Source organism: Janthinobacterium sp. LM6 (genome assembly GCF_002002885.1).
Lineage (GTDB): Bacteria > Pseudomonadota > Gammaproteobacteria > Burkholderiales > Burkholderiaceae_D > Janthinobacterium > Janthinobacterium kumbetense.
The window spans coordinates 4123428-4238770 of the sequence record NZ_CP019510.1 but is presented as its reverse complement, the minus strand read 5'-3'; the positions used below and the strand labels follow the sequence as shown (position 1 = coordinate 4238770).

Below are 115343 nucleotides of genomic sequence, written 5' to 3'. Positions count from 1 at the left end.
AACTTTAACGCCGTCAAGCCTGGCCTGAGCCGCTACCAGAGCCAGATCAAGCACGCACACGCGCTGCGTCTGCAGCCGCGCTTCATCATCCTGGGTAATTCACGCGCCGAGATCGGCTTCGATCCGCGCGCCTCCGCATTTGGCCTGATACACGGTGCCGGTTATAACATGGGCATTCCCGGCACCGTCATGGCCACGGCCATCAGCCAGTTCGCGCAACTGTCGCAGGCAGGCATCAAGCCAGGGACAGTGATCGTGGGGCTGGAATTCATCGATTTTTTGAAGCCGGCCATCGCGCAGCCAGAGCGCATGGAAGCACAGTCCGGCCATGCCCATGGATTCTGGCGCTTCGACACGCTGTTTTCGCTGGCATCGGTGAAGGATGCCCTGACCACGCTGCGCATTCAGCATGACAGGCAGGCGATCACCATAGCGCCCGACGGTTTCAATCCCGCTCTGGAGTTTGGCGCGCATGCGGTCCGCGATGGGTATTACAAGGTATTCAAGCATCGGGCGCAGAAAAGTGCCGCCAGATTTGTGAAAATGTCGAAGGCCGATTTTGCTGACGGCGATTTTCAGGCGATGCATGATTTTTTGGTGGCGATGTCGGCCACGCAAGCCGATATCAAGCTGGTGATCTATCCGTATCACGCACAGATGCTTACCCTGTTCGAAGGAGCTGGCCTGTGGCCCCTGTTCGACGAGTGGAAACGGCGGGTGGTGCTGGAGGTGGCCGCCGTCAAGAAACAATATCCTTCGGCCCGCATCAGCGTGACCGATTTCAGCGGCTTTGGCAGTTACAACTGCGAGATGATTCCTGCTGAAAAACAGCGCGATGGCAGTACGCGCTGGTACTGGGAAGCAGGACACTTCAAGAAGGCACTGGGCGATATCGTCATGCTGCGCGTGATGACGCAAAAGGAAAGCGCGCCGGTGGACGGGCAGTTCGGCATGCCCCTGACCGGTGCCACGCTGGCGGCGAATCGCGACAGGATCGCGGCCGAGCGCAGCGCCTGCGTGGCAGCACAGCCGCAGATGTTCCTTTTCTCCAAAAAACTGTTCGCAAGACCTTTGGAGGATGCACCAACAGATAAATAATAGTCAGCAGTACGCAAGCAGATAGTCCACATATCAAGGCCGGGCCTGTTCGCCCGAGCCGGAGACAGATTGCACGCCTACCGGAGGAGACATGAATTTCGCAGCATTTTATCAACGCTCTATCGACACGCCTGACGCTTTCTGGCGCGAGGAAGCGGACAAGATAGCCTGGCATACCCCGTTTTCGCAAGTGCTCGATTATTCCCGCCCGCCGTTCGCCAAGTGGTTTGTCGGCGGCACCACCAATTTGTGCCACAACGCCGTTGACCGCTGGGTGGAAAGCCAGGGCGATGCGGCCGCGCTGATCGCCATTTCCACCGAAACGAATACTGAGCGCAGCTACAGTTTTCGCGAACTGCAGCGCGAAGTGGAACGCTGCGCCGCCATCCTGCTGTCGTTGGGCGTGGTCAAGGGCGACCGCGTCCTGATCTACATGCCGATGATCGCCGAGGCGGCGTTCGCCATGCTCGCTTGCGCGCGCATCGGCGCCGTGCATTCCGTGGTGTTCGGCGGCTTTGCCGCCAACAGCCTGGCCAGCCGTATCGACGATGCGCAGCCAAAATTGGTGTTTTCCGCCGATGCCGGCTCGCGCAATGGCAAGGCGATTGCCTACAAGCCGCTGCTCGACGAAGCCATCCGCATCGCCGCGCACAAGCCGCAGCAGGTATTGCTGGTCGACCGCCACCTGGTGCCGATGGAACTGACGCCGGGCCGCGACGTCGATTACGCGACACTGCGCGAGCAGCACCTGGACGCGCGGGTGCCCGTCACCTGGCTTGAGTCGAACGAACCGTCGTACGTGTTGTACACCTCGGGCACGACGGGCAAGCCGAAGGGCGTGCAGCGCGACGTGGGCGGCTATGCGGTGGCGCTGGCGTCGTCGATGCAGTACAACTTCTGCGGCAAGCCCGGCGAAACCTTCTTTGCCACCTCGGATATCGGCTGGGTGGTGGGCCATTCCTACATCGTGTACGGCCCGCTGATCGCCGGCATGGCCACCATCCTGTACGAGGGCTTGCCGATCTGTCCCGATGCGGGCATCTGGTGGAGCATCGTTGAAAAATACAAGGTCACGCGCATGTTCTCGGCGCCGACGGCCATCCGCGTGCTGCGCAAGCACCCGGTGGAACTGATGCGCAAATACGACCTGTCGTCATTGAAGGCACTGTATCTGGCGGGCGAACCGCTCGATGAAACCACGTCGCAATGGATCGCCGACGAACTGAAAGTGGACATCATCGACAACTACTGGCAGACGGAGACGGGCTGGCCGATCCTCTCGGTGGCGAAAGGCGTGGCCGACACCCCGACGCGCCTGGGCAGTCCGGGCCTGGCCATGTACGGTTACCAGGTCAAGCTGCTCAACGAAGCGACGGGCGAGGAGTGCGGCGCCAACGAGAAGGGCGTGCTGGTGCTGGAAGGCCCGCTGCCGCCCGGCTGCATGCAGACGGTCTACGGCGACGACGCACGCTTCGTCGACACCTACTGGTCTACCTTCAGCGAACGGCAAGTGTATTCCACCTTCGATTGGGGCGTGCGCGATGCGGATGGCTATTATTTTATTTTGGGCCGCACCGACGACGTGATCAACGTGGCCGGACACCGCCTGGGCACGCGCGAAATCGAGGAAAGCATCACCAGCCACCCGAACGTGTCGGAAGTGGCGGTGGTGGGCGTGGAAGACAAGCTCAAAGGCCAGGTGGCGATGGCTTTCGTGATCCTGAAGGACCCGCAGGGCTTCGACAGCGTCGAGGCGAAAGCGGCGCTGGAGCGCGAAGTGATGGCCGTCGTCGATCGTCAGCTGGGTGCCGTGGCGCGGCCCGCGCGCGTGCTGTTCGTGGCGCAACTGCCGAAGACGCGCTCGGGCAAGCTGCTGCGTCGCTCGATCCAGGCCATCTGCGAAGGCCGCAGCCCGGGCGACCTGACGTCGATGGACGATCCGGCATCGCTGCAGCAGATCCAGGCGGCGCTGGCGTAAGCGCCTTGCCGCGAGCGAAGTTTATCGATTGATAAACTTCGCTTTCAAATCCGGTCGCTTTCCTTGCGCACGACCCTGCCCACGATCAGGCATTCATTGCCGCGGCACAACTTGCGGTGGTATTTGCGCTGGTCCGGGTTGTCCGACGTCAGCCACCATTCGCCGATATCGCGCGCCATGCGCTTGACCACCGGTTCGCCTTCGTAATTGATGGCAAACACGATGCCATCGGCCGGCCGGTTGTCGGCCGTATTGATGATCACCACGTCGTCCTCGTACAGGGCCGGTTCCATGCTCTCGCCCTTGACCTTGATCGCCACCAGTTTTTCCGGGTGGTAGCCATTGCGCTCGACCCAGCTGCGCGGCACGCTGATGGTGCTGCCGTCGTGCGTTTCCGGTTCGATCGCAAAGCCCGTGATGCCGGCCGACAGGCGCAGTTTTACCTTGCGGATCGGGTAAAAGCGTTCATCTTCGCCATCTTCCACGACCACGGGCCGCACGCCGGCCAGCGCACGTGCGGCCATGGCCGCCTGGTCGGGCGCCGCGCCCTGGTCGAAATACATGCTGTCCAGTTGCAGGTCCGCTTCCAGTTTGCGCGCGATCTTTTCGCTGAAGGCGCGCCCCTCGCGGTAGGTGGGCGAGAGGATTTGCGAGATGCGTGCCTCGCTCCAGCCGCTGACGTCGGAAATTTTCTTGCGCGTGTTGTCGTAATGCTCGCGGATCAGGGCCAGCAGGCGGTCGCGTCTGTATTGATACATATTCATCTCCACATTAAACCTGAAATTTACCGTTTGATAAATTACCAAATGCTTGACTTTAACATTAGCGATTGATAAAGTCCATTCGTTGCCTGTCGCAAACGCACTACAGCGTCTGCTGGCGGGCAGCACCACGGGAGGTCAGGCAGATGTTGAACAGCAGTCAATTGGTGGAAAGCAGGGCGGCGCCACGGCAGGGGCGCCAGTTACAGGGACGCAGCAAGAAGTCGCAGCTGCATATCGCCCGCATCGCGCAGTACATTCGCGAGCAGGGCCAGGCCAGCGCGGCGCAATTATCCGCCTTGCTGGGACTCGATGCGGGCACCATGAGCCGCTATTTGCGGCACATGTGCGGCTTGGGACAGATCCATCTGGCGCAGCGCCATTGCACGGAACCGGGGCGCCAGCGGCCCGCCCTGTACGCGCTGGGGGAACAGGACGACGACGTCGATGGCTGGGCCGAATTGCCGCCGCAAGTGCGCCGCACGGCCAGTTGGGTACGCGGCGCGGCGCGCCGCGATCCGCTGGTGGCGGCCCTGTTTGGCCCGGCGGGTAACTGAAACAAGAATCAACGAGGAGAAATCATGGGGTTTGCAGAAAAATTCATCGCATCGCTGTCATCGCAGAACCTGCGCGACGATGCCGTCCACCACGACCTGGACGTGATCGCGGCCGCCGCGCTGGCCGGCGACATGGGCGCCTTGCTGTGCCGCGTCAAATACGCGGACGGCACCGTCAGCCGCCTGTTCGAAGGCAATGCGGGCAACCTGGCCCAATTGCTGCGCGCCTGGACGGCGGCCGTGACGCAGAAGGGCCGCGCGCGGCGCTGGGTCAAGGCGCAGACGGCCTGGGATGCGCAGGCGGCCAACACCTTGTATCGCCGCGTGGCCGAAGCGTCGCTCGCGCATTGGCTCGACAGCAAATGCAAGGTCTGCCACGGCACGGGCGTTGTCGCCGCCATGCAGGCTGGCACGCCTGTCGTCTGCCAGGCTTGCCGCGGCGCCGGCGAAGCGGCCATCAGCTGCTCCGGCGGCTTCGAGCTCGAACGCATCAAGGACATGGTCAGCGAACTGGAAGCCATCTTCCAGTCGCACGGGGCCCGCGCCATGCGCCGCCTCGGTCACTAAAAAGATTTTGCAATATGCCTGGCACTGAAAAAAATGCCCCTACAATAGAGTCTCGATCACGCAGCAACAGCAACACAGCTAACACCCGCAGTACACCACATGCTTCTCCACTCGTAATAGACGCGCTTTCGGCGCGACACCGATAGGGGAAATCAGCGCAGCGAACGGCCTTCATGGCCCTTCGCCCACCTTCCGTCCGGCATGGCCCCGAGCCATCCGGACGCCAGCCCGCCGCCTCACCGCGCGCGGGCTTTTTATTTTCCAGATTGTCGGCAGTTCCCCCTCAAGACCGCAGATGCGGTCTTTTTTTTCATCCCACGAAAGGTATTACTTATGGCATCGACAGCAAACGGCATCGACAGCTTGATCGTTATCAGCAAACAAAGCGCGGAAGGCAGCAAGGCGGCCGCCGGCGGCGGCCAGATTTATCCCCGCGTCACAGCCACTTTCGACACGGAAGCGGACAAGTACGCGAGCGCCGAAATCGACGCCAGCCAGCAGCAGGGCGATACCCGCCTGGGCAACTTCCGCACCACGGGCGCCATCAAGGCCGAAGCGGCGTGCGGCACGTATGCGCCGCTGATGGCGGCGCTGCTGCGCCGCGACTTCACGGCAGGCGGCGTGGCTGCCGCGCAAACCACCATCGCCGCCGCCGCCTCCGGCCTGACGCGCAGCGCCGGTTCCTGGCTGGCAGACGGTTTCCGCGCCGGCAGCGTGGTGCGCATCACCGGCATGACGGCGCCGGCCGCCGCCAACAACGCAAAGAACTTTTTTGTGACTTCGGTGACGGCCACCAACCTGAATGGCCAGTTCATGGACGGTTCGGCCATGGTAGTCAAGGCGGCCGGCGACTCGGTCGGCGTGGCGGCCGTGGGCAAGCGCAGTTTCACCCCTTTGAGCGGCCACACCACCGATTGGTTCACGGCCGAAGTGCAGGACCCGAAGATCGGCGTGCACCGCAGTTTCGTCGACCAGCTGGTCAGCAAGATGGATATCGCCGTGCAGCCGAACGGCATCACCAGCCTGGATTTCACCCTGATGGGCAAGGCGGAAGGTCCGACCACGGCCGCGCCGTATTTCCCCACGCCGCTGGCCGCGCCGGGCACCGGCAAGTTTTCGGGCGCCACGGCGATGCTGTCCGTGAACGGCATCCCGTCGCAGATCTGCACCGGCATGTCCGTTTCGCTCGACGGCCAGGTCAAGGTCGACCCGGTGATCGGCTCGAAGTACGCCACGGCCGCCTCGCGCGGCAAGGTGATGGGCTCGGGCCAGTTCACGGTGCTGCTGCAGGACGCTACCTATCTCGACTACTTCAAGTCCGAGACGGAAATCCCGCTGGCCTACGCCATGGCGTCGGGCACGGCGCCAGCCGCCGACGTGCTGGCGCTGGCCATGGGCCGCATCAAGATCACCTCGGCCAAGATCGACGACGGCGAGAAAAACAAGATCGTCACCTGCGCCTTCGACGTCCTGCGCTACAAGGGCACCGACGCGCAGCACGAAGCGACCACCTTGAGCATCCAGGACAGCGCGCTGTAAGCGGCTGACCTGCACCGGGGCCGCCGTGATGGCGGCCTTTTACTTTTTTACTTCATCCAGAAAGCAGCACACATGAACAACGCACAAAAAATCCAGGCAGGCTTCGACATCGGCAACCTCAACGCGGTGGCCGCTCCCGTCACCTTCGACGTGCCCGTCATCTTCGACGCGGACGGCGAAGCGGTGGCCGGCCTGACCATCGTCGGCAAGAATAGCGAGCAATACCGCGTGGCGAACAACGCCGTGCGCGCCGAAGGTTATAAAAAGTCGGCACGCCGCAAGACGGCCATCGACGCTTCGACCGACGAAGGCGCGGAACTGCTGGTGCAAGCCATCGACGGTAACCAGAAGCGCCTGGCGCTGGCCGTGGTCACGGGCTGGTACGGCTTCACCAGCAACGGCGCACCCGTGCCGCTCGATGCTGCGCTGCTGGAAGCGGCCTTTGAAAAATATCCAACCTGGCAGGAAAAGGTCACCACGGCGCTGGAAAACGAGGCCAATTTTTTGAAACTCTGACGGCCAGCCTGCTGCGCTACGCCGGGCACCAGTTCGAGCGCGGTGCGCGCGCGGCCGACGGCCATGCCAAGGGCGAGCATATCGACGCCGCGCGGCGCCATCCTTTGTTCCGCGCGCCGCCCGAAGAGGCGACGCCGCCCATGCCGTTCGAGCTGGCCCACGTGTGGGAATGGTTTGCGCAATTGAACCGCAAGCGGCAGAACTGCATGGCCGTCAACCCCATCGCCAGCACGGAAATCCTCGCCTGGCAGGCGCGCCACGCCATCGCCATCGAACCGTTCGAGCACCAGTTGCTGGACCAGCTCGACGCGCTGTTCCTGTCGCATCAGCATGCGGCGGGCTGACCCGCATTTTCCAACCCGGCCGCCATGCGCGGCCTTTTTTATGGGCCAACCATGCCAGAGATAACAGAGTTAAAAATTGCCGTGAATGCGGCGGAGATCAAGGCGGGAACGCAGGCAGTGAATGACCTGGCAGCCGCCAGTAAACAGACAGGCGAACAGGTTGAGAAAGCCAGCAGCAAGTTTGGCAATTTTGAACCACGGGTGCGCGCGCAGGCCGAAGCGGCGCGCACGGCGGCCGACGCGAACATCGCCCTGGGCGCGGGCGGCAGCGACGCCGCGGACGGTCTGCTCAAGGCACTTGAGGCGGTCAATGGCTTTACCAAGGCTTCGGCCAAGATCGGCGAAGGCGGATTGAACGCCGACATCGGGAAGATCAAGGATGGCCTGGGCGAGATGGCCAATGCCACCGGCTTAACGGAACTGGCCATGAAGCGCCTGGGCGCGGGGCCGCTGCTGGCGCTGCAGATGGCGGCTGACGTGGCGGCGTTCGTGGCCGAGGCCTTCGTGCAGGGCCAGCTGGAATCGGACAAGTTTTCCCGTGCCCTGGAACTGACCGGCAATGCCGCCGGCATCACGGAGGGCCAGTTTAACACCATGGTGGCGTCGGTATCCGATGCCAGCCAGGGCGGTCTGGGCGATACGCGCGTGGTCTTGCAGACCCTGGTGGAAACGGGCCAGTTCACCAGTGAAGCGCTCAATTCCGTAGGCGCGGCTGCCGTCACCATGGCGCAAATGAATGGCCAGTCGGCAGGCGCCGTGGCGGCCGACTTTGCGACGATGGCAGATGGCGTGACCAACTGGGTCGATACGCACGATAAGAATTACAACATCCTGACGGGCGCGCAGTATGCGCATATCGCCGCGCTGGAAAAGGAAGGCAAGACGCAGGAAGCCATGGTCATGGCGAGTGACTTGATCAACGCGGGCCTGCAAAAACGGGCTGAAAAACTCAGCATGATCGGTACCTTGCTGCAAGGTAGCAAAAATCTCTGGTCCAGCTTCATGGATGGCATGCGTTCCATCGGACGCGAAGAGACACCGGAAGACGAGATCGAAAAAATCAAGAAGCGCACGGCCGATGTGCGCCGCACCGGCCAGCTGGTTCCCGGCACGCACCCGGCGGCACGCCTGACTGGCGAGCAGATGCAACAGTTCGAGCAGGAGCAGGCCAAGGCCTTGGCAGTGGCGATGAACAAGCAGACGCAGCTGGAAGCAAAGGCGAAGGCTGATCAGGCGGAATCGAAACGCAATGCCGACTCCAAGCAGGCTGTGAAGGACTTGGACGAAATGCAGAAGCGCTATGTCACCAAGGCAGAGCGCGAGAGCGCGGAAATAAAGAAGCTCGAGGAAACCCTGGCCAATGCCAGGGCCGGCGGTGTCGCCGTCTCTCCCGAAAAGGAGAAAGAGTTGCGGCGGCAAGTGCACGCCTCGTTTGCCGGACCTGCCAGGACTGCTGCACCTGCCAGGACTGCCTCGCTTCCAGCGGCTGGTTCCGACCCCCGCGACGCGGTGCTGGCAGGTCAGATGCAGGCGATTCAAAGCGCATTGCGCCTCAAGACCGAAGGTTATGATCAGCAGGCCAAGCTCGATGAGGCGCGCCGCAAGGGCGGCGCCTTGAGCGAGGATGAGTTTTTTGCGAACCGCCGCATGGCCATCAGCGCGCGTGGCGCGGCCGAGGTGGCGGCTTACCAGCAGCAAGCCGAGGTATTAAAAGGTTTTCAGGCGAAAACGGCGCAGGGCCAGCAGGAAAGGGACAACAAGATCGCCGAAGCAGGAGCGGCGCAGTTGCGCGTGCAGCAGCAAGTCAACGCCGACCTGGCGCAACTGGAGGAAACGGCGCGCCAGGAGAAGGAAGCGGCGGCGAAGAAACGCGACGAGGAGGCCAAGGCAAAAGAGACCAAGAACCGTGCCGATGCCAAGGCGGCGGATGAAAAAACGTGGAAAGACACGGTCGATGGCGCCAAGGCCATGGGCGACGCGCTGGAAAAGGCGTTCGGCAAGGCTGGGGCGGCGGTAGGCAAGTTGGGCACGGCCTTTGCCGATTATCAGAAGGCCCAGAGTGATGTTCAGCGCACCCTGAAAGAAGGGCTCAAGGATGCCGGCAACGATGAACCCAAAAAAGACGCTGCGTATGCGAAGGCCCGTGAGGATGGCGCGCAGGCGCAAATCAAGGGCTATCGTGACATGGCTGGTGCGGCCAAGGGGTTTTTCAAGGAAAACAGCACGGGCTACAAGCTGATGGAAGGGGCCGAAAAAGCGTTTCGCGCGGTGGAAATGGCCGGCCAATTGCAAAAACTGGCCACCAGCCTGTTTGTATCTGGTTCGTCCGCCGCTGGGGTGGTAGTCGGGCAGGCGACAGAGACGGGTGCAGTGATGGCAGGTCAGGCCGCGCAGAATGCGGCCAAGGTACCCGGCGTGTTCATGTCCTTCATGAGCTCCATGGGGCCGTGGGGCTATGCGGCGGCGGCAGCGGCGATTGCCGCCGTGCTGGGCGGCGCCTTCAGCGGCGGCGGTGGCGCCGACACGACGGCCAAGGACCGCCAGGCCGCCAACGGCACTGGCACGGTGCTCGGTGATTCATCCGCGAAGTCGGATTCGATTGCCAAGAGCCTGGAAATCATGGAGAAAAATTCCGGCCTGGGTCTGGCGTACTCCTCGTCGATGGTGATCTCGCTCAAGCAGATCGTCTCGGGTATCGGCGGCTTGGGCAGCCTGCTGGTGCGCTCGGATATTCTGACTGCCGCGCTGGGTAGCAAAGGCAGCGCCAGCGGCGGCTTCGTCGGCAACGTCGTCAGCAGCATCTTTGGCGGCAAGACCACCGTGCAGGATGTGGGGATCGTCACCAATTCATCGAGCCTGGGCGACCTTGATACTAAGCGCTTCAACGTGAATTCGTACGTCGATACCAAGAAATCCGGCGGCTGGTTTTCCAGCGACAAGAAGTCCACGAACCTTACGGCCATGGGCGCGGAAACGAATGACCAGTTTACGAAAATCGTTCTCGGCCTGCGCACGAGCATCGTCTCTGCCGCCGACTTGCTGGGCATGGGCGGCGATACCTTCACGGCGCGCCTGAATTCCTTCGTCGTCAGCCTGGGCAAGATCAGCCTGAAGGACTTGAAGGGCGAGGAAGTGCAAAAAGCCCTGGAAGCGGCTTTTTCGAAGCTGGGCGACGACATGGCGAAGTTCGGCGTGGGGGGCCTGGAAAAATACCAGGCCGTGGGCGAGGGCTACCTGGAAACGCTGGCGCGTGTGGCCAACAACTATATGCAGGTGTCGGACGTGCTGGCCGTGCTGGGCAAGTCGTTCAACACCTCCGGCCTTTCCGCAGTGGCCCTGAGCGAAAGCCTGATACACGCGGCGGGCGACCTCGATACCCTCACCAGTGGCACCAGCTTCTTCGTGCAGAATTTCCTGAGCGAGGCCGAGCAGATGGACCCGGTCACCAAGTCGGTGCGCAGCGCCATGGTGGCGATGGGGCACTCCGGCGTGACGACCAGCGAGCAATTCAAGGCACTGGTCCTGGCGCAGGACTTGAACACGGTCGCTGGCCAGAACATGTATGTGCAGCTGCTTGCCATCGCCGAACCATTCAAGAAAGCCGCCGACTATGCGGCCGACCTGGCCGCCGCCACGGGCGAACTGGCCGAAGTAAGCAAGACGGCCAGCGACATCGCCGGCGAACGCAAGGATATGCAGCAGCAGTTGAACGAGCTGACGAAAACTGAAGCGCAGTTGCTGGCTGCCCAGCGCGCCAGCGTCGCTGATGCTAATCGCGGATTGTTCGACCAGATCCAGGCTGTCAAGGCGGTGACCAGCGCGAAGGATGCGCTGGCCAAAGCCTACGAGACGGAATCGGCGGCGGCCAAATCGGCGCTGGAGAAGTCGAAATCGTGGGTGACGACCTTGAACGGGCTCAATGCCAGCATGGCTTTGGGCGCCCAGTCGACGCTGACGCCGGAACAGAAATATGCCGAGGCGCGCGCCCAGTTCGAGAAAACCCTGGCTGCCGCGAATGCGGGGGACACGACGGCGCAATCGGGCCTGTCTGCCGCCGAACAGGCGTTCTTGACGGCATCGCAAGTGGTCAACGCGTCCGACGCCCGCTATGCGGCGGACTATGCCCGCGTGGTGGAAGCGAACAAGGAAGCGTTGAAATGGGCGGCCGCGCAGGTCGACGTGCAGCAGGCTAGCCTGGATGCGCTCAATGCCCAGGTGTCGGGCTTGATCACGATTAACGACAGTGTGCTGACGGTGGCGCAGGCCATTGCCGGTCTGCGGGCGGCGATGGGTGGTGCTGCGGACCTCGGTGTGCAGTTCAGTAATCCTCCCGTGGTCGCTGCATTGGCGGCGATGACTTCGCCCGTTACAGCGGCCGTCTTCGACCCCGTGCGCTACTCGTCGGCGGCGAACGTCGGCTCCGATGTACTGGTAGCCGAAATCCGCGGCCTGCGCGAAGACAACCAGGCCATGCGCGTGGAGCTGGAAGGTTTGCGCGCCGACCAGCGGGCGCAGACGGGCGCCACCATCCAGGCCACCTTTGAATCGAATGCCAACGCCGCCAGGACGGTGGTCGATGGCGTGGATAAATCGTCCCGGGCATCCGCCTGGGCCAATGCAGTGAAAGGAGAGTACGCATGACCGATGCGCAATTTCAGGATTGGCTGCAAAGCCCGTCGGCCATCCGCATGGTGCTGATCGAGGCGCAAGTGAACGTGGCCGGCAGCGAGGTGACGCGGTATATCGCTTCGCGGCCCTACATCACCGGGCCGCGCGAAGTGCCGGCGAATACCGCCTATCAGCCGCTGGCCAAGGGCGGCCTGGCTTTCACGGAACAGGTCAGCCTGTCCGGCGAGGCGGGGCTGTCGGGCGGCGATATCGAACTCGATAACGCCGATGGCGCGCTTGATGGCTGGCTGGATGATGTCTGGATGAACCGGCCGATCAAGGCCTGGGCCGGTGATCCGTCCTGGCCGCGCACCGACTTCCAGCTGGTCTTTGACGGCATCATCGCCGACGTGGCCAGTGCGGGGCGCGAGTCGGTCAACCTGGTACTGCGCGACAAGCTGCAGCGCCTGAATACGCCGATCTCCGAGGCGAAGCTGGGTGGCACGACGCCGAACAAGGACGCCATCCTGCCGATACCGTTTGGCGAGTGCCACAACGTGACGCCCTTGCTGACCAATCCCGCCACGTTGGAATACGGTTTTCTTGGCGCGGTCGAATCGACGTTTGAAGTGCGCACCAATGGCAAGCCGATTGCCGTGGCCTTGAATGACCAGGCGGGCCGCTTCAACCTGACTACCGATCCGTTTTCCACCACGATCACGGCCAGCGTACAGGGCGACAAGGGTGGCGGCTATGCGCCGCGCATCGCCCCGCTGGTGCAGCGCATCGCCACCGCCTACGGCAAGGCGGCCGCCCGTTTTACCCTTGCCGACCTGGACTTGGTCAACCTGGCTGCCTTCGATGCGGCGCACCCGCAGCCGGTGGGTCTGTATGTTGCGGATCGCACGAACCAGGCGCAGGCCATCCAGCAACTGGCGGCCAGCGTAGGCGCCCAGGCGATCATGTCGCGCACCGGCCAGCTGCGCCTGGTGCAGATCGCGTTGCCGGCCGCCGGCGTGCCGGTGGAGATCGGTCCGGAGCAAATGCGCGAGCGCTCCTTGCGTCCCGCGCAGCGCGTGCCAGTGACTGCCGCCGTGAAGATCGGCTTCGACCGCAACTACACGCTGCAAGCCGCCCTGACGACCAGCATTCCGCCCGCGCATGCGGATTTGTATGCCACGGAATGGCTGACGGAGACGGTCGTTGACGAGGCGGTGCGCGTGCGCTATCGACTGAGCGACGACCCGCTGCAAATCGATACGTGTCTGAAGACGCGGGCCGACGCCCGCGCGGAAGCGCAGCGGCGCCTGGCCTTGAACAAGGTGCCGCGCACCATTTATGAATTCGATGGAGAACCCGAGATGATGATGCTGGAACTGGGGCAGCCCGTAACTCTGCGCGCTGAGCGCTTCGGCTTGCAGGATGGCGTACCGGGCGTGGTGGTGCTGCTGTCGCGCTTCTGGCTGACGGGCCGGGTGACGGTGGGGGTGCTCGTATGAGCGCGATTGTGGGGGAGCGCGACAGGCTGCTGCAGGCAACGGCGGAGCGTTTCAGTACCGTTGCCGATGGCAAGGCGATCCTGATGTCGGCCAGCACGCCCGTCTTTCGCGTCAATAGCGCCGGCGAGGGCGCGCCCGGCTCGATCGCCATTACCGCCAAGCCCGTGAACGTGACGGGCGATATCGTGTTTTCGGTATCGTCCGGCACGGCGTTGCGGGTCAACGGCAACGTGGCCACGGTTGATTTTTCCAGTATGACTACCGATACGGCGCTGGTGCAGGCACGCATCCGTGAATTCGGCGTCGATTACCTCGCCAATTACATGGTCAGCAAGGTCTTCGACGGCGCCGCCGGCGAGACGGGCCTGGCGGGATTGAACACGGGCCAGGCCTTCGCCTACAAGCGCGCCGCCGCTGCGCCCGGTGATTCACCGGGCGACGTGATCTTTACCTTTAATACCGCCGCGATCACGACGCCGGCCGGCAACGACTTGGCCAATGGCTGGTCGAAGAATATCCCGGCTGGCACGGCGCCGTTGTACGTGCGCGTGGCAGCCGCCAGTTCGCGCAATGCGACTGACAGTATCGCCGCCAATGAGTGGGCGGCGGCCGTGCAACTGGCCAGGGATGGCGTCGATGGTTTGAACGTGATTTCCGTGCCCATCTACCAGCGTGGCGCGACCAATATTGCGCCGCCGCTGCCCACGGCCGTCTGTACGTTTACCTTTGCCACGGGCAAATTGGCGGGGTTGAACAACGGCTGGTCTACCCAGGTGCCGTCGGCGGGCGGCGCCTATCTGTTCATGTCCGGCGCCACGGCCGCGTCGCGCTCGGCGACCGACGATATCGCGCCAGGCGAGTGGGCCGCTGCTGCGCGCCTGGCCGCCGATGGTGCCCCTGGCCAGCGCGGCACGGTGACGGTGACGGCACCTGGCTACTCGGCCTGGTCGGATGCGTCGGCCGTGTATGAGCTGGGGCGAGCTGGCTACGGTGCACCGGTCAACCGCGACGTGGTCACCTTGTACGACGCGACGCATGCGGTGACGAAGTTCTACATTGATGGCGCCTGGATGGTGCTGGGCACGGTGTTGAACGGCAGCTTGCTGGTCGATGGGACTGTGGCAGCGAAGGCGATTGTGGGCGACACGCTTGGCGCCATCAGGGCGAACCTGGGGAGTGTGGTTGCTGGTGATTTGTACGGCACGACGCTGCACGGCGGCCCCGGCTATCCGACCAATTCTTACGACTGGCCCAGCAATGGAGGTATGGGTTTTCATTTGAGCGAGAAGGGGCTGCTTATCGGGAATCGTAATGCTCCAGGCGGTTTCTTCCAGTTATCGAGTACTGGCTATTTTGAGATGCCTGGACTTACCGTGACGCCTGGAACGTCGACAGCTCCCCCTATAGCGAGGTTTTCTGGTGAGTTGGTGGCTGCTACGATCAAAGGTGGAGCTATCTCTGGTACTGCCATAACGGGAGGTGCTATCTCTGGTACTACTGTTAATGGGGCTGTTATAAACGGGACTACCATAACAGGCGGTATTTTACAGACGTCAGCCACTGGCGCCGGGGTTCAGATTAACCGAAGCGGTAATCAGAACATGGAGTTCTTTGCTGACGTGGGGCTTGGAGGGGTAACGAAACTAGTTCAGATTGGTTTTGCTGGGGCACTTACATCAGCGGCTTCGTTCGGGACATCAAATGCTGCGTATTCTGGAGGAGGATTGGGTGCCTACTCTGGAACAGGCTGTGCCATAAGCGCCGTCAGCGCATCTGGTGTGGGCGTATTAGGTTATGGGGGCTCTTATGCGTTTTACGCAAGCGGCCCTGGGGCAAATTACGGCCCGTTCACAGGTGCCCATGATGGCTTAATCTTTAAAAATGAATCCTTTAGTCAAGGGGATATCATAGTAGACGTCAGTATTATAAACAAAGCTGAAATATCTAGTGCGATCGCACACAATACCTTATCAGCTTCTCCTAATCAAAAAAACTGTGTCGGGGTTTTTGTCCTGCGTAGAGAGCTTACAGAGAAGGAAGTACCTGCTGCACTCCAAGTTAACAGGGAGCCTCTTCCTGGGTACGAGGAAATTATGAACACCTACGACAGAGTAGTATTTAATGCACTTGGCGAGGGCCAGGTTAACGTGTGCGGAGAGAATGGAGACATTGAAGCCGGGGACTACATTACAACATCTTCCGTACCTGGAAAAGGTATGAAACAAGAAAGCTATATCCTTCATAACTATACAGTAGCTAAGGCTAGGGAGTCTGTGACGTTTAAAAGTTCAGATGAAATTAAACAGATCGCATGCATCTATGTGTGCGGTTAACGAGGAATTATTCGCGCCAATTGTAGACGCCGTATAGGAATGGTATAGCGTTATTTAAACGTTAATTTTCGAAATTGCAGAGTTGAAAAAGACGTTGAAGGAAATCCATGATTATTGTGTCCAAATCAATACCAGCCAGATTCGATGCTTTGACCGTATGGCCGTTCATCATGATACGCCACGAGGCACGTGATAAGAGCGCGCTACTCTTGCATGAGATGGTGCATTACCGTGAGCAACGCAATTGTGGGGTATTGCCGTGGCTTCTGTTCTATGCGATATCCGCGCGTTTCCGGATGGCAGCCGAGGTGTGTGTCTACCTCGTGCAGATCGCCGCTAGCGGCATTTCGCTGGAGCGTGCTCTCACATTGCTGATGCAATACGGCTTAGACGTCACTTATGAGCGGGCAGTTTGTCCGCTCGTCTCGACGAGGGGCTGAACGGATGACTAATCTTCGCATCATCTATGACAACGCCGCCGACCGTGCAGTGTTGACGGCATCGAGCCAGGCCGGCACCTTGGGGCCGGCCAATCTGCAGCGCGAGGGAAAGTCTCTGGTATTGCGCTCAATTGGCGCTGCGCTGAGCATCACGGCAACGTGGCCGTCACCGGAAATTGTCGGTGGTGTGGCCCTGCCGTTTTGCAACTTGACCTCAGGGGCGACCATCCGCGCACGCGGCTACATCGAGCCTGGCCACACTACGCCAGCATTCGATAGTGGCCTCATGCCAGCGTGCGAGTATGCGCGGCTGGGCATGTGGGACTGGGGCGCATTGCCGCTGGGCTTGAATGCCTACAGCTATGGCGGCGGTACCTACGCCCGCTGCTGGTTCCAGATGCGCAGCATCAGGAAGCTGGTGATCGACCTGGCCGACCCCGACAATCCTGCCGGCTACATCGAGGCCGCGCGCCTGGTGGCTGGCCCTTACTGGAGTCCCGAGCAGAACGCGTCGTATGGCGCCGGTATCACGCCAATCGATACCAGCAGCCAGTACCGCAATGGCGCTGGCGAACAGAAGGTGGAGCGGGGCGTGATGTACCGCAAGCTGTCGCTGGCGCTCGATCACATGACGTCACTGGACCGTGCCGAGCTGTGGCGCATCGTGCGCGGCAACGGCCTGTCGCGTCCGCTCTTTGTCAGCCTGTATCCGGATAGCGACGATGTCGAGCTGGAGCAGGCGCACCAGGTGTATGGGCGTTTGGCCAATCTGGCCGCCATCACCACGCCATCTTTCCAGGCATATGCCACCAACATCGAAATCGAGGAACTGTAATGGGTGATTTTTTTTACTATGGTCAGAAGGATACGATCCAGCGCCTGAATGAGCTGGCGGGGCGGGGCGCCGTGGTGGCGTCGTATGCGCCAGCTGTGGGGCGGTCGCCGCTTGGCGGGCCGAATGGCTATATTGATGCCGCGTGGATTGATACTGCAACGCCAATTAAGTCACAATTTCCTATTAGTGTTGGTGCAGGAATGGCTAACAAGTATGGATACAACTACCTGCAAGGTGGCCAAGGTCAGCGCCTGTATAAAATCGCAACCTTGGAGCCTACGGTTTCCAGCACGTACTCATCGCTGCGTATTGATGCAATGGTAGGGGGGTGGGGCGCTTATGATTTGACAGCCATGACTATCATCATCGGCAGTCGTGTCGCTACGGCAGCTGAAGGTGTGAACGTCGAATGGTCGTCCAGCCGCTTCATCCCGGTTAATGTACGATTCTTGGCGTACTTGGAATCAGATGGCAAAGTCTCGGTGTACCTGTTCTTTTTGGCAGGTGGTTTTGCTCAGGCATCTTTCCAATTGATGGGAATGCAGATCACTACCTATACCAGTCCAGTTGCGGTGGACACAGTGACTGGCACGCCAGTATGGGATAGTTCCGCAAGCCCATCGGAGCCTTTGTATCGCTCCCCTCGTTCGCGTGGTATGGGTAACGCCCCAACCACTCTGCAAGGTACGAGCTTTGACAGCATTGTCGAAGTGCGTGCGCAAGACGGTAACACGTCTTCAGTGTCGTACCTTGCAGGCGCGCCAAAAGCGCACTCAATGGTAGCTAAACAAGAGGCAGAAGCCCTTCGTATTGGTGTATCCGGCAATACGGGTATCTCATACGCCGGTTTTTTCAATGCTGTGGTATCCGTAGGTGAAAATGCCAGCCCATTCGCATTGGGATACAAACTGGCGCTTAAGGCTCGTGATGTGGGTTCGGGGAACTTCACCCCAACACTGTTTTCCATTACTGGCAATGGCATGGTTTATGTTCCTTTGCTCAAGGCAGGAAGTAGCGACCCTTCTCTGCTGCGACATAACATCTGCCGTGGGACAGGGCAAGGAGCAGAGATTATATATTTTGGCGTTGATAACGCCCCCGCGCCAAGTGTAGGTATTTTAGCCTCTGAAGGGGTAGGAAGTTGGTCGGCACCGGTAGCGGTACTATATGTAGGCAAGAACTCCACGACAGGTCGCAGCGTATCAGCCGGAGGTACAGTTAATACGTCTGGCAATGACTATGCTGAGTATATTTTCAAAAGCCCAACCTGCGGTATCGTTTCCCCCGGTCAAATAGTCGGCATTACCGCCGACAATAAAGTCACGGATCAGTGGGCCGATGCTGTCATGTTCTCGATCAAATCGACGGCGCCCTCGTTTGTCGGTGGTGATTCCTGGGCGAATGACATAGGGCAGCGACCATCGCCCCAGGCAGGGCCAGCGCCGACCCAACCCCGGCGCCGCGAAGACCTGCTCACGCAGCAGCCCGTGCCCGGTATCAACCCACCGGTATTCGAAGACATGATAACGGAAACCGGCGACACCGATGACGAGTGGGCGGAAAAGCAGGCCACCTACACCGCCGCACTGGCCGCCCATAACATCGCCGTGCAGAAGGATGCCGAAGCCATGGCCTCCTTCGACGCGGCGCTGGAAGTCGAGCGCCAGAAGGTCGACCGCATCGCCATCGCCGGCCGCGTGCCGGTGAACGTGCTGGGCGCACAGCCTGGCGACTACATCGTGCCGGTGCAGGACGGCACCGGCATCAAGGGCATCGCCGTGCACGAGGACGATCTCAGCATGAAGCAGTACCTGCATGCAGTCGGCCGTGTGATCTCGATCGAACCCGATGGCCGGGCTTATGTGATGGTCAAGTCCGTGTGACCAGGCAGTAATCCCTCCCAAACCCGCTTCGGCGGGTTTTTTTATTTCCTCCACCAGTACCGAAATGGTCGAGGTGATGCTGTCGAAGCGGCGCTGGGAATTTGCCGCCACCGAGCCTATCGGCGCTGCCACTGGGTTTATTTCACCAATCACTTACCTCATTCAGGAAGGGGCATTGCTGCCATGAGCAATCTTCGCATCATCCACGACAACGCCGCTGACCGCGCGGTGCTGGCTGCATCAAGCCAAACCGGCGAACTGGGTCCGGCCAACCTGCAGCGCGACAGCAAGAATGCCGTGCTGCGCGCCAGCGGCACTGCACAGACCATCACCGCCACCTGGCCAACGCAGGAGTCCATCGCCTGCGTGGCGCTGATCTCCACCAACATGACCAGCAGCGCGCGCATGCGCGTGCGCGGCTATGCCCAGCCGGGCGACGCAGTGCCGGTATTCGACACAGGCAGCATCTTCCCGTGCCCGGCTGCCGTGCATGGTTCCTATCCCTGGGGCGTACTGCCGCTCGGCTGGAACGTCTATCAGTGGGGCGGCGTGAACACTTGGCCGTGCGGCGGCGGCTCCGACGGCGTGACATGGTTCGCCCCTGTGCGCGTGCGCCAGATAGTGATCGACGTGTCTGCGCGACAAAGCCCGGAAGGCTACCTGGAAATCTCGCGGCTGGTGGTGGGCAATTACTGGTCACCGCAATATAACGCCGAGTATGGCGCCCAGTTGCAGACGCAGGATAGCAGTGAAAATTACCGCACGGGTGCAGGCAACCTGAAAACCGCGCTGGGCACGAGCAGCGACAAGCTGAGCATCAATCTGACGCACCTGACACCGATGGACCGCGCGCGCTTCATGCGAATCCTGCGCGAGAACGGCAAGGGCAAGGCGATGCTGTTCAGTTTGTTTCCGGAAAACCCGGATCCGCTGCTGGAGCAGGACTACATGCTGTATGGCAAAGCCAGCAACAGCGACGCGGTAACTACGCCGTACTTTGACACTTATTCTGCACCACTACAAATTGAAGGAATTTAAATGGCTGACAAATTTTATGACGGCATGCCCAACGTCAACGAGAAATTGAATGAGATGGATCGGGCGTTTGCGGCGGGACCGTACAACGCGTTGCCTTTAACTGGCGGCACTATGTCAGGACCGATCACGACGCCGAGCTTCATTACCATGGCGGTGCGTGGTCCTGGTCAGCAACAGAATGTTGGTCTAAGCAATGGCTGGTGGCGTATTGCCAAGTTTAATGTTGCTGCCTTGAGCGGTGAAGCCACCATCCGGATTTCCGGCGCGACTTCGTATTCATCCTACGAAGGTTCCTCCAATGGCATCGAAACGGTGATTTTGTTGCGCTGTGATAATGATGGCAAGATTCGTGGCTCTTGGTACAGTATTGGCGATGGCAAGCATGCCGATATCCAGGGAGTAAAGATAGGCAGCGATGGCGTTATCTATGTGGGCGCGGTGCAGTTTTCCACGCTGTCCTGCTATATCGATTCAAATATGTGGTTTCAGCAAAAACTGGAATTCCTTGGTACCGAGCTGCCCAAGGATTCGTGGGATGCCATCGCCGTGTATGCGCTGAGCGTTGGCGGCGCACCAGCCATGACAGTAAGGCCGGGAGCCGTCGAATTGCAGACTAATTCGACGTTGAATGGTCCTAAAACCATTCATGTAGGTCTACGCGGCGGACAGCAAAGTAGCCTGTTGGTGCCAAACGGCGGCAATCCATTGTTGCCCAACACATATTACGAAGTGGGCGCGCTGGGTGTCGGCGGCATAGCCGGCGCTGCGTTTCCCGGTCGCTTCCTCTGGTCAACTTCCGCAGGAAGCGGTAGCCTTTACTATCAAGGCTACAAGATGAATCTGCGGGCCTATGACGAAAACAGCGGGAATCTCTCCGCACCCTTGCTGGGCGTTACCGGCACGGGCCAGGTGGCGTGGCCGGGCAATATGCGGTGCGGCCCCGCTTCCACGGGCGCGGCGGCGCGTGATCTCCATACGATTTACAAGGATACGACACCGGCGGGGGAGATACTGTACGTGGGCCGCACTGGCGAACCGGCGACGGCCACCCTGGCGGTACTGGCTGGCGCCGGTACCGCATCATGGGCAGGGAGCACCGCCGTGCTGTATGTGGGCCTCCAGACCACCGGCCGCAGCATCAATGCCGCTGGCACGATCAATGCCAGTGGCGCCGACTATGCCGAATACATGTTGAAGTCTCCTGCATGCGGCATCGTCGCGGCAGGACAGGTGATCGGCATCGGCGCGGACGGCAAGCTTACCGATCGCTGGGCCGACGCCATCTCGTTTGCCGTGAAATCTACCGATCCTTGCATGGTGGGCGGCGACAAATGGTCGCAGCGGCTCGGTCCCCGTCCGCCTTCCGTGACGCGTGTACCCGATAGCGTCGAATCGCAGCTGGTCAGCGAGGCGCAACCGGCTGTCGAAGCCGTCTACGATGGCTTGACCCTGCTCACGCCAGCGATTCCCGCCAAGGCTGCCGTATACCGCGAGGTACCGCTGGCAGGCGATACGGATGAAGAGTGGGCTGTTCGGCAGGCTCCAGGGTTTGCCTTCGATGCCGCACTCGAAGCGCTGCGCCAGACGGTTGACCGCATCGCTTTCGCCGGTCAGGTGCCATGCAACGTCCTGGGAGCCACTTCCGGACAGTTCATCGTGCCGGTGCAGCAAGGCGAGGGCATTGCGGGCATTGCCATCAATGAGGAAGATATGACGCTCCAGCAATACATGCGTGCCATCGGCAAGGTCATCGCCATCGAAGATGATGGACGCGCCCGTGTCATTGTGAAAGTGGCATAAAGACTGCGCTTGCAACATCCCAACCCGCCTCGGCGGGTTTTTTCATTTCCACCACCTGAAAGGCAATCATGGCCCTCGAAACCACCGCCGCCGGCGGCGCATTGATCAAACTGTTTGGCGTGCCCGTGCTGGCCGGCGCCGCCGCCACGTCGCTGGGCTTCATGTTCATGTGGCCCCAGTCCACCAAGGAGGCATTCATTCGTTTCTGTTCCAGCATCATCATTTCCACCTTTCTCGGTCCCGTGCTCGTGGCCGCCGTGCTGTCGTGGTGGCCCAGCCTGTTCGACAGCGCGAAGACCGTGGCGGCCCTGTATGGCGGCGATCCGGCCACGGGGTTTTTGTTCATCGCCGCGCCGCTGATGGTGGCGGCTGGCTTGCCCGCCTGGTGGGTGCTGGGCGCCTGCGTGCGCTGGTTCGACAAGCGGCGCGGCAAGGATATCGGCGAACTGGCGGCCGATGCGGCCGCTGCCGTCAAGGATGTGCGGGGCCTGCTGTGACAGGCGCCCAATTGATGCAGATCATGCCGTTGGCCGGCCGCCGCGCTATGCTGTTCCTGGCGCCCTTGAATGCGGCGATGGCAGAATTCGGTATTGATACGCCGCTGCGTCAAGCGGCGTTCCTGGCACAGGTGGGCCACGAATCGGGACAGTTGCGCTATGTGCGTGAGCTGGCCAGCGGCGCGGCTTATGAGGGGAGGGCGGATCTGGGCAATGTGATTGCCGGCGACGGCGTGCGCTTCAAGGGGCGCGGCTTGCTGCAGGTGACGGGGCGCGCCAATTATGCGGCGTGCGGCGTGTCGCTGGGTCTGGACTTGCTGGCGGCGCCGCAGTTGCTGGAGCAAACGATTTTCGCGTGTCGCTCGGCGGGCTGGTTTTGGCAATCGCGCGGCTTGAACCGCCTGGCCGATGCGGGCGATCAGGAACGGGTGACGCGCCGCATCAACGGCGGCGTGAACGGTCTGGCCGAACGCTTGGTCATATTCGCGGCAGCGCGCAAGGTGCTGACGTGAAGCCGTCGTTGAGCATCCTGGCCATGTTGCTGTTGCTGGGGGCAGCCGTGTTTTGCGCCCAGCGCTGGGGCCGCGAAGCCGGTCGCGCCGCGTGCGCGGCGCAAGTGCAGGAGGTGCAGGGCCTGTTGCGGCGCCAGACCCAGGCGCTGAGTGCGATGCGGGAAGAGGCCGCACGCCGGTCGGCGCGGGCCCGGCAGGCATTGGCCACGGCGCAGGCCGGGCAGGCAGGCGCCCAGGCGGCAGCGGCGCGCATCCTGGCATTGCAGCCAGGTGACGACGCTTGCCGCGCGGCCGAGGCGCTGATCGCCAGCGAAATGCCATGAGGCCGCAGTGTGAGAGTAGGGGATGGCGGGCAAGGCGGCGGAGTGTCCAGTGCGCCGCCGAGCTATTGCTGCTGAGTTTATTGAGCGGCTGTGCGGCATGGGCGCCGGCATCGAAGGTGGAAACTTGGCCGGTGAGCGCGCCCTGCATCGCCACGCTCCCGGCCGCTCCCGCCTTGCCGGCTGTGCCATCCCACGGCATCTTCGAGCAAGTGCAAGCCCTGCTGGCGCGCGAGCAATTGCGTGCCGCCCATGTGCGCCAGCTGGAATCGCTGCTTGAGGCCTGCTCTGGTGGCTAAGAGCCTATCCCGGTAGGGAGCGTCTTCTGCTGGCAGCGCATCAGGAGCGAGGACAAGGCGTGAGGGGACGCGTGGCGAGCCACGCCACGACTATCAACACAGTCCTCACTTCCGAGAGGCGCCAGCAGGGGGGTATGCATCTACTGGGATAGGCTCCAAGCACCAGTCGCCAGGTTCCAGCTTCAGACTCCAGTTCCCAACTCCAACTCCAACTCCAGCCATCAGCCATCAGCGGCCGGTCAGCCCCGCCGCCTTGTGCCGCCTTCTGGTGCAGGCGGCTGGCAGCCTGCGAGAAAACGGTGCATCCACCGTCAAATTGCCTGATCTCTGGCGATTTTCGGCACGATTCTTGTATACAATCCACCTGGCACGATGCGTGCATGGCATGCCTTGGTCATCCCATCCAAGGAGCTTCGCATGCCTCATCCGCCGTCAGTGTGTTCCTGTCGTCCCGTTTCTCTCTTGCTTTTCCCTTTCACCTGCGCCCATCCGGGCCGCGGTAACCCAGGAAATGGAGCGTAAATGGCCACTCCCCGTCTGAAATCCATCCACCGCAGCGCGCCCGGCACCGTGCCTGCCGCGCCACCGCCCGTCGATGAAATCCTGCCAGCCGGCAAACTGTTCACCCTGGGCTTGCAGCACGTGCTCGTCATGTATGCGGGTGCCATCGCCGTGCCGCTGATCGTCGGCCGCGCCCTCAAGCTGCCGCCCGAGCAGGTGGCGGCATTGATCAGTGCCGACCTGTTCTGCTGCGGCCTCGTGACCCTGATCCAGTCTTTGGGCATCGGCAAGTACTTCGGCATCCGCCTGCCCGTGATGATGGGCGTGACCTTTGCCGCCGTCAGTCCCATGTTGGCCATGGCAAACAATCCGACCCTGGTTATCACCGGCATCTTTGGCGCCGTGATCGGCGCCGGCGTCGTCTCCATGCTGATCGCTCCCTTCATCAGCCGCCTGCTGGCCCTGTTTCCGCCCGTGGTCACCGGCAGCATCATCGCCGTGATCGGCGTGTCGCTGATGCGAGTGGGTGTGAACTGGGCCATGGGCGGGCCGCCGGCCATGGCGCAGATCGCCGACCCGGTTTTCGTCAAGATGGCCGCTGCCGCCACGGCGGCCGGCTTGCCCGCGCCTGCTGGACCCGTGCCGATGATCGCCAATCCCGGCTATGGGGCGCTGGATAACATGGGCATCGCCTTCTTCGTGCTGGCCGTCATCTTGCTGGTGGCCAAGTATGGCCGCGGTTTCCTGTCGAACATCGCGGTATTGATCGGCATCATCGCCGGCACGGCTCTGTCGTTTGCGCTGGGCAAGGCCGATTTTGCCAAGGTGGCCGGCGCCAAGGCCTTTGCCATCGTCACGCCGTTCCAGTTCGGCATGCCGACCTTCGACGTGGTCGCCATCGTCACCATGAGCTTGGTGATGATCGTCGTCATGATTGAGTCCCTGGGCATGTTTCTGGCGCTGGGAGAGATGACGGACAAGCGCATCACGCAGGCCGATATCAGCCGCGGCTTGCGCGTCGACGGCCTGGGCACCCTGATCGGCGGCATCTTCAATACCTTTCCCTATACCTCGTTTTCGCAAAACGTGGGTCTGGTGGGCGTGACGGGCGTGCGCAGCCGCTGGGTCTGCGTGGCAGCCGGCCTTATCCTGCTCGTCATGGGGGTGATTCCGAAGATCGCGCAGACGGCCGAAGCCGTGCCGGCGTTCGTGCTGGGCGGGGCAGGGCTGGTAATGTTCGGCATGGTCGCCGCCACCGGCATCCGCATCCTGGCCGGCGTCGATTACAAGAGCAACCGCAACAACCTGTTCATCGTGGCCCTGGCTATCGGCTTCGGCATGCTGCCGCTGGTGGCGGAACAGTACGCGCAGCACATGCCGAAGGCCCTGTCACCGCTGCTGCACAGCGGCATCCTGCTGGCCGCCATCGTCGCCGTGCTGCTCAATCTGTTCTTCAACGGCTTGGCATCGCAGGAAAAGGCGCGCGAGCAGGCGCGCGAAAACACCCATGGCAGCGAGTGAGGCGCCGACCCGCGCCGTGAAAAAGGCTGCGCGCCGCATGCTGCTCAGCCAGGCGGCAGAATTCTGAGCACCACGCAATTGCGCCCTGCATCCTTGGCCTGGTACAGCGCGGCATCGGCCAGCCGCAACATGGTGTCCGGATCGGCGGCGCCCGGCGCCGACTGGACCGCGATGCCGACGCTGATCGTCACCTGCTGCGCTTCCGTACTCGCGTGGACGATGTCCAGGTCTTCGATGCCGCGCCGCAGCGCTTCGCCGATCTGGTTCGCTTCGTCCGCGCCCGTGTTCGGCAGCACGATCGAAAACTCTTCGCCGCCGTAGCGCGCCGTCAAGTCGCCCGCACGCCGCATGCCGCCCGCCAGCGCCTGCGCGACCCGGATCAGGCAGGCGTCACCGGCCTGGTGGCCGTGACGGTCGTTGAATAGCTTGAAGTAGTCGACATCGAGCATGACGACGGCAAGCGGCTGGCCGACGCGCGTGGCTCGCGCGCATTCGCTGCGCAGCACGTCGTCGAAATGGCGCCGGTTCGACAGGCCCGTCAGGCCGTCGGTGATGGACAGGGTCGCCAGCTTGCGGTTGGCGTCTTCCAGTTGCCCGGTGCGTTCGGCAACGCGCCGTTCCAGGCTGTCATGCAGCCTGGCGCTGGAGATCGAGATCATCGCCTGCGCGCCGAGCATGCGCAGGAATGCGACGCGTTCTTCCGTAAACGAGGCGTCGGCCAGCCGGTTCTCGAAGTACAGGATGCCGTCGATCCGGCCGCCGTGCCGGATCGGCAGGCACATGACGGCGCGCGGCAGGTGCAGCTGCACGTACGGGTCGGCGGCAAAGCGCGAGGCGCCCGTGATGCAGTCTTCGATCACCTCAGCGCCAGTGCGGATGACGTAGCGCAGCAGCGACAGCGGGAATTGCGGGTCGCTGGCGGCGTTCAGGTCGAGCTGGCGCGCTTGCAGGACGGTGACGCCATCGCCATCGATATTGGCCTCCAGCTGATAGCTGCCTTCGGACAGCAGCAGCAGGCGCGCTACCTGCCCGCCGGCGTTTTCGCACACGATGGCAATCAGGCGCGTCAGCACGTTGCGCAGGCCGACTTCGTTCGACAGGATTTGTGCCGCCTTCAGCAGCGACACCAGGTCGAGCGCGGAACTGCCGTGCGTGTGGGAGACGGAGTGCCGCTGCGTGCCGCGGCCATCCATCCTTGACAGCAGCGTGGCATGGCGCTCCCGCAGCTGCGCCACCTTGCCCTGCGCGCCCCACTGGTCGTAGCGCGCGATGGCGTCCCCGATGAAGACGGCTGCCACGCGCGGCTGCCCCTGGTCGCACCAGCATTCGCCGCACAGCTCATTGCCCAGCGCTTGCATGTTGACGTAGCCTGCCAGGCCAGCCGCGTCGATCGCCTGCTGGTACAGGTGCGTGGCCAGCTGCAGATCGTCCCGGTAGCGTGCCATCTCGGCCATCACCAGCAGGTGCTTGGCAGCGCTATTGTCCGAGCCTTGCCTGGCCCATTCGGCGAGACTCGCTTGCAGCGTGCCGATCATGCTCAGCACGGCGCCGGAATCGGCGCGCGCGGGAGTGCGCCGCAAGGCGCGGATCAGGATCAGCGCGGCGTAGAAGCTGCACTCGGCCACCTTGGCCTGACCGCGCATGATCTGCGTGACGATGCCGAGCTGGCCGGCCAGCAGTTCGGCGTCGGCGTTGTCGAACAGGTAGGCGTTGCGGATCTTGCCTTGCAAGAAGTAGGCGCGGTACAGGTGCGAATCGCCATACCGTGCAAGGAAGCCTGCCTCGCTGAACGCCGCATCGTCGTAGCTGTCATGGCGCGGCAGGAGGCCCGTCAGGCACTTGATCGGCTGAACCGCGGCGGCGACGCAGCAATCGGCCATCGCCTGCTGGCCGTTGGCGCGCATCAGCGCCAGGTCGTGCTCGATGTCGTGCATCAGGTGCGGCAGGTAGTCGCCGAGGATGATCCGGTCGGTGGCGCGCACGGCGGCCACCACGCCGACCTGCACGAAATCGGCGATTTCCAGCGCCCAGCCAAACGCTTCCTCGTACAGGGCGTCGGAGCTGCGCAGCGGCTGCGTCCAGTGGTTGCTGAGCGCGCCGAACATCAGGCCCGTGAGCGTGCGCGTCTGCAGGTTGGCGCGGCGCCTGGCCAGCGCCATCGCCATTGCGCCGAAGTGGTAGCCGCGCGCAATGTCGCCGCTGTACAGGGCCAGCATCATCGCGTAACCGACATAGGCGACAGCGCTGAAATCGCTGTTCCCCCGCTGCATGGACAGGCGCGTCATCGACACCACCATCAGCGCGCTGAGATCCTGCTGGCCGGCGTAGTAGCTGGCCATCCACAGGCCCTGCATCATCTGCATCGCGGCCACCGCGTCCGGCTCGCACATGTCGGCCGCCGCCAGCAAGGTCTCGGGCGCATGCGCGCCAGGCTGCTGCCCGATGTCGGTGAGAATATCGGTGAAGCGCGCCTTCATGTGCGCCACATCGTGCGGAATGTCAATGTCCAGCTGCGCCAGGCCGTCGCGCTGCACGGCGATGGCGTCGAGCAGGCGGCCCTGCAACTGATACTGGTGCGCCTGGATGGCAATGCAGCGCACGTGCAGCAGGGGACTCAGGGAGCGGGCGCGCACCAGCGGGTAGATCGCCTCGGCGGCATCGAACTGGCCGCACAGGTAGGCCGCTTCGGCGGCGCCCAGCTGCAGATCGAGCCAGAGGCCGGCGTGGGCGTTCCATGCGTCCGCCGGCAGCAGGTCGAGACCGATGCGCATGTGCTCCAGGGTGGACTGGAACGCGGCGGAGCGCCGTGCCTTGACACCGGCCTGGAGATTGAGCGTCGCCAGATGCACGCGCTCGCCCGCTTCGTCGATCAGCGCGCGGCCGGCGTTGAGCTGCTCGACGATGTCAAACAGCGTCTCGTCCTGGCGCTCCGGCGGCGTATGCCGCAGGAGCAGGCGGCCGATGAGAAGATGGTTAGCCGCGCGCGCACCGGCATCGGCGACCAGGTAGGCTGCCTGTTGCACCCGGTCGTGCAGGAAGCGGTAACTGACGCCGCTGTTGCCCGCGGCGGTGTCGCCATTGACGTATTTATAGCGTTCGTCGAGCGGCTGGATCAAGCCTGCCCTGAGCGCCGGCCACAGGTCTTGCTGCGTTTGCCGGGGAGCGCGGTCGACTGCCAGGGTGAGCGTGTCGAGCGTGAAGCGGTTGCCGCTGGAGGCGGCCAGTTGCAGCAGGTGCTGCGTCACGCCGGGCAGGTGGCGGATTTTCTCCAGCAGCACCTCGACCACGTTGTCGGCGTATCCGGCCTGTTCTATCGCGGGCAGGTCCCAGTCCCAGCTATCGTCGGCGGGCCGGTAGCGCAGGTGGCCCGCCTCGTTGAGCGCAGCGAGGAACTGGTTGAGGAAGAAGGGATTGCCGGCCGTCTTACGGTAGCAAATGCTGGTCAGTGGCGCGCAGTAAGGTGCCGCCACGCGCACGGTGGCCGAGACCATTTGCGCCACCTGCGGCTCGGTCAGCGCGTTCAGTAGCAGCGTCGACAGGCGCACGTCACGGGCAAGCAGCTTGTCGCGCAGCGCGCTGAGCGGATGCGCGGGGCCCACTTCATTGTCGCGGTATGCGCCGATGAACAGCATGCAGCTCTTGTCGCAGGAGACCATCAGCAGCTCGATCATCCGCAGCGTGGCCGCATCGGCCCATTGCAGGTCGTCGAGGAACAGCACCAGCGGATGCCCGGCGCAGGCGAAGACTTCGACGAAGCGGGGGAAGAGACGGTCCAGGCGCAGCTGGGCCTGTGCCGGCGCCGACGCGGGCAGCGGGTCGGTGGGGCCGACGATCAAGGCCAGTTGGGGAATCAGCTCGACGATCACGCCCACGCCGCTGCCCAGGGCTTCGTGCAGTTTTGCGGACCATTGCCGCAGCGTTTCTTCCGGCTGATCCAGCAACTGGCGCACCAGCCCCTGGAAGGCCTGGATCAGCGAGGCATACGGCACGTCGCGCTGGAGCTGGTCAAATTTGCCGGACAGGAAGCGGCCGCGCCGGGCGATGATGGGCTTTTGTACTTCGTTGACGACCGCCGACTTGCCGATGCCCGAATGGCCGGCCACCAGCAGCATCTCGCTGCTGCCGGCGGTACTGCGTTCAAACGCCGCCAGCAGCACGGCAATGGCATCCTCGCGCCCGTGCAGCGTTTGTGGCACGAGGAAGCGGCCGTCGTGGTCGGACAGCTTGAGCGCCTGCGCCGGCTTGTTCGCGCGGCAGGCTTCGAGGTCGCTGCGCAGGCCTTGCAGGCTCTGGTAGCGCTGATCGGCATTCTTTTCCAGCAGCCGCTGGATGATCGGCAGCAGTTGGCCGGGCAAGCTTGCCAGCGCAGGGTGCAACCAGTCCGGGCTGCGCGCAATATGGCAATGCACGAGTTCCATCTCGTCGCCCGTCTCGAACGGTGCCTGGCCGGTCAGCATTTCGTACAAGGTGGCGCCCAGTGCATAGAAATCGGCGCGCCAATCGACCCGCCGGTTCATGCGCCCTGTCTGCTCCGGCGCCATGTAACGCAGCGTGCCTTCCAGGGTCTGGAGATTGACGATGCCATGGCTTTCGTAGGGCAGTTCACAGGCGATGCCGAAATCGATCAGCTGCAGCAGGCGCTGCTCGTCATTCCACACCAGATTGGAGGGATTGATGTCCTTGTGGATCACGCCCTGACGATGGACCTCGTCCAGCGCCGCGCACAGTTGCAGCGCGATGTCGAAAAAATCGTCCAGCGCCAATGCGGGCTGCGACGGCGTCCTGCGCGCCGCCACCTGCGCGCGCAACACCTGGTCGAGCGCCAGGCCGCCGGTATCTTCCAGGATCATCGTCCAGCGTCCGCCGTGCAGCTGCAGCGCCAGCGGATGCGCCACGCCAGGATGGCGGCAGCGGCGCGCGATCGCATATTCGCGCTTGAATTGTGCCAGCTGCTGAAAGGAGGGGAACGGCTGATTCGGCATCTTGACGATCAGCGCAGTGCCATCGGCGGCCCGGGCGCGGTAAACCCGCGAGCGGGCGCCGCTGTGGAGCTGTTTGATGATCTCGTGGTCGAAAAGGGAGCGCATGGGCAGGGCTTAGCGGTACACAGACGGTTGCGGGAGCCTTGAGGCGCACATCTCGGAGTACTAGTTGATTGCTAGTATTATATCAGTAGGGAATCGCGGGGGACGGAGCGGGGCGATGGGGACTGTTGTAAAAACGTCAGCGGGGGCAGGCACTGACGGGGAGCGATGAGGGGAGGCGGCACCAGCGCAACCTGGAAACTGGATAACGAGCATGATGGCGCACTATGTACGCCATCGGACAAAGAATGTGCAGGCTAATTGGCAGAAGCAAATGGTTCGGCTTCCTTTTTTCATGCCTGTTCTGACTCAGTGTGCTCGCGCCCCGCTTACCGGTAAATAGTCAGGTATTTTGCGGGAATGTCGAGCGGGTAGAGCATGCCTGCTAGCGCCAGGTAAATCAGCAGGGCGACCACCAGGCCGACTCCTGCCGGAACGCCGATGGCGAGTCTGCGCACCAGCGGCGAGTGCGTTTCGGCTTGCCAATATGCGGCACAGCCCAGGTGCGTGAATAGCGCATACACTGCGAAGAAATAATACGGTGCAAACAGCAATTCATATGGCATCAGCACAAAACCGGCTGCGGCATAGTAAAAATTGGTGTCGAGCTTGAGCGCGGCGCGGCCAAACAGGACCGCGCCGACATGAAAAAGCAGGAAGAGGGCCAGATAGATCCCTGAGCCGGCCTGCAGCCACGCTACGAAGCCGGAGCGTTTTTTCCATCCCCGCAGCACCATCCATATTCCGCTGCCACATTGAAACAGCACGCACGCCAACAGCACCGGCTCGACGACGGCATTTCGATAGAGTGGCCGCGTCGCCTCCATGAAGGCGATGTGCGCATGGGCGCCGGCAATGGCCATCAGGTGATTAACAATATGCAGCAATATAAAGGCCGCCAGGACACATGCCGACAGGCGGTGAAATTTACGAATTGACATATGAATCCATGAGTGTGATTTTCCCTGTGTTGCGCTGGGGCTCCATACCTCATCGAGGGCTACAGATATTGCACCGAAAATTTCATTTATTAATAAATCGTCAATTTCGCGCAAGGCGGACATGACAGCGGTACTCATCAGACTCCCTCGGTTGGCATGAGATGGAGGTAGTATCGTTTGGTCGCTTAAGCAAGTCTTGAACGTTTACGACACGCTACAATATTTTGATGACGCTATCTGATGTCGTCCGCCTCGTTGCCCGCGCGTGGCGCTAGCCTCTTGTATACGAGCCTCGTTGGTGCGCAGCACCGTTACTCTCCGCCGTTGCGGCCAGCCAACGGTGAAAATGGGGGGCTCCGTCGGCACCCCTGTTGGTTGCCATGGACGATGATGCCTGTATTGCCATGTTGGAAGAATGGCTGGAGCCGCGATGGCGCATGGAGCGCGGCCCTGAGGGTGTCGAGAAGAAGGTCGACAGCGCGACGTCGGCCATTGTTAAGCTTGGGAAGGCAAGCGCTGACGCCAAGGCGAAAACTGCCGAAGGCGCGGCGGCCGTCGATGCCGTCGGCGAGGCCGGCGCGCGCGTGGTGCAAAAGGTCGACGCCGCGTCGGCATCTATCGATGCAATGGGCGCAACCGCCACCCGCATTCGCACGGTCTTCCTGGGCGGCAGCAACACGCTCGATGGGTTCATGGGCTCATCGATGGGTGTCTGGCGTAGTAGTGAGGCCGCCGCCGCTGGGATTGATAGTCTTGGCAATGCCACCGAGCGTACTTGGAAGAAGCAGGCCGACTACAACGGTGCGATGGCCGACACGACCCGTATCATGCGGCAGGCGGCCGATGCTGCGCGCACACTGGAGGAATCCAACCACAGGATGCTGATCGAGCTGCAACGCGAGATCGACACGTTCGGAATGGCGCGGGGCGAACTGGAGCGTTATCGTGCGGCCGAGCTTGGCCTTGGAAGTGCCGCGCAGACCAAGGCCGCAGCCTTGGGAAACAGCATTGATGCGATGCACCGCGAAGAACGAGCTGCACGCGACGCTGCTGGCGCTCAGGATCGCGCGGCAGCCGCTGGTGATCGTTTTATCAAAAGCCTGCAGGACCAGGTGGCCACGCTGGGCATGTCGACCCAGCAGCTGCAAGCATATCGCGCCGCTCAGCTGGGCGTTTCCGATGCGGCGGCGCCACTGATCAACAAGTTGGCCGAAACTGGCGAAGGCGCCAAGAAAGCTGGCGGACACATGGAGGGCTTCAGCTTCCAATCAGCCAGCGCCAAGCGCGAGTTGTTGGTTCTCGCGCACGAGCTCAGCCAAGGGCAGTTCCAGCGCTTTGGCGGCTCAATGATGGTATTGGGCGAGCAGACTGGCGCCGCAGGCTTGCTGTTCAGTAGTACCGGCCTGGCCGTGCTGGGCTTTGCAGCCGCGCTGGGTACGGTGGCCTACGCAATGATCAAAGGCGCCAGCACACAGCGAGAAATGAACAATGCCCTGATCTCGACCAACAACTACGCAGGGGTTACCAGCGACAAGCTGAATGAACTGGCGCATGCCGCGACTGCCGTGCACGGGAGTATTGGCGAGGCGAAGAAGGTTGTAACGGAATTGGCTGGCACTGGCAAGTTCACGGGCGACCAGATCGCATACATCATGCTGACAGCGACGCGAAGGAGTGTTGGTGCACGTATGAGGCGCGGTTCGGCCGACCCTCGCCCTTCAAGTGCGGCATCTGCCACAGCTTCGTCACCGATGGCATGATCCAGTTCCTGGGTGACTGTACGCACGCGCTGGCAGGGCAGACAGTGCCGCTGCCGGATTGGAGTGAGTCGTGAGCGGCCTGGGCGCGCTGGCGGGCGCCGCCGTCAGCGGCATCTGGAAGGCGGCAGCCATCGCGCTGGCCGCCGTGCTGTTGCTGGTGGCCAGCTCCACCGGTACCGGCTGGTGGCTTGCCGCTGGTGATCGCGACGTCGCGCGCGCGGCGCTGGTGCAGGAGCAGGGCGTCAGCGCGCAGCTGCGCACATCGATCGCCGAGCAGAACCTGGCTGTCGACGGCATGGCCCGGGCGACGCTGCTGGCGCAGGAGCGCGGCGCGGCGGCCCACGTGGCGGCCGCTGCCAAGGGCAAGAAATATGATGCCACCCTGGCGCAGATCGCTGGCGTGCGCGCCAATACCTGCGACGAGGCGATGCCGGCCGTCAGGATGCTGCTGGAGGGCGTGCGATGAAAATCGGCAACTTGACCAAATTGGCAAGTTCGGCCATGGCTGTGCTGCTGGCTGGCTGCGGCAGCGCACCACCGGCAGCCCAGCGCATCGAAGTTCCAGTCTTTACACCATGTGTAAAGATGGAAATACAGCGGCCCGCCTACGAATTCGACAAGTTGCCAGCGACGGCGACGGATGGCGAGATCGTCCTGGCGCTGGCGCGGGACTGGCCGCGTGGCCGGAAATATGAGGGTGAGCTGGAGGCGGTTGTTGCTGGATGCCGTTAGGGGTCAATCGTAGGGATCAATCAGCATCTCGACGTTTGAGTAAAGATTGCTGACGCAGATTCCACAGACTTCACGTCCGAGTCTAGCGCATTTTTCACGGGCCTCTTGTTCATTGAAGCACTCAAATACTTCTTCAGCCTCCTGCTCCTTCGCGGTCTTGATCGTCATTTTCTGACATATTGACGTTCTATCTTTGTCGATACTACATTTTTTTTCGGTGGGGTTATATTTCCCATGAAAAATATGGCATTCGTCGGTCACCAAGTGACGATAAGAAAAGTACCGATCCAGAGGTGGCGACTCTCCAGACTCCAGTGAGTCCATAACTTCTTGTATTAAGCTTCTTCTTGCTGTTCTCATAATATTTTAAAATACTTCAAAGAAATGTTTACTTTACACTAAATATTTATGTTTGCAGCAACAATATCTGCATATTCCTAAATGGCTACAGTGAGCAGATCAGTAAGTCGTCCACCCAGTCCATCCCATGCCGCTCGCTTCTCATCCGCATAGTCATGCAGCATGTAATGCCGTCGCACCTTACTGCCCGGCAGAACGTGGTTCTGGCAGCGGTCGATTAGCTCAAGCGATATATCCAGCGCCTGCATCATCGTCGCGCTGGCATTGGTAGTTGGTTGGCGTGCCGTAGCGGGCGGCGAGGGCGAAGCTGTTCAGGCCAATAAAAGCAGACGGTTTGTTGCCGCTTTGGTTGCCTGTCGCGCAACCTGCCGCAGTACACAGAAGGGTAAGCGAAAGCAGTTGGCGCATGATTGATGGCCTCGCACTGTTGGCGCAGTCCTTGCGGAAGTTCAGGCCGGGTCAAAAATTGTCGGTCTACCACAAAAAATGAAGATCCAGGCGAAGTGGAGAGAGATCGTTGCAGGTGCATCGGAGAGTTTTTGCGGAACAGAGCAAGTTTTGCGGAACTGGCGTGAACGAGAGAAATAGTGGGTACTATCTCTGTTGGCCGCATGTGCGCTGGTGCCGGAGCCGGAATCGAATCTGAACCAGAAACCCGCATGAATGGCTAACTCTTCGCCGTGACGGCATTGAGATACCGTCAAAAGTACCGTCAAAAAGAAAAGTACTCTGTATTGCGTGCTTGGGATCACGGCCCGGATGGATCGCTGTTGCGATACCAACTCCTATATCGATTGCGCTGCGCGGGACACTCGACAACTGCAGGTCTGGCGAAGACGCTGAAATTCGTCGCCGGGCCAGAGTATCAGTTTTTGTCACGGTGGCGCTGTGCCCACTCGACCACCTCTTTTGCACTGTACAGCGGATGCGATTTCGCTTTCGTCGGCAGCCTGATCGCCTTTGGGAAGCTGGGAAGACAGGCGATGTTCTGGCGCACGACCTGCGGGTTTCGCTTGAAGTATTGCCCCAGCATTTCCATATCCCAAAGGTCTATGGATAGCGGTAGTGGAGTGCGCTGCATTTTTTCTATTGCTTCCGCGAGTCTGGTGAGGACATCGATTTCGGTAGGTGTCATGCTCGTGCTCCTATTTTTCGTCATTGAGGTAACGCCGGGCCGTACCATCGCAGCCTGGCCAGTAAGTATTTGATTCACGCACCGTTGCCGAGTGACCAGCTTGCCAGCATCATCAAACGGCATGCGCATGGCCAATATCGACAATATGGTAGTCCTGGCTATGTTGCGCGCACTTGAACCAGTGCACCAGCGTCTCAACAACATGTTCAAAAACGACCGTTTATGAACATGCGATAAAACCCCTTCATTGCACTGTTCATAAAATACCCCTTTGACTTATGGGCATGTTCATATATATTGAACACGTTATTGAACATGTTTGCTCACCCTTGGAGATAGAAATGGCAACTTTCGCATACGGCCGAGTCAGCACGGCAGACCAGACCACCGAGAACCAGCGCCAGGAGATTGAGCGCGCCGGGATCGTGATCGATTACTGGTTCGCAGACGAGGGTGTGTCGGGAAAGGTGCCAGCAGCGCAGCGGCCACAGTTTGCGCAGCTACAGCAGCAGATACGTGCTGGCGAAACGCTGGTTGTATCCAAGCTTGACCGCCTGGGCCGTGATGCGCAGGACGTTGGCGCCACCATCAAGGCGCTGGCCGCCCGCCGCATCGAGGTGATCGTGCTGCAGCTCGGTAAGCTGGACCTGACCTCGCCGGCCGGAAAACTCATGCTGACCATGCTGGGCGCCGTCGCGGAAATGGAGCGAGATCTTTTGGTCGAGCGTACCCAGGCAGGACTGGCGCGCGCCAAGCAGCAAGGAACGGAGTTGGGCCGCCCAGCCAAAACAAATGACAGCCAGCGGCTGGCCATCATTGCGCAGCATGCAAAGGGCGCGTCGATCAGCGAATTGGCACGCACCTATGAAATATCACGCGCCAGCATTGGCCGGATACTCAAGGCCCAGCCCGATGCGGCATAGGCCGGTGGGGGAGTGCACGCACCAGCTGCTTCGCTGGTGCGATATGGTTGCTATGATACCTGCACCATAGGAGCATGGTGCAGGTACTGTGCAAGGCCATCATCAACACGATGGGTAGAGCGTCTATAATCGCCAGATCGACAGGCTTGCCGGAAAAAACCATGCACTACGATCCGATCATGTTGGGCGCTTTTATCGCCATGCTCATTACCGCCTGGCTTGAATCCAGGAAGTAGGCGTTCAGTTTTCCTCTTGCTGCTGCATGAGCACGGCCGGCGACATCGCCAGCCCCACCGGGCGGCCTGCAGCGCGCTGCAATGCGTTGCCCGCCAGTGCTTTCGGCGCATTCATCGCCGCGCTTGATTTGAACCCGACCGCGATATTCTGGATCGGCTCCTGCAGCGACTTTCCAAATGGCACCTTACTCAGCAGCGAGCTGGCGGCAAGACGGTCAAAAATATTGCCAATGGCCGCCGCAGTATTGGAGTTGTTGACCGCGCTGCCCCTCGGCTGTACCTGCTCATAACTGGCCACCCGCCCGATCGCGCGCAATTGGTCGACCTCCGGCCTGGTGAAAAACAATGCCAGTTTCTCGTCGCCGATGGCGTTCAAGGACTTGTTGTAAGCCGACTGGCTCAGGTTGCCCACTTCGTCAGCGGCACCGTTCAGCGCCTTGGCCTTCAGGTGCGCGGCGATCTGTTCCCGGACGGCCTGAAGTGCATCCGGGCTTGCCTTCACCGACTGCCGCAGCGCGGCCAGGTCGGCCACGTTTGCCTTCGCCCCGCCGCCGACGATAAACTGTTGCACGAACTTGTCGGGTTCGATTCCATCGCGTACCGCTTGCAGCGCGGGCGTTTTCTCCACGATACCCATCCATGCCCGGTTCAAGCTGCGCGCCCGGTTGAAGGCGTTGATGGCGTCTTGCCCTTGCCCATCGAGCAGCGGCGTATCATCCAGCGCCTGGCGCACAAGTCCCAATGCCTTGCGCTCGCTGGCATCGGTGGACGAGCGCTGCAGGTCCCCTATGCGCGTCTTGAACTGTTCCGCAGTGTCGACCGTCAGCGGCATCTTGCCGCTGGCTGCCTTGTTCAGCAGGCTTCTCACGTCAGCCGGCAGTTTCCCGCCGAGCAATGCCTCATCGAGTGCGTCATTCGCCCGATTGCTGAACGTGTGCGGATCAAGCGCCGCACTGCGGCCATCGGTCGCACGTGCTGCGGCATAGCGCGCATCGATGGCGCTCTTGGCCGCGTCGTTGCGGCTCGACAGCGCACCCATTACACGGCGGCCGCCCGAGATAGCGGTATCCGGCGTGCCAGCGCCCAGGTCATTCAATCCGCTGATCAGCACCCTGTTGTTGGCATTTTCGGTTTGTCCCAAGGCCTGTGCCGCGGAGTCCTTGCTGTTGATGCCGAGCTTGGCCAGATTACGCTGCTGGGTGATTACAGCGGGGTTGTCGGTCAGGCCGGCAGCGGTTGGCGTGGCGCCGGTCAAACGGTAGTCGGCCAGCCGGCGCACGGCCATGGGGGTGACCGAGCCGCCGATATTGAAGGCCTCGGTCACGTCCTTGCGAATGCCTGCTTGCACGCTGGCCGGTAGATCGTTCAGCGTCATCCCGCTCGGTTGCAAAGCATTGTTGATATGGATATCGATTTGAGCAGGTGGCGGTGCCTGTGGGCGCGCCATGCGGCCAACCGCACCGGCCACTTGGCTGAGCTTGTTCATCGCCAGCGGCGCTGCCACGCCAGCCGCTACACTCGCCAGCATCTGCGATGAATCGTTGCCACCAGTCTCACGCACATAACCGCCGGCTCCACCCGCACTCCCCGCAGAGACGAGCTGCTGCAATGGGTTTGCCGAAAGTGTCTGAGCAACACCTTTTGTCACGCCACTGGCGCCTTGGGCGATGCGGCCAGCCGCCGCCATCGGCACCAGGCCGCCCGCCACCGTGCGCGATGCGTCGCTGACGACGCGCTCAAGGGCATTGCGAGGTTCTGGCAGGCCAACAGCATCAGCAAGTCCCTTGAAGTTGATGGGCTGAATGGCATCACGTCGAGAGGCTCCGGCCACCAAGCCGGGTAGCGTCTGCTGCTTCGGCAGGAGCAAGTTCAGGCCGGCACGGACGGGCGTCGCTAGCATGTTCAGTGCCCCGCCGACGCCTTCGATGCCGTAGCGGGCGGTGAGCCCTGCCTGACGCGGGATGTCGGCGATATTGTCATTCAACTGCTGACCGAATGGCTTGGCAGGTGCTGGCACCTGGGGCCCTGCGCCAAGCTGTGACTGCAGCATTTGGAATGCCTCCTGCTCGGTGGCGCCATCTGGTCCATCGACGGAATATCTTTTTCCATCTGGGCTGGTGAATTTAAAAGTAGGCATCAGTACACCTCAACTTTCCAGCCCGTGGGCAAAGCGGGCTTTGCAGGCGCTGCACGAGGTGTACTTGTCGCCGATGAGAGGACTTTTTTAGCTGCTGGCGAAAGCATGGCGTCGCCGAAATCCTTGCGTCCAGTGGTTCTCTGATATGTCCGTTCCGCTTCGGTCAACCTACCGCCCAGCAAATGACGGATGGCGGCAAGCCCTTGAATTGTTTGCTCAGGGGATCCATTCGGGTCAAAGTTATGGGCAAAAGTCTTGCGTTCTTCTTGACCGCCAGCTGCGCCGATTACCATTTTCGACACTTCTGGCGCCACCATCGTAATTGCCGCCGCCAAACTGGTGGGCGCGGCGCTCCCCAGCTCAGCCGCGAGCCGGTTAGCTGCAGCGTTGAACATCCGCACATCACGATTTTTTTGTGCTTTTGCTAGTTCTTCGATTGTATCAAGGTGATTCAGTCCAGTGTTGGCAGCTTGCACAGCGAGCCCTTGAGTACCGGTTCCAAAATCGCGCAGTGCTTTGTTTTTCGACAGGTAGTCACCCGCATCATATGAAGGATTGATGTCCAAAACACGGGACATAATCGCTTTACCGCTGGGCTTGAGCATGGCGAAGCTGCTCATAGGAGCGAGGCGCCCTGAGGCAATGCCTTGTGCCATTTTCTCAATGCTTTCCGGTGTTTCGACGGTGGCCGTTTGGCGGTCCGTGATCATCTTTTGTACCTTGATCTGGGTGTCCCTGTTTGCGGCGCCTTCTGACTTGGTGCGGCCGTCGGTGATACCGAACTGGCGCTCTTGCTCCTTTTGCTTCAGCTGATCGAGTTGCTGCCTCAACTGATCAGTGACGGACTGACCACCTTGCATTGCGCGGGCCTTCCATTGCGTGAACGCCTGCGGGTCTTGATCCTGCGCGGCAGCTTGGATGGCGGCGACGCCGCGTTCATACTGGCCTGGCTGCGAGAACAGCCCTAGCGCATGGCTTTCTTCGGCCCAGGCCAGCGCATCGGCTGGGCTTTGTACGGTGGCCAGCTTCTGCGCCTGGAAATTGTGCAGGGCAGTCGACTGCGCGAGCTTTTTCACTGCAGTTTCAGCATCGTCCTTGTCGGCGGCAGCATTTACCTTGCGGCGCTCGTCCAGCGTTTTCTGGACCGAGTCGGCTTGGGTGAAAGCCTCCGGCGTGCCAAGCCCGCGCATGGCCTGGATGCGCTGGTCGTCGGTGGCACCTTGTGGCAAGCCCATCAGCGTCTGGCGCAACTGGTCAGCGCGTTGGCGCGATTGCACACCGTCGTTGTATTTCTGATGGCCAGCGGCCAACTCCAGGGCATTTTGACCCAAGGCTTGCTTGCGTGCATCAGCAGCATCGTATTCAGCTGTGTATTCCATGACCGATTTTGGCGGCCGCAAGTACTGCTGGAAGAGGTTGTCGTCTGCCATGATTTAATCCTCGTTGAGATGTAATGGGGTGACGGCGCGTGTGACGCCGATAACAGGTGGTGGCACCGCCAGCAGCGGCTCGCACAATGGTTCTGTGATGCCCGCAGTAAAGGCGGAAGCGACCATTGCGGCAACGTTGTCGGTGGCCGTAGCGCCTGGATCGAGCAGGCCGCCAACTTGTCGTGCCAACTGCAATTCGATTTCGTAAAGCACTGCAACTGCTTCCGCGCGCTCAACCTCAGTTTCGCTGGCCTGGCGGATTTCCACATCCGCGCCGCCGGCAAGCGCATCATCGATATCTTTCAAGGTGAGCCATTGCCCGCTGGGGTCCAGACAGAAAACACCGAGAAGGTCAGGCGCTCGAGCGCTCAACTCCGGATTGAAGTAGACGATTTTCATTCATTTCCCTTTCATATCGATGACGCATTAAAACCCGCTTGCGTCCGATTTTCAGGGAAAAAATCGGACAGTTAGAGGGCTTCGGCAATGACCAGGTAGGCTTGCGAGCGACCGATTCCATACTTCGCCTGCAGGCGCAGGCAGATCGTCGCGCGGCTTTCCTTCTGGTCGAGCAGGCGGCGCGCGAATTTCACGCGCTCCAGCCGGTCGATTGAAGAAATTCCGTCCAGTGCTGCGCTCTTGCGTATCAGCTCTTCGAACTGGCGCTTTGCTGGCTCAGGCACCGATAGCGCGGCCAGCCCATCGAGCATTTTTTGATATGCCCCTTTACGCACAAGGCCACCTGCGGCGCCGCAACACGCGGCAAAGTTGTCGTGGTTCTTCACCAAAGCCATCACCAAAGGGGGGCTTTGGTGCGCACTTAAGGCCGCGTCGTGCCTCAAGAAAAAAACCTAAGCGATGGCCAAATATCGTCGAGCGCAGCGGAATCAAGCCGTGCGCCCCAGGTGTGGCCGGGGACGGTGTGTAAAAGTTTGTCGACATACCGTCTTTTACATCGAGCGGATAGCGCTGCGCCTTCGGCAAAACGCCGCTACAGGGCGCTCCATGTCTTGCTGGCCTGCCTGGATTTTCCCCTATGAGGGGCCGCTGATGTTGCGGGCCAGGCACGTGAAAAGTATTCGGCGTTGCTTCGGCTCTATTTTGGGCCGAATAGCCACCCCGGCAGTAGTGGGGCCGACGGCCGAAACCGCCTCCAGATGGCCCAAAACGGTGAAAATGGCGCGAAAATCCCCGATGATTCCCGATAAACATGGTGGTTACTTTTTCGCAGGAGGGAGCAGAGCGGCCGTTTCACTTCCTCGCCGCCCAAAACCCATCTTCTCCGCCATCCTTTCCTGCGCAGCTTTCACGCAATCCATATCCTTTTCGAGGTAGGCCATCGTCGTGATGGGGCTCTTGTGACGCATGACAGCCTGGATCGTCTGGATGTTCGCGCCGGCCTCCGACAGCAGCGTCGCATAGCTGCCGCGCAGGCGGTGCGGCGTGAGTCCCTTGATCTGGCTCTTCGCGTTCGCGGTTTTCATTGCCGTACGGGCATAGCCGGATTGCAGCTGCGTGCCGTCGGCGCGCGGCGCGATCAGGCCTTCGCCTTTGCGCAAGGCTGCCAGATAGTCGACAAGCCATGGCTGGATAGGGCAAGGCTCGGCCTCGCGCCCCTTGGTGATGCCCGGCGTGTAGGTCTTGCGTTCCCAGTCGATCCACTCCCAGCGTGCAGTGGCAGCCTCGCTCTCGCGCAGGCCCAGGCCGAACAGCAACCGTATGGCCACGGCAACTTCGGGCGTGTCTACCGTCGCGGCATCGACCTGGGCGAGCCAGTCGCCAGCCGAAGCGAGCGACAAGATGGCACGCGGGACTTTCTGGACCTTCAACATGGTTACTCGCCATGGCAACCGAAGCAGGATCTCGCGCTTGACGGCCCAATTGACCATCAGCTTGATTACCCGCAACCAGGCATTGGCGGACGCCGGCTTGTGGGCGACCAGGTGCAGGTTGCGCGCTTTCTCGATGTGCAGTGTGGTGATGTCGCTCACAGGCAGATCGCCCAGGTCGTAAAGATGCAGGCGCCGGATCACATCCACCGAACGGCGATGCGCAACACTGGCGACGGGGGCGCGCACCAGCTGCCACTCGGCGAACAGTTCGGCCAGCGTTGGTACCGGCTTTCCACCGTTCGCACGGGTAACAGCATCGGCGTAGGCCCGGGCGGCTACAATCTCGGCTTCGTTCTTGACTGTCAGGCGCGTGGTGCGCTGGACGCGCTGGCCGGCCACCTGGTACCGGTAATGCCAAATCTTGCTTTCTCCAACTCGAAATAAAGTTGCGCTCATGTTTTTTCCTATCGTAGTTATTTTTTGTGGCAATGCTGTGTGAGATACAACGGCTGGCGCGGTACCAGGGCCGCGCATCCGCGCGCGCCGCTGGCTTGGCAGTAGCGAAGTAACGCAGTCACCATTACAGCGGCGTTACCGGAGCGTTTCAGGGCTTGCGGGCTGCACCGTTATGGTGCTGCTTCGCCATCCCGGAGCACCCGGATCGCAAAGCCGCAGCAGCGCTGCAATACATCCACCAGGTCGGCTGGCATGGCTGGTCCCTTCATCCGGGTATGCCGCCATTGCCCACAGCGCCTGGCATTGGCGGTGCCGGCCATGTGCGCGCACTCCAGGCATACCCGCCGTTCGTCGCGCTGCTGGTCGCGTACCGTCAGCCGGTGCGCCAGCACCATGGCCGCCGCCTGATTCAAGCCCCGGCCACGAAACAGTGCCGCCCGTGCGCGGGTGGTATCGTCGGGCGGCGTCGTGCTCGATGCCTGGCAAGGCTGTACCGCTTGGGAAAGTGGTTCGGCGATGGGTTGATCGAGGTAGCGCACCAGATCCTCCTTGAAAGGGCGCAGCATGTCTGCGGCGAAATGCACCGCATCGGGCTGGCCTTTCAGTTTGAGAGCACCACTTGCCAGCTCGACAATTACGCCTGCCTTTTGGCATTCCGCCAGCAGGCTTGCGGGGGTCATATCGTCACCTCAACCGAGGAAATTGGTATGACATTGGATGCAATCTTTTGGGAAGGGAGCGCCGAAGGGAGCGAAGGGGGCGCTGTTTTTTCTGTGCTCCCTTCACTCCCTTCGTGCTCCCTTCGTGGAATTGCGCCCGGTAAACACCACATCCATGGACCGCCCATGCTGGCCTTCACCGCCTCAATTCCCAGCGATTTTTTGATGCGTTTAGCCGCATCCCATGAATGTCCAGCATCCCGGATTTCGGCTTGCAAAGCTTTGGTGGCCATGCGACCGCCAGCATCGGTGAGGGTGTCAATCAGCATGCGCTCCAGGTCGTCACGCTGTCCACCATCTCCACCTTCGCTCTCATCGTGCTCAACCTCGCCCAGGATTTCCCGTGCAGTTCCGTCAATGGTGCCTTCCCATACCGCGTGCGTGGCTTCGATGCCGCCATTGATCGTCTTCATGCCCAGGCTGTAAGACACGCCGCCGTCATCCGGAGCGATGTTCGACTTGGCGCGCGCCAGCACGCGGCGGGCGCCGTCTTCTTCCTTCGCCGTCACCAGCACCATGCGCGCCAAGGCACCGAATGCCTGGGATCCGATAACCCGGTCCTGTGGCGCCTTGCCTGCGCCGCCCTTGGCAAAGTGGGTGATGCCGATCACCGCGCACTGGTGGGCCTCGGCGAAGTCCACCACGGCTTGCAAGCTGCGACGCACATCATTGGCCCGGTGCATGTCGCCGGCCACGGCGGACACGATAGGATCGATCAGCAGCAGGCTCACGCCGCCGATGGCGGCCACCGCGCGGTGCAGCTCGGGAATGTCCTGGGCCGGATCGAACGGCACGCTCTCGCCGTTTTCCGTGATGCCCTCAATGAAGTGGCAGCGGCTCAGGTCGGCGCCAGAGGCGATCAGGCGCGGCACCAGGGTATCGTCGGCCACGTCCTCGCTCGACCACACCAGGACGTTACCCTTGCGCTTGCAGGCGCTGCCATCCGGCCATGTACCGCCTGCCGTCAGCACCGAGGCCAGGCCGAGTGCCAGTGTCGTCTTGCCTGTTCCAGCCGCGCCCGCAAGGATGGTCAGCTTACCGGCCGGAACCCAGCCAGGCCACAGCCAGGTGATCGGTAGCGGCTTGATATCGGTGGCGCAGCGAATTTTCACGGTGCGCGTGTCGGTCACCGGGATCATCGAGCGATCGTTGGTCAAGCTCGTAACTGGCCCAGCTGCCGGCGACGCCAGCGCAACAGGCGCAGCATGGCTACCGTCGTGCGGCGCGGCCGCGCTGATTGCCGCCATGACAGCCTGACTTCCCTCGCGGGCATGCAGGTCGTTGAAGTCGGTAGGCTGTCCATCGTCAGACTGGAACACAGGCACCGCCAGGAAGCCGCCAACAGCAGCGGCCGCAGCCTTCGCCTTTAGCAGGCCGGTATTGCCGCTCTCCTTGAACCTGTCGTCATCGGCGCACACGATGATCCGGACGCCCGGCAGCTTACCGCGTAGCACCCTGGCCACCGGCTCCAGGTTGCCAGCATTGAAAGCCACGGCCACCGGGTAGCCGGTCACGGCATACAGGCTGGCGCCGGTGGCAAAGCCTTCACAGACCAGCAGCGTATCGGCAGGCTTGCCGCCAAAGCTGTAGTAGCAGCCCTTGACCTTGCCGTTCGACTTGAGGAGCTTGCTGCCATCCTCGTAGATGAATTGCACGCTGGTGATGGCGCCGGTGGCGTCGCGTATTGGCACGATCAGGGTGCGCTTGTCCTTGAACTCTTTCAGGCCATACGGCTTGATGCCCTTGCGGACGCAGTACGGATTGTCGTCGGTGGCATCGCGCGCGCCGGCCAGTATGCGCATGCACACGGTCGCTGCTTCGCCTTCCAGCTGCAGGCGCGTGAACTCGGCTTCCTGCCTGGCCTTGTCGATGCGCGCGCGGTACTCGGCGCGCTCGGCCGGCGTCAGCACCTGGTCGGACTTGCCGCACCACTTTTCGGACAGGTCGGTTTTCCAGTTGCCGAAGGCGCCGGCCGGCACGCCGTCGCTGTGCAGGATGTACCAGGCCGACTTCCGGCCCTTCTTGTCATCTGGCGCATCGAAGCGGTGGCGCAGGCCATCGGCGACGATATCGGGTGGGGCCAGGTCGTAGCCGGCCATGGCGATGGCAAACTGTGCCTCGATGTTTGAAAGCGAAGCGTTCAATGGATAGCCTCCTTCGGCACAGGAATGCGGACGATGACGGCCTTGAAGGTGCCGCCGCGGCGGTCCGCCACGTCCTGGTGATTGGTGCGAATGAAGCGCTTGGCTTCGGCGCGTGTGGAGAAAGCGATGGTGGCGCCAGCAAAGGTGACGCCCCAGGGCTTGTGTGGTGTGGTGGCCATCATTTCGCCTCCTTTACGCAGTATTCGTTCATCCATGTGATACGGTCCTCAGCCTGGTCGGCCAGCAATCTCGCTGCCGAGATGGCAAAGCGCGTAAGAATGTAGGTATCTACCGGGCCAAGCACAGGCAAGTCTTCGTCGGCCGGATCGGCGTCAGCGTTCATTTCCCTGGCCAGATCGCTATTGCTGGCAATTTCAAGGCACACGCCGATGCCACGGGCGATATCCATGGTGATGGCGGCGAATTGCGCATCCTGATCATCCTTCAGGCGGTGGTCCAAGTGCGAGAAGGGCACATGAAAGGCGGCGGCCTTTGGCAGCTTGGCCGGTGCAGGTGTGTGACGGGTGCTCATGGCGCACCGCCTTCAATGCCAGCCAACGTGCCTGCGACTTCATCGGCCATTTGCTGTGCCAGCCAAAGCAGATCGTCAGGGCCTTCTTCTGGCTGCATCGCCCGGAGAAGCGCGGCCAACTGGCGCGCACGCATGTGGGCATGCTCGGGAGCGGCGGCGTATGCGATATGGATATCAACAAAGGGCGCATCCAGCACGATGGCAGCATCAATTTGGCTACGAGTGCTCGTTTTCATGCTGCACCGCCGATCTTGGCAATAGCAGTGCGCCAGATGGTTTTGCCCTCTTCAATGCCGGCAAAGAAGGCATCGGCGGCGGCAGTGCCGGCCTGGTACGGCATATCGAGGTCTTTATGTTCGATGCGGTGCTCGAGCGCCATGCGTGCGCCGGCCTTGTATTCCACGCTGCGCGGCGTGCGACCGTTGTAAAACGCGGTCTGGAAAAGCTGATCCACGGACAGCGTGCCGGTGATCGAGGGTAGTGGGGAATGTAGGGGTGTGGCGGTGCCTGGCATGATTGCCTCCTTGTCGGTTGTAGAACCGCGCAACCCGCTGTCAAACGGGGTGAGCAGCAAATGGCGGGGTTGACAGACCGGTGACAAAGGAAACCGGCAGGCCGAAGCCTCCCCACCATTGCCGCTCATAGGAGACGTAATGGTACGGACGAAAAAATACCGCCGGGTGGCGGATGTCCGCCTTTGTCTGATCGGGCTGTCAAACCCGGTCGCTTCTTTTTTTGCGACGTTTTCAGGATAGACCGACAACAAGCGGGCCGTCAAGCTTTTTGTACCGACACATTTCCGGTAGTGGCGTGCGGTATGGGCGGTCATTGGGCGATCCTGGCGGGCTTGGTGCGGACGGATGCGAGGAAACCGGGCAATGCCGCTTTGCGCTGGTCGTATGTGCGGCCGCGAGAGATCCACATGGCGTTGCGGGCTTCGACTCGCTCCATCAGCGCCAAGTCGGCCTGCAGCAGTTCATCGCGGTCGACGGCTTCAAAACGGCCGAACAGCACCCAGTTGACCAGCTTGGCTTCGGCAGCATAGTGGTGCGCGGCGGTGGCCTTGCCGGCATCAGCACGGACTTCATACAGTGCATCGCACATATCCTGAAAGCTGGTCGACACTTTCTTGCGCGAGCTCGACCAGTCAGCTTGTTGGCGCCCGGTCAGTTCATCGCGCAGCGCCATGAACGCGTCGACCAGGCGCACCTGTCCAAGTCGGGAGTTCCTGCCGCCGATAAATGGCATGGCCACCAGGGCGCCGCGCTCGGTCAGCTCAATCTTGCGCTGCGCCTTGTTTTGCCCGCTCAGGTAGGAGGACTCCTTGAATTCTAGGCATCCTATCGTGCCATCGGCAATCAGGGCATCGAGCGATTGCAGGACATTGTCATGGCGTCGCTTGAATTCGCCAGCAATGATCAGCGAGTCGGTTACAGGCTTGCCCTGGTGAATATGAACGAGTGCGCCAGCAGATGCGCGGCCGGCACCGGCCTGGTCGGTGGTAGTGCTCATGACGCACCGCCAGCGCGTTTGGCGATGAATGCCTCAACTTGGGCTAGATCCCAGACGGTGACAGAGGCGCTCAGTTTGAAAGGCTTGGGAAAGCTACCTTCCCTGACCCAGCGCCAGACGGTGGCAGGGCTGACAGGTAATTTACCTGGCTTGCCCTTGGTGGTCGCCAGATCGGCAATTCTGATAACTTGCTGTGACACGATACACCCCTTGGTTGTACGCCGTAGCGCAATGGGTGAAGCGTGCTTGCTTTCGATTGCTGAATCTATACCGTCAACCTGTTAGGCGGTGCGGCCTGGCGGGTTGACGTATCGGCCTAGTGGCTAGACAGATTTTTTATATTCACTAATCCAAGTTGCTATGGTTCTTTGTGCATTAGACGGGGCCAATACTGCATTTGCGCCAATGGTTTTCCCATGCGCAATTACTTCATCTTTTAACGCATAGGCAGCGGCATTTGCCGATTTCCATTTTTTCTCACTCAATTCACTCACGTATTTATCAATTGTCCATTTCTTTAAAGCTGCCATATCAGCATGGCGATTCTTCCCTCCATTATGGCCATTTACACGCAAATTGTTTTTATGGTGATTGTATGAATCCGCTTTAGAGTCACCAGCTCCGGCCATATACAATGCGTGAGAAGCATCACACAACAAATCAAGTGCTGTTTCGATAGATTTATCTATGAATAATGCGGCCTGCAGTGCTCTATTAACGGCGAGCGCTCTGAGTACAATGCCCGTAGGGGGCATTTGAGAAAATTCAATTTCGCTAGCGGATATAGCCTCACAGTATGATGAGTAGTGCTGTGCAAGCAACGTTCCACAGGGCCAAAATTCCTTGCAGCCACTGGCGGTAGTTAGTTTGGCGTCAGAAAATATTTTATCTATCGTTGAAGTATTTAATCTGAGCAATGCTTCGTAATTGCAAGCATATTCATCAGCGCGCACGGAAAAAGCTATTAGATGGTCAATTCTCCCTTTGGATTGGTTATTAAGTGTTGAATATATTAGTCCTATTTTCTGCACCCACTTTTTCCCCAACTTATTTACATCAAGTTGGCCTTCATCAGTCAGATTAATCTTAATATTAATTACAGCTGCAAGAGCCTCTTTTTTGGCTTTAGCTTTTGTTTCGTCACTATTTTCATACTCGCCAGGCAGTGAAGTTATTTTCCATTTCATAATGCACCCCTTGATGCCCCTGTAAATTAGGTGCTGGCCAAGCTCGTCAGGGAACGAGTTTTCGGGGATCAGCCTATGGCCGGCGTAGATCGTCAATTATTTGCGTGCAGCGGTATCACATCAGCACCTACCCTCAGTTTGTCCAGGTAGTCCGCCCATCGCTGCATCATTTCCCGCCTCGCCGGCAGATGGCTGGTGCGGTTGTAGGCCCTGCCGTTCACGTCCTTGACCGCGTGCGCCAGCTGGTGCTCGATCAGGTCGACGCGCTCGCCCAGCACCTCATCCATGATGGTCCTGGCCATGGCGCGGAAGCCGTGACCAGTCATGACCTCCTTCGAGTAGCCCATGGCGCGCAGCGCCGCATTGACGGTGTTGTCGCTCATGCAGCGATCTTGCGTGCGAATGCTCGGGAAAACATACCGGCCGGCGCCGCTCATCGCGTGCACGCCGCGCAGCAGGGCTACAGCCTGGCTCGACAGCGGCACCAGGTGGTCAAGGTTCATCTTCATCTTGCCGCCGGGAATGCGCCAAAGCGCGTCGTCAAGATCGATTTCCGCCCATTCAGCGGCACGCAGCTCCCCAGGACGCACAAACAGCAGCGGCGCCAGCTTGAGCGCCGTCACGGCGTAGGGGTGGCCGCTGTAGTCGAAGATGGCGCGCAGCAGGGCGCCGACCTGCTTGGGTTCGGTGATGGCGGCATAGTGCGTGCCCGGCACGGCCGCCAGCGCGTCGCGCAGATCCACGGTCACGTCGCGCTCGGCCAGGCCGGAAGCAACGGCGAAGCGGAACACCTGGCCACACAGCTGCTTGATCTTGTGGGCCGACTCGATGGCGCCGCGCACCTCGATCTTGCGCAGCGCGGCCAGCACATCGCGCGGCTTGATGGCCGCGATCTGCATCGCCCCGATCTCCGGGAAGATATTCTTTTCCAGCCAGGACGTGTTCTTGTGCTGGGTGCTCTCGGCGCGCTCGGCTTGCGTATTGCCCAGCCACTGCCGCGCCACGGCTTCGAAGGTGTGGCCAGCTGCTGCCGCCTTGGCGTGCAGGTCGTCGCGCTTGGCCTGGCCCGGGTCGATGCCTTCGGCCAGCAGCTTGCGCGCCTGGTCGCGCCGCTTGCGGGCGCTGGCCAGCGATACGGCAGGGTAGACGCCCAGGGCCAGCGTCTTGCGCTTGTTCAGGTAGCGGTAGTCCAGCCGCCAGTATTTACCCGCGCCCTTCACCAGCAGGTACATGCCACCGCCGTCCGTGTGCTTGTCGCCGGCAGGCCGGGTGGCCTTTACCTGCCGTACGAATGTGTCTGTCAGCGCCATGTTTTTCTCCGTGACGGTACTTTTTCTGACGGTATCGGAAAGTACCGTCAGAAGTACCGACAAAACTGTACGCTGCCATGCTACGCCGTGAGACGGCGCGACACAACAAAAAACCCGCGCCTCCTATGAGAAGGGCGGGTTTTGAGACTTCTTAACACGATATAACATGATCATTTGGTGCCCGGAGCCGGAATCGAACCGGCACGCCCTTACAGGCGGGAGATTTTAAGTCTCCAGTGTCTACCAGTTTCACCATCCGGGCAGCGCGGCGAGATTCTAGCACAGGTGATGCCCATAATGCCATCTTGTGCCTGAGCCATGCTGTCCGGTTCGTGCCGGACAGCATGGTTTTATCTGCCTGTCGTCAGAACGTCGCCTTGAACTGCACCCCATACGTGCGCGGTTCGTTGATGATGCCCGTCAGGTTATCAAAATCGATGGCGCCCAGCGACTGGATCTGGTTGGTGATGTTGCGGCCGTACGCGGAGAGCTCATAGCGGTCCCATTTGTAGCCGACGCGCAAGCCGCCTTCCAGCAGTTCCTTGGCCTTGTATTCCTTCGCTTCATACAGGAAGAAGTTGTAGCTGGTGCGATAGGCCCAGTCCGTGTAGGCGTAGAACTCGCCATTGGCGACGGGAATGCTGTATTTCAGGGTGAAGTTGGTCTGCCATTCCGGCGCGCGGGGCAGCGGGTTGCCGTCGATGTAGGCGGTGCCCTTGAACGGACCGACGGGATCGGTCACGGTGCAGCCGCTGGCCGGGTTGTTTTGCGCGTTGCCGCAACTTTGCACGAACAGCTTCTTGTCCTGGATTTCCGTGTGGTTGTAGCTGCCGCCCAGGGTCATGCTGAGCGAATCGCTGAGATTTGCCTGGAAATCGAGTTCCACGCCGCGGCCCGTGGCCTTGTCTGCGTTGATCAGCTGGTTCATGTTGACGGCGCCGCTGCCGGCCGTCAGCTGCTTGTCCTTGACGCGGTACTGGAACACGGCCACGCTCAGGCGCGCGCGCTTGTCGAACAGGTCTTGCTTGATGCCCGCCTCGACGGACAGCGCTTTCTCGGCGCCGGCAAACGAGGGGCGGTCGGCCAGGCCGTTCAGGCGGCCCTGCATCGACGGCGCGCGGTAGCCGGTGGCGATGCGCGCGTAGGCATTGGTTTCCGGCGTGAGCACATAGGTGCCGCTCAAGTCCCAGCTGACGTTGTGCGAGGTGTCGTTCAGGTTGAAGGGGCCGGCCGTGGTCGCTTCCACGCGCTTGGCCGAGAAATCCTTCTTGTCGCTCGTATAGCGCAGGCCGGCCCGCAGTTTCAGGGCGTCCGAGACCGTGTAGTTGAGCGAGCCGAAGGCCGCGTACGACTTCGAACTCTGGTTTTGCGTGGCGTAGGCGCTGTTTTGCGGATTGCCGGGCGCCAGGCTGTCAAAGCTGATGCTGTCGATCTGGATATCTTCCTTGAAGTAGAACAAGCCGCCTATCCATTGCAGCGGGCCGCGGGCAGACGATTCGGCGCGGAATTCCTGCGAAATCTGCTTGTGGTTGGGGATCACGTCGGCCGTTTCCACGACGAAGGGGATGAAGCCCGGGCCCATCGGCGGGGCGTACACGGCGCCATAGCCGCCGTCGACGTCGGCGCGGCTGAAGAAATCGAGTTTTTCGTAGCCGGTGATCGAATGCAGAGTGACGCCGGGCAAGTCCCATTTCAGGCGCATGCTGCCGCCCTTGGTTTTCAGGTGCTGGCGGTTGATGCCATCGGTCGGGTAGGAGCTGTAATCGAAATTGTCGACCAGGTCATTCGTGCCCTGTTTCAGGATGTTGGCGCGGAACAAGGTGGCCGTGCCGTCGAGGTTGCGCGCATGCACGTTGAACAGGGCGGTGAAGTCGCGCGTGGGCTTGACCAGTACCTGCAGGCGGGCGGCGCTGTCTTCATAGCCTTCGAAGTCGCGCGTGCCGGTGGGACGCGGGTTGTGCACGCGGTCGTCGCGGCGCTGCGTCTGGCCGGAAAAGCGCAGGGCCACCGTGTCGCTGACGGGCACGTTGAAGGCGCCTTCCAGGTTCTTCATGCCATCCTTGCCGAAGCCGCCGCTCAGATAGCCTTCCGTCTTGAAGACGGGCTTGGCGGAATCGAACTTGATCACGCCGGCCGGCGAGTTGCGGCCGAACAAGGTGCCTTGCGGGCCGCGCAGCACCTCGACCTGATCCACGTCAAACACGGGGAAACCTTTCAACATGGCGTTTTCCTGCACCACGTCGTCCATCACCAGGCCCACCGGTTGCGAAGCGTTCAGGTCGAAGTCGGTATTGCCCAGGCCGCGAATGTAGAAACGGGGAAAGGTGCGGCCGTAATCCGATTCGACGGACACGCTGGGCGAACGGCTGTTGAGGAAGCGGATGTCGGCGCCGCCGGCCGTCAGGGTGTCGAGCTTGTCGCCCTTCAGGGTGGCGATGGACATGGGCACGTCCTTGATGTTTTCCGCGCGCCGCTGCGCCGTCACGATCACCGTTTCCAGCTGGCCAGGGCCGGCCTGCGCCACCGGAGCGGCAGGCGCGTCGGCGGCTGGCGGCGGGACGCTGTCCTGCGCCATCGCCTGCAGGGGGAAGGCGGCAGTGATTGCCAGGGCAATCAGGCTGTGGCGTACGGTGCTGGCGCGTGTGCTGGCATGCGGTGTCATCATGAAACGGCTCCTGTCGGTGAAGGTTGTTGGGGCGCTGCAAGCTGGCGCTGGCCAGCTGGACGAAAAATCATGCTAGCACGGAAAGTTTTGGTATTCATGCCATTTTTCAGGCGTGCTCATTCATATGTTTTTCGACTGAATACGCGAATAAAATCGTATTTGTCGTCAATATTTGGCGGGTGCATAGTGGAGTGCCGGCAGGCTTGCGCGAGCGCAAAGTGGCCTGGCATGGCGATGGCGGTTTCCTGCGGAAACGCAAACAGAGGGAGGGCTGTTGCCGTGCGGCCCGCGCCCGGGCACTGGAAATACAACAGCTGCCGCGGATTTTTTTCGGCAGGATGCGTGTTGTTGCAACGCGACAGGGGCGCCGCCTGCGGCGAAGCCCCTGTGCGGGTGAAGCGGCGACATGCGTGGCCGCATGCCGCTATCTGCTTAAAACTCTTCCCAATCGCCGGCTGTCACGGCTTCCGCTTGCACCGCACGGGGTTTTGCCGGCGCGGCCTGGCGCTTGACGGTGCTGCTGGCCGGTGCCGGTACCAGGCGCAGCGGCTTCTGGCTGGCGCGCGCTGGCGCTGGGGCGGGTGCCGCCACCTGGCCGTCGTGCGTCTTGAAGATACTCACGGTTTGCACCAGGTGGCTGGCCTGGTCGCGCAGCGATTCGGCCGCCGCCGCCGCTTCTTCCACCAGCGACGCGTTTTGTTGCGTGACGCTATCCATCTGCGCCACCGCCTGATTGATCTGCTCGATGCCGGTGGACTGTTCCTGGCTGGCCATCGTGATGTCAGCGATGATGTTGCTGACGCGGGCGACGCTGGCGACCACCTCGGACATCGTCGTGCCCGCTTGCGCCGCCAGCCTGGCGCCCGCATCGACGCGGCTGACGGAATCGTCGATCAGCGTCTTGATTTCCTTGGCCGCGCTGGCGCTGCGCTGGGCCAGGCCGCGCACTTCGGTGGCCACGACGGCGAAGCCGCGCCCCTGTTCGCCGGCACGCGCCGCTTCCACGGCCGCATTCAGGGCCAGGATATTGGTCTGGAAGGCGATGCCGTCGATGACGCTGATGATGTCGACAATTTTGCGCGACGATTCGCTGATCAGGTCCATGGTGCCCATCACTTGGCCCACCACGGCGCCGCCCTTGCTGGCGACGTCCGATGCGGTCGTGGCCAGCACATTGGCTTCGCGGGCATTTTCCGCATTCTTGCGTACGGTGCTGGTAAGTTCTTCCATCGAGGAAGCGGTTTCTTCCAGTGAACTGGCTTGCTGTTCCGTGCGCAAGGAGAGGTCGTTATTGCCGGTGGAAATCTCCTCGGCGGCAAGGGACACCGTATCGGAATCCTGGCGCACGGAGGACACCACCGAGGTCAGCGACACCTGCATGCGCTGCAGCGCCGACAGCACGCTGACCGTATCGTGCGCTGCAACGCTGAGTTTTCCTGTCAGGTCGCCGCCCGCCAGCAGGCTGACGGCGTCGCACAGTTGCTTCGGTTCTGCGCCCAGCGCCTTGAGCAGGCTGCGCGTGATGAGCCAGCCCGCCAGGGCCGCCAGCACGATGGAGAGCATGCTGGCGCCGATCAGGATATTTCTGTTGAGAATGTAGCGTTCGTTGTCTTCCTGCAAGATGAGGGCGGAGCGCTGATCCGTCAGGGTGAAATAGTCATCGCTGGCGGCGACGAGGGCGGCCAGCAGAGGACGGCATTCCTCGTTCATCTTGACGATGGCTTGCTCGGTTTTCTTTTGCAGCGCCAGGTCCACGATGGCCAGCGCCACGGGGGCGTAGCGTTTTTCGATGCTGTCGATTTTGTTGATGATGGCGCGCACTTCGTCCGATACCCCGGGCTGCTGTGCCAGCTGCAGCAGATGCTGCATGTTCCTGGAGACATCGGCGTGCGCCTGCAAGACGTGTTTGCGTTCGGTTTCCAGGTCTTCTTGCTTGGTGACAAGCACCAGGTTCCTGGCCGCCACGGCACGCATGTCGATCGCGTCACGCACGCGGTGCGCCGTGTTGGCGCGGGCCGTGATGCCGTTGACATACTGCTCAAAGCCGGCGTTGAAGGTGGAAAAACTCCGCACCGACAGAACCGAGATGCCGATGAGGAAAAAGACCAGCAGGCCGAAAGCCAGAGTGAGCTGGGTGCGAACGGTGAATTTATCCATGATGCCTCTCCCAAGAATACGTGGTGACGATTAGAAAGGGTGCTTGCGCGGGACAAGTGGCGGGCGTTTGCCTGCCAGCGGGTCGTGCCTTGCGCAGTACTTCTCTATCCAGGACACGGATTCGTGGTGTGAGGATGTGTTACTTAAAAACCGATTTCAATAATTTATTTGTTTTATTTATTAAATTCATTGTTGCATAAAAAATTCAGTAAATCAATGAGATTTTCGTGCCGAAAAACAACTTTTCGGCACGCAAGGCTTGTTCCGGCGCCATCGGATCGGGCGCGGGAAAAGCGTCTGGCGGATGCTGCGGATCAGCCGGGAACCGGCGTGCCCTGGTGAAAAATCATTTGCCAGCGGCCATCGCGCCACTTCCACAGCGAACTGCGCAAGCTGGCGCTGGCGGGCAGGGCGCCGCTGGCGTGGCGCTGCGAGCGATAACTAACGAAGGCCACATTGTCGGCCAGCAGGCGGGCTTGAAAATCGCTGATGCTGCGCGGACAAAAATCTTCTGCCGGCAAGTCCGACAAGGTCGCGGCGCGTGTCCAGAGCTTGCCCGAGCTGCCGAATTCGACGAACTCGTCGGCTAGCAGCGCTGCCAGCCTGGCGCTGTCGGCGCGCACGGCCTGGCTTTGCAGCGCCGCTTCCAGCGCCTGCAGCTGCGGCGCCAGGCGTGCGCTGTCCTGCGTCTGCTCCCGCGTCTGCTCCTGCGTGTGATCCATTACCAAGGTCTTCAGATGGGAAACGCGCCCGCGCCCGAGACATTCAGGCAGGCGACCTTGTCGCTGGAAAAATACTTGATTTGCCCCAGGCCGATGGCGTAGCAGCCGTCGCTGAGCGGGGAAATGGGGCCGGTGAGTTTTTCACCGCTGATCAGCGTCACCACCCAGGGCGTGGTGGCCGGTTTGCCCGCGTGGGCCAGTGCGTGTTGTACCAGGTCTGACATGGAGCCTCCGATGGAAATCAAAGCTCGATGATAGCAGTGCCGCGCGGGCTTGGGCGATGCCGTGCCGGCCTGGCGCGCGGACTGCGCCATGGCCGCCGCGGCAGGCATGACTGGGTGTCATTATTTATTTGCATAATAGCAATTAAGTGATATAGTTGACAAGTACTCCTGGCGACAAAGCTTGGCAAGGCAATGTTGATTGATCCTTTTCTGCCGTGCTGCGTTGGTTCCGCCGCGCGCCGCGCGCAGTACTTTTGAAAGCCGCACCATGTCCAGCCAGTACCCTGACGCACCGCCCCGCTTTTCCATGCCCCCGCCGCCGGTCACCAATACGCCGCTGGAATTCATGCCCACGCACGACCTGTCCTTCTGGGACAGCGATGTGACGTCGGGCTGCACGGTGTCGCTCGATGCCGCCGTGTCGTTCAAGGATGGCTACCCCTCCTTGCGCATCGACCTGCCAGCCGGCTTGCCTGCCGGTACCGTCGTGAAAGTGGGCACGACAGGCGCTGCCGGCAAGGGCCAGCCGCGCATCCCGTTCAACTGGGACCTGCAACGCTTTTCCTTCGCCCTGCGCTCGACGAATGCCGCCATCATGCAGACGGGTGGCATGATTTACCTGGGCAACAGCGATTACAGCAGTTTCTGGTCCGGCTTCCTGAATGCCTTGCATTACGGCGGTTCCGCCGCCGCCGACACCTTGATGTTCGTCAACAATGAGTGGTGGGTGCCCAAGCTGGCCACGCCGCTCGATTGCGAGGGCACGCCCACGGCACAAAACCTGTCGCGCGGAAAATTTACCGTGCAGCTGACTGCTGCCACGACGCAGCCGGAAACCATCTGGCTGGGCATGCTTGCGGCGTTGCCGAAGCGTAAATTGCCCACCGTCATCTTGTCTTTTGACGATGGTTATGCCTCCTGGGATACGTATCTGATGGAGCGATTGAAATACTATGATTTGCCGGCCTCGTTTGCCATCGTCACATCGCTGCTGGGACAGCCCGATTACATGTCGGCCGAGCGCATGAAGGCGCGCTTCGACGATCCGTCGCGCCTGTTCGACTTTACCCTGCACCAGAGCGTGCACGACAATGTGGCGGTACAGGGTTCGGTCCAGTACGTCACTGCGCTGCAGGTGGGGCGGGACAAGATGCGCGCCGCCGGTATCGGCGGCGACGGGCCGTCGCACCATGCGTGGGTCGAATCGCTGTGGACCAATACGGCCATCGACGCGATGCGCGCCGCCGGTTTCCTGTCGGCGCGCGGCGCCGGCTATACGGCCGAGCGCGGATTCGACCAGGTGTTTTTCACTGGCAACGACAAGGATGCCTACATCCTCAATACCTCCACGGTCAACCTGACAAACGACGCCAGCTTTGCGCAAGTCCAGGCGGCGATCCAGGCGGCGGTGGGCGACGACAGCTTTGTGTTTGTCAACGGCCACGATATCGTCAGGACGCCAACGTCCGACTACCAGACCTCGTATGCGGTCATCGATGAATTGCTGGCATGGCTGGCGGGGCAAGTGGCTGCCGGCGCGCTGCAAGTGGTGTCGCATAGCCGCTGGTTTGCCGATACGACGGGCAGGGTGACGGACCGGCGCTGATCGCCCCGGGAGCAGGGCTGCGCCGGCGCCTCAGGCGTCGGCCAGCAAGTTCTTCGGCAGGGCCACCGACACCAGCTTCCAGTGCCACAGGCCGTCGCGCGTCAGGGTCAGTTCGCCGATATGGCTTTTGCTGTGCGCGCGCTGCACCACGACGCTGTCCCAGGAGGTGTAGCGCAGTTTGTAGTCGGGCTTGGTATTGCGCTTGCGGCCGCTGATGTCGCTGACCTTGGCGAGCGGCTTTTCGTAGCGGTCATTGAGCTTCATCAAGGCGACGATGCCTTCGGGCATCAGCATGGTATCGAGCAAGGGGTCGATGACGTCGGGACTGATGTCGTCGGCCACTTCGGGCGCCGAAAACAGGGCGTGCAGTTGTTGTCCGAGGCTGCCGCGCAACTGGAGCAGATCGATATGCGCCGCCAGGGCCTGGGTATCTTCGTCCATCGTGGCCGTGCGAATCTTGTTCATGGTGAAATACGGGCTGCCATAGAAGACGCCGGCCAGCGCGACCAGTGCCACTACAGCGAGAAGCATCATTCTTTTCATCGTGCGATCTCTCGGATGCCTGGCGACCCGGTGCGCCTGAAGTGTTGGCATTCTACATAATATTTCCCAAAATCAATATAGAGGTTTAAGTAAGTGTTGTTTTAGATCAAGTTTCTTTAAAGTAATTCCGGCGGCAAGGTGATGTCCGTCAATTTCCAGTCCCAGATGCCATGGCGGCGCAGCAAAAACTGGCTGGCGGCGGGGCCGGCGCCGCTGCGCCGCAGCACCACTTCGTTCCACGAGCGGTACGCCATGCCGAAGTCGTGGCGCTTGCCGTCCGCCCCGTGCTTGCCATGCAGGATCAATACCGTGATGCCGGGCGGCGAGACGATGGTGTCGAGCATTTCCTTGAAATCCACTTCATTGGCCGTTTCGCCGGCCGCCCGCAGCTGGCGCGCCACGCTGGCGCGCACGGCGGGCAGGTCGGCCTGCTGCGCCAGGTTTTCCAGGCGCACGGATTTCGCCGCGATGCTGATGCGGTACATGGCGATATAGGGGCTGACCCAGGTGAAGCCGATGGCGGCGACGCTAAAAATGAGCGCGGTGGCGTACTTTCTTTTCATGGTCCGTGTTTTTGTATGAGCTGTGCCGCCGTGATTTTACCCGGCCAGGGGCGGTGGATGGTGTAGCATTCGTGCCGGCGCGGACCATCGCGCCGCAATATTGAGGACAACCATGAATATCACTATCAATCAGGTGCTGCAGTCGTATATCGACCCGCTCACCGCCAGCGAGTACGCGGCGCTCGAGCGCAGCCTGCTGGCCGAAGGCTGCCGCGATGCGCTGGTGCTGTGGAACGACGTGCTGATCGACGGGCATAACCGCTACGCCATCTGCCGCCAGCACGGCATCGAATTCAAGACCATCCAGAACACCAGCTTTACCTCGCTCGACGATGTCATGCTGTGGATGATCGACAATCACCTGGCGCGCCGCAGCGTGTCGGACTTCCAGCGCGGCGTGCTGGCCCTGCGCAAGAAGGAAATCGTCGCCGCGCGCAGCCCGGCGCCCGTCAGCGCCCAGGATGCGCCGGAAGGCGAAAACGCGCCGAAGCCACCCATGAGCACGCGCGAAGAGGTGGCCAAGGCGGCCAGATTGAGCAGCAACCAGATCAGCCAGATCGAGAAGATCCAGAAAGCGGCCTCGCCGGAACTGGTGGAAGCCGTCCGCTCGGGCACGATCTCGATCAATGCGGCGGCCACCGTGGCATCCCTGCCGCCGGAAGAACAGGTGGCGGCCGTCGCCGGCGGTAAAAAACTGCTGCGCCAGGCGGCCAAGGAAATCCGCGAACAGCGCGCCGCCACGCGCACGCCGCGCGAGCCGAAGGCGCCCCACGTGTCGCAGGATACGCCGGAAACGGGCAACGAGCCGTGGGCGGAAAACGCGGCCCAGGCGCCGTCCGAAGCGGAGCGCCTGCGCGGCGAGATCGCCAGCCTGAAGCAGAAGGTGGCGCAGCTGCAGGCGGAAAATGTGGAACTCAGCCAGCGCATAGCCGCCTTGATCGACGCATCCTGACTATTGGAGTAGTTCATGCCAGTTCGCCGTGCCCTGTTCGCCGCCATCGCCTGCGGCATCGTTGCCAGTGCTCCCGCGCTGGCGGCGCCCGCCGTTTCCGTCACGGACATGGCCCGCTGGCAGGCGCAGGCCGCCAACGTCAGCATCGCGCGCGACACCTGGGGCATTCCCCACGTGACGGGCAAGACGGATGCCGATGCCGTCTTCGGCTTGATGTATGCGCAGGCCGAGGATGATTTCCCCCGCGTGGAATTGAACTATATCAATGCCATGGGGCGGCTGGCGGAGGTGGAGGGCGAGCGGGAACTGTACCGCGACCTGCGCATGAAGCTCTTCATCGACCCGGCCGAGCTGCAGGCGCAGTACCGCGCCAGCCCGGCGTGGCTGCGCAAGCTGATGGATGCGTTTGCCGACGGCCTGAATTTTTACCTGGCCACGCATCCGCAGGTGAAACCCAGGCTGATCGCGCATTTCGAGCCGTGGATGGCCTTGAGTTTCAGCGAGGGCAGCATCGGCGGCGATATCGAATCGATCAACCTGGCGCAGCTCGAAGCGTTTTACGGCCAGCAAACCGCAGCTGTGGCGCTGGCCAGCGTGGAAACCGGGTTGGCGTCGGGCCTGGACCCCGAGCCGAGCGGCTCGAACGGTTTCGCCATCGCGCCCGCCATCACGAAAAATGGCCATGCGCTGCTGATGATCAACCCGCACACCTCGTTCTACTTCCGCCCTGAAGTGCAGGTCACCAGCGGTGAAGGCTTGAACGCGTACGGCGCCGTCACCTGGGGCCAGTTCTTCGTCTACCAGGGTTTCAATGAACGCCTGGGCTGGATGCACACCTCGGGCGGCGGCGACGTCATCGACGAATACCTGGAAAGCATCGTCGACCACGATGGCGCCTGGTTCTACCGCTATGACGGCGGGCTGCGGCCCTTGAAAACCGTGCCCATCACTTTGCCATACAAACTGGCCGATGGCAGCATGGGTTCGAAAACCATCACCGTCCACTACAGCCACCACGGTCCCATCGTGCGCGCGCAGGACGGCAAATGGGTGGCCGTGCGCCTGATGCATGAACCGTTGAAGGCTTTGACGCAGTCGTACACGCGCACCAAGGCGCGCGACTATGCTGCGTTTTATCAAACGATGGAATTGCGCACGAATTCGTCGAACAACACGGTGTATGCGGATGCGGATGGCAATATCGCCTATTTTCACGGCAATTTCATCCCCGTGCGCGACCCGCGCTTCAACTGGAAGCAGCCCGTCGACGGCAGCGACCCGGCCACGGAATGGAAAGGGCTGCACACGGTGGCGCAAACCATCACCCTGTTCAATCCGAAAAACGGCTGGATCCAGAATACGAACAACTGGCCGTATTCGGCGGCTGGTGCCAACAGCCCGCGCCAGCAGGACTATCCCGCCTACATGTCCGTGTATGGCGAGAACGCGCGCGGCCTGCATGCCGTCAAGGTTTTCCAGAACCAGAAGGATTTCACGCTCGACAAGCTGATCGCCGCCTCGTACGACAGCGAACTGACGGCCTTCGAAGCGCTGCTGCCGCCGCTGTTCGCGGCCTGGGATGCGCTGCCGGCGGGCGATGTGCACAAGCTGGCGCTGGCCGACAAGGTGGCCTTGCTGCGGGCCTGGGACTGGCGCTATGCGCTGGACTCCACCGCCACCTCGCTGGCCGTGTTCTGGGGCCAGGAGCTGGCCGAGTTGGCGGGAAAACAGGCGCGCGAGCAGGGCGTGCCCGTCGTCGATTTCCTGGCGACGGACAAGGTCACGGCGGCGCAGCGCCTGGCTGCGCTGGCGACGGCGGCCGATAAACTGCAGCGCGATTTCGGCCACTGGCAAACGCCGTGGGGCGAGATCAACCGCTTCCAGCGCCTGACGGGCGACATCGTGCAGCCGTTTGACGATGCGCAAGCCAGCCTGCCCGTGCCTTACGCGTCGGGCAACTGGGGCGCGCTGGCCGCGTATGGACAGAGCAGCAAGAGCACCACGCGCAGGATCTACGGCGAGCGCGGCAACAGCTTTGTGGCGGCCGTGGAATTCGGCCCCCGCATCAAGGCGAAAAGCATCCTCGCCGGTGGCCAGAGCGGCGACCCGGCATCGCCGCACTTCCGGGACCAGGCGGCCATGTATGCGCGGGGCGAGTTCAAGGAGGTGCTGTTCTATCCCGAGGACGTGACCAGGCACCTGGAGCGCAGGTATCGGCCGGGGGAGTGAGGAAGCCCCACAGCAAAAGCTGGGGTCGTACCCTCAGGGTACGACTCCAGTAGTTCTGGTCTTGGGTTGATTTGACATATCAAATCGCGTCGAGCGCCGTGCGCAGGTCATGGCGCAAATCCTCGATATCCTCGATCCCCACCGACAGGCGGATCAAGCCATCGCCGATGCCCAGCTTGGCCCGTTGCTCGGCCGGGATGCTGGCATGCGTCATCAGGGCGGGATGCTCGATCAGGCTTTCCACGCCGCCCAGGCTTTCTGCCAGGGCGAATACTTCGCAGCGCTCGAGGAAGCGCCGCGCGCCGGCCAGGTCCGTATCGAGGTCGATCGAGATGATGCCGCCGAAACCATCCATCTGGCGCTGCGCCAGCGCGTGCTGGGGGTGCGACGCCAGGCCCGGGTAGAAGACCTTTTTTACTTCCTTTTGCTGCTCCAGCCACTGCGCCAGGGCCAGGGCGCTTGCGCAATGGCGCTGCATGCGGATGGCCAGGGTTTTCACGCCGCGCAGGGCCAGGAAGCTGTCGAACGGGCCGGCAATTGCGCCCACCGAGTTTTGCAAAAAGCCCAGCTGTTCGCGCCATTCTGCCTGGCGTTCTTCCGCGCCGACGATGGCGATGCCGCCGATGATGTCCGAGTGGCCGTTCAAATATTTGGTGGTCGAGTGCACGACGATGTCGAAGCCGTGTTCGAGCGGACGTTGCACCAGCGGGCTGGCAAACGTGTTGTCGGCCACGGCGATGATGCCCCGTTCGCGGCAGATGTCGGCAATCGCGCGCAAATCCGCCAGTTTCAGCATGGGGTTGGTGGGCGTTTCCACCCATACCATCTTCGTTTCCGGGCGCAGCGCGGCCAGCAGGTTTTCCGGATTCGTCAGGTCGACATACGTGAATTCATGACCGGCCGAGCGGCGGCGCACCCGTTCAAACAGGCGGTAGGTGCCGCCGTACATGTCGTCGCCGGCGACGATGTGGCTGCCAGAGTCCAGCAATTCCAGCACGGACGAGATGGCGGCCAGGCCCGAGGCGAAGGCGAAGGCCGCGCTGCCGCCTTCCAGGTCGGCCACGCAGCGCTCGAGCGCCCAGCGCGTGGGATTGTGCGAGCGGCCGTAATCGAGGCCTTTGTGCACGCCGGGGCTGTCCTGCACGAAGGTCGAGGTGGCGTAAATGGGCGGCATGATGGCGCCCGTCGACGGGTCGGGCGACTGGCCGGCGTGGATGACGCGGGTGGCCAGATGGCTCTTGCGGGGGATGTCTTGGCTCAAGATAAAGTCCTGCGTAGGTGGTTGAGAAGGTCGAAGCGGGTGATCAGGCCATAGAAGCCGGTATCGTCGGCGACGACGGCCGTCAAGCCCCGGTCCAGGGTGGCGCGCAGGGCGGGCAAGCCGCTGGACGGCGCCAGCGTTTCGATCTGCGTCGTCATGGTGGCGCCCACCAGGCCCGCGAAATGCGCGGCGTCGCTCGACACATGCAGCAGCAGGTCCGACTCGTCGATAATGCCGACCAGTTGACCTGCATCAATGACGGGCAGCTGGGCCAGGTCGCTGGCGCGCATGCGGTTGAAGGCCGTGAGCAGGGTGTCGCCGGGCGCCACGCTGACCACGTCGCCCTCGTCGTAGCGGCGCCCGATCAGGTCGCGCAAGTCGCCCGAGAGCGCGCGCTGCAGCAGACCCTGGTCGCGCATCCAGCCATCGTTGTAGACTTTAGATAAATAGCGCGTCCCCGTGTCGCAGACGAACGTGACGACGCGCTTCGGGCTAGTCTGTTCGCGGCAGTATTTGAGGGCGGCGGCCAGCAGGGTGCCCGTGGACGAGCCGCCCAGGATACCCTCGGCGCGCAGCAGGGCGCGCGCGGAATCGAAACTTTCCTGATCCGTGATGGTGTAGGCCTTGGTGACGCTGGCCATGTCGGCAATCGAGGGAATGAAGTCTTCGCCGATGCCTTCCACGGCCCACGAGCCGCTCGTGTCGCTGACTTTGCCCGTGTCGATGTATTCGCTGAGGATGGAGCCTTGCGGGTCGGCCAGCACGAATTCCAGCTTCGGCTGCGCCTTGCGGAAGTAGCGCGTCAGGCCCGTCAGGGTGCCGGACGAACCGACGCCGACGACGATGGCGTCCACGTCATGCCCGCTTTGCTCCCAGATTTCGGGCGCCGTCGTCGTTTCGTGGGCCAGCGGATTGGCGGGATTGTTGAACTGGTCGGCAAAGAAGGCGCCTGGCAGTTCGCGCGCCAGGCGCGCCGCGTAATCCTGGTAGTACTCGGGATGGCCCTTGCCCACGTCCGAGCGCGTGGTGTGCACTTCGGCGCCCAGGGCTTTCAGGTGCAGCACTTTTTCCGTCGACATCTTGTCGGGCACGACGAGAATCACGCGGTAGCCCTTGATGCGGCCCACCAGGGCCAGGCCGATGCCGGTATTGCCGGCCGTGGCCTCGACGATGGTGCCGCCCGGCTGCAGGCTGCCGTCGGCTTCTGCCGCTTCGATGATGGACAGGCCGATGCGGTCCTTGATGGAACCGCCGGGATTTTGCGATTCCAGTTTCAGGAACAGCTGGCACAGGCCCGTGTCGAGCCTGGTGACTTCGACCAGCGGGGTGTTGCCGATCAGCTTGTATAGCGCTGGCGGCGAGGGTGGGGATGGCATTCGATCATTCATGGTGGCTCCTGTCAGAGAAACAGCCGCTCCGGATTGTGTCCCGAGCCGCCTTCCGTGCCGCGCAGTGTAGGCGGGTGCACGGGTGCGGCGAACGAATGTTTGCATGCTTGCATATGCGGCTTTCGCATATCAGCAGCAGCGCGGCTATAGCGAGCGCGATTCGAGTATGCGCCGTTTTTAGTCCGCTTGCCGCGCCAATGACACGACTATTAAGCTGCCGCAAGCCCGCCATTGCGATTTATAATCACGCCTCGAAAAGATACTAAATAGTATTGAAATTACTCAGACAGGGCAGGCGGCAGTGGCAAAACTTTATTTCCGGTACTCCGCGATGAACGCGGGCAAGTCGACGGCCTTGTTGCAGGTCGCGCACAACTATGAAGAGCAGGGCCAGCAGGTGCGCCTGTACACGGCCGCAATCGACAGCCGCTACGGCGTGGGAAGGGTCACTTCGCGCCTGGGCCCGCAGCGCCAGGTCGATATCTTCCATGCCGACACGAATTTCCTCGACGCTATTCCCCAGGTGGCTTGCCTGCTGGTTGACGAAGCGCAATTTCTCAGCACGGCACAAGTGCAACAATTGCACCAGCTGGCGCAAGTGAAGGGCGTGCCCGTCATCTGCTATGGCTTGCGCACGGATTTCAAGGGCGAACCGTTCCCCGGCTCGGCCTATCTGCTGGCGCTGGCCGACGATATCGAGGAATTGAAGAATATTTGTACTTGCGGCAAGAAGGCCACGATGAACATCCGCGTGGATGAGCAGGGCCGCCGCATCAAGGAAGGCGAGCAGATCAGTATTGGCGGCAACGAGAGTTACCGCCAGGCGTGCGGGCGCTGTTTCTACTCGTAAGCTAATTCCTTATTCGGCGACGGGCACGCCCACGTCCGCATCGTCGGACAGCGCCAGATCGCCCCGCTCGAACGCGGCCAGGATGTCATTCGCGCGTGTCACGTCGTGTTCGCGCACCATGACGCGGGCGCCGCCGATGGCGGCCGCCAGCAGCATGTCGGCCTGCATGTGCTGGTCGTCCGTCAGCAGCACGTCGATGCCGGCGGCGGCCAGGCAGCCGCGGATGACGTGCGCATCCGTGGGGATCATCAGCCGGGCAATTAAAACGTAGTCGTCGTGCATGGTGCCTCCTGGCAAGGTGGATTCATCCCCATCTTAGCACCAGGCTCGCCCTTACAGTTTGAACACGCCCACCACCTGGTTCAGCTCCTGCGCCTGCTCCTGCAAGGCGTCGGCCGCCGCGGCCGCTTCTTCCACCAGGGCCGCGTTCTGCTGGGTCACCTGGTCCATCTGGGCGATGGCCTGGTTGACTTGCTCGATGCCGCTGCGCTGCTCTTCGCTCGCCTGGGCGATTTCGGCCATGATGGTGCTCACTTGCTGCACGCTGGCTACCACGGTATCCATGGTGGCGCTGGCCTGGCTCACTTGCGCGTGGCCCAGGTCCACCGTGCTGGCGGACGCCTGGATCAGGTCCTTGATGTCTTTCGCCGCTGCCGTCGAGCGCTGCGCCAGGGTGCGCACTTCCGTGGCGACGACGGCAAAGCCGCGTCCCTGTTCACCGGCGCGCGCCGCTTCCACGGCCGCGTTCAAGGCCAGGATATTCGTCTGGAAGGCGATGCCGTCGATGACGCCGATGATGTCGGCGATCTTGCCCGACGAGCTGCGGATGGCGTCCATGGTGCTGGCCACCTGCGCCACGGCCGCGCCGCCTTCCGCTGCCAGGCTGGACGAGTCATGCGCCAGTTTGCTCGCTTGCTGCGCGTGATCGACGTTCTGGCGCACGGTGGAGCTCAGTTCTTCCATCGAGGCGGCCGTTTCTTCCAGCGAGCTGGCTTGCTGTTCCGTGCGGCTCGACAAATCCAGGTTGCCGCTGGCGATTTCACCGGACGCCGTGGCGATTTGCCCGGCGCTGCCGCGTACATTGCTGACCACTTGCGACAGGTTGTCGCTGATGCGGTTCATGGCCAGCAGCAGGCGGCCGATTTCGTCCAGGCTGCTGGTATCGAGGTGCACCGTCAGGTCGCCGGCGGCGATTTGCGCGGCGGCCGTTTCGGCGGCGGCCAGCGGGCGCGACACGAGGGTGCGCACCAGCCAGTACAGCAGCAGGGCGAAGACGAGCAGGGCGATGAAGCCGGAAATGGCCAGCTGGTTGCGCAGTTGGCGCGCTTCCAGGGTGATCTCATCCGTGAACGTGCCGCCCGCGATGATCCATTGCCAATCCTTGAATTGACGGTAAAACAGCTGCTTTTCGCGCGCGCTGGCAGCCGTTTCGCCCGGTGCCGTCCACGTGTAGCGCATGGCGCCGTCCTTTTGCGCCAGCATTTCCTGGATGAACATGCGGCCGTCGCTGGCCTTGAACTCGAGCGCACTCTTGCCTTCGCTGTTCGGGTGCAGCACCAGGTGGCCGTAATTGGCGCCGGGCGCCGTGTCGACGATATAGATGTAACCCGTCTGGCCGATCTTGACCTGGCGAATCTTCTCTTTCAGCATGGCCAGATTCTTGCTGATATCGAGGCCGATGAACAGCACGCCCACCACCTTGCCGCCCGCATCGCGCACGGGGTCATACTGCGTGATGTATTGCTTGCCAAATAAAGTTGCCATGCCAACGAAGCGCTGGCCGGCGCGCAGCGGCGCATAGCTGGGATGGTTGTGGTCGAGCTGGGTGCCGATGGCCCGTTCGCCATCCTGTTTTTTCAGCGACGTGCTGATGCGCACGAATTCATCGCCGTTGGCGGCAAAGATGGTGGCGATCACGCCCGTCTGGGCCGTGTAGCGGTCGACCACGGCCGTGTCGAGGTTGAGCACCTTGCCGCCGTTGGCCAGGGCGGGCGTGGCCTTGCCGGCCACGGCCACCATGGCGCTCGTGTCGACCGAGAACGGGCCGGGAAATTCGGCCGCAAACAGGCGGGCAAAGCTGGCCGCCTCGTTGACCATGGCGGTATGAAATACTTCCGTGGTCGTCATGACGCTATTGAGTTCGCTGGTAACGGCCGCTTCGGCGCGCTGTTCCAGGGCATTGGAGGTGCGGATGCTGATCAAGGTTGTCAGGCTGGCGAGGATCAGGCTGACCAGCGCAAACGTGAAAATGGTGATCTTGCCGCCGACACTCCAGTGGCGGGGGGAGAATGATTTTGTAGGCATAGTGTGAGTCTGGCAAAGGGTAATCAGCTCGGCCATTCCTGGTCATGACATGACACGCGGGGAGGGGATCTGGTGGGGAATGCGCTTGAAACGGAGGCGCGCCGGCTGTCGGGCCGCGCACAGGCAAGCTGAATTTCAGGGCGCGATGATAGCATGTTGCTTGTGTTTTGTTACTAAGTGTTTCCCGCAGGAATCATTTCTTTTGCATAAAAACATCATCTGCATCAAGGATTGCAAAGACTGACTATTGACTTTTTTGATTTCAGTAATGAATGTTGCTGTTCGTTACGGCCGGATGATGCGATTTTTGTCACGAATGTTTCACTTTGTAATGAATGACACGCTGCCTTTAATCCGCGTTTAAGCTTCCAGGAAGAAACTGATATTCCATGGGAGACTGCCAGGCCGTATCCTGTAGAATAATATGCAGACCAGTCGTGTATTCCCCTTACTGTCTTGCTGGCTGGCGCATGCCTATCTGCGCCGCCTGGAATTGATTCAACTAATTTTCGGAGAAGCCGATGAAGAAGCAAATGATGCTGGTCACCCTGGTGCTTGCCCTGTCAGCCCACGCTGGCGCAGCCCAGACGGACAAGAGCGCCGCTCCTCCGCTACCCATGAAGCCGCTGGCCCAGCAAACGCAGGCCGCCTTGTGGGCATCGCGCGTATTGACACGCGTCCATTACAAGGCCATGCCGCTCGACGACGCCATGTCGGAGAAAATCTTCGATCGCTACTTCAAGTCCCTGGACGCGGAAAAACTGTTTTTCGTGCAAGCTGACGTCGACCGTTTCGCGCCGCTGCGTACCAAGCTCGATGACGCCATCATCAATGAAGACTTGACGGCGCCGTTTGCCATCTACAACCTGTACCAGCAGCGTTTCGACGAGCGCATGGCGTATGCGCGTGAATTGCTGAAAACCAAGTTCGACTTTACGGCCGACGAGAGCTACCAGCTCGACCGCGAAAAGGCTGCCTGGCCGAAGAATGACGAGGAAGTGCGCGACCTGTGGCGCAAGCGCGTCAAGAACGACTGGCTGCGCCTGAAACTGGCGGGCAAGGAAGACAAGGCCATTCGCGAGACCCTGGACAAGCGCTATGAAAGCTACACGACCCGTTCGCGCAAGCTCAACAGCGAAGACGTGTTCCAGATTTTCATGAATTCCTACGCCATGTCGATCGAGCCGCATACGAATTACCTGGGCCCGCGCGCGTCGGACAACTTCGACATCGCCATGCGGCTGTCGCTCGAAGGCATCGGCGCCGTGCTGCAGACGCGCGACGAATACACGGTGGTGCGCGAAGTCGTGCCGGGCAGCCCGGCCGGCCTGTCGGGCAAGCTGAAAGTGGGCGACCGCATCGTCGGCGTGGGGCAGGGCGAAAGCGGCCCCATCACCGAAGTGCTGGGCATGCGCATCGACGACGTGGTGCAGCTGATCCGCGGCGCCAAGGATTCCGTGGTGCGCCTCGACATCCTGCCGGCCGATGCCGGCCCGGACGCCAAGCACGTGGTCTTGCCGCTGGTGCGCAAGAAAATCAGCATGGAAGAGCAGGCGGCGAAGAAATCGGTCATCGAAGTGCGCGACAACGGCGTCAAGCGCCGCATCGGCGTCATTTCCCTGCCGACGTTCTACCAGGACTTCGAAGCGCGCCGCCGCGGCGACAAGGACTTCAAAAGCGCCACGCGCGACGTCAGCCGCTTGCTGGCCGAGTTGAAGAAGGAGAAGGTCGACAACGTCCTGATCGACTTGCGCAACAACGGCGGCGGTTCGCTGAACGAAGCCGTCGAACTGACGGGCCTGTTCATCGACAAGGGCCCTGTCGTGATGCAGCGCAATGCCGAAGGCAAGGTCGAAGTGGAAAGCGATACGAATGCCGGCCTGGCCTGGGACGGCCCGATGGGCGTGCTGATCAACCGCGGCTCGGCTTCCGCTTCCGAAATTTTCGCCGCCGCCGTGCAAGACTATGGCCGCGGCGTCATCATCGGCGAAGGCAGCTTCGGCAAGGGCACCGTGCAGACCCTGTTCAACCTCGACCGTTTCGGCGGCAGCGAGAAAGCCCGTTTCGGCGAGCTGAAGATGACCATCGCCCAGTTCTTCCGCATCAATGGCGGCACCACGCAGTTGCGCGGCGTCACGCCCGACATCAAGCTGCCAGCCATGTCGGACGCGGAAAACTTCGGCGAATCGAGCTATGACAATGCCCTGCCATGGGTCGCGATCAAGCCGGCGCCCTACATGCCGACGGGCGACTTGAAGGAGATCGTGCCGCTGCTGGACAAGAAACATGATGCGCGCGTGGCCAAGGACAAGGATTTCCAGTACTTGCTCGATGACATAGCCCTCGTCGTCAAGCAGCGCAAGGAAAACCAGATTTCGCTCAATGAAACCGTGCGCCGCAAGGAGCGCGATGCCCAGGAAGCGCGCGCCAAGGCCCGTGAAAAACGCCTGATCGCGCAGATTTCGAACCCTGCCGACGACCTGGTGGTGATTCCGGATCCGAAAGACGTGCTGAAGGGCGCGAAAGCGGCCAACAAGACGGCCAAGCAGATCGCCGCCGTGAAGGGCGCCTTGCGCACGGACGACGGCTTGCAGGGTGACGAACGGGCGCTGAGTGCCGAACTGGACGCTGAAACGGCCGCGAAGAGCGCCAAGGACGTGCTGCTGAACGAAGCGGCGCGCATCCTCGCCGACGAAGTGGCGCTGATCAAGGCCGATAGCCGCATGGCGTCCAAGGTCTTGCCATATGGCGCGGACGGCAAGGCGACGCCGGTGACGGCAGCGAAGTAAGGCTTGTTGTCGCGTAAGAAGCCGGTTCCTTGCGGAGCCGGCTTTTTTTTCGCCGTCAGTTATCTGTCTGGCGTATTTCTATCATTCCAACAATCAATTGGATTGATATGCCGCGACGCAGCATAATGCACCTGTCTCCTCTATTCTCCTCCAAGAAAATAGATTCAGCCCGCTCTCGCAGCGGGCTTTTTTTTGCCTCAGATTTTGTGCGCGGGCAGTTGTACGTCGGGCTGGGCGGCCAGCAAGGCCGTGATCCAGCCCGCAAACGCCTGCAGCTTGGGCGTGGCCAGCCGGCCTTGCGGCGTCAGCAGGGACATGGGCATCGGCGTCGGCGGGTGATCCGCCAGCACGGCCACCAGGGCGCCGCTGTCGAGGTGCGCGCGCACCTGGTACTGGGCCGCTTGCGCCAGGCCCAGCCCTTGCAGCGCGCAAGCGACGCTGGCGTCCGCATCGTTGACGGCGATGGGGCCGGCCATCTGCACGCGCACCACCTCCTTGCCTTGCAGGAAATCCCAGTCGAAGGCGCGTCCCGTGCGGCCCGAGTAATGCATGATGCCCCGGTGCGTGGCCAGGTCGGCCAAGGTGTGCGGCGTGCCGTGCCGCGCCAGGTAGGCGGGCGAGGCGCACGTGACGAAGCGCATCAGGCCGACCTGCTTGCCGATGAAGGCGGAATCTTGCAAGGTGCCCACGCGCAAGGCGCAATCGATGCCTTCCTGCGTCAGGTCGACCAGGCGGTCGGTCAGGCTCAGCTGCAATTGCACGTCGGGCCAGGCGGCGTGGAATTGCGCGATATGGGGGATGATCAGGCGCCGGCCCACCGTATTGGGCAGGTTGATGCGCAGCAAACCGCGCGGCTTTGTCGCGTCGGGGCCGCGAAACGCCAGTTCCGCCGTGTCGACGGCTTTCAAAATATCGATGCAGTGGCGAAAGTAGTCTGCCCCTTCCGGCGTCAGCGACAAGCGGCGCGTGGTTCGCTGCAGTAATTGCGTGCCCAGGTAGGCTTCCAGCTTTTGCAGGGTGGCCGTCAGCGCGGCACGGGGCAAATTCAAGGTTTCGGCCGCCTTGGAAAAACTGTTGGCTTCGACGATGCGCACGAAGGTCTGCATGGCCTTGATCTTGTCCATAGGATAGCTTCCATTGTTCATTTTATGTGAAAAGTATAAGTGGATTATGCCCTGATTATCTTAGGCCCGGTTTTGCCTAGAATGGCCACATCCCTATCGAACCGAGGAAACAACATGAACAAGGCCTCACCTTCCGCTCCCCACGATATTTCACCCGCCATGGTGCTGCTGCTGGCCATCGCCTCCGGCCTGATCGTGGCCAACCTGTATTACGCGCAAACCCTCGTCGGGCCCATCAGCGCCTCGACGGGCCTGTCGGCCAAGGCGGCCGGGCTGATCGTCACCCTGACGCAAGTCGGCTATACCCTGGGCCTGCTGTTTGTCGTGCCCCTGGGCGATTTGCTGGAAAACCGCCGCCTGATCGTCACGGCCTTGCTGGTGACGGCCGCGGCGCTGATGGCGGCGGCCCTCTCCACGGGCGCCATCGTGTTCCTGGCCGCGGCGCTGGCCATCGGCCTCGGCTCCGTGGCGGCGCAAGTGATCGTGCCGTTTGCCGCCCACCTGTCGCAGGAAGCGACGCGGGGACAGACGGTGGGCAAGGTGGTCAGCGGCTTGTTGCTGGGCATCATGCTGGCCCGCCCCGTGGCCTCGCTGGTGGCGGCCCACGCGAGCTGGCACGTGGTGTTCGGCGGCGCCGCCGTGCTGATGCTCTTGCTGGCGCTGGTGCTGCGCCGCGCCTTGCCCGTGCGTCAGCCCGTGTCGAACATGCGCTATCCGGCCTTGATGGCCTCGCTGTGGCATTTGTTGCTGGGCACACCCGTGCTGCGCCGCCGCGCCGCCTATCATGCGGGCCTGTTCGGCGCCTTCAGCCTGTTCTGGACCGTCACGCCGCTGGTGCTGGCCAACCCCGCGTTCGGCCTGTCGCAAACGGGCATTGCCATCTTCGCTCTGGTGGGCATGGCGGGCGCCGTCGCTTCGCCTATCGCCGGCCGTCTGGCCGATGCGGGCCACACCTTGCCGGCCACGGCCGCCGCGCTGGCGCTGGGCATCGTCGCGTTTGCCTTGCCGATGCTGGCGCCGGAGTCGAAACACGTGGCGCTGGGCTTGCTGGTGGTGGCGTCCATCGTGCTCGACATGGGCGTGGCGGCGAATCTGGTGCTGGGCCAGCGCGCCATCTTCAGCCTGGGCGCGGAAGTGCGGGGCCGCCTGAACGGCCTGTACTTTGCCCTGTTCTTCGCCGGCGGCGCGGCCGGCTCGGCCATCGGCGCCTGGGTGTATGCGAGCTATGGCTGGCAAGCAACCTTGCTGGCCGGCATGGCGTTTCCGGGCCTGGCCCTGCTGGTATGGCTGGGAGAATTTTTGCCGCAAGCCACGCGCCGCACGGCTTGAAACCCTGATGGCGCCTCGTTATCACTGACGGCTATTTCTATCATCATGAAGATAAAGTGGCGTGATATGCCGCGATGCCGCAAGATGCACTTGTCTCCTCTATCTCCTCCAAGGAAATAGATTCAGCCCGCTTCCGTAGCGGGCTTTTTTTTGCCGTTTTAAATTAAATCAATACCAATTAGATTACTACGAGATCGAGCGCGCGCATGAAGTTCGCCGCCTGCGCATGCGTGATGACGGCGCCTTTCAGCAGGGATGCTTCGCTCAGTTTGAACCCGTCGATATCGGCGCCGCGCAAGTCCGCGCCCTGGAACTTCGCCAGTTTGATGGTGGCGTTGCGCAAGCTGCCCCCTTCGAAGACGGCGTCGCGGAAGTCGCAGCCGGCCAGATAGGCGTCAGAAAAGTCCAGCTGCTTTAATATTGCCTTGCGGAACGAGAAGCCGCGCAGGTCGGCGCCCACCAGCAGGCTGTCTTCGAAGGTGAGGCCCAGGTGGGCCACTTCCTCGAACGAGGCGCCCGTCAGCTTGCAGCCGCGGTAGGTGGCCGAGGCCAGCTTGGCGCGCCGCCATTTTGTGTTGTTCAGGTCGCAGCCTTCGAAGCTGGCGTCGACGGCGTCGACGGATTCGAAATCGGCGCTGCCCGCGCGGCAGCGGCGCCAGGTGCTGCGCGCCAGTTTGCTGGCGAACATATTGGTTTCGGCAAAGGTGCAGCGCTCGAAGGTGCAGCCCTGCAAATCGAGGCGCGACAAATCTTCGCCGTCGAAGGCGCAATCGATGAAGTGGCGTGCCGATTGCGCCAACTGCTGCTCGATGCCGGCGCGGTCCAGGGTCATGTTGCTTACTGCGGTGTCGTGTGTTGCCATCCGTTTATTATTCCTAATCAAAGCAGGGGAGGGATGGCGCGGCGGGAAAATGCACGAACCAGAACACCTCCCCGGCTGGTGTAAAGCCAGGGGTCAGCGCCGTGGGTCCGCGTGGGCGGGAGCATGCCGGACGGTGCCGGGCACTTACCGGGTTACCAACCGGTGCGCTCATTTTCGATCAGCGCGTATTGTAGCTTGTCCGAATCGGCCTTGCCAGTTCTTGCGAAGCCGGGTTAGTATTGTTGCAGGCGCAGCCACTGCGCCAACGTCGCTCGGACGGATCCGGGCGCTTACGTACAGAGATAACCATGACCGACAGCCAAGCTCCGCGCAGATTTTCGCGCATCAATCGTCTTCCCCCCTACGTTTTCAATATCACCGCCGAACTCAAGATGGCCGCGCGCCGCCGTGGCGAGGATATCATCGACATGTCGATGGGCAATCCCGATGGCGCCACGCCGGCCCACATCGTCGACAAGCTGGTCGAGACGGTGAAACGCCCCGACACGCACGGCTATTCCGCGTCTAAAGGCATTCCGCGGCTGCGCCGCGCGATTGCCCACTGGTACAAGAAGCGCTACGAGGTCGACATCGACCCGGACAGCGAAGCCATCGTCACCATCGGCTCGAAGGAGGGCCTGGCCCACCTGATGCTGGCAACGCTGGACCGTGGCGACACGGTGCTGGTGCCTAACCCCAGCTACCCGATCCACATTTGGGGCGCCGTGATCGCGGGCGCCGATATCCGCTCCGTGCGCATGGGGCCGGGCGTGGATTTTTTTGCCGAACTGGAACGGGCCATCCGCGAAAGCTATCCGAAACCGAAGATGATGGTGCTGGGTTTTCCGTCCAACCCCACGGCGCAGTGCGTGGAGCTGGAGTTTTTCGAGCGCGTCGTGGCGCTGGCAAAACAGCACAATATCCTGGTGGTGCACGACCTGGCGTATGCCGACATCACCTTCGATGGCTGGAAGGCGCCGTCCATCATGCAGGTGCCCGGTGCGCGCGACGTGGCCGTGGAGTTTTTCACCATGTCGAAAAGTTACAACATGGCGGGCTGGCGCATCGGCTTCATGGTGGGCAATGCGGAACTGGTGGCGGCTTTGGCGCGCATCAAGAGCTACCACGACTACGGCAGTTTTACTCCAGTGCAAGTGGCGGCCATCGCCGCGCTGGAAGGCGATCAAAGTTGCGTGACGGAAATCTGCGCCCAGTACCAGCGCCGCCGCGACGTGCTGGTGAAAGGCTTGCATGAGGCGGGCTGGATGGTGGAAAAACCGAAGGCGTCGATGTATATCTGGGCGCATATCCCGCAAGCGTATCGCCACCTGGGCTCGCTGGAATTTGCCAAGCTGCTGCTGCAAAAAGCGAAAGTGAGTGTCTCGCCCGGCATCGGCTTCGGCGAATACGGCGATGAATACGTGCGCTTCGCCCTGATCGAAAACGAGGCGCGGGTACGGCAAGCCTTGCGCGGCATCAAGAATATGTTGCGTTCCGGCGACGGGAAAGCGGAAGCGGCAGCATAAAAGTTGCCGTATGGAATGAAGTGTTGCCCCTAATATCACTGCCGCGTATTTCTGACATCACGAATATAAAGTGGTTTTATATGCTGCAACGCGGCATCATTCATCTGTCTCCTCTATCTTCCTCCAAGGAAATAGATTCAGCCCGCTCCCGCAGCGGGCTTTTTTTTGCCTGTCGTTCCGCACGGCTATGCGTCGCCGGCACCCGCAAACCGCCGCACCGCCACCTCCCACTGCTGCATCAGGCTGGCCGCCTGGTCGCGGCCGATGGTGGGCAAGAACGTCCTGTCGGCGCGCCAGTGCGTTGCCAGCTCTTCCACGCCACGGTACTGGCCGATGGCCAGGCCCGCCAGGCAGGCCGCGCCCAGCGCCGTCGTTTCGATCACTTGCGGGCGCACGACGGGGATGCCCAGCAAGTCGGCCTGGAATTGCAGCAGCAGGTTGTTGGCGCAGGCGCCGCCGTCGACGCGCAGCTCCGTGATGGGCGCTTGCGCGTCGCGCGTCATGGCGCCCAGCAGGGCGGCGCTCTGGAAGGCGATCGCTTCCAATGCCGCGCGGGCGATGTGGCCCACCGTGCTGCCCCGGCTCAGGCCCAGGATGGCGCCTTTCGCCGACGGCACCCAGTACGGCGCGCCCAGGCCCGTAAACGAGGGCACGAAGACCACGCCGCCCGAATCGGGCACGGAGGCGGCCAGGCCTTCCGCTTCGCCCGCGTGGCCGATGGCGCCCAGGCCGTCGCGCAGCCACTGCACCACGGCGCCGCCGATGAAGACGCTGCCTTCGAGCGCATACGCGGGCTGCGCGCCCACCTGGCAGGCGGCCGTGCTGATCAGGCCATGCTGCGATTGCGCGCACTGTTCGCCCGTGTTGAGCAGCAAGAAACAGCCTGTGCCATAGGTATTCTTGGCCATGCCCGGCGTGAAACAGGTCTGGCCGAACAGCGCCGCCTGCTGGTCGCCGGCGATGCCGCCGATGATGACGGGGCTGCCCAGCACCGCCGCATCCGTTTCGCCATACACGTGGCTCGAAGGGTGGACGGCCGGCAGCAGGCTGGCGGGAATGCCCAGCCAGTCGAGCAGATGGGCATCCCAGCAGCCTTCATGCAGGTTCCACAGCATGGTGCGCGAAGCGTTGGTGACGTCGCTCACGTGCAGGCGGCCGCCCGTCATCTGCCACGCCAGCCACGTGTCGATGGTGCCGAAGGCCAGTTCGCCGCGCATGGCCCGCGTGCGGGCGCCGGGCACGGCGTCGAGTATCCAGCGCAGCTTGGTGCCGGAAAAATACGGGTCGAGCACCAGGCCCGTCTTCGCGTGGATGGCGCCGGCCAGGCCCCGCGCGCGCAAGTCCTCGCACAGGGCCTCTGTGCGGCGGTCTTGCCAGACGATGGCGTTGTAGACGGGTTCGCCCGTGGCGCGGTCCCATACCACCGTCGTTTCGCGCTGGTTGGTGATGCCCAGCGCGCCCAGTGCATTGGCCTGCAAGCCCGCCTTGGCCAGCACTTCGCGGCAGGTAGCCAGCTGGCTGTGCCAGATTTCCATGGGATCGTGCTCGATCCAGCCCGGCTGCGGGAAGAGCTGGCGAAATTCGCGCTGCGCCACGGCGACGATGGCGCCCGTTTCATCGAAGACCATGCTGCGCGAGCTGGAGGTGCCCTGGTCGAGGGCCAGCAGGTACGTCATGCCGCCACCTCTTGCGCCAGATGGACCGTCAGCCATTGCTGCAGGCGCGCCACGTCGGCCGGCGTGCAGCGCAAGCCCAGTTTGCTGCGCCGCCACAGGATGTCGTCGCTGCTCCTGGCCCATTCCACCTCGACCAGATAGCACGCTTCGGCTTCGTACAGGCCGGGCGCCAGCTGCGCGCCCAGGTCGGCCATCGACGTGGCGCCCGTCAGCAGGCGCGCGGCGCGGCTGCCATAGGCGCGCGCATAGTGGCGCGCCAGCGCGGGCGGCAGCCAGGCGTGGCCGCGCTGGAAACGCGAGAGGAAACCGTCGAAATCATGGCTGTCCACCAGCTGGTTTTCTTGCTGCAGGTCGCCGCCGGGCAGCGGCGCGTGCGCGGTCCAGGCCGGGGCGGCGTTGTCCAGCAGGGGCGCCAGCAGGCCCAGCGCCTCCTCGGCCAGCTTGCGGTAGGTGGTGATCTTGCCGCCCCAGATATTGAGCAGGGGCGCGCCCTTTGCTGCTGCGCCGCACGCCACTTCCAGCAGGTAGTCGCGCGTGACGGCCGACGCGTTCTGCGCGCTGTCGTCGAGCAGGGGGCGCACGCCGGAATACGTCCACACGACGTCGGCGGGGCCGATTTCGCGCTTGAAATAGCGGTTCGCCGCCTGGCACAGGTAGTCGATCTCGGCCTGGCTGATCTTTACCTGGCTGACTTCGCCTTTGTATTCCTCGTCGGTGGTGCCGATCAGGGTAAAGTCGTCCTGGTAGGGGATGGCGAAGATGATGCGCTGGTCCGGGTTCTGAAAGATGTAGGCGTGCGGATGGTCGAACAGGCGCGGCACGATGATGTGGCTGCCCTTGATCAGGCGCAAACCCTGCGTCTTGCCGCCGCCGGCCGCGCCGGCAAATTGCGCCGTCCACGGTCCCGCCGCGTTGACGATGGCGCGCGCGCGCAGGGTCTTGCGCCGGCCATCCTCGGCTTGCAGGACGGCGTGCCAGGCGTCGCCGTCGCGGCGCGCCTCGACGCAGGCCGTGCGCGTGAGGATGTGCGCACCGTGTTCCTGCGCGTCGAGCGCGTTGAGCACCACCAGGCGCGCGTCGTCGACCCAGCCGTCGGAGTACACGAAGCCCTTGCGGTAGCCTGCCTTCAGGGGCGCGCCCGCCGCGTGCTTGTCCAGCGCGATGCCTTGCGAGGCGGGCAGGAAGGCGCGCCTGGCCAGGTGGTCGTACAGGAACAGGCCTGCGCGTATCATCCAGGCGGGGCGCTGGGCCGCGTCGTGCGGCATGACGAAGCGCATCGGCCACATGATATGCGGCGCGGCGCGCAGCAGCACTTCGCGTTCCTGCAGCGCCTTGCGCACCAGCTTGAATTCATAGTATTCGAGGTAGCGCAGGCCGCCGTGTATCAGCTTGGTGGAGGCGGACGAGGTGTGCTGCGCCAGGTCGTGCTGTTCGCACAGCACCACGCGCAGGCCGCGGCCGGCCGCGTCGCGCGCGATGCCGGCGCCATTGATGCCGCCGCCGACGACCAGCAGGTCGCAGTCGGCAGGCAGGGAGGAAAAGCGGGAAGCGGACATGAAAGGTTCGTCTCGTAAAAAAGGGTAAACAGAGAAAAGGCGCCGCCTCAGGCGGCCAGGGCCAGCAGGGGCGGCAGCACCAGGGCCAGGCCGGCGATCAGCAGCAGCACGAAGACGGCGCGGCGCACGTGTTCGATGGGCAGGCGCGACGGGTGGCGCCGCGCCAGCCACGTCAGCCCCGTCACCAGCGGCAAGGCTTCCAGGGTCAGCCACAGGGCAGTCAGGCTGAACTGGCCGTGCGCCAGCACGAGGGCCAGGCGCAGCACGGCATTCGCGGCAAACAGCACGATCAGCGAATGGCGGACCATGTCGGCCGGCCATGGCTGGCGGTACAGGTGGTACACCATGGGTGGCCCGGCGCTGGCGAACAGGCCGCCCATCACGCCGGACACGCCACTGAAGAACAGGAAGGCGGGCAGGCCCGATTGCCGCCGGCGCGCGCTGGCGCGCAGCACCAGCATGCACGCGCAGACGACGATGGCGCAGCCGAGCAGGAAACGCAACAGGGTCACCTGTTGCGCGCTGAACCAACCCAGCAGGGCCACGCCCGCGCCCACGCCCAGCAGGCTGACGGCCAGCGAAGGGCCGAAGACGGGCCAGGCCAGTTGCGGGCGCGTGCGGCCAAAGGTGATGGCCGCATTCACCAGCACCAGCACGCTGACCACGTTGGCCACGTCGCCCAGACTGGCCAGGTGCAGCACGGCCGTCAGGCCCAGCAGGATCAGGCCGAAGGCAAAGCCCGTCAGGTTCTGCGCGTAACTGGCCAGCGCCACGCAGGCCAGGAACAGCAGATGCGACGCCACGCTCATGCCGGTCAAGCCGCCAGCGACAGGAAGAAATCCTGCTGCGCGCAGCCGCGCCGCACGAAGACGGGCGGCTGGCCCAGGGGAGCGTCGACTTCCACGCGCTGGCCGCCTTCGTAGGCGGAGCCGCTCCACAGGTGGACCCAGGCGTCGCCCTGCGGCAGGTAGGCGCTCCAGCGCGCAGCACCCGCCGCATGCACGGGCGCCACCAGCAGGTCGGGACCGAACAGGTACTGGTCCTGGATGGCGTAGGTGGCGCGGTCGTGTTCATAGTGCAGGAACAGGGGGCGCTGCAGCGGCAGGCCGCGCGCCACGGCGTCCTCGGCCAGGCTGCGGATGGTGGGCGCCAGCGCCACGTGCAGCCGCGTCATGCGGGCGAAGTGCTGGAATACCTGTTCATCCTGGTAGAACTGGAAGTTTTCGTCGGGACGGTTGCCTTCGTGCGTGCGCATCATCGACGTGAATACGGCCATTTCCGTCCAGCGCTGGAACAGTTCGGCCGTGCGCAGGTTGCCGAACAGGCTAGTGTAGCCGCCGATGTCGCTGTGGTGGTAGGCGTTGCCCAGCAAACCGGACGACAGGGCGCCGCAAATCACCGTCTGCAAGCCGTCGTGGCGGCTGAAGTCGACCGACTGGTCGCCCGCCCACAGCAGCGGGCAGTGCGCCTGCACGCCCGTGTAGCCGGCGCGCATGAAGAAGGTGGCGTCGCCCGTCTTGCCGGCCCGCTCGATGGCACGCGCATTGACTTCGGCCCACAGGGTCGGCCATGCATTGTGCATCAGGCGCGCATCGACACCATTGTGCAGGCGCAGGTCGATCGGCAGGTATTCGCCGAAATCGGCCATCCAGCCGGACAGGCCGAAGTCGAGCATTTCCTGGCGCAGGATGCGTTCCTCAAACCACAGCGCGGCGGCCGGGTTGGTGAAGTCGACGACGCCGCAGTCGAATTCGCCGAAGTCCACCAGGTAGGCGCCTCCATCGGTGGCCGTAGCCAAAAAGCCCTGCTGCAGCGCTTCCTGGTACAGGGTGCCGTCGTTGCATAAATACGGATTGACGTAGCCGAGGAAGCGGATGTCTTGCCTGGCCAGGTCGGCGATCCAGTTTTTCAAGTCCGGATAGCGCTGCGGCTGCCAGCGCCAGTCCCAGAACAGGCGCTTGCCGAACGAGGTCTGGCGCAAGCCCACCCAGTCTTCGCACCACAGGGCGCTGACGGGCAAGCCGTGTGCCTGCGCCTGTGCGAGGATGGCGCGCGCGTGGTCTTCGCCGCCTTTCAGGCCCAGCATGGCGCCATTTTGCAGCCAGGCGGGCAATTGTGGCTGGCGGCCGAAGCGTTGCGAGACCACGCCGACCAGGTCGACGAAGGAGTCGGCCAGCATGAATTCCAGGCGCTCGGGCATGGCCCAGAATTGCAGCTCGTGGAAGTCCGGCTGGCGGAAATCGAAGTCCGCATACGCCGTCGTCTCGGCATGCAGGCAGTAGCGCTGCGAGGAGATGAAGCTCGGCTGCGGATAATTCGTGTGGTAATAGTCGCCGCCCGATTTGGACGTCACGTCGGCTTGCCACGTCAAATGGGTCGACTTGTCGCGGCCCACGCCCGGCTCCGACGTCCACAGGGGGAAGTGGCGGCCGCGCAGGTCGAAGTACGACATCTGCTCGCCGCAGCCCCATACATGCTCGTCCTGTTCCGCGGGCAGGCGCAGCCACAGCCGGTTCCAGCCCGGCGCCGCGTAGCGCACCACCAGGTGCACGCCGTGCGGCGTCGCTTGCACGGCCAGCACCAGCTGCGGCGTGTCGCCCGCATGGCGCGCAAAGGTCAGGGTGGCGCCGTCGCCGTCCTGCGTGACGGCCAGCGCGCGCAGGGCGCTGCGCTCCTCGACGTAATCCTCGATGGCGAAGTTACCGCGGTACATTTCCATGCTTTCGCGGCCCTGACCGACGAACACGCATGGCGCATCGGCGCCGTGGCGCAGCAGCAAGCGGCCGGCGCAGCGCAGGGCGACGCTGTCATTTTCCTGGTGTAGTGTGTACTGCATGACGATCAACTCCTGTGAAAACCGGCCGCCCGCATGGTGGCGCATGATGGTGCTTGCGGAGGGCCGGCGGTGCATCAACAAATAAGCACTAAATTAAAAGACGAGGAACATGCCGGCGGTCAGCTCGACGGGGCTGTAGCCGAAGTAGTTATTGTCCCCCCGGAACTGCAATACGCCCAGCTTGGCATGGCTGTTGTTGGCGATGCGCGTGGCATACGCGTAGAACGACAGGGTTGGCTGGAAGTTGTACAGGTAGCCCAGCGAGTAGGCCGTCGACGTGGGCTTGCCCACGCCGTCGCCCGTGTTGGTGCCGAAAGCGCCCTTGGCATTGGCGCCGTCATAGCTGATGTGCGCCAGGCTGCCCTCGATGCGGTGCTTGCCGAGGTCGTAGGCGCCCGAGACGCCGAAGGCGTCGGCCGCATAGCCGCCCGCGTTCGACACGCCGGTAGGAGGTGTAGGAGCCGCCCAAGGTGAAATCGTGCCACTTGTAGCGCGCACCGACGATGTCCGTGACCTGGTTGCGCTTGAGGAAGTTCGGCGTGCCCCCGGTGCTGATGTCGTTGCTCTGCTGGTAATCCATGTGCGCATAGCCGAGGAACAGGTCGCCCTTCTTGTACAGCACGTTGGCGGCCCAGCTGCGGCCATCGTTTTCCAGGTCGGTGGCGGAAGACGCCTGCTGGCCGGCCGAATACGACACTTCCGCAGAAATGTTGTTCCAGGTGGGGCTGCGGTAGCGCAGCGCGTTGCCGTAGAACAAGGCCGTGCCCGAGTTGTTGCCGGCCAAACTCGTCGTCTTGCTGGCATTGTTTGTCACGGGATCCTTCAGGTAGCGGCCCAGCGATTCCGGACGCGTGAGCGAGAACAGGGCGCTGAAGTCGTTGGCGCCGTAATTGTGCGCCGAGGCCAGGTCGGCGCCCAGCGAGACCCAGAACGGCGCCATGTACATGGTGCCGCCTTCGACCGAGCCCCAGGTGGTCGAGGCAAAGCCGACGGTGGAACCCCGGTTGAACAGCACGGACGAGGTGGTGTTGTTTTGCGTGCCGCCGCCCGCATTGCCGTTAAACAAGTTCAAGCCCGTCTCGACGCCGAAGATGGCCTTGTACTCGTCGCTGAAGACCCAGGCGCCCGTGAGGCCCAGGCGGCTGGCCATCTCGCCCTGGTTCAGGCGGTGGTTGGTCAGCTGGCGCCCGCTGGCATCCTTGCCGCGCGACACCGTATAGCCGATGTCGCCACGGCCGTACAGTTTCCAGTTGAAGCCGGTGACGGGCTGCGTGGGGGCCGCCGACGTTGCCGGTGCGGCCGCCATCGCTGCCGCAGGCGCCGCCGGTGCTGGTTGCGCCGCTTTCGCTTCCATCTGCGCCACTCTGTCCTGCAGCTGCGCCAGCATGGCCTTCATGTCGCTGAGCTCGTCAGCGCGTGCGTTAGCGCTAACAAATGGCGCCGCGAGAAGCACGCCGGTGATGGCCGCGGCCAGGGTGGTTTTGCGGAATGTCGTTTGCATGATCTTGTCTCCTGTGTTTTTTATGAGTATGGTTGCTGATCCCTGCCTTGCTTACATTGAAATAATCAGATTCCTCCCATGCACAAATATTTGATATCGAGGAAGTCGTCCATGCCGTAATGCGAGCCTTCGCGGCCCATGCCCGAATGCTTGACGCCGCCAAATGGCGCCATTTCGTTGGCGATCATGCCCGTGTTGATGCCGACCATGCCCACTTCCAGTTCCTCCGCCACGCGCCAGACTCTGCCCAGGTCGCGGCTGTAGAAATAGCCGGCCAGGCCGAACTGCGTGGCGTTGGCCATGGCGACGACTTCCTCTTCGCTGCCGAAGCGGAACAGCGGCGCCAGCGGGGCGAAGGTTTCCTCGGTGGCCACCAGCATGTCGCTGTTCGCTTCCAGCACCACGCTGGGCTCGAAAAAGCTGCCGCCCAGCGCGTGGCGTTTTCCGCCGATGGCCAGCTTGCCGCCCTTGGCCAGCGCGTCGGCGATGTGCTGTTCGATCTTGCGCACGGCGTTTTCATCGATCAGCGGGCCTTGCGTGACGCCCGCGTCCAGGCCATTGCCCAGTTTCAGCTCGGCCACCTTGGCCACCAGGCGGGCGGCGAAGTCGTCGTAGATGCCGTCCTGCACGTAGATGCGGTTGGCGCAGACGCAGGTCTGGCCGCTGTTGCGGTATTTCGACATCAGCACGCCTTCGACGGCCGCGTCGATGTCGGCATCCTCGAAGACGATGAAGGGCGCGTTGCCGCCCAATTCCAGCGACAGCTTCTTGATCGTGCCGGCCGCCTCGCGCGACAGCCAGGCGCCCACCTCGGTCGACCCCGTAAACGTGATCTTGCGCACCAGGTCGTTGTGGCACAGTTCCGTGCCGATCGCCTGGGCTGCGCCCGTCACCACATTGAAGACGCCGGGCGGCACGCCGGCGCGCAGCGCCAGTTCGCCCAGGGCCAGGGCCGACAGCGGCGTTTGCGACGCCGGTTTCAGGACCATGCTGCAGCCGGCCGCCAGGGCAGGGCCGGCCTTGCGCGTGATCATGCCGTTCGGGAAATTCCACGGCGTGATGGCCGCGCACACGCCGATCGGCTGCTTGATGACGACGATGCGCTTGTCGTTCGACGGCGGCGCGATCACGTCGCCATACGCGCGCTTGCCTTCCTCGGCGAACCATTCCAGGTAAGCCGCGTTCGAGACGATCTCGCCCTTGGCCTCGGCCAGCGACTTGCCCTGTTCCGTGGTGAGTATCAGCGCCAGGTCGTCCGCGTGCTGCAAAATCAAGGCATGCCAGGCGCGCAGCACCGTGGCGCGCGCCTTGACGGTCTGCTTGCGCCACAGCCGGAAGGCCGCATGCGAGGCGGCGATGGCGCGCCGCGTCTCGGCCGCGCCCATGCGCGGCACCGTGGCGATCACCGCGCCGGTAGCCGGGTTGGTGACGGCGATGGTGGCGCCGTCATCGGCGTCGCACCAGGCGCCGTCGATCAGGCATTGCTGTTTCAACAGGCTTGCGTCTTGCAGGTTCAACATGAGGGTTCTCCTTGAAGATGAATATGTTTTAGAACGCATAACAAAACCGTAGCGAGCGGCAGCGAGTTGTGGCCGAGAAGCGGAGCTGTGCGAATGCACAGTGAGCATCGGAAGCCGCAAATCGCGACGCGCAGTAGGTTTTTTCGCGTTCTTAACCGGCGACCGAGACCTGGGCGAGTCCCGCGTCGACGATGATGTTCTGGCCCGTGATGCCGTCCGAATCGTCGGCCGCCAGGAACAGGGCCGTGCGCGCCACGTGGCCCGCATCGAGCCGGTATTTCAGGCATTGCAGCTCGATGAAACGGCGGTCTTCTTCCGGGTCGCGCCACAGCGCCGCCTGGCGGTCCGTGGCGATGGCGCCCGGCGCGATGGCGTTGACGCGGATATTCTGTTCGCCCAGTTCGCGCGCCAGGGTGCGCGACAGGCCCGCGATGCCCGCCTTGGAGGTGGTGTAGCCGACCAGGTTGGGGCGTCCGCGCATCCATGAAATGGAGCCGAGGTTGATGATGGAACCGCCGCCGGCGGCGGCCATGCCGGGCGCCACCTGCTGGATGGCGAACACGTGGTGCTTGAGATTGAGCGCCAGGCAGTTGTCCCAGTACTCGGGCGTCAGTTTGGCCAGGCTATGGCGGTCGTCGCGGCCCGCGTTATTGAGCAGCACGCGGATGGCGCCGAAGCGCGCTTCGACGTCGGCCAGGCTGGCCTGGTAGGCGGCGATGTCGCGGATGTCGCTGTAGACGAAATGCGGCGCGTGCCGGCACAGGGGCGCCAGACGCGCGGCCAGGACGGCGCTGGCGTCGCGGTCGATGTCGCAAAAGGCCACTTGCGCGCCTTGCAGGGCGAAGTGTTCGACCAGCGCGGCGCCGATGCCGGAGCCGCCGCCGGAGACGAAGACCACGCGGTCCTGCAGGCTGGGGTAGAGAGTGATGTTGGCGTTCATGCTGTCCTCAGGTGAAGATCCGGGTATCAATCCCGGTACAGGGGTTCGGGGCGGCCCGCCACGTCCAGGCGCACGGCAAAGAGGCCGCCGGCCTGCGGCTGGCGCGCCAGTTCGTCGTCGCTTGCGCCTTCGCGCGCGCTGGTGATGTACAGGGTGCGCAGGTCGGCGCCGCCAAAGGCGATCATGGTGGGGCGCGTGACGGGCACGCGCACGATGCCGGTGATTTCGCCCTGCGGCGAAAAGCGCAGCACCCGGCCGCCTTCGTATTGCGCGCTCCAGTAGCAGCCTTCCGCATCGAGCGCCGCGCCATCGGGGCGGCCGCCGTACACGGCGTCTTCCCCCTTGGCAGGCAGGCGGGCAAACACCTTGCGCTCGCCCGCCTGGCCGCTGGCCGCGTCAAACGCGAAACGGTAGATCACGTGGTTCGGCGTGTCGGACTGGAACAGGGACTGGCCATCCGCGGCAAACGCCAGGCCGTTGCTGACTTTCACGCCAAGGCCCTGCTGCGGCCCCCAGCCCTGGCGGGTGGCGCCCCGTTCCAGGCAAAACATGGCAGCCAGTTCCGCCGTGCGCGGCTCGTACATGGCGCCGGCCCAGAATCGCCCGGCGCCGTCGCAGCGGCCATCGTTGAAACGCATGTCGCGGCTGTCATAGGGGGCGTCGGCCAGCTTGTCGAGCAAGCCTTCCTGGGGATAGAAGCGGTAGAAACCGTCGCGCAAGGCCGCCACCAGGCCGCCTTTTTCCGCCAGGGCGATGCAGCCCGGCTCGCACGGCACCCACCAGACGCGGTCGAGGCCGGTCGCCGGATCGTAGCGGTGCAGGCGGCGTCCGGCGATATCGATCCAGTACAAACACTGTTCGGCCACGCTCCACAGCGGGCATTCGCCCAGCTGGGCGCGCGCGTCGAGGGCCAGTTCGGCTTGCCATTCACGCATGCTGGCTCTCCTCGATCGCCAGGCGCATGGCGATGTGCAGCGTCTCGCCGGGCGCCAGCAGGCGCATGCCCGTGTCGTGCGCGCCGCGCGCGGCCAGCGCAAACGCGTTATTGGCGTGCGTGACGGGTTCGATGGCGATGAAGCTGCGTTCGTCGTTGGGCGCGAAGCACACGAGGTGGCGGCAATTCTCGCTGGCCGACAGCTGCACGCTGTAGTCGCCGTAATCGAGGCTGGCGCGGCCCGTCCAGCCGCTGTAGCAATGGTCGCTGCGCCAGCCGGCCACCGGCTGCGGCGTGGCGAACGGCGACGCTTGCGCCACGGGCGCCAGGCCGGCCGGCAAATGGTCATCGCCCATGCTCCATACGCCATCCCACTGCGCCTGCAGGCGCAGGCCGGGCGCCAGCGGAAAGTAGGGGTGGAATCCCAGGCCGGCGGGCATGGCGCGCGTATCGTCATTGCGCACGGATAAGGTCAGGCGCAGGCCGGCAGCGTCGAGCAGCACGGTTTGCCGCGCTTCGCAGGCGAACGGCCAGTCGGCGTCGCCGGCATGGAGCAGCAGCAGTTCGGCGCTGTCTTCCGCGCGCGCCGCCACGTGCCAGGCGCGCTGCCAGCCAAAGCCGTGGATGCTGTGCGGCTCGGGCGGGAAGTTGGCGCGCAGCGCATGCGTCTGTTCCTGCGTCTGCAGCACGGCGTCGCCGATGCGGTTCGAATACGGCACCAGAGGGTAGCACGCCATCTGCCGCACGTTGGCAGCGGCGGGCGCGGCGCGCAGGATGTCGCGCCCGCGCCAGCGGAAAGCCGCCAGCGCGCCGCCCGTGGCCGGGTGGACGTCGGCGCGGCAGTCGCCGTGCGCCAGGGTGAAGGGAGACTGGTGGTCCATTCTCAGCCCTTCAAGCCGCCCGAGGTCAGGCCGGAAACGACCTTTTCCTGGAAAATCACGATCAGTACGACGATGGGCACGATGGCCACCACCAGTGCCGCCGAAATGATCGGCCACGGGAAGGCGAATTCGCCCTGGTACAGCTGGATGCCGACGGGCAGGGTGCGGTAAGCCACGGCCGAATTCATCGACAGCGCCAGCAGGAACTCGTCCCAGGAATTGACGAACGCCAGGATGGCCGCCGTCGCCACGCCCGGCGCGGCCAGCGGCAGCACGATGCGCCACAGGGCGCTCAACCGGGTGCAGCCGTCGAGCATGGCCGCGTTCTCGATGTCGCGCGGGATATCCTGAAAGAAACTGACCATCATCAGGGTGCAGATGGGCAAGTTCAGCACCGTGTACGGCAGCACCAGCGCCCAGTAGGAGTTCAGCAAGCCCAGGCTGCGCATGATTTCGAACAGCGGCACCATCAAGGTCACCAGCGGGAACATCGACACGCCGATGATGGCCGTCAGGATCAGGCCGCGGAAGCGCAGGCGCAAGCGGGCGATCGCATACGCGGCCAGCGCGCTGATGAACAGGCTGAGCAGGGTCGACAGGCCGGCCACGATCAGACTGTTGGTGAGAAACGTCAGCAGCGGCTGGTCCTGGAAGGCGGAAATGAAGTTGCCGATGGTCGCTTCGTGCGGCCAGTAGGTGATCGGCTTTTGCGTCAGCTCCGTTTCTGTCTTGAGCGAGGTGAACAGGATCCACAGGGCGGGGAAGACGCCGTTGAGGATGACGAGCGCGGCGGCGAACCAGCGCAGGCGCTTCGATGAAAACAGGCCGCTCATTCTTTGTCTCCTCTTACATATTTCAGATACACAAACGTGGTGGCCATCGACAGCAGGAACATGAACACCGCCAGGGTCGAGCCGTAGCCCACGTCGAGGTAATCGACGGTATTGGACTGGATGTACATGGCCAGGGTCTTGGTTTCGTCGCCAGGGCCGGGCATGTTGTACGGAATATCGAAGGACTGGATGGCCGTCAGGGTGCGGAAGATCAGCGCCACCAGCATCGATGGCACCAGCAGGGGCAGGGTCACTTCCGTGAATTGCTTCCACTTGCTGGCGCCATCCACTTCGGCCGCTTCATACAGCGAGGCGGGGATGGTCTGCAGGCCGGCCAATAAAATCAGGGCCATGAACGACGAGGTTTTCCAGATGGTCGTGATGCAGATGGCGGCCATGGTCAGCGCGGGCGAATTGAACCAGATTTGCGATTCCCAGCCCAGGCCGGGGAGCAGCAGGTCGATGCGGCGGATGATGTCGTTCACCAGGCCGTATTCGCTGTGGAAGAACCAGGCGAAGATCAGGCCGACGAAGGCCAGCGGCAAGGCCCACGGCAGCAGCAGCGCCAGGCGCACGGGCCAGCGGTACTTGAACGGCATGTTGGCCAGCATGGCCAGGCCCAGGCCCGCCACCAGCGCGCCCGGCACGGTGACGACGGTGATGATGACGGTGTTTTTCAGCGATTTCCAGAACAGCGCATCTTCCAGCGCCATCTTGTAGTTGTCCAGGCCCACGAAACTGGGCAGGCTGCCGCCGGACAGGCGGATGTCGAAAAAGCTGTTGTAGATCAATTTGCTGACCGGGTAGGCCACGATCAGCAGTAAAAAGAGAATCGCCGGCGTCAGCAGGACCCAGGCCAGCGCTGTTTCGCTGGGGTCCGTGATGCGGCTTTTCAGGGTGCGTTGCCTCATGATTTCCTCGTCTGTTGCGGTGTGCGTATGCGTGTGGCGCCCGCGCCGTCGTCGTGGCGGCACGGGCGTGATCCCCTTAGCGCAGGATGCGCTTGACGCGGTTTTCGATTTCGCCCACGGCCGCCGCCGGCGTTTTTACGCCCGCCATCACGGCATTCGTGTTGACGCGCACGGCTTCGGACACTTCGCTGTAGCGCGGCGTGACGGGGCGCGAGCGGGCGCTTTGCACCACCGGCAGGGCATCGGCGAACCAGCCATTGGCGGCCAGCACTTCCTTGTCCTGGTAGACGGATGGGTAGACGGGCAGGTTGGATGCCTTGAGGGCCAGCTGCTTCGACACTTCCGGGCTCGACAGCCAGCGCACCAGCTTGGCGGACGCTTCCTTGTTCTTCGAGAACGAGGACACGGCCCACTGCCAGCCGCCGATGCACGAGGCCGGCTTGCCGCCCGCCATGGCCGGCAGGCTGACGACGCCGACTTTATCTTTCACGCTGCTGTCGGCGCCATCCTGGAAGTGGTTCCACGCATAGCCCCAGTTGACGGCGAACAAGACGTTGCCTGCCTGGAACTCCTTGCGCGTATCGTCGGTGGCCACTTCGGCGATGTTTTTCTTCGCCACGCCCTGGTCGACCAGCTTGCGCCACATGGCCAGGCCCGCTTCCGCCTTGGGCTTGTCCAGGGTCAGCTTGCCGTTCGTGACCAGTTCGCCGCCCTGGCTCCAGTACGGCAGCAAAAAGGTGCAGACGGCGCCTTCGATGGCCTTGCCCTGGAAGCTGATGCCTTGCAATTCCGGATTCTTTTCGCCGGCCTGGATGGTGCGCGCCACGCTGGCCAGCTCGTCCCAGGTTTTCGGCGCCGCCAGCTTGTACTTGGCCAGCAAGTCCTTGCGGTAGTACAGGAACATGGCGTCGGCAAAGGCGGGCAGTGCCACGACCTTGTTGTCGACCATATTCGCTTGCTTGTAGGCGGGCAAATACTGGCCCATGACCTTGTCGCGGTCGGCGCCCAGGTATTTGTCCAGGCTTTCGATCCAGCCGGCCGACGCGTACTGGGCCGGACGGATGATGTCGATCAGGAACACGTCCAGGGTGGTGTCGCCGGCCGACAGCACCGTGTTCAGGTATTTCTGCTGCAATTCCGACGTGGCGCCGCCCGTTTCCAGGTCGACCTTGACGCCGGGATTGGCGGCCATGAACTTGGCGAACAGTTCGCGCATGACTTCGGGGCGCTCCTGGCCGCCGACGAACACCTTGACCGTCTGCGCGTGGGCGCTGGCGGCCAGGCCGGTGGTCAATGCAAAGGTGGCGCCGAGCGCCAGGACGAGGGATTTGATACGCATGATGTTGTCTCCTGTTTTTTTGGGATGGGTATGCCGGTCGTTCGCGGCTTATCGGGAGGGCAGTACCGCGCCCCCTTGCGGATCGAACAGATGGAATTTCTCCATGTCCAGCTGTACCGTCACTTGCTGTCCCGGTGCCAGGGCGAACGTGGGCGGCAGGCGCGCCGTCAATTCGCCGCCTTCGCACTGGAAGATGACCAGGGTTTCCGCGCCCAGCGGTTCGACCACCACGACGGTCGCGGCCAGCGGCGCGCTGGCGGCGCTGGCCGCTTCCAGGGTAATGTCTTCCGGACGGATGCCGAATTCCACCGCGCGGCCGTCGAGCTTGCCGCATGCGGCTTGGGCAGCCGCAGGCAGGGCCAGGCGCGCCGCGCCCAGCACAATCTCGGCCTGGCCGGCGCCGTTGCGCGCCACCTTGGCGCCGAGGAAGTTCATCGGCGGCGAGCCCGTGAAACCGGCGACGAATTTCGACACGGGTTCGTTGTAGATCTGGTCCGGCGTGCCGACCTGCATGATGTTGCCGCCAGACAATACGACGATGCGCTCGGCCAGGGTCATCGCCTCGACCTGGTCATGCGTGACGTAAATGGTGGTGGCGCCTATGCGCTGGTGCAATTTCTTGATTTCCGTGCGCATTTCCGAGCGCAGCAGGGCATCCAGGTTCGACAGCGGTTCATCGAACAGGAACAGCTTGGCCTGGCGCACGATGGCACGGCCCATGGCCACACGCTGGCGCTGGCCGCCGGACAGGGCGCGCGGCTTGCGGTCGAGCAAGTGGTCGATTTTCAGGATGGCGGCGGCGGCGCGCACGCGCTGTTCGATTTCCGCCTTCGGGAACTTGCGCAGTTTCAAGCCAAAGCCCAGGTTGTCGAACACGGACTTGTGCGGGTACAGCGCATAGTCCTGGAACACCATGGCGATATCGCGCTCGCGCGGCGGCAAGTCGTTGACGACCTGCCCCTCGATGGAAATGGTGCCGCCCGTGATCGATTCCAGGCCCGCGACCATGCGCATCAGTGTTGATTTTCCGCAACCCGAAGGGCCCACGAAGACGACGAATTCGCCTTGCTTGATTTCCAGGTCGATGCCATGAATGACTTCGACGCCGTTGTCGTACTTCTTGACAACCTTTTCCAGTTTTACACCTGACATGCTTGTCTCCAAAAGATGCGAATGACGCGTCTGAGCGCGTTATGTGCTTTACAACAGTGCGTTACAACAGTGCGTTGCAACAGAACAATTAGTAGGCGCCCGTGTCGAGGGCTTTCGCCAGCGACGGTTTCAGGGCCGTGATAAAGGCATTGGCCTGGCGCATCATCATGCCCATGTCCGAAGCGATGGCCACGTAGTCATAGCCGTAACGGATGAAAGTGTGCACCATTTCCGGCGAAGGGCCGACAATGCCGATGGGTTTGCCGATGGCGCGGGCGCGGCGGGCCGCGTCGGCAATGGCCGCCTGCACGTCCGGGTGGCCGATGTTGCCGATATGGCCCATGGCGGCCGACAGGTCGCCGGGCCCGACGAACAGGGCGTCGACGCCATCGACGGCGGCGATCTCTTCCAGCTGCGCCAGCGCGGCCGGGGTTTCCAGCTGAATGATGGAAAACACGGCGCCGTTGGCGCGCGTGGCATAGTCGGGCACGGTGCCGTAGCGGCTGGCGCGGTGCATGGCGGCAAAACCGCGCGTGCCCGGGGTGCTTTGGCCCGGCAGCGGATAGCGCGTGGCTGCCACGGCGCTGCGCGCCTCGCCGGCATTTTCCACGAACGGGAACATCAGGGTTTGCGCGCCGATGTCGAGCGCGCGCTTGATCTGCACCAGGTCGTTCCAGGCCAGGCGCACGACGGGGCAGGCCGGCGTGCCGCCGACTGCCTGCAGGATCTGGTAGGCGTCCTGGTAATCGATGGGTACGTGTTCCATGTCCAGTACCAGCCAGTCGAAGCCGGCGCAGCCCATGGCTTCGGCCGTGACGGGCGTGCCGGCCATCAGCCAGCTGCCCAGCGGTACTGCGTTGTCCGCCAGCAAGGCGCGGAAAGGGTTGTCCAGGATATCCATAGTTGTGCTCTCTATATAGGTAGGGAAGGCGGCGGCGTCAGAAAATCGGCGGCTCCGGCGTGGCGGCGTTGCCCAGCAAGAAGTCCAGGTCGCAGCCCTGGTCCGCCTGCGTCACGTGCTCCATGTACAGCTTGGTGTAGCCGCGCGCATATTTTTGCGCCGGCGCCTGCCACTCGGCGCGGCGGCGCGCCAGTTCCCCGTCCGTCACATCCATGTTCAGGGTGCGCGCGGCGATGTCCAGTTCGATCATGTCGCCGTTGCGCACGAGGGCCAAGGGGCCGCCGACGGCCGCTTCCGGCGTGACGTGCAGCACGCAGGTGCCGTAATGGGTGCCGCTCATGCGCGCGTCGGAGATGCGCACCATGTCGCGTATGCCCTGCTGCAGCAGCTTTTTCGGCACGGGCAGATTGCCCCATTCCGGCATGCCGGGCGCGCCGATGGGGCCGCCATTGCGCAGGATCAAGACCGTGTTTTCATCGATGTCGAGGTCAGGCGCGTGGATTTGCGCCAGCATTTCCGCGTTCGAGTCGAATACGAGGGCGCGTCCGCGGTGTTTGGCGAACTTCGGGTTGGCGGCCGACGGCTTGATGACGGCGCCGCCAGGACACAGGTTGCCGCGCAGCACGGCCAGCGCCGCGCCGTCGGCCACCGGCTGCGACACTTTGCGGATGACGCTGTCGTCCAGGCAGACGGCGTCGGCGATGTTCTCGCCCAAGGTGCGGCCCGTCACCGTCAAGGCCGTCAAGTCCAGCTGCGGCATGATTTCCTTGAGCAGGGCCGGCATGCCGCCCGCATAGAAGAAATCTTCCATCAGCTTGTCGCCGGACGGGAAGAGGTTGGCGATGACGGGTACTTTTTGCGCCATCGCATCCATTTCATCGAGCGACAGGGCCAGGCCGGCGCGCCCGGCGATGGCGACCAGGTGGATGGCCGCGTTGGTCGAGCCGCCGAGCGCCATGTAGGCCGCCACGCCGTTCGACAGCGCGGCGCGGGTGAAGAAGCGCGACGGCTTCAAGTCTTCCCACACCATGCCGACGATGCGCTCGCCGCATTGCGAAGCCATGCGCACGTGGTTGGCGTCCATGGCGGGAATGCTGGTGGCGCCAGGCAAGGTAAAGCCCATGGCTTCGACGATGGACGTCATGGTGGACGCGGTGCCCATGGTGTTGCAGGTGCCGGGCGAGCGCGTCATTTTCGCTTCCAGCTTGATCCACTCGGGCTTGGCGATGTCGCCCGCCACGTAGTCGTCCCAGAATTTCTTGGTATGCGTGCCTGCGCCCACGCTCTGGCCACGGTAGCGGTCGTTGAGCATGGGGCCGGCGGGGCAAAAGATGGCGGGGATATCCATGCTGATGGCGCCCATCAGCATGCCGGGCGTCGTCTTGTCGCAGCCGCCGAGCAGCACGGCGCCGTCGATGGGCAGCGAGCGCAGCAGTTCTTCCGTCTCCATGGCCAGGAAGTTGCGGTAGATCATGGTGGTGGGCTTGACCATCACTTCGCCCAGCGACAGGGCCGGCAGTTCGACGGGGAAGCCGCCGGCCAGCAGGATGCCGCGTTTGACGGCTTCGGCCCGTTCGCGCAGGTGCGAGTGGCACGGCGACAGGTCGCTCCAGGTATTGATGATGGCGATGACGGGGCGGTCGAGGAATTCCTCGCGGCGCAGGCCCATCTGCTGCAGGCGCTGGCGGTGGGCGAACGAGCGCATGTCGTCTGGGGCCAGCCAGCGCTGGCTGCGCAGGGATTCCAGCGTGCGGCGGGAGGTAGCGGAGCTCAATGTGTGTCCTTTTTGGTTGCCTGGCGCGCTGCGTATGGCGTTCCAGTGCGGCTGTCTCGGGTCTTGTCTGTCACCTTTGTTAGCGCTAACATTGCAAGTACAGCGAAATATAATTTGAATCGCAGGGGGCTGTCAACAGATTTAATGCAGGGAGAATGCGCGCCGGCTGGCATCTTGCCGCGCGCAGCCATTACACTATCGGCATGATTTCATTGGCACCAATTTCCAGGGTGGAATTTCTGCGGCCCGGCCGGCACGCCTCGCGGCGCGCCACGGCGCAGCGGCGCCATTCTGGCATCCCCTGTGCCGCCGGCCATGGCATGATGCGTGGCGATCACCGATTTTTGAGAAGGCAGTACCCATGAACGACCCAGTACGCAAGCGGCGTGGCCTCGGCCGCAGCACCGTGTTCGATGTGGCCAAATTGGCACAGACCTCGGCCATTTCCGTGTCGCGCTATTTCAAGGAGCCGGACCGCGTGTCGCAGGAAACGCGCGAGCGCATCAAGAGCGCCATCGACCAGCTCGGCTACATTCGCAACGAGGCGGCCGGCGGCCTGGCGTCGACCCAGGGCCGCATCGTGGGCGCCATCGTGCCCAGCGTGTCGAACTCCATCTTTGCGGAAACCATCCAGGGTTTGTCGACCACCTTGTCGCAGCACAATTACCAATTGCTGCTGGCTACCCACGATTATTCGATCGAGACGGAAGAGAAGGTGGTGCGCGCCTTTCTCGGCTGGTCGCCGCGCGCGCTGGTGCTGACGGGCGCCGACCACAGCGCCGCCACGGAAACCTTGCTGGCCGGCTTGCGGATTCCCGTCATCGAAACGTGGGATATCCGCCCCGAGCGGCCGTATCCGCAAATCGGTTTTTCGCATATCGCCACGGGGCGCGACATGACCTTGTACCTGCACGCGCAAGGCTACCGGCGCATCGTCTACGTCGACAGCGGCATCGGCAGCGATTTCCGCGCGCGCAAGCGGGCCCAGGGTTATGAGGAAACCATGCAGCAGCTGGGTTTGCGCCCGGAAATCGTGCAAGCGTCGGTGACGGCGCCGCTTGACGCGGGCGGGCAAGTATTCAGCGAGCAAATGGCGCGCGCCGAGCGTCCCGACGCCCTGTTTTTTGCCAACGACAACATGGCTGCCGGCGCCATCTATGAAGCGGCGCACCTGGGCATCCGCATTCCCGAGCAATGCGCGGTGGCGGGCTTTGGCGACTTCCCGTTCTCGGAAAAACTCATGCCGGCGCTGACGACGATCCGCGTGCCCCGCTATGACATCGGCCGGCTGGCCGCGCAAGCCATCCTGCAGCGCCTGGGCGAGGTGGACGAGGGCGCGGCGCCGCCGGCCTTGGCGCCGCTGGCCTACCAGCTGATCGCGCGGGCCAGCGCCTGAGATGCCCTGGCTGCGGCAGATATTGATGAATCATATTTCTATCATCACAACATGCAATTGGATAACTATGCTGCGATGCGGCATCATTCACCTGTCTCCTCTACTTCCTCACAGGAATTAGATTCAGCCCGCTCCCGTAGCGGGCTTTTTTTTTGTCCAGGCGCGGCACCAGTTGAGCATGTCTGCATTTTTGTGACTATTGGTGATTTTCCTACAGTTTTTTTCGATTAAAGTAAAAATACTAGCCGGAAAGGCAAGGAAGTTCGAATTGTATTGCTCTGATTTTTGATCTTCATCAAAAAGTGCGGCGATTCCATGCTGGGCGCTGTTCCATATCAAGTACAAGCCATCGTCCATGTGCCGCATGCGCATGCAAGGAGAGCATCGATGTTTTGCCTTTTCAATGAGCCTCGCTTGAGCGCTTCCAGCGCCACGGGCGATGGCCATGGCCTTCTCCGTTCCCGCCACATCCTTCTTCTCCTGTTATGTTGCATGACGGCTTGTACTACGCCTCCCCAGGCGGAACTGCAGTCGTATCGGGATGCCTTTGCCCAATCGAAGAGCGTCATGCAGGAGGTGTGGCTCGATCACCAGCAGGCACGCGACGAGCTGGCGCGGCGCAAGGCGCAACGCGAGAAGCCTGCGCCGGCAGCGGAGCAGGTGCCGTTTCCGCCCGCCTTGGTCAAGCCGGCACCAGCCCCGATCGAGCATGGGAGTCAGCTGGGCAAGGCGCTGGAGACGATCGATTCCTATAACGAGTTGCTGTTTGCGCTTGCCGAAGGCAAGAGCGTGAAGCAGGTGCAGGACAGCGCGCGCAGCTTTACCGATGTGCTGAGCAGCGCGGTGACGCTCCTGCCAGGCGCCGGGGTGCTGATCAACGATGTGGTGGGGATGCTGGAACAGGCCCGCTCGCAGGAAGAATTTCGCAAGGCCATCCGTCTTGGCGCGCCCGTGATCGTCAAGATCATCGATCTGTTCATCGACAATGCGAGCGACTATTACACTTTGCGCGCGGCGCTCGCGGAGATGGACATGGCGCGTCTCAAGAGTCAAATGGCAGTCAGGGTCGGGGTGCTGGAAAGGCGCGTGAAATTGACCCGCCCGGGAAGCGGTCCCTGGCTGCTGACGGCGCAGAAGGTCAACGCCACGCTGGAACATGCCGGTGGATTGGCTGCCAGGAAAACGGGCATTGTGCTGGACGGCAAGTGTGTGGAGAGCAAGCTACAGGCTTGCGCCGTGCTGATTCCCGAGGATCTGACGGAAACCGTCCTGGGGATCGAACAGGACGTGGTCAAGTATCAGCACGCAGTGGAGCGGATGAATGCCTATCATGTGCTGATGCAGAACTATGTGAGCTTGCTGCAGCAGACCAGGCAGGCCACGAGCGATCTCAGCATGGCGGTTGACCGCCCGCACGCGCTGACGTCCCAGTTTCAGAGCCTGTTCTCGGCAGCCCTTCTGGTGCGCAAGGATCTGCTTAGAATTCGTTCCGCCTGAAGTCGATTGCCGAGGAGTTTCGCCATGCCTGTCACCGTCAAGCAAGTCAGTAATCAATACAACCGATCAATCTATTTGTTGCGCGTCATACTTGAGGATCCCGATACGGAAGCAGCGCAACGCGACCAGGCCCAGGATGCCATCGATGACCTGTTTCTCCAATTGGGCACGAACGCCATCGGGCGCATCGATGGCAGGAGCGCACTGCTTGCGGCACTGATTGCCGAGTTGACCGCGGTGCGCGACAGCATCCAGCTGAATCCTGTCGGTGCCGCGCTGGATAAATTGAGCGCATTGATCACGGATAGCCGAAATTTGTACTATGCGTCCAAGCAGGATCTGATCCAGGAAGATGCCGTGGGCGAGCCGGGGTAGTGCATCGCCGCCGCTATGCCGCTTTGCCGCCTTGCTGCGTTGCGGCAAAGCGGCGCGGCGGGCGTGCGCCAGAGGGAATAACTGTGCGTCTGGATGCCTGCCGCACCCGGGCGCAAGGGGCTCCCTGCGCGCAGCCAAATGGCCGAGGCCGCCAGCGAAGCGAGACGGTCGATTTCGCGCATGAAGGCCCGGTGGATACGTTCGAGCATACGTTCACATGAGTATTAATAATGGATTTATGAGATTAAACCATTATTTTTCATGGATGAAAGCCTCTATGATGACTCCATACTTCATCAGGAGGAACTACCGCCATGACCGTCACGACACATAATCTGGGCTACCCGCGCATCGGCGCCAAACGCGAACTGAAATTCGCCCTGGAAGACTACTGGAAGGGCAGCAGCACCTTGGCCGCGCTGGAAGGGCAAGGCGCCGAATTGCGCCAGCGCCACTGGCAAGACCAGGACGCGCTGGATCTGGCGCCCGTCGGCGACTTTTCCTACTATGACCAGGTGCTGGACTTGAGCTTTACCCTCGGCAACCTGCCGCAGCGCGTGCGCGGCCTGGAAGGCGCAGCGCTCGATAATTACTTTCGCGTAGCCCGTGGCCGCTCGGCCGGCGACAGCGATTGCAGCTGCGTCCACGCCGGTGAAATGACGAAATGGTTCGACACCAATTACCATTACATCGTGCCGGAATTTTCGGCCGGCACGCAGTTCAAGCTCGACAGCAGCCGCTTGCTGCAGCAACTGGCGCAAGCGCGCCAGCTGAAGGTAAAGGCCAAGCCCGTGCTGATCGGCCCTGTCACCTACTTGTGGCTGGGCAAGGCCAAGGACGATTCCGACAAGCTGGCGCTGCTGCAAGGCTTGCTGCCCGTCTACGTGCAATTGCTGCAGGAACTGGCCGCGCAGGGCGTGGAGTGGGTGCAGATCGACGAGCCGATCCTCGTCACGGAACTCGACGGCGCCTGGCAGCAGGCGCTCGTCACGGCCTACGCTGCCTTGAGCAAGGTCAACGGCGTCAAGCTGCTGCTCGCCACGTATTTCGGCAAGCTGCAAGACAACCTGGCGCTGGCGTGCACGCTGCCCGTGCAGGGCCTGCACCTGGACGCCGTCAATGCCCGCGAGGAAGTGGAGCAAGTGATCGCCCAATTGCCAAGTTCCAGCGTCTTGTCCCTGGGCGTGGTGAATGGCCGCAATATCTGGAAGACGGACTTGAACGAGGTGCTGGCGTGGCTGGAACCCGTGCATGCCAGCCTGCAATCGCGTCTGTGGATCGCGCCGTCGTGCTCGCTGTTGCACGTGCCCGTCGACCTGGACAGCGAACAAAAGCTCGACGCCGATATCCAATCCTGGCTGGCCTTTGCCCGTCAAAAGCTCGATGAAGTGCACACCATCGCCGGCGCCCTGAACCAGGGCCGCGCCTGCGTGCAAGCGGCGCTGGACTCCAATCATGCCGCCGTGCAAGCGCGCCGCCAGTCGCCGCGCGTGCATAATCCTCAAGTCAAGGCGGCCGTGGCCCGCATCGACGCCAGCCTGGGCCAGCGCGCCAGCGGCTATGCCGAGCGTGCCGCCAAGCAAGCTGCGCTGCTGCAACTGCCGCTGTACCCGACGACGACCATCGGCTCGTTTCCGCAGACGGCGCAAATCCGCCAGGCCCGCAGCCAGTTCCGCAGCGGCCAGCTCGATGCAGCCGGCTATAAAAAGCTGATGCAGGCGGAAATCGCCCATTGCGTGCAGGAACAGGAAAGCCTGGGGCTGGACGTGTTCGTGCACGGCGAAGCGGAACGCAACGACATGGTGGAATACTTCGGCGAACAGCTGGACGGCTACGCCTTCAGCCAGTTCGGCTGGGTGCAGTCGTACGGTTCGCGCTGCGTCAAACCGCCCATCTTGTTCGGCGACATCAGCCGCCCGCGCGCCATGACGGTCGAGTGGAGCACCTATGCCCAGTCGCTGACGGACAAGCCGATGAAAGGCATGCTGACGGGCCCCGTCACCATCCTGAACTGGTCCTTCGTGCGCGACGACCAGCCCCGTTCCGTGTCGTGCCACCAGCTGGCGCTGGCCATGCGCGCCGAGGTGCGGGACCTGGAGCAGGCCGGCATCCGCGTGATCCAGATCGATGAAGCGGCATTGCGCGAAGGCTTGCCGCTGCGCAAATCGCAATGGGCCGAGTACCTGCGCTGGGCCGTGGAATCGTTCCGCATCACGGCCAATGGCGTGGCCGACGAAACGCAGATCCACACACACATGTGCTATTCGGAATTCAACGACATCATCGCGCAGATCGCCGACATGGATGCGGACGTCATCACGATCGAAACCTCGCGCTCCGACATGGAATTGCTGGATGCCTTCGATGATTTTAATTATCCGAACGAAATCGGCCCCGGCGTCTACGACATCCACTCGCCCAATATTCCGAGCCAGGAACAGATGGTCAAGCTGATGCGCAAGGCGGCCGAACGCATCCCCGCGCAGCGCCTGTGGGTCAATCCCGATTGCGGCCTCAAAACGCGCGGCTGGAAAGAGGTCATTCCCGCGCTGGCGAACATGGTGGCGGCGGCAAAAACCTTGCGCGGCGATAACGCAGCCTGAGGCTGACCGGGGCAGGGGCGGCCGGCATGGCTCAGATATAGCGGGATCGTATTTCTGTCATCACAACATGCAATTGGATAATGATGCTGCGATGCGGCATCATTCACCTGTCTCCTCTATCTCCTCCAAGGAAATAGATTCAGCCCGCTTCCGTAGCGGGCTTTTTTTTGCCCGTTCTCATCGGCTTATCGCTTACCATACCTTCGCGTAATCCTACCCTCAAGAAGGAAACCACCTGATGATTCCTCTGTTACGCGCCGCCGGCATGCTCGCGCTGATGGCGCTCGGCGCCTGCTCGGCGGAAAAGCATCCGCTCGACCGCCATCTGGCCCAATTGCGTCCGGTCACGGTCGCAGCGTTGCCCGACATGGGGTGGCCGGCCGGCACGCTGCTGTGTCCGCTGACCATGTATCAGAGCGAGCTGAGCGACTCGGCGCCGCATGCAGGTCGCGTCAACGCCTTCCTGAAGCAAAAGCAATTTCTGGGGGATGAAGGCCATTGGTCGCTCATCGTCGTCAAGCCGTTGCCGGCGGGAGACGCCGGTATCGAGCAACTGTTTTTCAAGCGTGCAGACTATGACGTGCTCAATGATCCGCAAGTCATCGCGCGCGATGCGCAGACCGTGCCGGCGGGGTTCGTGCCGCAGGCTTGCGTAAGCGTGGAGCAAGCCCGCGTGCTGGTGACGCGCGAACACGAACAACGATCGCATCGAAAACTCATCATTTTTGGAGCGTCTTAGGCAAGATATTGATGAAACATATTTCTATCATCACAACATACAATTGGATAGCTATGTTGCGATGCGGCATCATTGCACCTGTCTCCTCTACTTCCTCACAGGAATTAGATTCAGCCCGCTCCCGCAGCGGGCTTTTTTTTGCCCGTTTTTAAGGCGCAAACCTGCGCACGCTTGCTTGTCATCATCGCCATCGTGTTGCTTTTGTGCATGCTAAACTGGGCCTTCCCCAGACCAAGGTTGCCTGATGCTTCAATTATTTCGCCACACGCTGGAGTCCACGCCCATCCTCGCCCTGTTTCTCGTCATCGGCGCCGGTTATGCGCTGGGGCGCATCAGCGTGTTCGGTTTTTCGCTGGGCGTGGGGGGCGTGCTGTTCGCGGGGCTGGCGCTGGGCGCCTTTGCGCCCGGTGCCGTGCCGCCGCCCATGGTCGGCTCCATCGGCCTGCTGCTGTTTCTGTATGGCATCGGCGTGCAGTACGGCGTGCAGTTTTTCGCCGGCTTGCGCGGTGCGGGGCAGAAACATAACCTGATCGCCTTTGTTGCCGTCATGGGCGGCCTGGCCGTGTCCGTCTGGGGCGGGCAGTGGATCGATATCTCGCTGCGCATGGCCAGCGGCGTGTTTGCCGGCGCCATGACCAGCACGGCGGCCCTGCAGGCGGCGCTGGAAGCGTCGCACGGCAATGGCGACGCGGCCGTCGGCTATGCCGTCGCGTATCCGTTCGGCGTCGTCGGCCCCATGCTGGGCCTGTACCTGGCCGGACGCATATTAAAACCCGTGCTGACGCCGCCGCCGGCGCCCATCGTCGTGTCGGAAATTACCATCGATGAAGCGAAATTGGCGGGCGCGGCCCTGTCCGAGCTGGCTGATGGCCCGCTGGCGGGCGTGCAAGTGATCGGCGTGCGCCAGGGCCACCAGAACCGCTTGCCCGATCCCTCGCTGGTGCTCGGCGTGGGCGACGCGCTGATGGTGTCGGGCACGGTGGCGGGCGTGGAAGGGGCGCGCACGGCGCTGGGCCACCTGGACCCGGGCCGGCTGATGAAGGACCGCAGCGCGTTCGACGGCACGGAAGTGTTCGTGTCGGACGCGGAAATCGTCGGCGTGCCCCTGGGCGAACTGAACCTGGCGAAAGACTTCCCGCTGCAGATCGCGTTCATACGCCGTGGCGACGCCATGATTTTGCCCCATCCTTTCCTGACGCTGGAATTCGGCGACAGGGTGATGGCCATTGCGCCAGCGAAACACGCGGCCGACGTGCGCAAGCTGTTCGGCAATTCCATCACGGCCACGGCCGAGTTCAGCTATGTCTCGCTGGGCATGGGCATGGTGCTGGGCGTGCTGCTGGGACTGGTGCCGATACCGTTGCCGTGGATAGGCTCGTTCAGCCTGGGCCTGGCCGGCGGGCCGCTGGTGATGGCGCTGATTCTGGGCCGCCTCGGTAGAGTGGGCAAGATCAGCTGGCGCTTGCCCCTGTCGGCCAACCTGGTGATGCGCAACTATGGCTTGACGATTTTCCTCGCCTCCGTCGGCATGGCCTCCGGTTTGCCGTTCGTGCAGCAGGTGGGTGCCGATGGCTTGCCCATGCTGGTGCTCGGTGCCGTGACGGTGCTGGTGGTGGTGGCGCTGGTGGTAATTTTGGGCAAGATCTTCCTGCGCCTGCCGTTTCCTGAACTGCTGGGCATTGCAGCCGGCGCCACGGGCAACCCCGCCGTGCTGGTGTTCGCCAACCGCCTGGCCAAGTCGGACCGTCCGAACCTGGGCTACGCCATGATTTTCCCCAGCATGACCATCGTCAAGATCGTCGCCGTGCAAGTGCTGCTGCATTTGTATGGCTGATTTCGGCTGATTGGTTCCATCAAGTCGGGCGGCAACAATCATGTTGTGGCTTGCCTGACATCCGTCAGACTGGCCGTGGAAAGAGGATTGCTCGCCAATAGTGCGTTCTGATCCTGCAAGTGCTGGCGCAAGCGGGCGGCGTAATCGTCCGCCACGGCCGCCCTGACGCTCGGACGCCGGGCCAATGCGCGGCGCCAGCTTGCTACCCGTTCGAGGCCGTCAAACACCGGGTGGGCAGACTCACCTGCGAGCAGGTCGAAGTAGCGAAAAACCGGCGCAATGAAGGCATCGACCATGCTGAAGGCTTTTCCGCCGAAGTAAGGACCGTCAGACATGTCTGCCTCGAGCCGCTCCAGCTTCTTCCTGAAAGCCGTACCTTTCGCCTTTGCCGTTTCGTGGTCCGAGGCGTTCAGCAGGCCCCATGCGTCCGACAACGCGGCAGAAGCGAACTCCATCCATGCTCGGTGTTGCGCACGCAGTAGCGCATCGACAGGATGCAATGCGGGCGCAGCTTGCACATCCTCGACATATTCACAGATCGCGACGCTTTCGAACAGGACGGACTCGCGCGCCTTGTCGTGTACAAGCTGGAGCAGCGGAACCTTGCCCAGCGGGGACATGGCGAGGAACCACTCCGGCTTGTCGCGAAGGTCTACATCGATACGCTCGAAAGCGATCCCTTTTTCGTGCAATACGATGGCGACCCGCTGAACGAAAGGGCATAGAGGGTGGCTGACGAGTGTCAATCGCGTTTCTGGCATTTGAATACTCCCTTTAAAAATGAAGCCCGCTCGCGCATTCGGAGCGGGCGCATCCGTATAGTTCGGCAGTTGTGTGACGTTAGCCGTTAAGCGTACGGCCGCCGTCAACGATGATTTCGGAGCCAACCGTCCACCGGGACTCGTCGGAAGCCAGGTACAGCACCGCCTTGGCCACTTCATCCGGCGTGCCAAAGCGACCGAACGGGATGCTTGCGGCAATGTCCTTGTTGAGCTGATCGCGATAGGCGTCGGGAATGCCCATTTTGTCGTACAGCGGCGTTTCAACCGGGCCAGGACTAACTGCGTTGACGCGAATGCCGCGCCCAAGCAGTTCACCCGAAAGCGTCTTCGACATGTTCAGAAATGCAGCCTTGGTCGCGGCATATACCGATGAATGCGCCGAGCCGACGTGCGCGCTGACCGATGTGTTGAGCACCACCGATGCGGGGTTCGCGAACACTGGCAGCAGCGCCTGGATCAGGAAATAGGGCCCCTTGACGTTGATGTCGAACGAACGGTCGAACATTTCCTCCGTCCACGCTTCGATCGGCTTCCAGACGGATACGCCAGCGTTGAGAAAGGCGATATCGAGCTGGCCGTAGTGCGCCTGGACGGCTTGCGCCAACTCCTGTTGGGCGGCGACACTGGCGGAATCGGCGCGCAGCACGAGAACTTCGGCGCCAAGTTCTTTTCTGGCCTTCTCGATGGATTCCGGAGTGACGCCGGTGACGATGACGCGTGCGCCTTCGGCGAGGAACTGCCTGGCTGTTTCGAGGCCGATGCCGCTGGTGCCGCCGGTGATCAGCGTGCGTTTTCCTTGTAAACGGGACATAAAATTCTCCTGTAGGTGATTCATGGTCAACCAGCATTGGCTGACCTGCCGTGGGAAGAACTATGCGCTCATGCTTGAAATTCGATAAGATCGTATCTTTGCATATGATTCATGCTCCAGTTGCATGAATTGGAAAGGGATTACTTTGGACCGGTTTCTTTTGATGACATGCTTTGCGCGCGCGGTGGAGACGGGGAGCTTCTCCGCTGCCGGCCGCGACCTGGGCCTGGGGCAGCCGAACGTCAGTCGTCATGTGGCGGCATTGGAAGAGCATCTACAGACGCGGCTGCTGCACCGCTCAACGCGCAAACTTGCCCTCACCCCCGAAGGGGAACGCTACTATGCGGAAGTGCGGCGCATCCTTGACGCCGTCGACGAGTCGGAATCGTCCTTCAGGGAGAACGTCGATCCGTCCGGATTGCTGCGCGTGGCATGCCCGACGGCACTGGCACATGCATTTGTTTTGCCGCATGTCCCCGCCTTCCTGGAGCGCTATCCTGGGTTGTCGCTCGATCTCCAGATCAATGATCGCTATGTGAGTCTGGTCGATGAAGGCGCGGAACTGGCAATTCGGATCGGCCATCTGGAAGACAGCGCACTGCGCGCGCGGCGCATCGGACTGTTCGAGCGCGTGTTCGTTGCCAGCAAGGGCTATCTCGCCAAACGTGGCGTCCCGGACACGCCCGATGATCTGCGCGGACACGATTGTGTGATCTACACCCTGCTGTCGTCAGGTGCCACATGGCGCTTCCGGGATACGGAAGTAGCAGTATCCGGGAGGCTGCGGGTCAACTCGCCCGAGGCCGTGCGCGAACTGGTCAATGCGGGACTCGGTATCGGACATGGGCCGGAGTGGCTGTTCGAGGAAGGACTCAGGAATGGCAATTTGCAGTTGCTTTTGACAGGGCACACCGCCTTGCCTGTGCCGGTGCAGATCGTCTATGTCGCAAACAGGCTGCTTCCGACGCGGGCCGTCGTATTCATGGACTTCATCGCTGAAGCGTTTTCAAAGGTTCCGGCACTGAACGCTCCCCCGGGCAACCGGTAGCCGCCTGCGGCGGCTGGCCAATTCCAGTCGAATTCTCTTCTCCGCGCCAGCCCTCGTAAAAGCCCTGGCGCGCCTCCCAATCTGTTGTACAATCCTTGAGAACGGTCGTGCTTTTTTGTGCGCTGAGCTTCCTTGCGTGCAGTCATCACGGCAACCGATAAGAACAAGGAGACAGACATGGACTTGCATTACACGGCCGAGGAGACGGCTTTCCGCGATACGCTGCGCGCCTTCCTCGACACCCATCTGCCGGCGGACTTGCAGCGCAAGGTGCGCCAGCATTTGCGCCTGGCCAAGGATGACTATGTGCGCTGGCACAAGATTGTCGCGCAGCAAGGCTGGGCCGCGCCGGCCTGGCCCGTCGAATACGGCGGCACGGGCTGGACGTCCGTGCAGCGCCACATCTGGGAAGACGAGTGCGCGCGCGCCGCCACGCCGCCCATCCTGCCTTTCGGCATCAACATGGTGGCGCCCGTCATCATGGCCTTCGCCAACGCCGAACAAAAAGCATATTATTTGCCGCGCATCTTGAATTGCGACGACTGGTGGTGCCAGGGATATTCCGAGCCCGGTGCCGGTTCCGACCTCGCCTCGCTGAAAACCACGGCCGAGCGCGACGGCGACCATTACATCGTGAATGGCCAGAAAACCTGGACCACCCTGGGCCAGCACGCGGACATGATCTTTTGCCTGGTGCGCACGGACAGCACGGTGCGCAAGCAGGAAGGCATCAGTTTCTTGCTGATCGACATGAAAACGCCGGGCATCACCGTGCGCCCCATCATCATGCTCGATGAAGAACATGAAGTGAACGAAGTCTTTTTTGACAATGTGCGCGTGCCCGTCAGCAATCTGGTCGGGCAGGAAAACAAGGGCTGGACCTATGCCAAGTATCTGCTGGGCCACGAGCGCACGGGCATCGCCGCCGTGGGCCGCTCCAAGCGCGAATTGACATTCCTCAAGCAACTGGCCATGCAGAAAGTCAAGCGCGGCGCGCCGCTGCTGCACGATCCCGCGTTTGCGGCCAAGGTCGCCACCCTGGAAATCGAATTGATGGCGCTGGAAATGACGGTCTTGCGCGTCATCAGCGACGAAGGCAAGGGACCGGGACCGCAGGCCTCGATGCTGAAGGTGCGCGGCTCGGAACTGCAGCAGCAACTGACGGAACTGATGGTGGAAGCCATCGGCCCGCAAGCCTTGCCTTTCGATCCGGCATTTCTTGACGGCAGCGCGCCGCACAGTGCCACCGGCGACGACCTGGCCGCGCCGCTGGCCGCGTATTACTTCAATTACCGCAAGACATCGATCTATGGCGGCTCGAATGAAATCCAGAAAAACATCATCACGCAGATGATCCTGGGCCTGTAAGCCAGAAGGAGACGACATGGACTTCCAATTCAATCAGGAACAGCAGCAATTCGCCGACGCGCTCAAGCGCTGGGTCGACAAGGATTACCCGTTTGAAACGCGGCAAAAAATCATCCATTCCGCCACGGGCACGTCCGATGCCGCCTGGGCCACCCTGGCCGAGCTTGGCATGACGGCCTTGCCGCTGCCGGCCGGCGCGGGCGGCTTCGATGGCACGGCCGTTGACATGCTGCTGGTGATGCAGGAACTGGGGCGCGGCCTCGTGGTCGAACCATACCTGGCCACCGTGCTTGGGGCGCGCTTTTTGACCCTGGCGGGCGGCCACGATACGGTGCTGGAACAGGTCGCCAGCGGTAGCCTGAAGCTCGCTTGCGCGCTGGGCGAACGCCAGTCGCGCCACGATTTACATGACATCGCCACCACGGCCAACGCCAGCGGCGACGGTTTCGTGCTCGACGGCGAAAAAACCGTCGTCATCCACGGCGCGCAGGCGGATTCCCTGATCGTTTCCGCGCGCAGCGGCGGCGGCCAGATGGATACGGACGGCATTTCGCTGTTCCTCGTGCCCGTCGACGCGCCCGGCGTTTCCGTGCGCGACTGCCGCACCATCGACGGCCAGCGCGCCGCCACCGTGACCCTCGTGCAAGTGGTGCTGGGGCATGATGCGCTGATCGGACAAAAGGGGCAGGGCTGGCCCGTGCTGGACGCGGCGCTCGATTATGGCGCCGCCTTGCTGTGCGCGGAAGCCGTGGGCGCCATGGATGCCATCTTCGCCGCCACGCTCGACTACTTGAAGACGCGCCAGCAGTTCGGCGCGCCGATCGGCAAATTTCAGGCCTTGCAGCACCGCATGGCCGACATGTTCATCCACCTGGAGCAGGCCCGTTCGATGGCCATGCTGGCCGCCGCCAAGGTCGACAGCGAGGATGCGTCTGAGCGCCGCCGCACCGTGTCGGCCGCCAAGGCGAGAGTCGGGCTGGCCGCTACATTTGTCGGCCAGCAGGCGGTGCAATTGCATGGCGGCATGGGCGTGACGGATGAATTGCCCGCCGCCCACCATTTCAAGCGTTTGAGCATGATCGCCCTGACTCTGGGCGACGTGGAGCACCATATCGAGCGCTTTATCGCCCAGCCGGGCTTTTTGCCGACGGAGACCGCATGACCGCATTGACGGAAATTAAACCCAAGCATTGGTATTTCGAAGACTTTACGCAGGGCCTGGAAATCGACCTGGGCCAGCGCCACGTGACGGAGGCGGAAATCATCGCCTTCGCCACGGATTTCGACCCGCAACCGTTTCACGTCGACCATGCGGCCGCCGAAAAAACCATCTTCAAGGGCGTCATCGCCAGCGGCTGGCATACCTGCGGCATGATGATGCGCCTGGTGGTCGACAACTTGCTCAAGCACTCGTCCAGCATGGGCTCGCCCGGCCTGGACAGCATCCGCTGGCTCAAACCCGTGCGCGCCGGCGACACCTTGCAGCTGACCTACCAGGTCAAGGAAGTGCGCCCATCCACGTCGAAGCCGGACCGCGGCATCGTCATTTCCGTGTGGAGCGTGCGCAACCAGCACGGCGACGTGGTGACGACGGTGGAGGGCATGGGCATGTTCGGCCGCCGCCCGGCGGAGCCAGCGGAGCAACACCATGCGTGATATCGCCGGCATCGCCGGTTTCCAGGCCCTGGCGGGCCAGCACGTGGCCGTGTCCGACTGGCTCACCATCACTCAGCAGCGCATCGACACCTTTGCCGACGCGACGGACGACCATCAGTGGATCCACGTCGACGCGGAGCGCTGCGCGCGCGAGTCGCCGTACGGCTGCACCGTGGCGCACGGTTTTCTCACACTGTCCTTGCTGCCCGCCATGCTGCAGGGGGCGCTGCACATGGCCGGCATCCGCATGGCCATCAACTATGGGCTCAACAAGGTGCGTTTCCCCGCGCCCGTGCCCGTGAACAGCCGCCTGCGCGCGCGGCTCGACATTCTTTCCGTCGAGGATGTGCCGGAAGGGGCGCAAGTGAACTGGGCCGTGACCATGGAGAGGGAAGGCGACACGAAACCCGTGTGCGCGGCGGAGTTTTTGATGCGGTGTTATCCCTGAGCGGCAAGTTGAACCCGCTTCGCAGGCCGGCAGGCAGTTGTGCGCTTCTGCGCGTGCGCCAGGTGTACGCTGGTGGCGCGCCGGCGTTTTCCGGCGAAGGAGGCGATGATGTCCAACAAGGCAAACAGTGGAAATAGCGGCGCTGGCAAGGCCGCCGCCAGGGGCAGCAGCGCTACGGGCAGAGGTCCTGGCCCGGGAAATGCGGGCGGCTGGCCCAGCACGACGGGACGGCTATCGGGGGGCAATCGTTCCAATGCCACGCCGGCGAGGAGCCGCTAGCCTGTCCGCTCACTCCTCTTCCGACGCGCAATACCTGTCCCGCCCCGTATGCTTGGCGCGGTACAGCAGGGCGTCGGCGGCGCGGATCAGGGTGCTGGGGTCCATGCCTTCCGTGGGCATGACGCTGGCCATGCCCAGGCTGACGGTGACGTGCGGGCCGACGCTGGACCTGGCGTGGGGAATGTCCAGGGCGCGCACTTCGTCGAGGATGCGCTGGGCCACCACTTCGGCGCCGTCGCGCGTTTCCTGCGGTAGCAGGATGATGAATTCCTCGCCGCCGTAGCGCGCCAGCAGGTCGGGCGGGCGCACGGCGCAGCGGCGCAGGGCGGCGCTCACCTGCTGCAGGCACAGGTCGCCCGCCTGGTGGCCATAGGTATCGTTGTAATCCTTGAAATGGTCGATATCGGCCATGATGAGGGCCATCGGCACGCCGTCGCGCGCGCAGCGCCGCCATTCGCTGTCCATCGTGTCGTTGAAGCTGCGCCGGTTGGCCACACCCGTCAGCGAGTCCGTCAGCGACAGTTCGCGCATGGCGTCGGCCTGCCGCTTGATGGTCAGCTGGCTGCGCACGCGGGCACGCACGACGGCCGCGTTGAACGGTTTCGTGATGAAATCGACAGCGCCCGCTTCCAGCGCCCGCGTCTCGTCTTCTGGCTGGTTCAGGGCCGTGACGAAGATGACGGGAATGGCGCTGAGGATGGCCGATTCCCGCAGCGCGCTGCACACGGCATAGCCATCCATGCCGGGCATGACGGCGTCGAGCAGGATCAAATCCGGCAGTTGATTATGCGCAATTTCCAGCGCCTTTTCTCCGCTCAGGGCGAACAGCACGTCGTGTTCCTCGCGCAGCAGCTGGTGCAGGATCTGGATGTTTTCCATGGCGTCATCGACGATGAGGATGCGCCCGTTCATGGCAAGGTTAGTCCAGCTCACTTGTTTTCCTCTCGTTTCAGCTGATCGAGCACGAGTTTTTCCGCCTCGGCAAAATTCAGCGTTTCAATCGCATGTGCCATCGCCAGCGCCGCTTCCCGGTCTGACTGTTGCAGGGCGGGGTGCAGGGCGTGGAATTGCGCCAGCGCTTTCAGGTTGTTGTTGTGGATCAAGACAAGCAGCTCGGTCAGGCCGGCGTGCAGGTCGAGCGGCACGCTGCCGGGCGTGGCCGTTGCCGGCTGGTTGCGCCGCAGGGGGGAGGGCAGGGTGCGCGCCGCTTCGATGACTTCCGCCATCGCCTGTTCCAGGCGGCCCAGCAAGGCGGCCGTGGCGTGCGATTGCCCCGTTTTCAGCATTTTCTCTGTCTCGGCGGCCAGGCTGGCGATATGCGTGGCGCCCAGGTTGGCCGCCACGCCGCACACGCGGTGCAGCAGCTGCGCCGCCTGTTGCGCCTGGCCGGCGGCCAGCAGGCGGCGCGTTTCCTCGACGGCGTCGCCTTGCGAATTCTCAAAGCGCTTGAGCAGGGCCAGGAAGGCGCCGTAGTCGCCGCCGAAGCGGTGCAGGGCCGCCGCCAGGTCGATGCCGGGCACCGTGGCGGGCAAGTCCAGCGTCCGCGTGACGGCATCGGCTGCCTGCATGGCGCCGTCGCCGCCAGCGCCAGCCGGGGGCGACGGCACCAGCCGGGTCAGCGTCTGTATCATCTCGTCGACATCGATGGGCTTGGCGACATGCGCATTCATGCCGCTGGCGATGGCGCGCAGGCGGTCTTCGTCCATGGCATTGGCCGTCATGGCGATGATGGGCAAGTCCGGCAAGCCCAGGGCGCGGATGGCGAGGGTGGCATCGTAGCCGTTCATGACGGGCATCTGCAAATCCATCAGCAGCACGTCCCAGGCATCCGGCGTGCTGGTGAGCAAGTCGACGGCCAGCCGGCCGTTGGCGGCCACGGTCACGCGCGCGCCCGAATGCAGCAGGATGTACTGCGCCACTTCCTGGTTGATTTCATTGTCTTCCACCAGCAGCACGCGCATGCCTGTGAGCAAACCCGACAAGGGCGTGGACACGGGCAGCGCCGAAGGCGTGCTGCGGCCTTCGCGCACGGCCGTCACGGCCGCCAGCAGGCGCGCCGGGGTGGCCGGCTTTGAAACGATGCCGGCCAGCATCAGGCTGTCGGCCAGGCGTTCGAGGTTTTCGCTATCCTGGTCGGCCACCAGCATGATCACGGGCGGCAACACCAGGCGTTCGTCGGCGCGCGCCTCGGTGAGCATGGAAATGCCATCCATGCCGGGCATGGCCGCGTCGAGCAGCACAAGGTCCGCCGCCGTCCCGCCGCTGGCGTGCGCGCGCAGCAGGGCCAGGCCGGCCGCGCCGCTGTCGGCGCTGCGGCTGCGCCAGCCCTGCGCCGCGCACCAGTCTTCCAGCATGGCGCGCACGCTGGCGTTGTCGTCGATGATCAGCAGCGACTGGAGCCTGGGCCCGCTCTTGCCTGGCGGTTCGGGCGGCGGCGCCACCTTGTCGAAGCGGCAGCGGAAGCGGAAGTCGGAACCCTTGCCCAGCGTGCTTTTGACGCTGAGGGTGCCGCCCATCAATTCCACCATGCGCCGGCAGATGGCCAGCCCCAGCCCCGTGCCCCCATATTTGCGGCTGGTGCCGCTGTCGCCCTGGGAAAACGCGTCGAAGATGCGTTCCTGCTCGGCCGCGCCGATGCCGATGCCCGTGTCGCGCACGGAAAATTCGAGGGTGGCGCTGGCAGCATCCTCGGCCACCTTGTCGATCGACAGCACCACTTCGCCATGCGAGGTGAACTTGACGGCGTTGCCCATCAGGTTGATGAGGATTTGCTCCACGCGCAGGGCGTCGCCGATCAGTTCGTCCGGCACGCCGGGGGCGAGCACGAACACGGGCTCCACGCCGCGCGCCCAGGCGCTGCTGGCCAGCAACACGCCTACGCTGCTCAACATGCGTTCGAGCTGGAAGCGGCGCTGTTCCAGCACCATCTGTCCCGCCTCGATCTTGGAAAAATCGAGCACGTCATTGACGATATTGAGCAGCGACTGCGTGGCCATCTGGATCTTGCCGACATAGCTGCGCTCGCGCCGTTCCAGCGGCGACTCTTCCAGCAGGCGCGCCAGGCCGATGATGGCGTTCATCGGCGTGCGGATTTCATGGCTCATGTTGGCGACGAATTCGCTTTTCGCGACGCTGGCGGCCTCGGCCTTGTCGCGCGCGCGCACCATCTGCTCGTTGAGTTCATGCAGGCGCAATTCCGTGCGCTTGAGCTCGGAAACGTCCGAGGCCAGCACGAAGAAGCCGCGCACGCCGCCGCCGTCGTCGAAATCGGGGATGTAATTGGTCCACGTGTGGCACACCTGGCCGCCGGGATCGAGCAGGTCGCGCTCGAAGCTTTGCGGCCGGCCCGCCAGCACGCCCTCGACGTGGGGCGCATACACGTCGAACAGTTCCTGCCCCAGCAATTCGCTCATGTGGATGCCGGCCAGCTCGGCGCTGCTGCGGCCAAACCATTCGTTATAGAACTTATTTGCAAATCGGCAACGTAAATCGGCGCCCCAGTACGACACCATGCCGGGCAGGTTGTCGGTGACGGTGCGGATGAAGCGTTCGTTCTGTTCCAGGCGCCAGGTGGTGGCGTGCAGCACCTCGGTGGCGCGCTTGCGTTCCGTGATGTCGATCGATACCCCCAGCACGTGGCTGGCGCGCCCCGCATCGTCGCGCAAGACCACCTTGCGCGTGGTGAAGTGGCGCGTGGTGCCGTCGGCCGTATTGATCGCTTCCTGTTCGATCTCCACCATCTGCCCCGTGGCCAGCAGTTTGCGGTCGGCGCTGACGAAGGCGGACGCCTGCTGCGGCGGAAAGAAATCGTGGTCCGTCTTGCCCAGCAATTGCTCGCGCGAGCGTCCCAGCGTGAGTTCAGCGTGGCGGTTGACCATTTCAAAGCTCAGCTTGTCGGCGCGCTTGACGAAGACCATGGCCGGGATGTTTTCGATGATGGTGCCAAACAAGTGCTTCGAGCGGCGAAATTCCGCTTCGCTGCGCTTGCGCTCGCTAATGTCCAGCCACAGGCCCGATACGCCCAGCAACTGCTGTTCCGGGCCGAAGATCGGGTGGTACGAGACGACCCAGTGACTCAGTTGCTCGCGCCGCTGGCCGCTGTGGCCATTCAATTCGATGTCGACGATGGGCTGTCCCGTCCCGAGCACCTGGCGCACGCAGCGTTCCACCTCCGCCCGCACGGCGTCGTCGAACAGCATGGTGCCCAAGGGACGGCCCAGGTGCTGCGCCACGCTGGCCCCGTTGATGGCGGCCAGGTAGTGGTTGATCATGACAATGCGCAAGTCCAGGTCCACGAACAGCATGCCGATCGGCGCCGTCGCGTACACGGTTTCCAGCAGGCGCGTGGATTTTTCCAGGGCCAGCGTGCGTTCTGCCACCAGGCTTTCGAGCTGCGTGCGGTGACGCCGCAGGTCGCGTTCCAGCGCGCCCAGGGCGCTGGCCATGTCGGCCGATTCGCGGTCCGCGTGCCGGTTCGAGAGCAGGGGTTTGCCTTGCGCCAGCGCGTGGATCTGCTGCGTCAGTTCCTGCAGGGTGCTGGCCAGGCGGCCGCCCACGCGCCAGGCCAGGGCGAAGCCTGCGCCCAGCAGCAGCGCCAGGATGAGGGAACCCGTGACTACCGAGCGCAGCAGGGCTTGCGCCACCGTGCTGGTGCGCATGGTGACGGCCACCGTCCAGGCGGCGTCCGGGGCGCGGCGAAAGCCCGTATAGACGTCGATGCCTTCCAGCGTGGCATGGCGCAGCACGCCTTCGCGCGCCTGGCGTATCTGTTCCAGCAGGGGCGCCGCGCTGCGCTGGCCCACATAGCGCTGCGGCGCCAGCGTGCGCGCCACGTTGATGCCGTCGGCATTGATGATGGCCGCGCCCAGGTAGGCTGGCAGGTGCAGCTCGTGCAGCAGCACGGACAGGTAGTCGGGCGGGTACAGGGCCGTCAGCACGTAGGCGCTACCCTGGCTGCGCGGCAAGGGCAGGTTCAGGGCCAGCTGCGGCAGGCTGTCGGGCGCCTTGGTCAGGCTGGTCAGCCGCGGCTTGCCGGAGTCGCGCGTGCGCTCCATGCTGGCGGCCCATTTTTGCGGCAGGGGAGGCGGCGCCTGGCTGGCGGGCAGGGTCGTATTGATCAGCTGGCGGCCCTTGGCATCGGAGACGATGAAGGCGCTGACGGCCAGGCCCGGCTGCAGCAGGCTGGCGGCCAGGGCCCGCAGGGCGCCGACGTCGTCCGCTTGCAGGGCGGGCGAGCCGGCCAGGATGCGCGCGGCCATCTGGGCGCCGTTCAAGTCGCGTTCGACGGCGGCGGACACGGCGCGCGCCGCCTGTGCCGTTTCGCTGACGACATGGTCGCGTTCGCGCGTGTAACTTTGCGCCACGAGCAGGAGAAACACGAGCGCCGTCGGAATGACCCAGGCGAGCACCAGCCATGAAATTCTTGAGCGTATCGAAGGCAAATCTTGCACCCGGAAAGCTCCCAGAATGGATGAGTCGACAGGCAGGCTCACGCTGGCGCTGGCTGACCTTGAATGAAAAGATGCTAGACGAAATTGATTCTTCTGACAAGCCTAGTTTCTGGAATGGAAAAAAGGTTGCGCAAGGTATACAGAGCAGAGGGGGGAGCGCCCATCCCGCCGTGGCGGCGGGATGGCAAGGCGGCTTACGGGACCACGGTCAGCATGTCGACGTCGATTTCCGGGCTTTCCATGAAGTCTTTTTCCACTTCGCCGCGGATTTCCACCAGTGTTTTGGCGTCGATCTTGCGGTTCATGAAGACCTTGTCGTCGATGTCCACGCGGATTTCCGCCGTGCCGTCGGAGAACGTGTATTTCTCGTTGCCCACCTTGCGCAGCAAATGGCCGCGCAGCACGACGGCCTGGTCGTCGACGGGATTTTTCAGGATGGCGGCCACATTGCCGGGTGCGCTGGGGCCGGCCGTCGGGCCCACGTATTGGGCGTGCGCGCTGCCGGCCAGCAAGGCGCAGGCGGCGGCCAGGGAGACGATGAATTTACGGTGCAATGGCATGGTATTCCTTCGATAGTGACTGGCGTGTCAGAAAAACACGGCGGTGCGGGGAATGATAGCACCGGCGTTGCCATAGGGCATGTTCGCCCGGACGCTGCCCGTGCTGGCCACGCCATCGTCGAGTTTGCTGTCGATCTGTTCCGCGTAGCTCTCGGGCAAGTTGTCGAAACGGATGCCGTTGCCGGCGCGCCCGCCCACTTCGTCGTTGTACAGGTAGACGGCGCCGCCCTGGGCGCTGGTCATGAATTGCGAGGTGCCGTTGAACGAGCCGGTGATGAAGCCGCCCAGCGCCAGGTGCTGCGGCGCCAGCGTGAATTCGCGCGGCTGGCCGTCGCCGATCTGGCCGTCGCCATTGCCGTTGCCGGCCGAATTGGGCACGTGCACGGTGCCCTGCAGGTCGTCGCCGGGCAGGGCGCGGAATTTGTCCTGGTAGGCGTTGACGGCGGCCGTCAGCGCATTCGATTGCTGGATGATGTTTTTCACCTTGGCGCTGTCGATCAAGCCTTGCCCCTTGAGCACGCCACCGAGCAGCAAGCCGATGATGACCAGGACGATGGCGATTTCTACGAGCGTAAAGCCGTGCTGGCGGCGTGGGGGCATGGGATTTCCTTGAAAAAAAAGTACTACAGCTTGAGATGGCAGTTTACTGCAATTGATGCCGTATGCGCATGGCCTTTCGGACAGCGGCTCATGGCGCTGCCCTTGCTTTCTTCTTGGCAAGTTCGTCGAGCCGGCGCGCGAGGAAGGCCAGCTCGTGCGGATCGCTGATCTGG

98 protein-coding genes and 1 tRNA gene (2 of these 99 cut by a window edge) are annotated in these 115343 nt (G+C 62.7%); 42 read left to right on the top strand and 57 right to left on the bottom strand.

Translation table 11 applies throughout. The features are described from left to right. Both BZG29_RS18600 and BZG29_RS18595 read left to right on the top strand, forming a co-directional pair. Window positions 1-1098 carry the 3' portion of a hypothetical protein gene (locus BZG29_RS18600; RefSeq protein WP_150130997.1) on the top strand. The gene continues 129 nt to the left of window position 1, outside the view, so the window shows 1098 of its 1227 coding nt (coding positions 130-1227); its start codon lies off the left edge, out of view; the stop codon is at window positions 1096-1098. Window positions 1099-1189: 91 nt separating this feature from the next. Further along, window positions 1190-3076, top strand: a complete 1887-nt coding sequence (locus tag BZG29_RS18595; RefSeq protein WP_077406130.1) for a propionate--CoA ligase — start codon at window positions 1190-1192, stop codon at window positions 3074-3076. A 44-nt stretch (window positions 3077-3120) separates the two neighbouring features. Here the strand turns inward: BZG29_RS18595 and BZG29_RS18590 are convergent, their stop codons facing one another. Then, a complete protein-coding gene (locus BZG29_RS18590) occupies window positions 3121-3834 on the bottom strand; it encodes a S24 family peptidase (RefSeq protein WP_077406127.1) in 714 nt (237 codons plus the stop codon). A 149-nt stretch (window positions 3835-3983) separates the two neighbouring features. Between BZG29_RS18590 and BZG29_RS18585 the strand changes: the two genes are divergently transcribed. The 18 genes from BZG29_RS18585 (at window position 3984) to BZG29_RS18505 (ending at window position 25446) form a co-directional block, all read left to right on the top strand. Continuing rightward, window positions 3984-4394 carry a hypothetical protein gene (locus BZG29_RS18585; protein WP_077406124.1) on the top strand — a complete coding sequence of 137 codons (411 nt, stop codon included), beginning with the start codon at window positions 3984-3986 and terminating at the stop codon, window positions 4392-4394. A 24-nt stretch (window positions 4395-4418) separates the two neighbouring features. After that, window positions 4419-4961: a zinc finger-like domain-containing protein gene (locus BZG29_RS18580; protein WP_077406121.1), complete on the top strand. Its 543-nt coding sequence runs from the start codon at window positions 4419-4421 to the stop codon at window positions 4959-4961. A 333-nt stretch (window positions 4962-5294) separates the two neighbouring features. Continuing rightward, window positions 5295-6500: a phage tail tube protein gene (locus BZG29_RS18575; protein WP_077406118.1), complete on the top strand. Its 1206-nt coding sequence runs from the start codon at window positions 5295-5297 to the stop codon at window positions 6498-6500. Window positions 6501-6572: 72 nt separating this feature from the next. Then, a complete protein-coding gene (locus BZG29_RS18570; protein ID WP_077406115.1) occupies window positions 6573-7016 on the top strand; it encodes a hypothetical protein in 444 nt (147 codons plus the stop codon). Window positions 7017-7120: 104 nt separating this feature from the next. Then, a complete protein-coding gene (locus BZG29_RS18565; protein ID WP_077406112.1) occupies window positions 7121-7360 on the top strand; it encodes a hypothetical protein in 240 nt (79 codons plus the stop codon). A gap of 51 nt (window positions 7361-7411) precedes the next feature. After that, a complete protein-coding gene (locus BZG29_RS18560; protein WP_171985053.1) occupies window positions 7412-12001 on the top strand; it encodes a phage tail length tape measure family protein in 4590 nt (1529 codons plus the stop codon). Beyond that, window positions 11998-13467, top strand: a complete 1470-nt coding sequence (locus BZG29_RS18555) for a hypothetical protein (protein WP_077406106.1) — start codon at window positions 11998-12000, stop codon at window positions 13465-13467. The genes BZG29_RS18560 and BZG29_RS18555 overlap by 4 nt, the downstream gene beginning before the upstream one ends. Then, the gene (locus BZG29_RS28350; protein ID WP_216350317.1) at window positions 13464-15800 is read left to right on the top strand and encodes a hypothetical protein; all 2337 of its coding nucleotides are present in this window, start codon (window positions 13464-13466) and stop codon (window positions 15798-15800) included. The genes BZG29_RS18555 and BZG29_RS28350 overlap by 4 nt, the downstream gene beginning before the upstream one ends. Window positions 15801-15907: 107 nt before the next feature. Further along, window positions 15908-16240 carry a hypothetical protein gene (locus BZG29_RS18545; RefSeq protein ID WP_077406103.1) on the top strand — a complete coding sequence of 111 codons (333 nt, stop codon included), beginning with the start codon at window positions 15908-15910 and terminating at the stop codon, window positions 16238-16240. Between the two features lie 4 nt (window positions 16241-16244). Continuing rightward, window positions 16245-17075 carry a hypothetical protein gene (locus BZG29_RS18540; protein ID WP_150130996.1) on the top strand — a complete coding sequence of 277 codons (831 nt, stop codon included), beginning with the start codon at window positions 16245-16247 and terminating at the stop codon, window positions 17073-17075. Then, window positions 17075-18958 (top strand): hypothetical protein, encoded by a 1884-nt coding sequence (locus tag BZG29_RS27890; protein ID WP_150130995.1) that lies wholly within the window; start codon window positions 17075-17077, stop codon window positions 18956-18958. Before BZG29_RS18540 ends, BZG29_RS27890 begins: the two co-directional genes overlap by 1 nt. 183 nt (window positions 18959-19141) lie before the next feature. After that, window positions 19142-19996: a hypothetical protein gene (locus BZG29_RS18530; protein ID WP_077406093.1), complete on the top strand. Its 855-nt coding sequence runs from the start codon at window positions 19142-19144 to the stop codon at window positions 19994-19996. Continuing rightward, on the top strand, window positions 19997-21796 hold the full coding sequence (locus BZG29_RS27885) for a hypothetical protein (protein WP_150130994.1): 1800 nt from the start codon (window positions 19997-19999) through the stop codon (window positions 21794-21796). It abuts the gene before it with no gap. Between the two features lie 68 nt (window positions 21797-21864). Next, the gene (locus BZG29_RS18520; RefSeq protein ID WP_077406087.1) at window positions 21865-22293 is read left to right on the top strand and encodes a hypothetical protein; all 429 of its coding nucleotides are present in this window, start codon (window positions 21865-21867) and stop codon (window positions 22291-22293) included. A gap of 14 nt (window positions 22294-22307) precedes the next feature. Next, a complete protein-coding gene (locus BZG29_RS18515) occupies window positions 22308-22805 on the top strand; it encodes a glycoside hydrolase family 19 protein (RefSeq protein ID WP_077406084.1) in 498 nt (165 codons plus the stop codon). Further along, window positions 22802-23128, top strand: a complete 327-nt coding sequence (locus BZG29_RS18510; RefSeq protein ID WP_150130993.1) for a hypothetical protein — start codon at window positions 22802-22804, stop codon at window positions 23126-23128. Before BZG29_RS18515 ends, BZG29_RS18510 begins: the two co-directional genes overlap by 4 nt. A gap of 131 nt (window positions 23129-23259) precedes the next feature. Further along, window positions 23260-23424, top strand: a complete 165-nt coding sequence (locus BZG29_RS28195; RefSeq protein WP_171985052.1) for a hypothetical protein — start codon at window positions 23260-23262, stop codon at window positions 23422-23424. Between the two features lie 522 nt (window positions 23425-23946). Then, window positions 23947-25446 (top strand): nucleobase:cation symporter-2 family protein, encoded by a 1500-nt coding sequence (locus tag BZG29_RS18505; RefSeq protein ID WP_253192639.1) that lies wholly within the window; start codon window positions 23947-23949, stop codon window positions 25444-25446. 44 nt (window positions 25447-25490) lie between these two features. Here the strand turns inward: BZG29_RS18505 and BZG29_RS18500 are convergent, their stop codons facing one another. Both BZG29_RS18500 and BZG29_RS18495 read right to left on the bottom strand, forming a co-directional pair. Beyond that, window positions 25491-30533, bottom strand: a complete 5043-nt coding sequence (locus BZG29_RS18500) for a diguanylate cyclase (protein WP_077406080.1) — start codon at window positions 30531-30533, stop codon at window positions 25491-25493. Between the two features lie 326 nt (window positions 30534-30859). Beyond that, window positions 30860-31609: a hypothetical protein gene (locus BZG29_RS18495; RefSeq protein ID WP_150130992.1), complete on the bottom strand. Its 750-nt coding sequence runs from the start codon at window positions 31607-31609 to the stop codon at window positions 30860-30862. Between the two features lie 242 nt (window positions 31610-31851). On the opposite strand from BZG29_RS18495, the gene BZG29_RS18490 reads away from it, so the two are divergent. From BZG29_RS18490 to BZG29_RS18475, 3 genes are all read left to right on the top strand, one after another. Beyond that, window positions 31852-33231, top strand: a complete 1380-nt coding sequence (locus BZG29_RS18490) for a phage tail length tape measure family protein (RefSeq protein ID WP_077406075.1) — start codon at window positions 31852-31854, stop codon at window positions 33229-33231. A 70-nt stretch (window positions 33232-33301) separates the two neighbouring features. Further along, a complete protein-coding gene (locus tag BZG29_RS18480; RefSeq protein WP_077406072.1) occupies window positions 33302-33697 on the top strand; it encodes a hypothetical protein in 396 nt (131 codons plus the stop codon). Then, window positions 33694-33963 carry a hypothetical protein gene (locus BZG29_RS18475; protein WP_077406069.1) on the top strand — a complete coding sequence of 90 codons (270 nt, stop codon included), beginning with the start codon at window positions 33694-33696 and terminating at the stop codon, window positions 33961-33963. Before BZG29_RS18480 ends, BZG29_RS18475 begins: the two co-directional genes overlap by 4 nt. 582 nt (window positions 33964-34545) lie before the next feature. Here the strand turns inward: BZG29_RS18475 and BZG29_RS27880 are convergent. Continuing rightward, the gene (locus BZG29_RS27880) at window positions 34546-34731 is read right to left on the bottom strand and encodes a hypothetical protein (protein ID WP_150130991.1); all 186 of its coding nucleotides are present in this window, start codon (window positions 34729-34731) and stop codon (window positions 34546-34548) included. Window positions 34732-35188: 457 nt separating this feature from the next. Beyond that, complete coding sequence (locus BZG29_RS18465; RefSeq protein WP_077409174.1) at window positions 35189-35458, bottom strand: hypothetical protein; 270 nt, start codon at window positions 35456-35458, stop codon at window positions 35189-35191. A gap of 341 nt (window positions 35459-35799) precedes the next feature. Between BZG29_RS18465 and BZG29_RS18460 the strand changes: the two genes are divergently transcribed. Beyond that, entirely contained in the window at window positions 35800-36381 is a 582-nt protein-coding gene (locus BZG29_RS18460) for a recombinase family protein (RefSeq protein WP_077406063.1), read from the top strand. 240 nt (window positions 36382-36621) lie between these two features. Here the strand turns inward: BZG29_RS18460 and BZG29_RS18455 are convergent, their stop codons facing one another. The 20 genes from BZG29_RS18455 to BZG29_RS18365 form a co-directional block, all read right to left on the bottom strand. Beyond that, on the bottom strand, window positions 36622-38754 hold the full coding sequence (locus tag BZG29_RS18455; RefSeq protein WP_150130990.1) for a hypothetical protein: 2133 nt from the start codon (window positions 38752-38754) through the stop codon (window positions 36622-36624). Further along, entirely contained in the window at window positions 38754-40184 is a 1431-nt protein-coding gene (locus BZG29_RS18450) for a hypothetical protein (RefSeq protein WP_077406057.1), read from the bottom strand. Before BZG29_RS18450 ends, BZG29_RS18455 begins: the two co-directional genes overlap by 1 nt. Window positions 40185-40187: 3 nt before the next feature. Continuing rightward, on the bottom strand, window positions 40188-40583 hold the full coding sequence (locus tag BZG29_RS18445) for a hypothetical protein (protein WP_077406054.1): 396 nt from the start codon (window positions 40581-40583) through the stop codon (window positions 40188-40190). Between the two features lie 71 nt (window positions 40584-40654). Further along, complete coding sequence (locus BZG29_RS18440; protein WP_150130989.1) at window positions 40655-40969, bottom strand: hypothetical protein; 315 nt, start codon at window positions 40967-40969, stop codon at window positions 40655-40657. Window positions 40970-41401: 432 nt separating this feature from the next. Continuing rightward, window positions 41402-42472: a site-specific integrase gene (locus tag BZG29_RS18435; protein WP_077406049.1), complete on the bottom strand. Its 1071-nt coding sequence runs from the start codon at window positions 42470-42472 to the stop codon at window positions 41402-41404. Window positions 42473-42642: 170 nt separating this feature from the next. Then, window positions 42643-43152, bottom strand: a complete 510-nt coding sequence (locus BZG29_RS18430) for a hypothetical protein (RefSeq protein WP_077406046.1) — start codon at window positions 43150-43152, stop codon at window positions 42643-42645. After that, window positions 43149-45335: an AAA family ATPase gene (locus tag BZG29_RS18425; RefSeq protein ID WP_077406043.1), complete on the bottom strand. Its 2187-nt coding sequence runs from the start codon at window positions 45333-45335 to the stop codon at window positions 43149-43151. Before BZG29_RS18425 ends, BZG29_RS18430 begins: the two co-directional genes overlap by 4 nt. After that, window positions 45332-45517 (bottom strand): hypothetical protein, encoded by a 186-nt coding sequence (locus tag BZG29_RS18420; RefSeq protein ID WP_150130988.1) that lies wholly within the window; start codon window positions 45515-45517, stop codon window positions 45332-45334. The genes BZG29_RS18425 and BZG29_RS18420 overlap by 4 nt, the downstream gene beginning before the upstream one ends. Continuing rightward, entirely contained in the window at window positions 45514-45867 is a 354-nt protein-coding gene (locus tag BZG29_RS18415; RefSeq protein ID WP_077406037.1) for a hypothetical protein, read from the bottom strand. Before BZG29_RS18415 ends, BZG29_RS18420 begins: the two co-directional genes overlap by 4 nt. Then, entirely contained in the window at window positions 45864-46103 is a 240-nt protein-coding gene (locus BZG29_RS18410; protein ID WP_077406034.1) for a hypothetical protein, read from the bottom strand. The genes BZG29_RS18415 and BZG29_RS18410 overlap by 4 nt, the downstream gene beginning before the upstream one ends. Further along, on the bottom strand, window positions 46100-46696 hold the full coding sequence (locus BZG29_RS27875) for a hypothetical protein (protein WP_150130987.1): 597 nt from the start codon (window positions 46694-46696) through the stop codon (window positions 46100-46102). The genes BZG29_RS18410 and BZG29_RS27875 overlap by 4 nt, the downstream gene beginning before the upstream one ends. Beyond that, window positions 46693-47379, bottom strand: coding sequence for a Rha family transcriptional regulator (locus tag BZG29_RS18400; protein WP_077406028.1), 687 nt, complete (start codon window positions 47377-47379; stop codon window positions 46693-46695). Before BZG29_RS18400 ends, BZG29_RS27875 begins: the two co-directional genes overlap by 4 nt. Then, the gene (locus BZG29_RS18395) at window positions 47376-47579 is read right to left on the bottom strand and encodes an AlpA family transcriptional regulator (protein ID WP_216350316.1); all 204 of its coding nucleotides are present in this window, start codon (window positions 47577-47579) and stop codon (window positions 47376-47378) included. The genes BZG29_RS18400 and BZG29_RS18395 overlap by 4 nt, the downstream gene beginning before the upstream one ends. A gap of 123 nt (window positions 47580-47702) precedes the next feature. Then, window positions 47703-48566 (bottom strand): hypothetical protein, encoded by an 864-nt coding sequence (locus BZG29_RS27870; protein WP_150130986.1) that lies wholly within the window; start codon window positions 48564-48566, stop codon window positions 47703-47705. Between the two features lie 92 nt (window positions 48567-48658). Next, window positions 48659-49876: an integrase arm-type DNA-binding domain-containing protein gene (locus tag BZG29_RS18390; protein WP_077406022.1), complete on the bottom strand. Its 1218-nt coding sequence runs from the start codon at window positions 49874-49876 to the stop codon at window positions 48659-48661. 175 nt (window positions 49877-50051) lie between these two features. Beyond that, window positions 50052-50138 (bottom strand) — tRNA-Leu (locus tag BZG29_RS18385). A gap of 102 nt (window positions 50139-50240) precedes the next feature. Further along, complete coding sequence (locus BZG29_RS18380; RefSeq protein ID WP_077409173.1) at window positions 50241-52538, bottom strand: TonB-dependent receptor; 2298 nt, start codon at window positions 52536-52538, stop codon at window positions 50241-50243. A gap of 435 nt (window positions 52539-52973) precedes the next feature. Beyond that, on the bottom strand, window positions 52974-54698 hold the full coding sequence (locus BZG29_RS28690) for a methyl-accepting chemotaxis protein (protein ID WP_077406019.1): 1725 nt from the start codon (window positions 54696-54698) through the stop codon (window positions 52974-52976). A gap of 314 nt (window positions 54699-55012) precedes the next feature. Further along, entirely contained in the window at window positions 55013-55420 is a 408-nt protein-coding gene (locus tag BZG29_RS18370) for a nuclear transport factor 2 family protein (protein ID WP_077406016.1), read from the bottom strand. An 11-nt stretch (window positions 55421-55431) separates the two neighbouring features. Beyond that, window positions 55432-55644, bottom strand: coding sequence for a hypothetical protein (locus tag BZG29_RS18365; RefSeq protein ID WP_010399127.1), 213 nt, complete (start codon window positions 55642-55644; stop codon window positions 55432-55434). Window positions 55645-55912: 268 nt separating this feature from the next. On the opposite strand from BZG29_RS18365, the gene BZG29_RS18360 reads away from it, so the two are divergent. Next, a complete protein-coding gene (locus BZG29_RS18360; protein WP_150130985.1) occupies window positions 55913-57250 on the top strand; it encodes a polysaccharide deacetylase family protein in 1338 nt (445 codons plus the stop codon). A 30-nt stretch (window positions 57251-57280) separates the two neighbouring features. Here the strand turns inward: BZG29_RS18360 and BZG29_RS18355 are convergent, their stop codons facing one another. Together BZG29_RS18355 and BZG29_RS18350 are read right to left on the bottom strand one after the other, a co-directional pair. Then, window positions 57281-57784 (bottom strand): DUF2939 domain-containing protein, encoded by a 504-nt coding sequence (locus tag BZG29_RS18355; RefSeq protein WP_171985051.1) that lies wholly within the window; start codon window positions 57782-57784, stop codon window positions 57281-57283. 125 nt (window positions 57785-57909) lie between these two features. Next, window positions 57910-58356: a DUF2939 domain-containing protein gene (locus BZG29_RS18350; RefSeq protein ID WP_077406004.1), complete on the bottom strand. Its 447-nt coding sequence runs from the start codon at window positions 58354-58356 to the stop codon at window positions 57910-57912. A 112-nt stretch (window positions 58357-58468) separates the two neighbouring features. On the opposite strand from BZG29_RS18350, the gene BZG29_RS18345 reads away from it, so the two are divergent. Together BZG29_RS18345 and BZG29_RS18340 are read left to right on the top strand one after the other, a co-directional pair. Next, the gene (locus tag BZG29_RS18345; protein WP_077406001.1) at window positions 58469-59308 is read left to right on the top strand and encodes a hypothetical protein; all 840 of its coding nucleotides are present in this window, start codon (window positions 58469-58471) and stop codon (window positions 59306-59308) included. Between the two features lie 15 nt (window positions 59309-59323). Continuing rightward, window positions 59324-61537, top strand: coding sequence for an acylase (locus BZG29_RS18340; RefSeq protein WP_077405999.1), 2214 nt, complete (start codon window positions 59324-59326; stop codon window positions 61535-61537). Window positions 61538-61616: 79 nt separating this feature from the next. Here the strand turns inward: BZG29_RS18340 and BZG29_RS18335 are convergent, their stop codons facing one another. Together BZG29_RS18335 and BZG29_RS18330 are read right to left on the bottom strand one after the other, a co-directional pair. After that, complete coding sequence (locus tag BZG29_RS18335) at window positions 61617-62798, bottom strand: PLP-dependent aspartate aminotransferase family protein (protein WP_077405996.1); 1182 nt, start codon at window positions 62796-62798, stop codon at window positions 61617-61619. Next, window positions 62795-64174 carry a cystathionine beta-synthase gene (locus tag BZG29_RS18330; protein WP_077405994.1) on the bottom strand — a complete coding sequence of 460 codons (1380 nt, stop codon included), beginning with the start codon at window positions 64172-64174 and terminating at the stop codon, window positions 62795-62797. The genes BZG29_RS18335 and BZG29_RS18330 overlap by 4 nt, the downstream gene beginning before the upstream one ends. 343 nt (window positions 64175-64517) lie before the next feature. Between BZG29_RS18330 and BZG29_RS18325 the strand changes: the two genes are divergently transcribed. After that, window positions 64518-65036, top strand: a complete 519-nt coding sequence (locus tag BZG29_RS18325) for a thymidine kinase (protein ID WP_240453395.1) — start codon at window positions 64518-64520, stop codon at window positions 65034-65036. A gap of 9 nt (window positions 65037-65045) precedes the next feature. On the opposite strand, the gene BZG29_RS18320 is transcribed toward BZG29_RS18325, so the two are convergent. Continuing rightward, window positions 65046-65318, bottom strand: coding sequence for a DUF2007 domain-containing protein (locus tag BZG29_RS18320; protein ID WP_077405991.1), 273 nt, complete (start codon window positions 65316-65318; stop codon window positions 65046-65048). A gap of 51 nt (window positions 65319-65369) precedes the next feature. Continuing rightward, a complete protein-coding gene (locus tag BZG29_RS18315) occupies window positions 65370-67340 on the bottom strand; it encodes a methyl-accepting chemotaxis protein (RefSeq protein ID WP_171985050.1) in 1971 nt (656 codons plus the stop codon). Between the two features lie 521 nt (window positions 67341-67861). Here BZG29_RS18315 and BZG29_RS18310 point away from each other — a divergent pair. Continuing rightward, entirely contained in the window at window positions 67862-70129 is a 2268-nt protein-coding gene (locus BZG29_RS18310; RefSeq protein ID WP_077405988.1) for a carboxy terminal-processing peptidase, read from the top strand. A 197-nt stretch (window positions 70130-70326) separates the two neighbouring features. Here BZG29_RS18310 and BZG29_RS18305 read toward each other — a convergent pair whose 3' ends face one another. Then, window positions 70327-71253, bottom strand: coding sequence for a LysR family transcriptional regulator (locus BZG29_RS18305; RefSeq protein WP_077405985.1), 927 nt, complete (start codon window positions 71251-71253; stop codon window positions 70327-70329). 114 nt (window positions 71254-71367) lie between these two features. Between BZG29_RS18305 and BZG29_RS18300 the strand changes: the two genes are divergently transcribed. Next, the gene (locus BZG29_RS18300) at window positions 71368-72582 is read left to right on the top strand and encodes an MFS transporter (protein WP_077405982.1); all 1215 of its coding nucleotides are present in this window, start codon (window positions 71368-71370) and stop codon (window positions 72580-72582) included. Between the two features lie 178 nt (window positions 72583-72760). Here the strand turns inward: BZG29_RS18300 and BZG29_RS18295 are convergent, their stop codons facing one another. Beyond that, window positions 72761-73444, bottom strand: coding sequence for a pentapeptide repeat-containing protein (locus BZG29_RS18295; RefSeq protein ID WP_253192638.1), 684 nt, complete (start codon window positions 73442-73444; stop codon window positions 72761-72763). A gap of 308 nt (window positions 73445-73752) precedes the next feature. Here BZG29_RS18295 and alaC point away from each other — a divergent pair, with 308 nt between their 5' ends. Next, window positions 73753-74970 carry an alanine transaminase gene (gene alaC, locus BZG29_RS18290; RefSeq protein ID WP_077405976.1) on the top strand — a complete coding sequence of 406 codons (1218 nt, stop codon included), beginning with the start codon at window positions 73753-73755 and terminating at the stop codon, window positions 74968-74970. A gap of 185 nt (window positions 74971-75155) precedes the next feature. Here alaC and glpK read toward each other — a convergent pair whose 3' ends face one another. The 16 genes from glpK to araD form a co-directional block, all read right to left on the bottom strand. Further along, window positions 75156-76646, bottom strand: a complete 1491-nt coding sequence (gene glpK, locus BZG29_RS18285; protein WP_077405973.1) for a glycerol kinase GlpK — start codon at window positions 76644-76646, stop codon at window positions 75156-75158. Further along, on the bottom strand, window positions 76643-78202 hold the full coding sequence (glpD, locus tag BZG29_RS18280; RefSeq protein ID WP_077405970.1) for a glycerol-3-phosphate dehydrogenase: 1560 nt from the start codon (window positions 78200-78202) through the stop codon (window positions 76643-76645). Before glpD ends, glpK begins: the two co-directional genes overlap by 4 nt. Before the next feature lie 47 nt (window positions 78203-78249). Then, the gene (locus BZG29_RS18275; RefSeq protein WP_077405967.1) at window positions 78250-79011 is read right to left on the bottom strand and encodes a TSUP family transporter; all 762 of its coding nucleotides are present in this window, start codon (window positions 79009-79011) and stop codon (window positions 78250-78252) included. 5 nt (window positions 79012-79016) lie between these two features. Continuing rightward, window positions 79017-81038 (bottom strand): alpha-glucosidase, encoded by a 2022-nt coding sequence (locus BZG29_RS18270; protein WP_077409171.1) that lies wholly within the window; start codon window positions 81036-81038, stop codon window positions 79017-79019. 93 nt (window positions 81039-81131) lie between these two features. Beyond that, a complete protein-coding gene (locus BZG29_RS18265; protein WP_077405964.1) occupies window positions 81132-81479 on the bottom strand; it encodes a hypothetical protein in 348 nt (115 codons plus the stop codon). Beyond that, window positions 81376-82539: a porin gene (locus BZG29_RS18260; protein WP_077405961.1), complete on the bottom strand. Its 1164-nt coding sequence runs from the start codon at window positions 82537-82539 to the stop codon at window positions 81376-81378. Before BZG29_RS18260 ends, BZG29_RS18265 begins: the two co-directional genes overlap by 104 nt. A gap of 65 nt (window positions 82540-82604) precedes the next feature. Next, entirely contained in the window at window positions 82605-84059 is a 1455-nt protein-coding gene (locus BZG29_RS18255) for an NAD-dependent succinate-semialdehyde dehydrogenase (protein ID WP_077405958.1), read from the bottom strand. Window positions 84060-84210: 151 nt separating this feature from the next. Then, window positions 84211-84999 carry an SDR family oxidoreductase gene (locus BZG29_RS18250; RefSeq protein WP_077405955.1) on the bottom strand — a complete coding sequence of 263 codons (789 nt, stop codon included), beginning with the start codon at window positions 84997-84999 and terminating at the stop codon, window positions 84211-84213. A gap of 26 nt (window positions 85000-85025) precedes the next feature. Beyond that, window positions 85026-85934, bottom strand: coding sequence for an SMP-30/gluconolactonase/LRE family protein (locus BZG29_RS18245; protein WP_077405952.1), 909 nt, complete (start codon window positions 85932-85934; stop codon window positions 85026-85028). Further along, window positions 85927-86814 carry an aldose 1-epimerase gene (locus BZG29_RS18240; protein WP_077405949.1) on the bottom strand — a complete coding sequence of 296 codons (888 nt, stop codon included), beginning with the start codon at window positions 86812-86814 and terminating at the stop codon, window positions 85927-85929. The genes BZG29_RS18245 and BZG29_RS18240 overlap by 8 nt, the downstream gene beginning before the upstream one ends. Window positions 86815-86816: 2 nt before the next feature. Beyond that, on the bottom strand, window positions 86817-87647 hold the full coding sequence (locus BZG29_RS18235; protein ID WP_077405946.1) for a carbohydrate ABC transporter permease: 831 nt from the start codon (window positions 87645-87647) through the stop codon (window positions 86817-86819). Beyond that, window positions 87644-88558 (bottom strand): carbohydrate ABC transporter permease, encoded by a 915-nt coding sequence (locus BZG29_RS18230; RefSeq protein WP_077405943.1) that lies wholly within the window; start codon window positions 88556-88558, stop codon window positions 87644-87646. Before BZG29_RS18230 ends, BZG29_RS18235 begins: the two co-directional genes overlap by 4 nt. A 76-nt stretch (window positions 88559-88634) precedes the next feature. Then, the gene (locus BZG29_RS18225) at window positions 88635-89897 is read right to left on the bottom strand and encodes an ABC transporter substrate-binding protein (RefSeq protein WP_077405940.1); all 1263 of its coding nucleotides are present in this window, start codon (window positions 89895-89897) and stop codon (window positions 88635-88637) included. 48 nt (window positions 89898-89945) lie between these two features. Then, on the bottom strand, window positions 89946-91049 hold the full coding sequence (ugpC, locus tag BZG29_RS18220; protein ID WP_077405937.1) for a sn-glycerol-3-phosphate ABC transporter ATP-binding protein UgpC: 1104 nt from the start codon (window positions 91047-91049) through the stop codon (window positions 89946-89948). Between the two features lie 88 nt (window positions 91050-91137). After that, the gene (locus BZG29_RS18215; protein WP_077405934.1) at window positions 91138-91950 is read right to left on the bottom strand and encodes an aldolase/citrate lyase family protein; all 813 of its coding nucleotides are present in this window, start codon (window positions 91948-91950) and stop codon (window positions 91138-91140) included. 37 nt (window positions 91951-91987) lie between these two features. Beyond that, window positions 91988-93655, bottom strand: coding sequence for an L-arabinonate dehydratase (gene araD / locus BZG29_RS18210; protein ID WP_253192905.1), 1668 nt, complete (start codon window positions 93653-93655; stop codon window positions 91988-91990). 430 nt (window positions 93656-94085) lie between these two features. Between araD and BZG29_RS18205 the strand changes: the two genes are divergently transcribed. Beyond that, on the top strand, window positions 94086-95120 hold the full coding sequence (locus BZG29_RS18205; RefSeq protein WP_077405928.1) for a LacI family DNA-binding transcriptional regulator: 1035 nt from the start codon (window positions 94086-94088) through the stop codon (window positions 95118-95120). Window positions 95121-95243: 123 nt separating this feature from the next. Here the strand turns inward: BZG29_RS18205 and BZG29_RS18200 are convergent, their stop codons facing one another. Next, window positions 95244-95567 carry a hypothetical protein gene (locus tag BZG29_RS18200; protein WP_150130984.1) on the bottom strand — a complete coding sequence of 108 codons (324 nt, stop codon included), beginning with the start codon at window positions 95565-95567 and terminating at the stop codon, window positions 95244-95246. Window positions 95568-95687: 120 nt separating this feature from the next. Here BZG29_RS18200 and BZG29_RS18195 point away from each other — a divergent pair, with 120 nt between their 5' ends. From BZG29_RS18195 to BZG29_RS18175, 5 genes are all read left to right on the top strand, one after another. Next, window positions 95688-96617 carry a hypothetical protein gene (locus tag BZG29_RS18195; RefSeq protein WP_150130983.1) on the top strand — a complete coding sequence of 310 codons (930 nt, stop codon included), beginning with the start codon at window positions 95688-95690 and terminating at the stop codon, window positions 96615-96617. Between the two features lie 24 nt (window positions 96618-96641). Next, the gene (locus tag BZG29_RS18190) at window positions 96642-96992 is read left to right on the top strand and encodes a hypothetical protein (RefSeq protein ID WP_077405919.1); all 351 of its coding nucleotides are present in this window, start codon (window positions 96642-96644) and stop codon (window positions 96990-96992) included. 314 nt (window positions 96993-97306) lie between these two features. Then, window positions 97307-99595, top strand: a complete 2289-nt coding sequence (gene metE, locus BZG29_RS18185) for a 5-methyltetrahydropteroyltriglutamate--homocysteine S-methyltransferase (RefSeq protein WP_077405916.1) — start codon at window positions 97307-97309, stop codon at window positions 99593-99595. Between the two features lie 238 nt (window positions 99596-99833). Then, window positions 99834-100334, top strand: a complete 501-nt coding sequence (locus BZG29_RS18180; protein WP_077405913.1) for a hypothetical protein — start codon at window positions 99834-99836, stop codon at window positions 100332-100334. A gap of 244 nt (window positions 100335-100578) precedes the next feature. Continuing rightward, window positions 100579-102168 (top strand): TrkA C-terminal domain-containing protein, encoded by a 1590-nt coding sequence (locus tag BZG29_RS18175; RefSeq protein WP_077405910.1) that lies wholly within the window; start codon window positions 100579-100581, stop codon window positions 102166-102168. A gap of 38 nt (window positions 102169-102206) precedes the next feature. Here BZG29_RS18175 and BZG29_RS18170 read toward each other — a convergent pair whose 3' ends face one another. Both BZG29_RS18170 and BZG29_RS18165 read right to left on the bottom strand, forming a co-directional pair. Continuing rightward, window positions 102207-102929 (bottom strand): glutathione S-transferase family protein, encoded by a 723-nt coding sequence (locus tag BZG29_RS18170; protein ID WP_077405906.1) that lies wholly within the window; start codon window positions 102927-102929, stop codon window positions 102207-102209. Window positions 102930-103008: 79 nt separating this feature from the next. Beyond that, a complete protein-coding gene (locus BZG29_RS18165; RefSeq protein ID WP_077405903.1) occupies window positions 103009-103761 on the bottom strand; it encodes an SDR family oxidoreductase in 753 nt (250 codons plus the stop codon). Between the two features lie 124 nt (window positions 103762-103885). Between BZG29_RS18165 and BZG29_RS18160 the strand changes: the two genes are divergently transcribed. From BZG29_RS18160 to BZG29_RS18140, 5 genes are all read left to right on the top strand, one after another. Next, window positions 103886-104809, top strand: a complete 924-nt coding sequence (locus BZG29_RS18160) for a LysR family transcriptional regulator (protein WP_253192637.1) — start codon at window positions 103886-103888, stop codon at window positions 104807-104809. A gap of 177 nt (window positions 104810-104986) precedes the next feature. Then, complete coding sequence (locus BZG29_RS18155; RefSeq protein ID WP_077405897.1) at window positions 104987-106177, top strand: acyl-CoA dehydrogenase family protein; 1191 nt, start codon at window positions 104987-104989, stop codon at window positions 106175-106177. 16 nt (window positions 106178-106193) lie between these two features. Then, window positions 106194-107339, top strand: coding sequence for an acyl-CoA dehydrogenase family protein (locus BZG29_RS18150; protein ID WP_077405894.1), 1146 nt, complete (start codon window positions 106194-106196; stop codon window positions 107337-107339). Continuing rightward, entirely contained in the window at window positions 107336-107833 is a 498-nt protein-coding gene (locus tag BZG29_RS18145; RefSeq protein ID WP_077405891.1) for a MaoC family dehydratase, read from the top strand. The genes BZG29_RS18150 and BZG29_RS18145 overlap by 4 nt, the downstream gene beginning before the upstream one ends. After that, a complete protein-coding gene (locus BZG29_RS18140) occupies window positions 107826-108281 on the top strand; it encodes a MaoC family dehydratase (RefSeq protein WP_077405888.1) in 456 nt (151 codons plus the stop codon). The genes BZG29_RS18145 and BZG29_RS18140 overlap by 8 nt, the downstream gene beginning before the upstream one ends. 288 nt (window positions 108282-108569) lie before the next feature. Here the strand turns inward: BZG29_RS18140 and BZG29_RS18135 are convergent, their stop codons facing one another. From BZG29_RS18135 to BZG29_RS18115, 5 genes are all read right to left on the bottom strand, one after another. Then, window positions 108570-109493, bottom strand: a complete 924-nt coding sequence (locus tag BZG29_RS18135; RefSeq protein ID WP_077405885.1) for a diguanylate cyclase — start codon at window positions 109491-109493, stop codon at window positions 108570-108572. Further along, entirely contained in the window at window positions 109490-113968 is a 4479-nt protein-coding gene (locus BZG29_RS18130; protein ID WP_253192636.1) for a PAS domain-containing protein, read from the bottom strand. Before BZG29_RS18130 ends, BZG29_RS18135 begins: the two co-directional genes overlap by 4 nt. A 236-nt stretch (window positions 113969-114204) precedes the next feature. After that, window positions 114205-114570: a NirD/YgiW/YdeI family stress tolerance protein gene (locus BZG29_RS18125; RefSeq protein ID WP_077405879.1), complete on the bottom strand. Its 366-nt coding sequence runs from the start codon at window positions 114568-114570 to the stop codon at window positions 114205-114207. A gap of 27 nt (window positions 114571-114597) precedes the next feature. Then, window positions 114598-115170 carry a prepilin-type N-terminal cleavage/methylation domain-containing protein gene (locus BZG29_RS18120; RefSeq protein ID WP_077405876.1) on the bottom strand — a complete coding sequence of 191 codons (573 nt, stop codon included), beginning with the start codon at window positions 115168-115170 and terminating at the stop codon, window positions 114598-114600. 88 nt (window positions 115171-115258) lie between these two features. Further along, on the bottom strand, window positions 115259-115343 hold the 3' portion of the coding sequence (locus tag BZG29_RS18115) for a hypothetical protein (protein ID WP_077405873.1). The gene runs 638 nt beyond the window's last position; 85 of the gene's 723 nt are visible here — the last part of the coding sequence; the start codon falls outside the window, past its right edge; the stop codon is at window positions 115259-115261.

Coding starts and splice junctions, on each gene's coding strand:
- BZG29_RS18595 (WP_077406130.1), top strand. CDS start 1,190: ATGAATTTCGCAGCATTTTATCAACGCTCTATCGACACGCCTGACGCT.
- BZG29_RS18590 (WP_077406127.1), bottom strand. CDS start 3,834: ATGTATCAATACAGACGCGACCGCCTGCTGGCCCTGATCCGCGAGCAT.
- BZG29_RS18585 (WP_077406124.1), top strand. CDS start 3,984: ATGTTGAACAGCAGTCAATTGGTGGAAAGCAGGGCGGCGCCACGGCAG.
- BZG29_RS18580 (WP_077406121.1), top strand. CDS start 4,419: ATGGGGTTTGCAGAAAAATTCATCGCATCGCTGTCATCGCAGAACCTG.
- BZG29_RS18575 (WP_077406118.1), top strand. CDS start 5,295: ATGGCATCGACAGCAAACGGCATCGACAGCTTGATCGTTATCAGCAAA.
- BZG29_RS18570 (WP_077406115.1), top strand. CDS start 6,573: ATGAACAACGCACAAAAAATCCAGGCAGGCTTCGACATCGGCAACCTC.
- BZG29_RS18560 (WP_171985053.1), top strand. CDS start 7,412: ATGCCAGAGATAACAGAGTTAAAAATTGCCGTGAATGCGGCGGAGATC.
- BZG29_RS18555 (WP_077406106.1), top strand. CDS start 11,998: ATGACCGATGCGCAATTTCAGGATTGGCTGCAAAGCCCGTCGGCCATC.
- BZG29_RS28350 (WP_216350317.1), top strand. CDS start 13,464: ATGAGCGCGATTGTGGGGGAGCGCGACAGGCTGCTGCAGGCAACGGCG.
- BZG29_RS18545 (WP_077406103.1), top strand. CDS start 15,908: ATGATTATTGTGTCCAAATCAATACCAGCCAGATTCGATGCTTTGACC.
- BZG29_RS18540 (WP_150130996.1), top strand. CDS start 16,245: ATGACTAATCTTCGCATCATCTATGACAACGCCGCCGACCGTGCAGTG.
- BZG29_RS27890 (WP_150130995.1), top strand. CDS start 17,075: ATGGGTGATTTTTTTTACTATGGTCAGAAGGATACGATCCAGCGCCTG.
- BZG29_RS18530 (WP_077406093.1), top strand. CDS start 19,142: ATGAGCAATCTTCGCATCATCCACGACAACGCCGCTGACCGCGCGGTG.
- BZG29_RS27885 (WP_150130994.1), top strand. CDS start 19,997: ATGGCTGACAAATTTTATGACGGCATGCCCAACGTCAACGAGAAATTG.
- BZG29_RS18520 (WP_077406087.1), top strand. CDS start 21,865: ATGGCCCTCGAAACCACCGCCGCCGGCGGCGCATTGATCAAACTGTTT.
- BZG29_RS18515 (WP_077406084.1), top strand. CDS start 22,308: ATGCAGATCATGCCGTTGGCCGGCCGCCGCGCTATGCTGTTCCTGGCG.
- BZG29_RS18505 (WP_253192639.1), top strand. CDS start 23,947: ATGGCCACTCCCCGTCTGAAATCCATCCACCGCAGCGCGCCCGGCACC.
- BZG29_RS18500 (WP_077406080.1), bottom strand. CDS start 30,533: ATGCGCTCCCTTTTCGACCACGAGATCATCAAACAGCTCCACAGCGGC.
- BZG29_RS18495 (WP_150130992.1), bottom strand. CDS start 31,609: ATGAGTACCGCTGTCATGTCCGCCTTGCGCGAAATTGACGATTTATTA.
- BZG29_RS18490 (WP_077406075.1), top strand. CDS start 31,852: ATGGACGATGATGCCTGTATTGCCATGTTGGAAGAATGGCTGGAGCCG.
- BZG29_RS18475 (WP_077406069.1), top strand. CDS start 33,694: ATGAAAATCGGCAACTTGACCAAATTGGCAAGTTCGGCCATGGCTGTG.
- BZG29_RS27880 (WP_150130991.1), bottom strand. CDS start 34,731: ATGCGCCAACTGCTTTCGCTTACCCTTCTGTGTACTGCGGCAGGTTGC.
- BZG29_RS18465 (WP_077409174.1), bottom strand. CDS start 35,458: ATGACACCTACCGAAATCGATGTCCTCACCAGACTCGCGGAAGCAATA.
- BZG29_RS18460 (WP_077406063.1), top strand. CDS start 35,800: ATGGCAACTTTCGCATACGGCCGAGTCAGCACGGCAGACCAGACCACC.
- BZG29_RS18455 (WP_150130990.1), bottom strand. CDS start 38,754: ATGCCTACTTTTAAATTCACCAGCCCAGATGGAAAAAGATATTCCGTC.
- BZG29_RS18450 (WP_077406057.1), bottom strand. CDS start 40,184: ATGGCAGACGACAACCTCTTCCAGCAGTACTTGCGGCCGCCAAAATCG.
- BZG29_RS18445 (WP_077406054.1), bottom strand. CDS start 40,583: ATGAAAATCGTCTACTTCAATCCGGAGTTGAGCGCTCGAGCGCCTGAC.
- BZG29_RS18435 (WP_077406049.1), bottom strand. CDS start 42,472: ATGAGCGCAACTTTATTTCGAGTTGGAGAAAGCAAGATTTGGCATTAC.
- BZG29_RS18430 (WP_077406046.1), bottom strand. CDS start 43,152: ATGACCCCCGCAAGCCTGCTGGCGGAATGCCAAAAGGCAGGCGTAATT.
- BZG29_RS18420 (WP_150130988.1), bottom strand. CDS start 45,517: ATGATGGCCACCACACCACACAAGCCCTGGGGCGTCACCTTTGCTGGC.
- BZG29_RS18415 (WP_077406037.1), bottom strand. CDS start 45,867: ATGAGCACCCGTCACACACCTGCACCGGCCAAGCTGCCAAAGGCCGCC.
- BZG29_RS18410 (WP_077406034.1), bottom strand. CDS start 46,103: ATGAAAACGAGCACTCGTAGCCAAATTGATGCTGCCATCGTGCTGGAT.
- BZG29_RS27875 (WP_150130987.1), bottom strand. CDS start 46,696: ATGACCGCCCATACCGCACGCCACTACCGGAAATGTGTCGGTACAAAA.
- BZG29_RS18400 (WP_077406028.1), bottom strand. CDS start 47,379: ATGAGCACTACCACCGACCAGGCCGGTGCCGGCCGCGCATCTGCTGGC.
- BZG29_RS27870 (WP_150130986.1), bottom strand. CDS start 48,566: ATGAAATGGAAAATAACTTCACTGCCTGGCGAGTATGAAAATAGTGAC.
- BZG29_RS18390 (WP_077406022.1), bottom strand. CDS start 49,876: ATGGCGCTGACAGACACATTCGTACGGCAGGTAAAGGCCACCCGGCCT.
- BZG29_RS18380 (WP_077409173.1), bottom strand. CDS start 52,538: ATGACACCGCATGCCAGCACACGCGCCAGCACCGTACGCCACAGCCTG.
- BZG29_RS28690 (WP_077406019.1), bottom strand. CDS start 54,698: ATGGATAAATTCACCGTTCGCACCCAGCTCACTCTGGCTTTCGGCCTG.
- BZG29_RS18370 (WP_077406016.1), bottom strand. CDS start 55,420: ATGGATCACACGCAGGAGCAGACGCGGGAGCAGACGCAGGACAGCGCA.
- BZG29_RS18365 (WP_010399127.1), bottom strand. CDS start 55,644: ATGTCAGACCTGGTACAACACGCACTGGCCCACGCGGGCAAACCGGCC.
- BZG29_RS18360 (WP_150130985.1), top strand. CDS start 55,913: ATGTCCAGCCAGTACCCTGACGCACCGCCCCGCTTTTCCATGCCCCCG.
- BZG29_RS18355 (WP_171985051.1), bottom strand. CDS start 57,784: ATGATGCTTCTCGCTGTAGTGGCACTGGTCGCGCTGGCCGGCGTCTTC.
- BZG29_RS18350 (WP_077406004.1), bottom strand. CDS start 58,356: ATGAAAAGAAAGTACGCCACCGCGCTCATTTTTAGCGTCGCCGCCATC.
- BZG29_RS18345 (WP_077406001.1), top strand. CDS start 58,469: ATGAATATCACTATCAATCAGGTGCTGCAGTCGTATATCGACCCGCTC.
- BZG29_RS18340 (WP_077405999.1), top strand. CDS start 59,324: ATGCCAGTTCGCCGTGCCCTGTTCGCCGCCATCGCCTGCGGCATCGTT.
- BZG29_RS18330 (WP_077405994.1), bottom strand. CDS start 64,174: ATGCCATCCCCACCCTCGCCGCCAGCGCTATACAAGCTGATCGGCAAC.
- BZG29_RS18325 (WP_240453395.1), top strand. CDS start 64,518: ATGAACGCGGGCAAGTCGACGGCCTTGTTGCAGGTCGCGCACAACTAT.
- BZG29_RS18320 (WP_077405991.1), bottom strand. CDS start 65,318: ATGCACGACGACTACGTTTTAATTGCCCGGCTGATGATCCCCACGGAT.
- BZG29_RS18315 (WP_171985050.1), bottom strand. CDS start 67,340: ATGCCTACAAAATCATTCTCCCCCCGCCACTGGAGTGTCGGCGGCAAG.
- BZG29_RS18310 (WP_077405988.1), top strand. CDS start 67,862: ATGAAGAAGCAAATGATGCTGGTCACCCTGGTGCTTGCCCTGTCAGCC.
- BZG29_RS18305 (WP_077405985.1), bottom strand. CDS start 71,253: ATGGACAAGATCAAGGCCATGCAGACCTTCGTGCGCATCGTCGAAGCC.
- BZG29_RS18300 (WP_077405982.1), top strand. CDS start 71,368: ATGAACAAGGCCTCACCTTCCGCTCCCCACGATATTTCACCCGCCATG.
- BZG29_RS18295 (WP_253192638.1), bottom strand. CDS start 73,444: ATGGCAACACACGACACCGCAGTAAGCAACATGACCCTGGACCGCGCC.
- alaC (WP_077405976.1), top strand. CDS start 73,753: ATGACCGACAGCCAAGCTCCGCGCAGATTTTCGCGCATCAATCGTCTT.
- glpK (WP_077405973.1), bottom strand. CDS start 76,646: ATGACGTACCTGCTGGCCCTCGACCAGGGCACCTCCAGCTCGCGCAGC.
- glpD (WP_077405970.1), bottom strand. CDS start 78,202: ATGTCCGCTTCCCGCTTTTCCTCCCTGCCTGCCGACTGCGACCTGCTG.
- BZG29_RS18275 (WP_077405967.1), bottom strand. CDS start 79,011: ATGAGCGTGGCGTCGCATCTGCTGTTCCTGGCCTGCGTGGCGCTGGCC.
- BZG29_RS18270 (WP_077409171.1), bottom strand. CDS start 81,038: ATGCAGTACACACTACACCAGGAAAATGACAGCGTCGCCCTGCGCTGC.
- BZG29_RS18260 (WP_077405961.1), bottom strand. CDS start 82,539: ATGCAAACGACATTCCGCAAAACCACCCTGGCCGCGGCCATCACCGGC.
- BZG29_RS18255 (WP_077405958.1), bottom strand. CDS start 84,059: ATGTTGAACCTGCAAGACGCAAGCCTGTTGAAACAGCAATGCCTGATC.
- BZG29_RS18250 (WP_077405955.1), bottom strand. CDS start 84,999: ATGAACGCCAACATCACTCTCTACCCCAGCCTGCAGGACCGCGTGGTC.
- BZG29_RS18245 (WP_077405952.1), bottom strand. CDS start 85,934: ATGCGTGAATGGCAAGCCGAACTGGCCCTCGACGCGCGCGCCCAGCTG.
- BZG29_RS18240 (WP_077405949.1), bottom strand. CDS start 86,814: ATGGACCACCAGTCTCCCTTCACCCTGGCGCACGGCGACTGCCGCGCC.
- BZG29_RS18235 (WP_077405946.1), bottom strand. CDS start 87,647: ATGAGCGGCCTGTTTTCATCGAAGCGCCTGCGCTGGTTCGCCGCCGCG.
- BZG29_RS18230 (WP_077405943.1), bottom strand. CDS start 88,558: ATGAGGCAACGCACCCTGAAAAGCCGCATCACGGACCCCAGCGAAACA.
- BZG29_RS18225 (WP_077405940.1), bottom strand. CDS start 89,897: ATGCGTATCAAATCCCTCGTCCTGGCGCTCGGCGCCACCTTTGCATTG.
- ugpC (WP_077405937.1), bottom strand. CDS start 91,049: ATGTCAGGTGTAAAACTGGAAAAGGTTGTCAAGAAGTACGACAACGGC.
- BZG29_RS18215 (WP_077405934.1), bottom strand. CDS start 91,950: ATGGATATCCTGGACAACCCTTTCCGCGCCTTGCTGGCGGACAACGCA.
- araD (WP_253192905.1), bottom strand. CDS start 93,655: ATGCGCTCGTTCGCCCACCGCCAGCGCCTGCAGCAGATGGGCCTGCGC.
- BZG29_RS18205 (WP_077405928.1), top strand. CDS start 94,086: ATGAACGACCCAGTACGCAAGCGGCGTGGCCTCGGCCGCAGCACCGTG.
- BZG29_RS18200 (WP_150130984.1), bottom strand. CDS start 95,567: ATGGCCATCGCCCGTGGCGCTGGAAGCGCTCAAGCGAGGCTCATTGAA.
- BZG29_RS18195 (WP_150130983.1), top strand. CDS start 95,688: ATGCAGGAGGTGTGGCTCGATCACCAGCAGGCACGCGACGAGCTGGCG.
- BZG29_RS18190 (WP_077405919.1), top strand. CDS start 96,642: ATGCCTGTCACCGTCAAGCAAGTCAGTAATCAATACAACCGATCAATC.
- metE (WP_077405916.1), top strand. CDS start 97,307: ATGACCGTCACGACACATAATCTGGGCTACCCGCGCATCGGCGCCAAA.
- BZG29_RS18180 (WP_077405913.1), top strand. CDS start 99,834: ATGATTCCTCTGTTACGCGCCGCCGGCATGCTCGCGCTGATGGCGCTC.
- BZG29_RS18175 (WP_077405910.1), top strand. CDS start 100,579: ATGCTTCAATTATTTCGCCACACGCTGGAGTCCACGCCCATCCTCGCC.
- BZG29_RS18170 (WP_077405906.1), bottom strand. CDS start 102,929: ATGCCAGAAACGCGATTGACACTCGTCAGCCACCCTCTATGCCCTTTC.
- BZG29_RS18165 (WP_077405903.1), bottom strand. CDS start 103,761: ATGTCCCGTTTACAAGGAAAACGCACGCTGATCACCGGCGGCACCAGC.
- BZG29_RS18160 (WP_253192637.1), top strand. CDS start 103,886: ATGAATTGGAAAGGGATTACTTTGGACCGGTTTCTTTTGATGACATGC.
- BZG29_RS18155 (WP_077405897.1), top strand. CDS start 104,987: ATGGACTTGCATTACACGGCCGAGGAGACGGCTTTCCGCGATACGCTG.
- BZG29_RS18150 (WP_077405894.1), top strand. CDS start 106,194: ATGGACTTCCAATTCAATCAGGAACAGCAGCAATTCGCCGACGCGCTC.
- BZG29_RS18145 (WP_077405891.1), top strand. CDS start 107,336: ATGACCGCATTGACGGAAATTAAACCCAAGCATTGGTATTTCGAAGAC.
- BZG29_RS18140 (WP_077405888.1), top strand. CDS start 107,826: ATGCGTGATATCGCCGGCATCGCCGGTTTCCAGGCCCTGGCGGGCCAG.
- BZG29_RS18125 (WP_077405879.1), bottom strand. CDS start 114,570: ATGCCATTGCACCGTAAATTCATCGTCTCCCTGGCCGCCGCCTGCGCC.
- BZG29_RS18120 (WP_077405876.1), bottom strand. CDS start 115,170: ATGCCCCCACGCCGCCAGCACGGCTTTACGCTCGTAGAAATCGCCATC.